102 protein-coding genes, 1 tRNA gene and 1 riboswitch (2 of these 104 running past the window's edge) are annotated in these 115,343 nt (G+C 33.0%); of the genes, 64 read left to right on the top strand and 39 right to left on the bottom strand.

Features of this window, described 5'->3' with window-relative positions; translation table 11 throughout:
* Positions 1-230 carry the final stretch of a Na+/H+ antiporter NhaC family protein gene (locus HM981_RS14865; protein ID WP_179339592.1) on the top strand. It extends 1,075 nt beyond the left edge of the window, so 230 of the gene's 1,305 nt are visible here — the last part of the coding sequence; the start codon falls outside the window, past its left edge; its stop codon occupies positions 228-230.
* A 5-nt stretch (positions 231-235) separates the two neighbouring features.
* Here HM981_RS14865 and HM981_RS14860 read toward each other — a convergent pair whose 3' ends face one another.
* Positions 236-814: a tetratricopeptide repeat protein gene (locus HM981_RS14860; protein ID WP_179339591.1), complete on the bottom strand. Its 579-nt coding sequence runs from the start codon at positions 812-814 to the stop codon at positions 236-238.
* A 174-nt stretch (positions 815-988) separates the two neighbouring features.
* Here HM981_RS14860 and rpmH point away from each other — a divergent pair, with 174 nt between their 5' ends.
* The 3 genes from rpmH (at position 989) to HM981_RS14845 (ending at position 4,578) form a co-directional block, all read left to right on the top strand.
* Complete coding sequence (gene rpmH, locus HM981_RS14855; protein WP_179339590.1) at positions 989-1,150, top strand: 50S ribosomal protein L34; 162 nt, start codon at positions 989-991, stop codon at positions 1,148-1,150.
* Between the two features lie 132 nt (positions 1,151-1,282).
* Positions 1,283-4,138 carry a carbamoyl-phosphate synthase large subunit gene (gene carB / locus HM981_RS14850; RefSeq protein ID WP_179339589.1) on the top strand — a complete coding sequence of 952 codons (2,856 nt, stop codon included), beginning with the start codon at positions 1,283-1,285 and terminating at the stop codon, positions 4,136-4,138.
* A gap of 77 nt (positions 4,139-4,215) precedes the next feature.
* A complete protein-coding gene (locus tag HM981_RS14845; RefSeq protein WP_179339588.1) occupies positions 4,216-4,578 on the top strand; it encodes a T9SS type A sorting domain-containing protein in 363 nt (120 codons plus the stop codon).
* A 52-nt stretch (positions 4,579-4,630) separates the two neighbouring features.
* Here the strand turns inward: HM981_RS14845 and HM981_RS14840 are convergent, their stop codons facing one another.
* From HM981_RS14840 to HM981_RS14810, 7 genes are all read right to left on the bottom strand, one after another.
* Positions 4,631-5,170: an acyl-CoA thioesterase gene (locus HM981_RS14840; RefSeq protein ID WP_179339587.1), complete on the bottom strand. Its 540-nt coding sequence runs from the start codon at positions 5,168-5,170 to the stop codon at positions 4,631-4,633.
* On the bottom strand, positions 5,163-5,879 hold the full coding sequence (locus HM981_RS14835) for a DUF3307 domain-containing protein (protein WP_179339586.1): 717 nt from the start codon (positions 5,877-5,879) through the stop codon (positions 5,163-5,165). The genes HM981_RS14840 and HM981_RS14835 overlap by 8 nt, the downstream gene beginning before the upstream one ends.
* Positions 5,876-6,493, bottom strand: coding sequence for a transcriptional regulator (locus tag HM981_RS14830; protein ID WP_179339585.1), 618 nt, complete (start codon positions 6,491-6,493; stop codon positions 5,876-5,878). Before HM981_RS14830 ends, HM981_RS14835 begins: the two co-directional genes overlap by 4 nt.
* A gap of 173 nt (positions 6,494-6,666) precedes the next feature.
* On the bottom strand, positions 6,667-8,055 hold the full coding sequence (gene rmuC / locus HM981_RS14825) for a DNA recombination protein RmuC (protein WP_179339584.1): 1,389 nt from the start codon (positions 8,053-8,055) through the stop codon (positions 6,667-6,669).
* A gap of 88 nt (positions 8,056-8,143) precedes the next feature.
* Positions 8,144-8,938, bottom strand: a complete 795-nt coding sequence (locus tag HM981_RS14820; protein ID WP_179339583.1) for an ABC transporter ATP-binding protein — start codon at positions 8,936-8,938, stop codon at positions 8,144-8,146.
* Positions 8,939-9,961 (bottom strand): FecCD family ABC transporter permease, encoded by a 1,023-nt coding sequence (locus HM981_RS14815; protein WP_179339582.1) that lies wholly within the window; start codon positions 9,959-9,961, stop codon positions 8,939-8,941.
* Between the two features lie 23 nt (positions 9,962-9,984).
* Complete coding sequence (locus tag HM981_RS14810) at positions 9,985-11,127, bottom strand: ABC transporter substrate-binding protein (RefSeq protein WP_317167180.1); 1,143 nt, start codon at positions 11,125-11,127, stop codon at positions 9,985-9,987.
* Positions 11,128-11,328: 201 nt separating this feature from the next.
* A riboswitch (cobalamin riboswitch) is annotated at positions 11,329-11,566 on the top strand.
* Positions 11,567-11,647: 81 nt separating this feature from the next.
* On the opposite strand from HM981_RS14810, the gene HM981_RS14805 reads away from it, so the two are divergent.
* Positions 11,648-13,447, top strand: coding sequence for a TonB-dependent receptor plug domain-containing protein (locus HM981_RS14805; protein WP_246286291.1), 1,800 nt, complete (start codon positions 11,648-11,650; stop codon positions 13,445-13,447).
* Between the two features lie 10 nt (positions 13,448-13,457).
* Positions 13,458-14,522, top strand: a complete 1,065-nt coding sequence (locus tag HM981_RS14800; RefSeq protein WP_179339579.1) for a YncE family protein — start codon at positions 13,458-13,460, stop codon at positions 14,520-14,522.
* A 118-nt stretch (positions 14,523-14,640) separates the two neighbouring features.
* Here HM981_RS14800 and HM981_RS14795 read toward each other — a convergent pair whose 3' ends face one another.
* Complete coding sequence (locus HM981_RS14795; RefSeq protein WP_246286289.1) at positions 14,641-16,068, bottom strand: S41 family peptidase; 1,428 nt, start codon at positions 16,066-16,068, stop codon at positions 14,641-14,643.
* 166 nt (positions 16,069-16,234) lie between these two features.
* Here HM981_RS14795 and HM981_RS14790 point away from each other — a divergent pair, with 166 nt between their 5' ends.
* From HM981_RS14790 to HM981_RS14775, 4 genes are read left to right on the top strand one after another with little or no spacing between them, the layout of a single operon-like run.
* Positions 16,235-16,744, top strand: a complete 510-nt coding sequence (locus HM981_RS14790; protein WP_179339578.1) for an RNA polymerase sigma factor — start codon at positions 16,235-16,237, stop codon at positions 16,742-16,744.
* The gene (locus tag HM981_RS14785) at positions 16,731-17,216 is read left to right on the top strand and encodes a hypothetical protein (RefSeq protein ID WP_179339577.1); all 486 of its coding nucleotides are present in this window, start codon (positions 16,731-16,733) and stop codon (positions 17,214-17,216) included. The genes HM981_RS14790 and HM981_RS14785 overlap by 14 nt, the downstream gene beginning before the upstream one ends.
* A 20-nt stretch (positions 17,217-17,236) precedes the next feature.
* Positions 17,237-17,809, top strand: a complete 573-nt coding sequence (locus HM981_RS14780; protein ID WP_179339576.1) for a DUF4252 domain-containing protein — start codon at positions 17,237-17,239, stop codon at positions 17,807-17,809.
* A 4-nt stretch (positions 17,810-17,813) separates the two neighbouring features.
* Positions 17,814-18,359 (top strand): DUF4252 domain-containing protein, encoded by a 546-nt coding sequence (locus HM981_RS14775; RefSeq protein WP_179339575.1) that lies wholly within the window; start codon positions 17,814-17,816, stop codon positions 18,357-18,359.
* 19 nt (positions 18,360-18,378) lie between these two features.
* Here the strand turns inward: HM981_RS14775 and HM981_RS14770 are convergent, their stop codons facing one another.
* Genes HM981_RS14770 through HM981_RS14760 form a run of 3 tightly spaced genes read right to left on the bottom strand, consistent with a single transcriptional unit; the run spans position 18,379 to position 20,601 of the window.
* On the bottom strand, positions 18,379-18,606 hold the full coding sequence (locus HM981_RS14770; protein ID WP_179339574.1) for a hypothetical protein: 228 nt from the start codon (positions 18,604-18,606) through the stop codon (positions 18,379-18,381).
* Positions 18,607-18,620: 14 nt separating this feature from the next.
* On the bottom strand, positions 18,621-19,964 hold the full coding sequence (gene purB, locus HM981_RS14765; protein WP_179339573.1) for an adenylosuccinate lyase: 1,344 nt from the start codon (positions 19,962-19,964) through the stop codon (positions 18,621-18,623).
* Between the two features lie 58 nt (positions 19,965-20,022).
* Entirely contained in the window at positions 20,023-20,601 is a 579-nt protein-coding gene (locus tag HM981_RS14760; RefSeq protein ID WP_179339572.1) for an adenylosuccinate lyase, read from the bottom strand.
* A gap of 40 nt (positions 20,602-20,641) precedes the next feature.
* Between HM981_RS14760 and HM981_RS14755 the strand changes: the two genes are divergently transcribed.
* Both HM981_RS14755 and HM981_RS14750 read left to right on the top strand, forming a co-directional pair.
* On the top strand, positions 20,642-21,115 hold the full coding sequence (locus HM981_RS14755; protein WP_179339571.1) for a heme-binding domain-containing protein: 474 nt from the start codon (positions 20,642-20,644) through the stop codon (positions 21,113-21,115).
* A 72-nt stretch (positions 21,116-21,187) separates the two neighbouring features.
* On the top strand, positions 21,188-22,420 hold the full coding sequence (locus HM981_RS14750; protein ID WP_179339570.1) for a glycosyltransferase: 1,233 nt from the start codon (positions 21,188-21,190) through the stop codon (positions 22,418-22,420).
* A 75-nt stretch (positions 22,421-22,495) separates the two neighbouring features.
* Here HM981_RS14750 and HM981_RS14745 read toward each other — a convergent pair whose 3' ends face one another.
* Positions 22,496-24,934, bottom strand: coding sequence for a T9SS type A sorting domain-containing protein (locus HM981_RS14745; protein ID WP_179339569.1), 2,439 nt, complete (start codon positions 24,932-24,934; stop codon positions 22,496-22,498).
* A gap of 200 nt (positions 24,935-25,134) precedes the next feature.
* Here HM981_RS14745 and HM981_RS14740 point away from each other — a divergent pair, with 200 nt between their 5' ends.
* Positions 25,135-25,584, top strand: a complete 450-nt coding sequence (locus HM981_RS14740; protein WP_179339568.1) for a hypothetical protein — start codon at positions 25,135-25,137, stop codon at positions 25,582-25,584.
* On the top strand, positions 25,584-25,784 hold the full coding sequence (locus tag HM981_RS14735) for a helix-turn-helix transcriptional regulator (protein ID WP_179339567.1): 201 nt from the start codon (positions 25,584-25,586) through the stop codon (positions 25,782-25,784). Before HM981_RS14740 ends, HM981_RS14735 begins: the two co-directional genes overlap by 1 nt.
* A gap of 91 nt (positions 25,785-25,875) precedes the next feature.
* Here HM981_RS14735 and HM981_RS14730 read toward each other — a convergent pair whose 3' ends face one another.
* Positions 25,876-26,463, bottom strand: coding sequence for an RluA family pseudouridine synthase (locus HM981_RS14730; RefSeq protein WP_317167182.1), 588 nt, complete (start codon positions 26,461-26,463; stop codon positions 25,876-25,878).
* 303 nt (positions 26,464-26,766) lie between these two features.
* Positions 26,767-27,453 (bottom strand): SIR2 family NAD-dependent protein deacylase, encoded by a 687-nt coding sequence (locus tag HM981_RS14725; protein WP_179339566.1) that lies wholly within the window; start codon positions 27,451-27,453, stop codon positions 26,767-26,769.
* 166 nt (positions 27,454-27,619) lie between these two features.
* Between HM981_RS14725 and HM981_RS14720 the strand changes: the two genes are divergently transcribed.
* The 3 genes from HM981_RS14720 to HM981_RS14710 are packed head-to-tail and all read left to right on the top strand — an operon-like array spanning position 27,620 to position 30,386.
* Positions 27,620-28,276: a TrmH family RNA methyltransferase gene (locus tag HM981_RS14720; RefSeq protein WP_179339565.1), complete on the top strand. Its 657-nt coding sequence runs from the start codon at positions 27,620-27,622 to the stop codon at positions 28,274-28,276.
* A gap of 52 nt (positions 28,277-28,328) precedes the next feature.
* Positions 28,329-29,132, top strand: a complete 804-nt coding sequence (locus tag HM981_RS14715; RefSeq protein ID WP_179339564.1) for a toxin-antitoxin system YwqK family antitoxin — start codon at positions 28,329-28,331, stop codon at positions 29,130-29,132.
* Positions 29,133-29,135: 3 nt separating this feature from the next.
* Positions 29,136-30,386, top strand: coding sequence for a hypothetical protein (locus tag HM981_RS14710; protein ID WP_179339563.1), 1,251 nt, complete (start codon positions 29,136-29,138; stop codon positions 30,384-30,386).
* 127 nt (positions 30,387-30,513) lie between these two features.
* Here the strand turns inward: HM981_RS14710 and HM981_RS14705 are convergent, their stop codons facing one another.
* From HM981_RS14705 to HM981_RS14695, 3 genes are all read right to left on the bottom strand, one after another.
* On the bottom strand, positions 30,514-31,311 hold the full coding sequence (locus tag HM981_RS14705) for a carboxypeptidase-like regulatory domain-containing protein (RefSeq protein ID WP_179339562.1): 798 nt from the start codon (positions 31,309-31,311) through the stop codon (positions 30,514-30,516).
* Positions 31,312-31,498: 187 nt separating this feature from the next.
* Entirely contained in the window at positions 31,499-33,397 is a 1,899-nt protein-coding gene (locus tag HM981_RS14700) for a DEAD/DEAH box helicase (protein WP_179339561.1), read from the bottom strand.
* Between the two features lie 333 nt (positions 33,398-33,730).
* Positions 33,731-34,303 (bottom strand): non-canonical purine NTP diphosphatase, encoded by a 573-nt coding sequence (locus HM981_RS14695; protein WP_179339560.1) that lies wholly within the window; start codon positions 34,301-34,303, stop codon positions 33,731-33,733.
* Positions 34,304-34,343: 40 nt separating this feature from the next.
* Between HM981_RS14695 and HM981_RS14690 the strand changes: the two genes are divergently transcribed.
* The 5 genes from HM981_RS14690 (at position 34,344) to HM981_RS14670 (ending at position 39,780) form a co-directional block, all read left to right on the top strand.
* A complete protein-coding gene (locus HM981_RS14690) occupies positions 34,344-35,357 on the top strand; it encodes a DUF4421 family protein (protein WP_179339559.1) in 1,014 nt (337 codons plus the stop codon).
* Positions 35,358-35,515: 158 nt separating this feature from the next.
* Positions 35,516-37,675, top strand: coding sequence for a prolyl oligopeptidase family serine peptidase (locus HM981_RS14685; protein ID WP_179339558.1), 2,160 nt, complete (start codon positions 35,516-35,518; stop codon positions 37,673-37,675).
* A 129-nt stretch (positions 37,676-37,804) separates the two neighbouring features.
* Positions 37,805-38,104 (top strand): HPF/RaiA family ribosome-associated protein, encoded by a 300-nt coding sequence (locus HM981_RS14680; RefSeq protein ID WP_179339557.1) that lies wholly within the window; start codon positions 37,805-37,807, stop codon positions 38,102-38,104.
* 191 nt (positions 38,105-38,295) lie between these two features.
* Positions 38,296-39,327 (top strand): AraC family transcriptional regulator, encoded by a 1,032-nt coding sequence (locus tag HM981_RS14675; protein ID WP_179339556.1) that lies wholly within the window; start codon positions 38,296-38,298, stop codon positions 39,325-39,327.
* A gap of 21 nt (positions 39,328-39,348) precedes the next feature.
* Positions 39,349-39,780: a BLUF domain-containing protein gene (locus HM981_RS14670; protein WP_179339555.1), complete on the top strand. Its 432-nt coding sequence runs from the start codon at positions 39,349-39,351 to the stop codon at positions 39,778-39,780.
* A 15-nt stretch (positions 39,781-39,795) separates the two neighbouring features.
* Here HM981_RS14670 and rlmH read toward each other — a convergent pair whose 3' ends face one another.
* Positions 39,796-40,269, bottom strand: a complete 474-nt coding sequence (gene rlmH / locus HM981_RS14665; RefSeq protein ID WP_179339554.1) for a 23S rRNA (pseudouridine(1915)-N(3))-methyltransferase RlmH — start codon at positions 40,267-40,269, stop codon at positions 39,796-39,798.
* Between the two features lie 175 nt (positions 40,270-40,444).
* On the opposite strand from rlmH, the gene nadC reads away from it, so the two are divergent.
* From nadC to priA, 4 genes are all read left to right on the top strand, one after another.
* Complete coding sequence (nadC, locus tag HM981_RS14660) at positions 40,445-41,302, top strand: carboxylating nicotinate-nucleotide diphosphorylase (RefSeq protein WP_179339553.1); 858 nt, start codon at positions 40,445-40,447, stop codon at positions 41,300-41,302.
* Positions 41,303-41,365: 63 nt separating this feature from the next.
* Positions 41,366-42,334 (top strand): YihY/virulence factor BrkB family protein, encoded by a 969-nt coding sequence (locus HM981_RS14655; RefSeq protein WP_179339552.1) that lies wholly within the window; start codon positions 41,366-41,368, stop codon positions 42,332-42,334.
* A gap of 180 nt (positions 42,335-42,514) precedes the next feature.
* Positions 42,515-42,940, top strand: a complete 426-nt coding sequence (locus HM981_RS14650) for a DUF2147 domain-containing protein (protein ID WP_179339551.1) — start codon at positions 42,515-42,517, stop codon at positions 42,938-42,940.
* Entirely contained in the window at positions 42,940-45,393 is a 2,454-nt protein-coding gene (priA, locus tag HM981_RS14645) for a replication restart helicase PriA (protein WP_179339665.1), read from the top strand. The genes HM981_RS14650 and priA overlap by 1 nt, the downstream gene beginning before the upstream one ends.
* 82 nt (positions 45,394-45,475) lie before the next feature.
* Here priA and HM981_RS14640 read toward each other — a convergent pair whose 3' ends face one another.
* On the bottom strand, positions 45,476-46,171 hold the full coding sequence (locus HM981_RS14640; RefSeq protein ID WP_179339550.1) for a LytR/AlgR family response regulator transcription factor: 696 nt from the start codon (positions 46,169-46,171) through the stop codon (positions 45,476-45,478).
* Positions 46,172-46,372: 201 nt separating this feature from the next.
* On the opposite strand from HM981_RS14640, the gene rpsF reads away from it, so the two are divergent.
* The 5 genes from rpsF (at position 46,373) to HM981_RS14615 (ending at position 49,166) form a co-directional block, all read left to right on the top strand.
* Positions 46,373-46,723 (top strand): 30S ribosomal protein S6, encoded by a 351-nt coding sequence (gene rpsF / locus HM981_RS14635; RefSeq protein WP_179339549.1) that lies wholly within the window; start codon positions 46,373-46,375, stop codon positions 46,721-46,723.
* A complete protein-coding gene (rpsR, locus tag HM981_RS14630; RefSeq protein WP_173588564.1) occupies positions 46,723-47,022 on the top strand; it encodes a 30S ribosomal protein S18 in 300 nt (99 codons plus the stop codon). The genes rpsF and rpsR overlap by 1 nt, the downstream gene beginning before the upstream one ends.
* A gap of 12 nt (positions 47,023-47,034) precedes the next feature.
* Positions 47,035-47,496, top strand: coding sequence for a 50S ribosomal protein L9 (gene rplI / locus HM981_RS14625; RefSeq protein ID WP_179339548.1), 462 nt, complete (start codon positions 47,035-47,037; stop codon positions 47,494-47,496).
* Positions 47,497-47,627: 131 nt separating this feature from the next.
* The gene (locus HM981_RS14620; protein ID WP_179339547.1) at positions 47,628-48,497 is read left to right on the top strand and encodes a glycerophosphodiester phosphodiesterase family protein; all 870 of its coding nucleotides are present in this window, start codon (positions 47,628-47,630) and stop codon (positions 48,495-48,497) included.
* Between the two features lie 192 nt (positions 48,498-48,689).
* Complete coding sequence (locus tag HM981_RS14615) at positions 48,690-49,166, top strand: DUF6495 family protein (protein ID WP_179339546.1); 477 nt, start codon at positions 48,690-48,692, stop codon at positions 49,164-49,166.
* A 188-nt stretch (positions 49,167-49,354) separates the two neighbouring features.
* Here the strand turns inward: HM981_RS14615 and HM981_RS14610 are convergent, their stop codons facing one another.
* A complete protein-coding gene (locus HM981_RS14610; protein ID WP_179339545.1) occupies positions 49,355-50,596 on the bottom strand; it encodes an ABC transporter permease in 1,242 nt (413 codons plus the stop codon).
* Between the two features lie 178 nt (positions 50,597-50,774).
* Here HM981_RS14610 and hisS point away from each other — a divergent pair, with 178 nt between their 5' ends.
* Positions 50,775-52,157: a histidine--tRNA ligase gene (hisS, locus tag HM981_RS14605; protein WP_179339544.1), complete on the top strand. Its 1,383-nt coding sequence runs from the start codon at positions 50,775-50,777 to the stop codon at positions 52,155-52,157.
* 73 nt (positions 52,158-52,230) lie between these two features.
* Here the strand turns inward: hisS and HM981_RS14600 are convergent, their stop codons facing one another.
* Positions 52,231-55,509: a LamG-like jellyroll fold domain-containing protein gene (locus tag HM981_RS14600; protein WP_179339543.1), complete on the bottom strand. Its 3,279-nt coding sequence runs from the start codon at positions 55,507-55,509 to the stop codon at positions 52,231-52,233.
* Between the two features lie 445 nt (positions 55,510-55,954).
* Here HM981_RS14600 and HM981_RS14595 point away from each other — a divergent pair, with 445 nt between their 5' ends.
* From HM981_RS14595 to HM981_RS14520, 16 genes are all read left to right on the top strand, one after another.
* Positions 55,955-62,011 (top strand): PKD domain-containing protein, encoded by a 6,057-nt coding sequence (locus tag HM981_RS14595; RefSeq protein WP_179339542.1) that lies wholly within the window; start codon positions 55,955-55,957, stop codon positions 62,009-62,011.
* A gap of 7 nt (positions 62,012-62,018) precedes the next feature.
* Positions 62,019-63,020 (top strand): PorP/SprF family type IX secretion system membrane protein, encoded by a 1,002-nt coding sequence (locus HM981_RS14590; RefSeq protein ID WP_179339541.1) that lies wholly within the window; start codon positions 62,019-62,021, stop codon positions 63,018-63,020.
* A 239-nt stretch (positions 63,021-63,259) separates the two neighbouring features.
* Entirely contained in the window at positions 63,260-64,903 is a 1,644-nt protein-coding gene (locus tag HM981_RS14585; protein ID WP_179339540.1) for a tetratricopeptide repeat-containing sensor histidine kinase, read from the top strand.
* A gap of 2 nt (positions 64,904-64,905) precedes the next feature.
* Complete coding sequence (locus HM981_RS14580) at positions 64,906-65,571, top strand: response regulator (protein WP_179339539.1); 666 nt, start codon at positions 64,906-64,908, stop codon at positions 65,569-65,571.
* Between the two features lie 708 nt (positions 65,572-66,279).
* Positions 66,280-67,341, top strand: coding sequence for an endonuclease/exonuclease/phosphatase family protein (locus HM981_RS14575; protein ID WP_179339538.1), 1,062 nt, complete (start codon positions 66,280-66,282; stop codon positions 67,339-67,341).
* 74 nt (positions 67,342-67,415) lie between these two features.
* On the top strand, positions 67,416-68,987 hold the full coding sequence (locus HM981_RS14570; protein ID WP_179339537.1) for a hypothetical protein: 1,572 nt from the start codon (positions 67,416-67,418) through the stop codon (positions 68,985-68,987).
* A gap of 179 nt (positions 68,988-69,166) precedes the next feature.
* On the top strand, positions 69,167-71,470 hold the full coding sequence (gene hsdR, locus HM981_RS14565) for an EcoAI/FtnUII family type I restriction enzme subunit R (protein ID WP_179339536.1): 2,304 nt from the start codon (positions 69,167-69,169) through the stop codon (positions 71,468-71,470).
* A gap of 106 nt (positions 71,471-71,576) precedes the next feature.
* Positions 71,577-71,897 carry a GIY-YIG nuclease family protein gene (locus tag HM981_RS14560; protein ID WP_179339535.1) on the top strand — a complete coding sequence of 107 codons (321 nt, stop codon included), beginning with the start codon at positions 71,577-71,579 and terminating at the stop codon, positions 71,895-71,897.
* A gap of 323 nt (positions 71,898-72,220) precedes the next feature.
* Positions 72,221-73,747, top strand: coding sequence for a class I SAM-dependent DNA methyltransferase (locus HM981_RS14555; protein ID WP_179339534.1), 1,527 nt, complete (start codon positions 72,221-72,223; stop codon positions 73,745-73,747).
* A complete protein-coding gene (locus tag HM981_RS14550) occupies positions 73,740-74,945 on the top strand; it encodes a restriction endonuclease subunit S (RefSeq protein ID WP_262890193.1) in 1,206 nt (401 codons plus the stop codon). Before HM981_RS14555 ends, HM981_RS14550 begins: the two co-directional genes overlap by 8 nt.
* Before the next feature lie 6 nt (positions 74,946-74,951).
* Positions 74,952-76,301, top strand: a complete 1,350-nt coding sequence (locus tag HM981_RS14545; protein WP_179339532.1) for a RelA/SpoT domain-containing protein — start codon at positions 74,952-74,954, stop codon at positions 76,299-76,301.
* A gap of 169 nt (positions 76,302-76,470) precedes the next feature.
* Positions 76,471-77,667, top strand: coding sequence for a PD-(D/E)XK nuclease family protein (locus HM981_RS14540; RefSeq protein ID WP_179339531.1), 1,197 nt, complete (start codon positions 76,471-76,473; stop codon positions 77,665-77,667).
* A gap of 147 nt (positions 77,668-77,814) precedes the next feature.
* Complete coding sequence (locus tag HM981_RS14535; RefSeq protein WP_179339530.1) at positions 77,815-79,761, top strand: KAP family P-loop NTPase fold protein; 1,947 nt, start codon at positions 77,815-77,817, stop codon at positions 79,759-79,761.
* Positions 79,762-79,791: 30 nt separating this feature from the next.
* Complete coding sequence (locus HM981_RS17435) at positions 79,792-82,383, top strand: McrB family protein (protein ID WP_218846457.1); 2,592 nt, start codon at positions 79,792-79,794, stop codon at positions 82,381-82,383.
* A gap of 3 nt (positions 82,384-82,386) precedes the next feature.
* A complete protein-coding gene (locus tag HM981_RS14525; protein WP_179339529.1) occupies positions 82,387-83,631 on the top strand; it encodes an McrC family protein in 1,245 nt (414 codons plus the stop codon).
* Positions 83,632-83,675: 44 nt separating this feature from the next.
* Positions 83,676-84,038 (top strand): hypothetical protein, encoded by a 363-nt coding sequence (locus HM981_RS14520; RefSeq protein ID WP_179339528.1) that lies wholly within the window; start codon positions 83,676-83,678, stop codon positions 84,036-84,038.
* Between the two features lie 16 nt (positions 84,039-84,054).
* Here HM981_RS14520 and HM981_RS14515 read toward each other — a convergent pair whose 3' ends face one another.
* The gene (locus HM981_RS14515; protein ID WP_179339527.1) at positions 84,055-85,866 is read right to left on the bottom strand and encodes a sigma 54-interacting transcriptional regulator; all 1,812 of its coding nucleotides are present in this window, start codon (positions 85,864-85,866) and stop codon (positions 84,055-84,057) included.
* A 161-nt stretch (positions 85,867-86,027) separates the two neighbouring features.
* Here HM981_RS14515 and HM981_RS14510 point away from each other — a divergent pair, with 161 nt between their 5' ends.
* From HM981_RS14510 to HM981_RS14485, 6 genes are all read left to right on the top strand, one after another.
* Positions 86,028-86,171: a hypothetical protein gene (locus HM981_RS14510; protein ID WP_179339526.1), complete on the top strand. Its 144-nt coding sequence runs from the start codon at positions 86,028-86,030 to the stop codon at positions 86,169-86,171.
* A gap of 50 nt (positions 86,172-86,221) precedes the next feature.
* Positions 86,222-86,512, top strand: coding sequence for a hypothetical protein (locus HM981_RS14505; RefSeq protein WP_179339525.1), 291 nt, complete (start codon positions 86,222-86,224; stop codon positions 86,510-86,512).
* Between the two features lie 103 nt (positions 86,513-86,615).
* Positions 86,616-88,919, top strand: coding sequence for a glycosyltransferase (locus tag HM981_RS14500; protein WP_179339524.1), 2,304 nt, complete (start codon positions 86,616-86,618; stop codon positions 88,917-88,919).
* Positions 88,916-90,340 (top strand): tyrosine-protein phosphatase, encoded by a 1,425-nt coding sequence (locus tag HM981_RS14495; protein WP_179339523.1) that lies wholly within the window; start codon positions 88,916-88,918, stop codon positions 90,338-90,340. The genes HM981_RS14500 and HM981_RS14495 overlap by 4 nt, the downstream gene beginning before the upstream one ends.
* The gene (locus HM981_RS14490; RefSeq protein WP_179339522.1) at positions 90,330-91,295 is read left to right on the top strand and encodes a methyltransferase; all 966 of its coding nucleotides are present in this window, start codon (positions 90,330-90,332) and stop codon (positions 91,293-91,295) included. Before HM981_RS14495 ends, HM981_RS14490 begins: the two co-directional genes overlap by 11 nt.
* Positions 91,295-91,996, top strand: a complete 702-nt coding sequence (locus HM981_RS14485) for a WG repeat-containing protein (protein WP_179339521.1) — start codon at positions 91,295-91,297, stop codon at positions 91,994-91,996. The genes HM981_RS14490 and HM981_RS14485 overlap by 1 nt, the downstream gene beginning before the upstream one ends.
* An 83-nt stretch (positions 91,997-92,079) precedes the next feature.
* Here HM981_RS14485 and HM981_RS14480 read toward each other — a convergent pair whose 3' ends face one another.
* Positions 92,080-92,517: a hypothetical protein gene (locus tag HM981_RS14480; RefSeq protein ID WP_179339520.1), complete on the bottom strand. Its 438-nt coding sequence runs from the start codon at positions 92,515-92,517 to the stop codon at positions 92,080-92,082.
* 437 nt (positions 92,518-92,954) lie between these two features.
* Here HM981_RS14480 and HM981_RS14475 point away from each other — a divergent pair, with 437 nt between their 5' ends.
* The 5 genes from HM981_RS14475 to HM981_RS14455 all read left to right on the top strand — a co-directional run bounded on the left by HM981_RS14475 (position 92,955) and on the right by HM981_RS14455 (position 101,164).
* Complete coding sequence (locus HM981_RS14475) at positions 92,955-94,475, top strand: alkaline phosphatase PhoX (protein ID WP_179339519.1); 1,521 nt, start codon at positions 92,955-92,957, stop codon at positions 94,473-94,475.
* Between the two features lie 12 nt (positions 94,476-94,487).
* Positions 94,488-96,296, top strand: a complete 1,809-nt coding sequence (locus HM981_RS14470; protein ID WP_246286287.1) for a cytochrome-c peroxidase — start codon at positions 94,488-94,490, stop codon at positions 96,294-96,296.
* A gap of 185 nt (positions 96,297-96,481) precedes the next feature.
* The gene (locus HM981_RS14465) at positions 96,482-96,844 is read left to right on the top strand and encodes a hypothetical protein (RefSeq protein ID WP_179339518.1); all 363 of its coding nucleotides are present in this window, start codon (positions 96,482-96,484) and stop codon (positions 96,842-96,844) included.
* A gap of 272 nt (positions 96,845-97,116) precedes the next feature.
* Entirely contained in the window at positions 97,117-98,754 is a 1,638-nt protein-coding gene (locus tag HM981_RS14460) for a tetratricopeptide repeat protein (protein ID WP_179339517.1), read from the top strand.
* A gap of 106 nt (positions 98,755-98,860) precedes the next feature.
* Positions 98,861-101,164 carry a VPS10 domain-containing protein gene (locus HM981_RS14455; protein ID WP_179339516.1) on the top strand — a complete coding sequence of 768 codons (2,304 nt, stop codon included), beginning with the start codon at positions 98,861-98,863 and terminating at the stop codon, positions 101,162-101,164.
* 397 nt (positions 101,165-101,561) lie between these two features.
* On the opposite strand, the gene HM981_RS14450 is transcribed toward HM981_RS14455, so the two are convergent.
* A tRNA-Met gene (locus HM981_RS14450) sits at positions 101,562-101,635 on the bottom strand.
* Between the two features lie 182 nt (positions 101,636-101,817).
* Here HM981_RS14450 and HM981_RS14445 point away from each other — a divergent pair.
* Complete coding sequence (locus HM981_RS14445) at positions 101,818-102,210, top strand: START-like domain-containing protein (protein ID WP_179339515.1); 393 nt, start codon at positions 101,818-101,820, stop codon at positions 102,208-102,210.
* Positions 102,211-102,278: 68 nt separating this feature from the next.
* Positions 102,279-103,130 carry an aminotransferase class IV gene (locus HM981_RS14440; protein ID WP_179339514.1) on the top strand — a complete coding sequence of 284 codons (852 nt, stop codon included), beginning with the start codon at positions 102,279-102,281 and terminating at the stop codon, positions 103,128-103,130.
* A 14-nt stretch (positions 103,131-103,144) separates the two neighbouring features.
* On the opposite strand, the gene HM981_RS14435 is transcribed toward HM981_RS14440, so the two are convergent.
* From HM981_RS14435 to HM981_RS14415, 5 genes are all read right to left on the bottom strand, one after another.
* A complete protein-coding gene (locus tag HM981_RS14435) occupies positions 103,145-103,699 on the bottom strand; it encodes a YqgE/AlgH family protein (RefSeq protein WP_179339513.1) in 555 nt (184 codons plus the stop codon).
* Between the two features lie 261 nt (positions 103,700-103,960).
* Entirely contained in the window at positions 103,961-104,233 is a 273-nt protein-coding gene (locus HM981_RS14430) for an HU family DNA-binding protein (RefSeq protein WP_179339512.1), read from the bottom strand.
* Positions 104,234-104,430: 197 nt separating this feature from the next.
* Positions 104,431-105,390 carry a methionyl-tRNA formyltransferase gene (gene fmt, locus HM981_RS14425; RefSeq protein ID WP_179339511.1) on the bottom strand — a complete coding sequence of 320 codons (960 nt, stop codon included), beginning with the start codon at positions 105,388-105,390 and terminating at the stop codon, positions 104,431-104,433.
* Entirely contained in the window at positions 105,380-107,281 is a 1,902-nt protein-coding gene (locus HM981_RS14420) for a RecQ family ATP-dependent DNA helicase (RefSeq protein ID WP_179339510.1), read from the bottom strand. Before HM981_RS14420 ends, fmt begins: the two co-directional genes overlap by 11 nt.
* A gap of 102 nt (positions 107,282-107,383) precedes the next feature.
* Complete coding sequence (locus tag HM981_RS14415; RefSeq protein WP_179339509.1) at positions 107,384-107,926, bottom strand: AAA family ATPase; 543 nt, start codon at positions 107,924-107,926, stop codon at positions 107,384-107,386.
* A gap of 77 nt (positions 107,927-108,003) precedes the next feature.
* Between HM981_RS14415 and HM981_RS14410 the strand changes: the two genes are divergently transcribed.
* From HM981_RS14410 to murA, 3 genes are all read left to right on the top strand, one after another.
* Positions 108,004-108,297 (top strand): DUF493 family protein, encoded by a 294-nt coding sequence (locus HM981_RS14410; protein WP_179339508.1) that lies wholly within the window; start codon positions 108,004-108,006, stop codon positions 108,295-108,297.
* A gap of 231 nt (positions 108,298-108,528) precedes the next feature.
* Entirely contained in the window at positions 108,529-109,188 is a 660-nt protein-coding gene (locus HM981_RS14405; RefSeq protein ID WP_179339507.1) for a DUF4290 domain-containing protein, read from the top strand.
* 5 nt (positions 109,189-109,193) lie between these two features.
* Complete coding sequence (gene murA / locus HM981_RS14400) at positions 109,194-110,510, top strand: UDP-N-acetylglucosamine 1-carboxyvinyltransferase (RefSeq protein WP_179339506.1); 1,317 nt, start codon at positions 109,194-109,196, stop codon at positions 110,508-110,510.
* A gap of 86 nt (positions 110,511-110,596) precedes the next feature.
* Here murA and HM981_RS14395 read toward each other — a convergent pair whose 3' ends face one another.
* From HM981_RS14395 to folE, 9 genes are all read right to left on the bottom strand, one after another.
* Positions 110,597-110,959: a nuclear transport factor 2 family protein gene (locus tag HM981_RS14395; protein ID WP_179339505.1), complete on the bottom strand. Its 363-nt coding sequence runs from the start codon at positions 110,957-110,959 to the stop codon at positions 110,597-110,599.
* A gap of 140 nt (positions 110,960-111,099) precedes the next feature.
* Complete coding sequence (locus HM981_RS14390) at positions 111,100-112,404, bottom strand: cryptochrome/photolyase family protein (RefSeq protein ID WP_179339504.1); 1,305 nt, start codon at positions 112,402-112,404, stop codon at positions 111,100-111,102.
* Between the two features lie 45 nt (positions 112,405-112,449).
* The gene (locus HM981_RS14385) at positions 112,450-112,911 is read right to left on the bottom strand and encodes an SRPBCC family protein (protein WP_179339503.1); all 462 of its coding nucleotides are present in this window, start codon (positions 112,909-112,911) and stop codon (positions 112,450-112,452) included.
* 63 nt (positions 112,912-112,974) lie between these two features.
* Positions 112,975-113,439 (bottom strand): TspO/MBR family protein, encoded by a 465-nt coding sequence (locus HM981_RS14380; RefSeq protein WP_179339502.1) that lies wholly within the window; start codon positions 113,437-113,439, stop codon positions 112,975-112,977.
* Between the two features lies 1 nt (position 113,440).
* A complete protein-coding gene (locus HM981_RS14375) occupies positions 113,441-113,611 on the bottom strand; it encodes a Lacal_2735 family protein (RefSeq protein ID WP_179339501.1) in 171 nt (56 codons plus the stop codon).
* 6 nt (positions 113,612-113,617) lie between these two features.
* Entirely contained in the window at positions 113,618-114,106 is a 489-nt protein-coding gene (locus HM981_RS14370) for a glutathione peroxidase (RefSeq protein WP_179339500.1), read from the bottom strand.
* A 30-nt stretch (positions 114,107-114,136) separates the two neighbouring features.
* The gene (locus HM981_RS14365; protein ID WP_179339499.1) at positions 114,137-114,823 is read right to left on the bottom strand and encodes an SDR family NAD(P)-dependent oxidoreductase; all 687 of its coding nucleotides are present in this window, start codon (positions 114,821-114,823) and stop codon (positions 114,137-114,139) included.
* Positions 114,824-114,833: 10 nt separating this feature from the next.
* Positions 114,834-115,064, bottom strand: a complete 231-nt coding sequence (locus HM981_RS14360) for a hypothetical protein (protein WP_179339498.1) — start codon at positions 115,062-115,064, stop codon at positions 114,834-114,836.
* Between the two features lie 3 nt (positions 115,065-115,067).
* Positions 115,068-115,343, bottom strand: partial view of a GTP cyclohydrolase I FolE gene (folE, locus tag HM981_RS14355; RefSeq protein ID WP_179339497.1) — the end only. 417 nt of this gene lie beyond the right edge of the window; the window shows 276 of its 693 coding nt (coding positions 418-693); the start codon falls outside the window, past its right edge — the gene reads right to left on this strand; it ends in the stop codon at positions 115,068-115,070.

The raw sequence follows: 115,343 nt of genomic DNA, 5'->3' as shown, positions 1-115,343 counted from the left end.
AGTACGGTTTAACGAAAAGAAAAACAGCATCAATATTAGATATATTTGCCTGTATTACTCAAGGTATATTACCTTACGGAGCTCAAGTATTAATGATTTTAAGCTTTTCGGAAGGTCGCTTAGATTATATAGATTTAATGCAAAACACATGGTATTTGCCTATATTGTTTGTAACAACAATTTTATTTATCAACTTTCAGCCTATATTTTCTAAGAAGCTATCGAAGTAAAAGACTTATCGTCTACTTCTACGATTTTGTCTAGAAGATGTTGGCTGTCCGTATTGTTGTTTTGGAATAGCGGCTTTTTTCATTTGTTGCTTCATCATTTTAATTTGATCAGCAAGCATATCTCTTTTATCCAATTGTTGCGCTTCTGCTAAAAGTTTTTGAGCTTCAGGCTTCTTACGTTTAGAAAAAGCAATTCCAGCTAAATTTAATTTTGCCATTGCCATATCATGATCCATAGATAGACCTAAGCTAATCGCCTTTTTAAAATACGCTTCAGCTTCATTCATGTTAGTTTGAGAAACCATAATACCGTTTAGGTAGTTTAAATAACCTTGTTGTTTCTTTACTAAAGCTCCTTCAGGATTTTTTATTTTGTCTAACCATTTTTTAGCGCCTACAAAATCTTGTTTCCTAAGCTTTAAGAACGCTAATAAAATCATTTCATTTTTAAAGTAGAAAAAGATAAAGATAGTAGAAAGTAACAGGTACATTATACCATTACCTATATAACCTTCAGTGAATTGATATATGCCGTATCCAATTATTAAAGCGGCAATAACTAATTTTATATTCTTATGAAACATATTTCTGTGTATTTTTGCAGAGCGCAAAGGTAATAAAATCTAAGAGTAAAATTTCTATTCAAATATTTTCTTTTGCGACTTGGTAAAGTAAAAACTTGTTGTATATTTGCACGCAGTTTTGAGAGACCTCTCAATTTTCACAAAAAAGATTATTAGTTTATAAAAATATAAGACATGCCAAAAAGAACGTTTCAACCGTCAAAGAGAAAAAGAAAGAATAAGCACGGTTTCAGAGAAAGAATGGCTTCTGTTAACGGAAGAAAAGTTTTAGCACGTAGAAGGGCTAAAGGAAGAAAGAAAATATCTGTATCTACAGAAGCAAGACATAAAAAATAATGATTAACAATTGTTAATATATTAGGGCGTTACTTAGGTGTAACGCCTTTTTTTGTATCTTATTGATAACTATTTTTGTATCAGCAAATGACTTATGAAACACATTTGCAAAATCACTAAACACAACGTCTCATGCCAAAAAACAACAACATAAAATCAGTTTTACTTATCGGTTCAGGTCCTATTGTAATTGGTCAAGCCTGCGAATTCGACTATTCAGGATCTCAAGCATTACGCTCATTAAGAGAAGATGGAATAGAAACTATACTTATCAACTCTAATCCTGCAACAATAATGACAGATCCTACAATGGCAGATCATGTTTATTTGTTGCCATTGAATACAAAATCTATTATTCAAATTTTAAAAGATCATCCGCAAATTGATGCTGTTTTACCTACAATGGGAGGGCAAACAGCTTTAAATTTATGTATTGAAGCAGATGAAAAAGGAATTTGGAAAGATTTTAATGTAGATATTATTGGTGTAGATATTGACGCCATTAATATTACAGAAGATAGAGAAAAGTTTAGAGAGTTAATGTTAGAAATTGGTATTCCAATGGCTCCTCAAGCCACTGCTAATTCTTTTCTAAAAGGAAAAGAGATTGCTCAAGAATATGGATTTCCTTTAGTAATTAGAGCCTCTTTTACATTAGGAGGTGATGGTGCAGCAATTGTGCACAAGGAAGAAGATTTTGACAAACTATTAACCAATGGTTTAGAAGTGTCTCCAATTCATGAAGTCATGATTGATAAGGCTTTAATTGGTTGGAAAGAATATGAGTTAGAATTGCTAAGAGATAGAAATGACAATGTTGTTATTATCTGTACCATAGAAAATATGGATCCTATGGGAATTCATACTGGTGATTCTATTACTCTTGCTCCTGCCATGACATTATCTGACAAAACCCAACAAAGAATGCGTGATATGGCCATCCATATGATGCGAAGTATTGGAGATTTTGCAGGTGGTTGTAACGTACAGTTTGCTGTAAGTCCTGATAATGATGAAGATATTATTGCCATAGAAATTAATCCTCGTGTATCGCGTTCTTCTGCATTAGCGAGTAAAGCAACAGGTTATCCTATTGCCAAGATTGCGGCAAAATTGGCTATTGGTTATCATTTAGATGAATTAAATAATCAGATTACAAAATCCACGTCTGCATTATTTGAACCTACTTTAGATTACGTAGTTGTAAAAATTCCACGTTGGAATTTCGATAAATTCGAAGGTTCAGATCGTACATTAGGACTTCAGATGAAAGCCGTAGGTGAGGTAATGTCTATTGGACGTTCTTTTCAAGAAGCATTGCACAAAGCAACACAATCTTTAGAAATAAAAAGAAATGGTTTAGGCGCAGATGGAAAAGGGTATACGGATTATGATACTGTAATTGATAAATTAACCAATGCAAGTTGGGATCGTGTGTTTGTGATTTATGATGCGGTTGCAATGGGAATTCCATTAAGTCGTATTCATGAAATCACTAAAATAGACATGTGGTTTTTAAGACAATATGAAGAGTTATTTCAACTTCAAAAAGAAATTTCAACCTTTAAAATTGATAGTATAGAGCGCGAATTATTGCTCGAAGCAAAACAAAAGGGTTATGGCGATAGACAAATAGCACATATGTTGGGTTGTTTAGAAAGTCAAGTTTACAAGAAACGAAGAGATTTTAATATAAACCGTGTATTTAAATTAGTAGATACATGTGCTGCAGAATTTAAAGCGCAAACACCTTATTATTATTCAACGTTTGAAAGTGAAGTAGAAAAACCAGACGGAACCGTTTATGTACAAAATGAAAGTGTGGTTTCTGATAAAAAGAAAATCATTGTTTTAGGTTCTGGTCCAAACCGAATTGGTCAAGGTATTGAATTTGATTACTGTTGTGTTCATGGCGTTTTGGCAGCTGCAGAATGTGGTTATGAGACTATAATGATTAATTGTAATCCAGAAACGGTTTCTACAGATTTTGATATCGCAGATAAATTGTACTTTGAACCTGTATTCTGGGAGCATATCTATGATATTATTCAACATGAAAAACCAGAAGGAGTTATTGTTCAATTAGGTGGGCAAACGGCTTTAAAACTCGCAGAGAAGTTAGAGAAATGGGGAGTTAAAATTATGGGAACTAGTTTTAAATCTCTCGATTTAGCAGAAGATAGAGGAAGCTTTTCAAACATATTAAAAGAACATAATATACCTTATCCAGAGTTTGATGTTGCAGAAACAGCAGACGAAGCTTTAGCTATTGCAGAAGTTTTAGATTTCCCTATATTGGTTAGACCTTCTTACGTACTTGGAGGACAAGGCATGAAGATTGTGATTAACAAAGATGAATTAGAATCTCATGTTATTGATTTATTAAAATCTATTCCTGGTAATAAATTATTATTAGATCATTATTTAGATGGTGCAATAGAAGCAGAAGCAGATGCTATTTGTGATGCAGACGGTAATGTTTATATTATAGGAATCATGGAGCATATTGAACCTTGTGGTATTCACTCAGGTGATAGTAATGCCTTATTACCAGCATTTAATTTAGGAGATTTGGTAATGCAACAAATAGTAGATCATACACATACTATTGCAAGAGCGCTTCATACAGTAGGTTTAATTAATATTCAATTTGCGATATTAAATGAGATTGTTTACATCATTGAAGCCAACCCAAGAGCATCTCGTACAGTGCCTTTTATAGCAAAAGCTTATAAAGAACCTTACGTAAATTATGCAACTAAGGTGATGTTAGGAGAGAAAAAAGTAACTGATTTTAATTTTAATCCTCAGTTAGAAGGTTATGCAATTAAGCAACCTGTGTTCTCATTTAATAAGTTTCCTAATGTAAATAAACAATTAGGACCTGAAATGAAAAGTACAGGTGAAAGCATCTTATTTATAGACAATTTAAAGGACGATCAGTTTTATGATTTATACGCAAGAAGAAAAATGTATTTGAGTAGATAATGGCATGGTTTTCGATGAAATACAATTAGTATTCGTTAATAATTATTAACTTAGCTATAACTAGAGTCGAAATTGATATGAAAAAAACATTACTTAGTCTTATTTTAATTTTTGCTTTTTGTTTGACAAATGTTCACGCAACGTTGTTAGATCCTGAAGTTAAGGTTTTAACTAATGTTGATAGTTCGAAGATTTATTTTCAAGAAGAAAGCTTTACCATTTCACCTAATCCGTCAAAAGATAAGTTGAATGTTAATATACCGAAGTCATCTAAAGATATGACACTTGAGGTATTTGATATTTTAGGAAAGCAGATTCATAAAACGACAATCACACATTTAGAAACGTCAATTGATGTTTCTCATTGGAAAACAGGTGTATATCTTGTTAAAATGTCTAATGAAAAGATGTCTCATACTAAACGCTTTATTAAAGAATAAAACATTTTACAAATAGAAGAAAAAAGCCGTTTCAGAAATGAAACGGCTTTTTTTATTTAAAATCAATTTTAACGTTATAATCTTTTAATTGTTCAAGATGGTTTTCTACATTTTTGTAAAGATTCTCTAAATCTTCAGTTCGCTTAGTGTCACTTTCGCGTCTAATTATAGATTTAATAAAACGTTTTGCAGACAATTTATTGGTTAATATTAAACCTGGTACAGTGACTTTATTACCATCTTCGTCAACGGCAACCATGATAAAATAAGACGAATTACAATGTTTTTTTTCGCCCGTTCTAATATTTTCAGATTCCACTCTTATACCAACAACCATAGAAGATTTTCCAACATAATTAACAGAAGCTTTCATGGTTACAAGTTCGCCAACTTCAATAGGGTTTAAGAAGTTAACCTTATTTACAGAGGCCGTTACACAATAACTTCTAGAATGTTTAGAAGCACAAGCAAAAGCAATATTATCCATTAAACTTAGAATGTAACCACCATGGATTTTTCCACCAAAATTGGCATTAGATGGTTTCATTAATTGTGAAATTTGAATTCTAGAATCCTCTGTGGTTTTAAACATAGTTTGTAAGATTTAAATAAATTAGACTAACAGTTACAGCTATTCCGAAGCTAATAAGTGTGCCTATTAAAATGTATTCTGTTAATTTTCTTTCTTTAGAAGCGGTAAGATCTCCAAATCTAAAAACAGATTTAGCAGTGATCAAAAATCCAACGGCTTCCCAATGTCCTGCAAGAATAAAGATAAATACTAAAAGGCGCTCTAAAACACCAATATATTTCCCTGCATCTTTTAAAGATTCATTATTTTTAGTAAGTTTTGTAATGTTCCATTTAGAAAAAATAATTTTCATTATAATGGATGTTGGTGTGGTTAAAAATGCCACACAGATAATCAATAATAGAAGTGGTGCATCGAATTGTAATGTGAAATTAAAATCTGTAGCGTACAGTAAAACGCTTAATCCAACAATAGAAATAAGATGTAAGAACTGATCTATAAAAAAGAAAAGGCGTTTTGTTTTCTTATATTGAAATTGGAGTTTTAGAGCGTCTATGACAAGGTGCGAAAGGCCAATACTTAAAATTAAAGATGTATAAGATAAATCCCAGACTAATAAATACATTAGCGCTATATGAACACCAACATGTACATAAAGCCAAACAGACTTAAGTTTTTTATTTTCTTTATGCTTAACCCATTTTAAAGGCTGCAAAAAGAAGTCTCCAATAAGATGCGCTAAAATAAGTTTTAAGAGGATTAAAGTCATAGTAACGTTTCTATTTTTGTTCTGTAAAGGCTATCTAGCTCTAGGATTTCCTCTAAATAAGCGCGTTTTTGTCTTGTGCTCACTGCATTTTGATTGATGCCAATTATTTTGCCTAGTTCACTTTGTAACGCATTGGGTTGCTCAATGTAGAGCTTAACAATTTCGGCAGAATTAACGGTCCATCTATCCATGGCTATAAGAGCGAGACTAAAATATAGATTAAGCTCTTTGTTAATTTGTTGGTTACTCGTTTTTATTCTTAAATTTTGTTTTTCTTTTTTTAGAGTTTCTAAAGTCTCACCAGAATATATATACGCAGCTCCACTAGACTCACTGACGCTATCTCCTTTGTAAGATTTATCTCCTAGACCAATTGCCAGCCTTACATCTAAACCATGTATGGTTTTAATACAAGCTTTTATATAGACAGCAGCCATAAAACCTGAAAATACATCTTTTAACTCTATCTGAAAACTATCTCCACGATAAATATCCCAGTACTCATCGTTTGCATTGAGGTAAGATAGTGCTTGTTTTAATGTAGTTAACCAAGATGCTATATCTAGTTGACTTCTAGATTTTATAATATCTCCTGTAATTATACATGTTTTCATATATCACATATTTTAGCGATAATCAAATATATTGCTTTTTTACGTGATATTTGCAATTATCACATAAAAACGTGATAATTTAACAATGATCAGAATAAGTTGTCATAATAACTACAACACATAAAACTGACTATAAATGAATACTTCACTAGAGTGAATGCCGCGACTAAAGCTTAAACATCGTCTTCAGTAGCACGTTTAATAATACTTTCTGGAAGTGCTTTTTTTGCTTTAGCTCCCATTTTTTTTATCTTTTCTACACGTGAAATAAGATTTCCTTTGCCATCTACTAATTTATTCATAGCAGATGAATAATCACTTTTAGCAGCATCAATTTTTTTACCGACTCCAGTTAAATCGGTAACTAAACCTTCAAATTTATCGTAAAGTGCTCCTGCTTGTTTCGCAATTTCAAGAGCATTTTGCTGTTGTTTTTCATTGTTCCACATACTATCAATAGTGCGTAAAGTAGCCAGAAGAGTAGAAGGAGTAACAATAACAATGTTCTGTTCAAAAGCTTTGTTATATAATGAATTATCTTCATTAATAGCCACAGCAAAAGCCGGCTCAATAGGAATAAACATCAATACAAAATCAGGCGATTCTATATCATATAAGTCTTGATAGTTTTTTGCAGATAATTGATCGACATGTCTTTTTATAGAATTTACATGCGCTTTTAAATGTGAGGCTCTTTCTGTATCATCAGAATTAACCATACGTTCGTAATCTGTTAAAGACACTTTAGAATCAATAATCATTTTCTTAGAACCTGGAAGATGTAAAACCACATCTGGCAATACGCGAGAACCATCTTCACGCTGAAAATTTTGTTGTACAAAATATTCACGATCTTTTTCTAATCCAGATTTTTCTAAGACACGCTCTAAAACCAATTCTCCCCAATTTCCTTGCATTTTACTATCACCTTTTAAAGCATTAGTTAAATTAGTGGCTTCTTTAGTCATTTGTTGATTAAGGTCTTTTAAGCCCAATAATTGCTCTTTTAAAGCAGAATGCATGCTTATACTTTCCTTCTGTGTATCATCTACTTTTTTCTCAAAGGTTTTTATCTTTTCTTCAAGCGGATTTAGAATGTTTTTGATATTCTCTTTATTCTGAAGTGTAAATTTTTCGGATTTCTCTTCTAAAATCTTAGAAGCCATCAGTTCAAAATCTTTGCGAAGTTGCTCTTGTTGTTTAACAAACTCTTCGTCACGTTTTAAGTTCTGGTGTTGTAAATTCTCAAATTCTGTATTACGTCTTGAAAGTTCAGCATTTAAAAAATCTTTTTCTCTTCTAATGGCTTCACGATCAGTTTCAATTTTAGAGATATTTTCTTTTAACTCGGTTAACGATTGATTAAAATACTGGTTTTGTTTTTGATTTTCGGCTTCAGAAAATCGTTTAAATTCATCGAGTTGCTGTTGCAAATTGGTATTGCGTTCTTCAAGCGTGCTTTTATCACTTTTACTTTTTAATTGCGAAAATTTAAGTCCAATAAAAGCACCAATTCCTGCGGAAACGAGGATGGTTACTAAAAGAATGATGGTGTCGTTCATAGTTTGAAAAAGGATATTTATCAAAGATAATTTTTAATATTGAAAATAAAGTTGAAATAGAAAATGAAACAAAAACTACAATCGTGAACTATTTAGTCACTCTAAAGCTTCCCGTTTTATCATCAAAAACAATCAAGTCTTTAGGGAAAAGGGAATTAAAAACACCTTTAGAAATTAAATGACAAGGTTTATCGCAAACCACTTGACCTTTAGTCATAACAATCATAGTGTCGCAAAGTTGAATCGCTAAATCAATTTCGTGCGAAGAAAATAAGATGGTTTTGCCTGTTTCTTTGGTTAATTTTTGAAGTAGTTTTAAAATGTAGGCTTTATGATACATATCGAGATGCGAAGTAGGTTCATCTAAAACAATAATAGCTGTATCTTGAGCTAAAGCACGCGCAATCATTACTTTTTGCAGCTGACCATCACTAAGCTCGTAACACTTTTTGTCTTTTAATTCTGAAATATTCACAAGGCTTAAAGCGTTGTTTATAGTTGTAGTATCATTTTCCGTTAGGTTTCCAATCCAGTTGGTATAAGGATGCCGACCTAAAGCGACGAGTTCAAAAACAGATAGATTTTTAGAGGTTAACGGCTCCGTTAAAACAATACTGAGTTGTTTGGCAAGCTCTAAAGTAGACGTTGATTTAAGGTCTTTGTTATTAAGTGAGATTGCACCTGATAATTCAGGCTGCACTTTAATTAAAGTACGTAATAACGTAGACTTCCCGATACCATTAGCTCCAACTAAACCAATTAATTGTCCTTTTTGTAATTCGAAATTAATGTTTGAAGCAATAACAGTTTCAATCTTTTTCGTTTTATAACCAATAGAAAGTTGTTCTGCTTTTAGGATGATATGTGATGTTTCGTTCTTCATTTAAAACATCATTTTTCGTTGTCTCACTAATAACCAAATCACAACAGGAGCTCCAACCAAAGCTGTGATCGCATTAATTGGTAACATGTAATCACTATACGGAACTTGTGCAATGGTGTCGCAAATAAGCATAACTATCGCACCAAATAAAAATACAGCTGGCAATAATATTTTGTGGTTGGTTGTTTTAAATATCTGACGTGTTAAGTGCGGAATTGCTAATCCTATAAAAGCAATTGGTCCAGCAAAAGCTGTAATTGTTCCTGCAATTAAACTGGTTGCTAAAATTATAATGAGTCGGCTTTGTTTCAAATTTAAACCTAAACTTTTAGCGTAGTTATCTCCAAGTAATAAACCATTTAAGCCTTTAATAGAGGCGATACTTAAAAGAAGTCCAACAGCATATATACTAAAGAAAATCAATAAATCTGACCAAGATAAATTGCTTAGACTTCCAAATCCCCAAAATATATATTGTTGTAATTGTTCTGCAGAACTGAAATAAGATAATACACTAACTACTGCTGCTGTAATACTGCCAAACATTAAACCAATAATTAGAATGGCCATAGTATCTCTAACTTTATTAGAAACTGCTAAAACAGCAAGTAAGACAATAAAACTGCCTAAGCTTGAGGCGATAACAATGCTCCATTTGGTAATTAGTGCGGTTGCAAATAAGCCACCAAAAAGCCCTGAACCCAAAATAACTAAAGCCACACCTAAACTTGCTCCAGAACTAATACCTAAAACAAAAGGTCCAGCCAAAGGGTTTCTAAATAAGGTTTGCATTAATAGACCGGAAATACCCAAACCAGAACCAACAATAATAGCTGTAATGGCTTTTGGTAATCTTACTTTGGTAATAATAATTTGCGAAGTGTTGTTTTGAACTGTTCCGAATAAACTGTCAAAAACTTCAGAAAACGGAATACCTACAGAACCTAAACTAATATTAAGTACAAAACAAAACAGCAGTATTGCTGTTAATACAATGAATGAATAGGTATGATTGGTTTTCATGCGTTTATAAAACCTGAGTTAGCTTATTTTAATTTCTCAAAAAAGTAAGGTTCGTAATCGATTAATAATTCTGGATGTGCAATTTTTATGATGTCTTTTAAAACCAAATCGGGTCTTGCAGTTCCTAATTCGTAATATAAAACTCCGCCTGTCGCTCCTGTTTTATTAGCGAATGTATAGATGTCTTTGTTTTTAAAGGCGTCAAAATTAGTGTAAAGTGAATTTGCTTCTTCTAATTGTTCTAGGCTACTATAATATGAAGGACTCAACCATAATTGAGCATCTTTGGCCTTGACTAAAACGGTTTCAAAACTTAATGATAAACTTCCGTTTCCAGTGGTGTCGTTCCAAAGGTAATTAACATTAGCATCTTTTAAGAATTGCGCTTCTGGACTAGAGCCGTTAGGTAAATACCAAATATCTTTTTGCATGGCACCACTTAAAACAGATGGGCTATTTTTTGCTTGTTTTGCAATTGCTTTTGCAGATAAATAATCAGTTTCAATTTGATTAAAAATAGAATCGGCTTCTTTTTCTTTATTATAAAGAACACCAAAGAACTTTATCCATTCTGCTTTTGCTAACGCAGAACTTTCAACCCAATCTCCATTATAGATGACAGGAATATTAGCTTTCTTAATAATTTCAAATGTTTTGTTTACACCATCTACACCAAAGCCAACCACAACATCTGGATTTAATTCCAACAAAACTTCAGTATTAATACCTTGGTTTTGTCCAAGTTCTCTAATCTTTTTAGCATCGATTAATTGTCTCGTTTTTTCTGAAGACACATAATCCGTACCAGGAAAGCCTATTAAGGTTTCTTCTACATTCAGTAATTCTAATGCTGGAATATGAGTTGTAGATGTTACAACAATAGTTTCAATAGGATTTACAATAATAGCATCGTATTGGTCTTTAGCAAATGTGGTTTTTGCCATATTTTCTTTAGAAATAATAACGTATTGATACGATTTTTCAGCTTTTGGCCATGGTTTTGTAATGGTTAAAACTTTAAAATTATCGTAGTAATCTACGGAAAAACCTTCAGCATATTTTAATTCAAGTTTTTTAGTTTCAGGAGCTAAGTTGTTCTCTGTTTTAGATTCATTTTTACATGAACTCAATATAAGAAGTAGTAGTGCGATTTTAAGAAATTTCATTGGTAACATTTGTAACTTATAGATTGATAACTTATCCTTAATTTTGATAAAAATTCTACCATGAGAGGCGATTCAAATTTAACATTATATATCGTTGCAGGAATAATCATTGCACATTTTTTAATTGGGTTCATTTATCTTATCTACAAAATGAATAAGAAAAAATGATAAAAATCAGCCTTTAGATGCATTTAAAAGGCTAAGTTTGCCGTGAAATTTGGTTCGACTTCAATTAAATAAAAGTCGATTAAAAGGGAATCTGGTGAGATTGTTAATATCAAGTCCAGAACTGTTCCCGCAACTGTAAGTTTTATGTTCAATTTTATTGAGCATCTCATTTAAAGAGTTGTTGCATTCTTAAAACCACTAGTATTTATCTGCTGGGAAGGTAATGTAACAAAGAACGAGTCAGGAGACCTGCCATTTTTAACCAATAAAGTAAAACTTTCGGGATAAAAGTGATTGCAGTATGACACGTATAGTACTCTTTTTTTTATTGCTATGTTTTTATAGCGTTGCCATGGCACAAACGTCCACTGATTCTATTCAGCGCTTGGATGAAGTTGTGTTGAGTGATGTGAAGTTACAACGTTATGCTAAAGGTTTTAAGGTTACAGTTCTTAATGATTCTCTAATTAAAAAAAACAGAAGCTCGTTCACAGATCTTTTACGTTTTAATTCTACGCTCTATTTTAAAGAAAATGGTTATGGTATGGTGTCTTCACCATCATTTAGAGGGACTAATGCGTCTCAAACTGCTGTGATATGGAATGGGATTTCTATTAATTCTCAACTCACAGGTCAAACAGATTTTAATACCATTAATACTACTAATTTTAATAGTGTTGTTATCCGTTCTGGTGGTGGATCTGTGCAATATGGAAGTGGTGCCATTGGTGGTAGTATTCATTTAAATAATACATTAGATTTTAAGAATCATTTTAATAATACGGTTTCGCTTTCTTATGGAAGTTATGAGACTAAAAATGTAAATTATTTATCATCTTACGCCAACGAAAAGTTTTCTGTAAATATTGGACTGAATTATTTAGACTCAGATAATGATTATAAATACCTCAATACCGATGAGCGTAATACAAACGGAGCGTTTACTAATGGTAGCGTAAATGCAAATCTAGGTTACATTGTGTCTGATAAAGATGTTTTAAAATTATATCATCAATATTTTGTTGGAGAACGTGAATTTTCTGGAACAGTATCGTCTCAGTCTTTGGCTAAATACGACGATGAAAACTTTAGAACCATGCTAGAATGGTCTCGTAATGGAGATAAAGCGTTTTCTAAATTAAAAGTAGCGCACTTACAAGAGCATTTTAAATATTTTGGAAATAAAAATACAGAGAACTATACGTTTGGTAAAGTGAATACCTATCTCATTAATTATACTGCTGATATTGATCTGTTATCGCATTTAAAATTGAAGCCAATAGTGGCATATAATTATTACCAAGGCAGCGGAAGCAGTTTTGGTAATCCCAACCGAAAAGAATTTTCAACGACAGCCTTACTTCAATATAAACCAAATAATAAATGGGAGTATGGTTTTAATTTAAGACAGGATGTAACGTCTGGTTTTGAGAGTCCGCTGTTGTTCTCTTTTGATGTGGCTTATGATGTTTCAAAATATTATAAGTTGAAGTTGAATGGCTCTAAGAATTACCGTGTGCCAACATTTAACGATTTGTACTGGCAACAAGGAGGTAATTTAGATTTGGTACCAGAAACTTCTTATCAAGTAGATTTAGGCCAAGAAATAACATATAAAAATGCTAAACTTAATCTTAATGCCTTTTATATAAACACCACAGATCTTATACAATGGCAACCTAACGATACTGGCTTTTGGAGTCCTGATAACGTTGCTAAAACACAGAATTATGGTATTGAAGCCAGCTTAGATATTACAAAGCACATCAATGCACATCAGTTTTCATTACAATCTAATTACGCCTATACAGTTTCAGAAGATTTAGAATCTAAGAAGCAATTAATTTATGTGCCTTACCATAAAGCAAATATTAATTTGGCTTACTCGTACAAACGCATGTCGTTCTTTTTTCAACATTTATTTACAGGAGAAGTTTTTACCACCACAGATAACTTATCAGGACCTTTTTCTAGTGTAGATGCTTATGAAGTAAGTAATTCAGGTGTTAACTATCAACTATTAAAAACTAATTCACAGCAAATAGATGTAAGTTTAAAAGTAAATAATCTATTTAATACAGCATACGAGAACGTGGCATTTAGACCGATGCCAGATCGTAATTTTAATTTTCAAATTCAATATAAATTTTAAACCAATTACAATGAAAAAAATCATTTTATCAATTTTCGCAATGTCATTATTTGTCGTTTCATGTTCGGACGATGACGATTCCATAACACCATCAGAGCCTTTAGGTGCTTATGAAGACGGAATTATAGTAAGTGGAGAAGGGTCGTTTTCGTTACCAAGCTCAGTATCATTTATTTCTGAGGATTTAATGACGTCAGAAAATCAAATTTATTTTAATGCAAATAATGAAACTACAGGTGGGTATTTACAATCTATAGGTTTTAATGATGATAAAGCTTATATCGTAGTCCAAGATGGCACAATTAAAGTAGTTAATCGTTATACTTTTGAAAAGTTAGCAACTATTTCTACAGGATTATCATTACCAAGATATATTGCTTTTGAAGATAATACAGCTTATGTATCTGACTGGGGAGATCCAAATGACACTACAGACGATTATATTGCTGTCATTGATTTAACTTCTAATTCTGTAATTTCTACAATTTCTGTTTCAGAAGGTCCTGAACAAGTTTTAGAGGAATCTGACAAACTTTACGTATCTCATAATGGCGGTTTTAATGTTAATAATGTGATTTCTGTAATCAATACTTCAGATTATACACTTGAAACTATTACAGTAAATGATGTGCCAGATGAACTATTTATTGACGAATCTGGAGATTTATTAGTCTTAAGTTCTGGTGCTAACCAATCTTGGTTAACTCCACCTGTTGAAACTGAAGCAGCTATTACAAGAATTGATTTAAGTGATAATTCTATAATCTCTACTTTAGAATTTTCAGCAGGTCAACATCCAAGTCTAATGGCTTATGAAGATGGTATGGCTTATTATATTTTAAACAACGAAGTATATGGTTTAACAGATAACGCTACAAGTTTACCAACATCGTCATTATTTGGCACTACTGCTGGATATGCATACGGTTTGTCTGTTGATGATAATCAATTATTTGTTACAGATGCTGGAGGCTTTGCAGCAAATAGTACTTTATTAGTTTATGATTTAGCTTCAGGAACTGAAACAAATACGTTTAGCGTTGCTGTAGGTGCTTCAAAAATATATTTTAATTAAATAAAATATTTATTCAAAATGACTTAAAAAAAATAAGTCTGTTTTTGAAAATGTTCAAATAAAAAAGCCGCTTCTACAAATTGTAAAAGCGGCTTTTTAATGTTAATGATTTAAGCAATTAATCAATAAACATATCTTGTTTTAAAGGTGAAATAGGTATTTGTATTTCTCTTAATCGAGTTTTATCATTAAACAAATTTGAAGAACGATCAGAGATAGACATATCTGCTAATGCAGCTGCTAATAACGGTTCGTTTACATCTCCAAGAGTGCCAAAAGTGCTTGGTGTTTCTGTTATTAGAATATCTGGCACCATACCATCAGAAGGTACAAGTGCATCATTAGCATTCGTAGAATTTGCGATTAAAGGTTGCATAGCATACGTGTGTCTTGGGTTTACGTTTTCAAGCGAAAAATTAGATGAATCATAGAGTGTTCTTGAGGCTTGTGTTTTGCCTACAGTATTCTCACCAATCACAACAACATCGATGTACCAACCTAAACTATTAATTAATAACTCACTTGCCGAAGCCGTTCTTCTGTTTGTTGTTAATACATATACCTTATTTAAATTAAGACTGTTAATTGCTCCAACATCTTCAATTGAGTTTGTAAATAAGTAGTCTCTGTTGTTATTGCTTAAATTTTCGTTATAAAATAGTTTGGAATAAACCTCTCCAGTATACTGTCCAGTAACCATACTACCTAAGTAAGCAGCTGTCTGTACAGAACCACCTCCGTTATATCTTAAATCTATAACGAGTTCAGATACACCTGCAGCACTAAATTGACCAAAAGCATCGTTTAAAGCGCTATCAAAATCAGCATTAAATCCATTATACATTAAGTAACCTACGGTTGCGCTTCCGTGATTTATAACTTGTGCAACATGCACAGGATTTTCAGTATAAATTTCTTTGTTTAAATCGGCACTTATGCCATTCAAAGTTATGGTATCGTCTCCAGAGTCAGCGGTTCCATTTGTATCGTAATCTGCAAAATTGAGTGTCATAGAATTTTGATAAACAGCATCATTACTATCATCGATACTATTAATTGTTAACGGTTCGCCATTTACAGCTCTAAAAATTTGACCACGTTGCAAACCTAAATTATCTGCAACACTATTATTTAAAACCAAGGTAATGGCACCAAAAACTTCAGTTTCACTATCAGGAACGAGATAAAAATTAAACTCAATACCATTATTTAAAGTGGTTCCAGATTGCAGATTTTGTAAGTCATAATAATTACTATAAATTCTACTAAATTTATCTACTGTACTTGGATTATACTTTAGGGATTCAAATAAGTCTTCAGGACTGCTAAAACTATTTAAATAACTCGTGTATTCACTATTAGTTGTAAATCTATCATCTGCTAAATCGGTTATTGGAGTTTTATATAAATAAAACACATTCATACCTTTCCAAACAAAATCGTTAATTTCTTCTCCTGCAATATTGTTGTCATCCATATCGTCAAAGCAGCTTGTCATTGTAAAAAGAGCTAGGCAAGAGAGTAATATAATTTTAATGTTTTTCATAGTATAAGTTTTATTTAAGGAGGAGCAATTCTTCTCTTTTGTCTGTAAAACTCTAAATTTACTTACAATATTGTAAAATAAAAAAAACTTTGTAACAAAACCTAAAGTGTATCGTCGTAATAATGAAGGCAAGTAACATTGAATTCATCAACCAATCAAAACAATAATGAAGCAAGCAGATTTTGTAAGCTTAGTAATGCCATTTAAGGATAAAGTGTTTCGCTTAGCCAAGCGATTGCTCGTATCTCGTGAAGAAGCGGAAGATGCCACACAAGAAATACTTTTGAAATTATGGAAGAATAGTAAAAAGATTGGTGAGTACAAGAATGTAGAAGCGTTTTCAATGACCATGACTAAGAATTTTTGTTTAGATCGTTTAAAATCGAAACAAGCACAGAATTTAAAAATTGTACATAGTAATTATACGGATAACAATTCGTCATTACAAAAACAAGTTGAAGCAAAAGATAGTGTAGATTGGGTTTCTAAAATAATGGAAGATCTACCAGAACAACAAAAAATAATAGTGCAACTAAGAGATATTGAAGAATATGATTTCGCAGAAATAGCAAAAATGCTAGACATGAATGAAACTGCGATTAGAGTGAATTTATCTAGAGCACGAAAAGCAATAAGAGAAAAATTAACTAGTACACATAAACATGGTATTAAATAATATAGAAATATTAATAGAAAAGTATAACAATGCAGAAACTACGCTTAAAGAAGAAGCGCAATTAAAAGCGTATTTCTTAAGTGATGATGTGGCACCGCATTTAGAGCATTACAAACCAATGTTTCAATACTTTTCACAATCAAAACAAGAGCAGTACACCAAAGACGTTCCATTAAACTCTAAGAAAACAAAATTGTATCAATGGATTTCTGTCGCAGCTGTGGCTGTTTTAATGATTGGTTTAGTTGTACCAACTTTTATTGGTCCTTCAGAGCAAGAAAAACAAGAAGCACTTTTGGCTTATAACCAAACGATTGAGGCTTTTAATTTAATTTCTTTAGGTATGAATGAAGGTAAACAACAACTTAATTCACTGACTTTAGTTTCTGATAATTTAAATCAAGGAATTGAAGTAGCAGGACACTTAAGTGAATTTACAAAAACAACAAACAAAATTTTTAAAAACAAGTAACAAACAAAAATCAAGAAATTATGAAGAAATTAATTGTAATAATGGCACTAATTGTAGCACCATTTATGTCTGGAGCACAGAGTATCTTTGATAAATACGAAGATATGAATGAAGTAGCATCAGTAATTGTTAACCAAAAAATGTTTAGCATGATTGCTAGTATCGATATTGATATGGACGATCCAGAATCTCAACAATACATGGATATGGTTAAGAAAATCACAGGACTTAAAGTTTTTACAACTGGAGATAGTAAGATTTCAGCAGATATGAAAGCTACTGTAGATAAATACTTAAAATCATCAGAACTTGAAGAGTTAATGCGTATGAAAGATGGTGGGCAAACCGTTAAGTTTTATGTAAAGGAAGGTAGTGATGAAAACCATGTAAAAGAATTATTAATGTTTGTGAGTGGTCTTAAGGAATTAACTAAAGATCAAAACATTGAAATTAATGGTAAAAAACGAGAATTTGAAACTGTTTTACTATCGTTAACGGGAGATATTGATCTAAGACAAGTATCTAAAATTACAAATCAAATGGATATTCCAGGTGGAGAGCAGTTAAAGAAAGCTGGAGAAAAAAAACAATAAAATCATGATACAATCAATCAAAAAATCAATCGTAGTGTTGTTTTTGGTTGCAGCTTTTACAAGTTGTAACCAAGGACCAACATTGCAAACCTATTATGTAGATAACGAATTAAAACCCGGTTTTACGTCGTTCGATGTACCTTCAAGTATTGTTAATGTAGAAAACGTTGACATGACTGAAATGCAAAAAGAAGCTTATAATTCTGTAGATAAATTAAACGTACTCACGTTTATGAAAGAAGATACAGAAGCTGAAGACTATAAACTAGAATTAGAAAAAGTACAAACCATTTTAAAAGATCCCAAATACGAAGAATTAATGCGTGGCGGAAATTCAGTAGATGGAAAGTTCACGGTAAAATTCTTAGGAGATATCGATAATATTGAAGAGCTCATTATTTTTGGAAATGCTACTAACAAAGGCTTTATAATCGCTAGAATTTTAGGTGATGATATGAATGCCAGTAAATTAATGTCTTTAAGTTCTGTATTAAAAAATGCAAATATTGAAGAAGATCAATTAAAAGGAATAACAGACTTTTTTAAATAAACTGACTTTTATTTAAATGTTAATTAGAATCGTCTTGAGGCTTGTCTTCAAGACGATTTTCTTTGTTATAATTTTGAATAGCGCAATTTGTTGCTACAGCAAATAGCACTAAAGTACTTAAAATTAATACGACTTTTATGATAAAGAAATCCAACACGCCACATAAGCCAGAAATAAAAAGTCCCAGCGTTATTAAGGTAACACAAGTGAGCGCAATAGCATCTTTACTTGAAGGAATTAATTTCATGAACTTAATAGTATTTAGATACCTGTATAATTACTTGGTGTAATAGCTTTTAATTCAGATTTAATAGTATCTGATACAGCTAAGGTATCAATAAAATTTGAAATAGAGTTTTGCGTAATCGCTTCGTTAGTTCGTGTTAGTCCTTTAAGCGCTTCGTAAGGATTAGGATAACTTTCGCGTCTTAAGATAGTTTGAATTGCTTCGGCAACCACAGCCCAATTATTTTCAAGATCTTGAGCAAATTTAGCCTCATTCAACAATAACTTACCTAAACCTTTAACGGTAGATTTAAATGCGATAATAGTATGTCCAAAAGGCACACCAACATTTCTTAAAACTGTACTATCTGTTAAATCACGCTGTAATCTCGAAATAGGTAACTTTGCAGAAAGGTGTTCAAAAATAGCATTTGCCATTCCTAAATTTCCTTCACTGTTTTCAAAATCAATAGGATTTACTTTGTGTGGCATTGCAGAACTTCCAACTTCTCCGGCTTTAATTTTTTGTTTAAAGTAATCCATAGAAACATAAGTCCAAATGTCTCTGTCTAAATCTATAATTATCGTGTTTATACGTTTTAAAGCATCAAACAAAGCAGCTGCATGATCGTAATGCTCAATTTGTGTCGTTGGAAATGAATGTTGTAAGCCTAATTTTTCTTGAACAAATTTTGATGCAAACGCTTTCCAATCAATATTAGGATAAGCGACCTTATGTGCATTAAAATTTCCTGTTGCACCACCAAATTTTGCAGCACTTGGCACATCGTTTAATAAATCAAATTGCGCTTTTAATCTCACCGCAAAAACTTCAATCTCTTTTCCTAAACGTGTTGGTGATGCTGGCTGACCATGAGTTCTTGCTAACATTGGGATATGTGCCCAATCTTTTGCCAAGCCTTCAATCTTTTCTAAAAGTGAAAAATATTCAGGTACATAGACATCATTCATGGCATCCTTTATACTTAAAGGAATTGCCGTATTATTAATATCTTGAGAAGTTAAGCCAAAGTGAATAAACTCTTTATAAGCAGATAATTCTAAAGCATCAAACTTATCTTTTATAAAGTACTCAACCGCTTTTACATCGTGATTGGTTACTTTTTCAATATCTTTAATTGCAGCCGCATCAACAGCTGTGAAATTCTTATAGATAGCTCTTAAATCTTCAAAAATAGATTTAGGCACAGATTCTAATTGCGGTAATGGCAACTCACAGAGTGCAATAAAATATTCAATTTCTACTAAAACACGATATTTAATCAGTGCTTCTTCAGAGAAATAATCTTTTAATTTTTCTACTTTAGATCGGTATCTACCATCAATTGGTGAAATTGCATTTAGTGCTGAAAGTGTCATTTACGGTGGTTTTAAAGAAGCATCAAATATAGGAAAGTAAGTGGGATTTTTTACCTTTCTATTTTGCTTTTTTACCTTTTTCAATTTTCTTTAAAATTTGTCGTGCTCTAGCTTTAAAAGCAGCACTTTGCATTTTAAAATCGCGTTCTAAAATAAGAACTAACTCTGGGTGAATCCAATCATATTCTAGTCCTAATAAATATAAGCTAGTCATGGCATACGCTTTTGGTGCTACTTTTTGGTCACTTATCATCCAATCAAAACAAGCTTCTGTAATTTTTTCTTTGTGCTTTGCAGATAAATGAGATTTAATAATATTGTCTGTTTTAGAATAATTCGCATAAATGAGATATTCACAAACTTTGGCAACAGGTCGCACAGCAGAATCTAAATGTACTTTATGAATGTTTTTGGTAAAGGTATTTAGATGCGGAATAATTTCTTCAAGTTTTTCGCTACACATAAACTCTAAAACCCAAGCCGCTCGGCACGAAATTTTATCATCTACATCAAAAAGAATCTCTAGTAGTGGAACAACTAATTCTGGATTATCAATGACAAGATTGGCATATTTTAACCGTTTTTCTCGCGAATGATTCACATAGCTCAATTCCTTATAAAGTTCTGCTTTGGTCAAAATAAAATTGATTAATTTAGAACTTTAAAATTAAACAAAAATGAAGATTATTAAGAATGTAGGACTGATACTTTTGGTCGTTTTAGTTGTTGCGCAATTTTTTGGACCAGATAAAAATGATGGAGACTCCACTTCTGTAGACGTATTTTACGCCGATACAAATCCATCAGAAGATGTGAAGTTGATTCTAAATAATGCCTGTAATGATTGCCATAGTGATAGTACACGCTATCCTTGGTATAATAATGTAACACCTGTTAATTATTGGCTGGCAGAACATGTTGCAGATGGAAAAAAGCATTTTAATATTTCTAAATGGAATGATTATTCTGATAAGAAAAAAGACCATAAACTCGATGAGTTAATTGAGATGGTTGAAGAAAAAGAAATGCCATTAGACAGTTATACTTGGGTACATGGCGATGCAAAATTATCGCAAGACCAAATAGATGCTGTCGTTTCTTGGGCAAAAACAGTACGTTTAAAATATGTGTTTTTAGATGAACCTCAATAAAAGTGTAAATTAAAATAATCTACAGATTACCACGCTTTTAGTTCGCAGTGACATTATATTTTAGAGTTTTTAATGAAAAAAAAGTTACTAGTTATTGGTTTCGTTTGGCCAGAGCCAAAAAGTTCTGCAGCAGGTAGTCGTATGTTGCAATTAATTACTCAATTTCAATATCAAGGCTATGAGGTTACATTTTGTTCTGCGGCTAAAACTTCAGATAATACCTTTGATTTAAATTCTATTAATGTTACTACAAAATCGATTGTTTTAAACGATTCATCTTTTGATGCTTTTGTTCAGGAATTACGCCCAGATGTGGTGTTGTTTGATCGTTTTATGAGCGAAGAACAGTATGGATGGCGTGTTGCAGAACAATGTCCAAATACTTTACGAGTGTTAGATACTGAAGATTTTCATGGCTTAAGAAAAGCTAGGGAAGAGGCTTTAAAACAAAATGAAGAGGTTACTTTGATGCACTTACAAAATGCTATAACCAAACGTGAAATAGCCAGTATATATCGTTGTGATTTAAGTATAATGATTTCTCAGGCTGAAATAGATATTTTAACGAATCAGTTTAAAATAGATAAAAGCTTACTTTATTATTTGCCATTTTTATTAGAACCTATTTCTGAAGATCATATTCAAGAATTACCAACTTTTGAAGCGAGACAACATTTTATTACCATTGGTAATTTTCTACACGCACCAAATTACGATGCTATTTTATATTTGAGGCAAAGCATTTGGCCACTAATTAAAAAGCAATTACCTAAAGCAGAATTGCATATTTATGGTGCTTATGAATCTCAAAAAGTGTTGCAACTGAACAATAAAAAAGAAGGGTTTTTAATTAAAGGATTTGCAGAAGATGTAAATATAGTCATGCAAAATGCAAAAGTATGCTTTGCGTCTTTACGTTTTGGAGCAGGACTAAAAGGAAAACTTGTAGATGCCATGCAAAACGGAACACCTTGTGTCATGACAAGTATTGCATCTGAAGGTATGTTTGGTGAATTTGAAGAAAATGGTTTTATTGAAGATAATCCTGAAGACTTTGCCAAAAAAGCAATTTTGCTTTATAACAATTCTGATATATGGAAACATAAGCAACAAGCTGGTTTTGAGGTTTTAAATCAACGTTTTAATCGGTTAGATTTTGAAGAAGCCTTTTTAACTCATATTAAATCACTTAGAATTAACTTAGATCAACACAGACAATATAATTTTATTGGTCTGCTGTTGATGCATCAGACTATGCAAAGCACCAAGTATATGAGCAAGTGGATTGAAGCTAAGAATAGCTGATTTGTGATAGTTAGTTAAATCGGTTTAAGTGAGTTACTTGTTTGATTTATTGGTTTTTAATGTTGATAAAAGTATTTACTTTTTTATTATTTTTTTTATTTCAGTGTTTTTCATAGTATCTATTATTTTTATAAAATAAATGCCATTGTTTAAATTTGAAATGTCTATTCTTTTGTCATTTGTTTTTGTTAAAACTAACTGACCTAGGCTATTGTAAATTTTAGTTTGTAAAATATTAGTTTTAGATTCAATGTTTAGAATATTATCTGCAGGATTTGGATAAATAGTAAAATTTTCTAATGTACTATCTGTTATATTTAAAGTAATGGTAGAGTTCTCGTACCATGAAATTTTATTATCACCAATAGAAGAAAAAACAACATCCATATCAGTATCTCCATCTATATCTGTAACAAAAACAGATTTTACATCAACAGCATTTGTGGCTATTTCTTGAGTTGCACCAAAGTAGCCAGAAGCATTTCTTTTTTTCCAAACAATTTTGTCGTCTGATGAAAGTCCATAAATAAGATCTTCTATACCATCTAAATCCATATCATAATAATTTATGGAATTGGCGCCATGTAAATAGTCAACGGTTAATAATTGTTCTGATGAAAAATTCCCTAAACCTGTATTGTTTTCATATAAGGCTATTTTGTTGTAAGCTGCTGCTATTATATCAATATCTCCATCTTGATCAATATCTGTAACAAACGTAGAATTTGCAGCATCTATATTTGTTGTAATACCATGACGTATATATGTTTGTTGCCCATCTGTGTTTTCATACCATGCTAATTCATTATTTCCTCCAGAATATCTAGCAGTAGAGGCTATGTCTAAATCCCCATCGCCATCTAAATCTGCAGCAACAGGCGAATAATTTTGAAAGCTACTCGCAGATATTACTTGTCTAGAGCTAAACTGCCCAAGTCCATTGGTATTTATATACCATGCAATTCCATCATACGATGATGTTAAGACATCCATATCTCCATCCTCATCCAAATCAACCGTATAGATATAATTGGCATTTGACTCTGTTGAACTAATAATTTGTTGATCACCAAAATTTCCATGACCATCAAGGTTTTCATACCACGCTATTTTATTGTCTTGTCTTGAGGCAGAAAGTACATCCATATCTCCATCACCATCTATATCTGATGAAACAACATATACAGGATAATTAGTGTCTGTAGATATTATTTTCTGTTTGCTAAAATCACCGAGACCATTTGTGTTTTCATACCAAGAAATTTTATCATCTGCCCATGAGGAAGAAAGAACATCTTGGTCACCATCTCCATCCAAATCTGCAGCAATAATAGATTCGGGTTTAAACGCACTTTGGGTTAATTTATTTTGCTCTTCAAATTGGCCTAAACCATTTGTATTTTTATACCATACAATTTTATCATCGTACATAGAACCTGAAATTAAATCATTATCACCATCTCCATCTAAATCGTCCGCGTAAATTAAACGTGCTCCTTTAGCATTAGTTGACACAATTTTTTCTGTGCTAAAATTCCCCATAGAATCAAGATTTTCATACCATGCAATTTTATCATCCTCTCTTGATGCAGAGATAATATCAACGTCGCCATCATTGTCTATATCTATTGAAAAAACAGATTTCGCATTAATCGCAGAAGTAGAAATAATGTGTTGCAAATCATAGGTGCCAAGACCGTCCGTATTTTCGAACCATTTTATCGTATTATTAGAATCAGAAGCTGTAACAATATCCATATCACCATCATTATCAAAGTCATCAATATGTATAGATTCTACGGAATTTACGCTAAATGCATTTTTAGGTCCAAAATCACCAAGACCATTTAAATTTTTAAACCATTCAAAGGCATTATTTCTCATTACTATAACATCCATGTAGCCATCACCATCTATGTCTTTGGATAAAACGGATTTAGCACCATTAGATGCATCAGAAATCGTGTTTTTTAGGCCAAAATCCCCTAATCCATCGAGATTTTCAAACCAATTAATCTCATCATCGATAGAAGAGGTCGATAGTACATCTAAATCTCCATCTCCATCAATATCTTTGGAAAATACGGAACTAGCACCATTTAATTGGGAGCCTATATTGCTGTAATCACCAAAATTTCCTAAACCATCGAGGTTTTTAAACCAACCAACAAAATCGCCATTGTCTGATGACCATAGTAAATCGAGATCTCCATCATTATCTACATCTGCAAGATGAATTGATGATATTCTAGAGTAGGTAGATGTTGTAGCTATTATACGTTGTGTACCATAAGTTCCATTTCCGTCTAAATTTTCATACCATGCTATTTTGCGATCCGCATAGGACGAGGATAGAATATCGCTATCTCCATCACCATCAATATCTGCAGATAGTATAGCATTTGGGTCATTAGCACTTATGGATTCATCAATAATTATATGTTCTTGAAAATTAATTTGTGCATTAATATTTATACAAAAAAGGAATGATAGGAAAACAAATGATAATTTCATGCTTTATGTTTTTATAGGTTTATCAATGTTTGGATGATAAAAGTGGTCTCAATGTTTTGCAACATACATAAAATGAAGTTAGTAGAAAAATTTTAAGAATCTCAATTTTTCTAAAAAACACTTGTGTAATTATTAAATGTAAAGTATATTTGTCATATAGTAAAAATGTTTTTACTTAATATAAAATTGATTTGTCAATTATGGATGCAAAGAAAATATTAGAATGCGAGCGTAAGAGTTTTAATAAGTTTATTAATTTTAGATTATCACATCAATTCATGGCTGTTGGAATTGCAATTGCGTCTCTGTCTATTATAATGATGTTTGTGCGTGCTTTTGCAATGGAAGGAGAAACGGAATGGTTAAAGTTGTTATTAAAGAAAGTGCTTTTAGTAGGAATGCTAATTATGTCATTATCTAAAGATAAAGTAGAGGATGAAATGACCGTTAGTTTAAGAGCACAATCGTACGCAATTGCTTTTATTGTAGGTGTTATTTATGCCTTAGTAATGCCTTATGTTGAATTTGGAGTTTCTAACGCTGTACATTCAGGAGGTGAGGCGTTTAAGGATTTGGGTGATTTTCAGATTTTGTTATTTATGTTAATGATTCAACTTATGATTTACCATAACTTAAAACGTTACAGATAATGGAAAATACTATAAAAGTAGAACGCGCTATTTTAAGTTTAACTCAAGATGAGTTGGCCAAGCGTATTGGTGTTTCTCGCCAAACCATAAACTCTATTGAAGCCAATCGGTATGTGCCTTCAACAGTTTTAGCATTAAAGCTTTCGGAGCTGTTTAATAAACCAGTGAATGATTTTTTTAAATTGAGTATCGATGATTAGGTTAATCACAACACTAATATTTGTAATAATTAATCTTGTCGTTAAGAATTTCTCATTAGTCTTATGAGGAATTGTATACGTTGCTTCAACATTAAATTGAACTAAATATTTTCTTAAATCGTTCAGGTAAGTCACTTTTTAAATGCATGAACTCATTTGTAAAAGGATGCCTGAAGCTTATAGAGTAAGCATGTAAATACATCCCTTTTCCATTTAGAATTAAATGATCTATAGCATAATCTTTATCTCCCAAAATAGGGTTTCCTATGTCAGAGAGGTGTTGGCGTAATTGATGTCTTCGTCCTGTAAAAGGTTCTAATTCTACTAAATTAAGGTAACCAAATCTTTCGGAAGTCACTGTTTGGTGAACTTTATAATTAGACTTACAAGGTTTCTCGTCTACTTCTGTAGTGATGCTACCTTCAGATTTCATATTTCCAATAGTAACTGCGTAATATGTTTTTTTAATAGATCGGTCTTCAAATAATTTATTTAAAGCTATAATACTACTACTTGTTTTTCCAATGAGTAAAGCACCAGTAGTTGCAAAGTCTAAGCGATGCACAGGCTGTGGTTTTGTAACATCAGGTTGTATGCTTCGTTTTAAATTCTGTACTAAAGCATTTGCAACGGTTTTAAAATGATTACCACTTACTAAAATACCAGCAGGTTTATGGATTACAGCCAGAAAATCATCTTCAAATAAAACATTTAATTTAAACAGTAGTTGTTTTCTAGGCTCAATAGGTGATTTGATGTTTAAAGTAATGCATTCTCCACCATTTATATAAGTAGCAGAAGTGGCTATAACTCCATTAACAGAGATATAGTTTTTCTTTAAGGCTTTCTTTAGTGCAGATTTTGTTGAAATTGAATTAAAAATACCAATACCATAGTCCTGTAGTCTAATAGGTGTCAGGATTTTTGGAACGTTATGAGAGTCAGTTGGTTTAATGATAATTTTTGAATTAATTAAAGTTTATTATTCTGAATCCTTTAAAATACGCATTAGATCTTTTGTGCCTTCTGTCGCCGATTTTGAAATAACAGTTATTTTTCCAGAATCGTTAATTGCAGGTTTAGGATCTATATAATAAATAGGAGTATTGGGTTGCACATAATCGATTAAGCTTGCCGCAGGATACACTTGCATACTTGTTCCAATGATAATAAGAATATCTGCAGCGTAACAAATTTTAACAGCAGTATCAATCATAGGAACGGCTTCTCCAAACCAAACAATATGTGGTCTTAGTTGATAGCCTTTTTCACAGGTGTCTCCTAGTTTTAGGTCTTCGTCCCAAATTTTAATATCGTTTTCATCTCTTGTGCTTCTTATTTTTCGTAGTTCTCCATGTAAATGAACCACATCAGTACTGCCTGCACGCTCGTGTAAATCATCAACGTTTTGTGTAATTATAGTGACTTTATAATCCTTTTCTAAAATCGCTAAATTTAAATGTGCTTGGTTGGGTTTAACCTCTTTTAATTGTTTTCGTCTTTCGTTATAAAAATTTAAAACCAATTCTGGATTTTGAGCGAAACCTTCAGGAGAGGCAACTTCCATAACATCGTGTCCTTCCCAAAGTCCATCGGCATCTCTAAATGTTTTAATACCACTTTCTGCACTTATCCCAGCTCCTGTTAATACAACGATGTGTTTTTTCATAAATTAAAAATAATCAATTTCCGTCACTAAGAAGCCATTTTTTTGTCTGTAGTGGTAATCTGTTTAATACTTCATTTTAATTAAAAGAATAGCACGCTTGGCTTGCAATAATATCTCAACTTTTACTCAGGTTTAATTTCAACTTCATTTTTAGTATTTTTGAATTATGCAAGATTTAAAATTACTAGAGTATTTAGAAACCTTTTTAACAGAAAACCGTAAAGAGCGTTTTAAATCAGTGTTGCCAAATCGTACTAAACATTTTACGGTGGCTACGGAAGACGTATATCAATTACATAATACGAGTGCTGTGATGCGTACATGTGATGTTTTTGGAATCCAGGAATTGAATATAGTAGAAGAAGTAAATTCTAAAAGTATAGATCGTGAGATTGCAATGGGAGCCCAAAAGTGGGTAGATCTTAATCGATTTCAATCCATTTCAGATTGTATAAAGGATGTAAAAGCAGAAGGCTACCAAATTGTGGCAACAACTCCTCACGTTGATGATTGTGAATTAATAGATTTTGATATCACTAAAAAATCTTGCTTTTTCTTTGGAAGAGAATCCCAAGGTTTATCTCAGCAAGTGATTGATCAAGCAGATAGTTTTCTTAAAATTCCCATGGTTGGCTTTACAGAAAGTTTAAATATCTCAGTTTCTGCGGCAATTATTCTTCAACATGTTACAGCACAATTACGAAAATCGGACATAAATTGGCAATTAACAAACGAAGAGATTATTGAAAAACGGTTTGATTGGATTAAAAAAACAGTTAAGGATTATGATGCTATTGTAGAGCGTTATAATGCTGATGTTTAATTTTTGTAATTTTGAATTCTTGCTAATAAAATTTATAATCTTTACTTCTCGGATGCGTTGTCAAACTTCTATACTAATTGTAATATTTCTATTTTCAAATTTTCTATTTGCTCAAACCGAATGTCTAGAGTTTTTTCACGAAAACGGAAACCTTAGTAGCCAAGAATTTTATAATGAAAACTGGGATCGAGTTGGTACTTGGACATATTATTTTGATAATAATCAGTTGTTGAAAAAAGAAGTATTCAAGGATGATTATATCACTGGTGAGGTTATTGAATATTATAAAAATGGTACAATTAATAAAAAAACAAAATACTCTAAAAAAGGCACTAAGAGAATAGAAGTAAATTACAATAAAGATGGTTTTATAAGATCATTGACGCGCTTTGTGGGTTATGCAAAGAATGGTGAGGCCGTAAATTATTATAGTGATAGTGGGAAAATTATGAGTAAAGTAAACTATAAACAAGGAAAAAAAGATGGCAAATACACGACTTATAATAGAGATGGAAACATTAAAGAAATTAAAAATTATAAGAAAGACAGATTAGATGGGAAACAAGTATCCTATTTTGAAAATGGACAAGTAAAACTAAAAACCGTTTATAAATCAAACCATTATTCTGGTAAACACACAACTTATTATGAAAATGGAATTGTAAAGTCTAGTATACAATATGACGATGATGGTAAGTTAATTACTGTTATTGTAATGAATGATGTAGACGGAAATTCTTTAGATAAAGGCACATTAAAAAATGGTAATGGCACTTATTATGAATATGATGATAAGGGCAATATAAAGCGTACTTACGAAATGAAAGGTGGAAGAAGAACTTATCATAGAAATTAAAATATGAATTTTACATTTAAATACAAAGTATATTTCTTTTTCATTGTTTCGTGGAGCATTCACTTTTGCGTTTATAGTCAGCAAGGTTACGAATCTGCGTTAGAAGTGCTGGAAGAGTTTTGCGATGCTTCAACAATTATTAGAGAAGATAGAAAAGATATTTCTAACATAACAGAATGGATGGATAAAAGCCTTGAAAACTTATTCTTTAGTTTTGGTGGTTATAGTATGTCGTCTAGAAACAGTTCGGGTTTTGTTCCTTTAGTAGTGCATGATGATGGTAATGGTATTAATATTCAATTATATGATGAAAAGGTCGTTTTCTCACCTGTAGGTTTTAAGCGAAAACTTACAAAAAACTTAACAAGAAATAAGTATTCATTTTACACTGAATGTGAATTAGATATTGCTAATTATTGTAATGAAGATTTTGTAAAATCTTTTGATTATGACCAACGTTCTTATTTTGAAGCTGGTACTTATGTTTATGGGCTTTCGTTAGGGCAAGTCATTGCACATACAATAAATAACTTTGTAGAATACGATTATAAAAAAGATGAAAGTGCAGTAGTAGTATTTATCAAACAAATAAATGAAACGCAAAACACGGCCTTAGAATTTCCTATTGATGAAAATGAATATATAAGAGAATTTGCAAGAAGGCTAACTAAGAAAAATACGTATAATGAGATTTTAGATTTAATCTATTATACTTATATAAAGAAGAAGAATAATGCCTTAACAGATGAAGCATTAAATAAGTTTTATTCAAAATTTGTAGGTTATGGTAATAGTGATTATAAAGCTTATTTAGATGAGATGATGAGTTACAAACTAAATTTAGGTCTAAAAAACGGTGGTGCTATTAAGTTTTCTAAATCCTTTATAGAGCTTGTTGACTCTGATACAAAGGAACTTATAGTTAGTGAAGAGGATTATATAGAGTTACCTATCCATAACGTAGCGATTCAGTTTGCTGTAGATAATACACCAAGGCTAATAATGACGTTTAGCTGCGCTATTAAAAATCAACCAACTTATAAATTAAACCAAGGAATAATTAGTAATACCTTAATAAAAGGTAGATTTGGGAGAAAGAAAATTACGAAAGAAGATGCAGTATATGCAAATATTGATGAGATAAAAGTAGTGTTTTTTAATGATCGTATTCAGGTAATTGTCCGAACCGCAGAATATGGAAGCTATCATATCATCAACGAAAAAAGGGATTCCCTTGTATATAATGAGAAATAAAGATTTTTTTAAAATTTATATTTCACAATAATGTGACTCTTTAATTTCTTATTGATTTATAGTTGTGTAGATTTAATTTGATAGGATAAAAGTTGTAGGTGGAAAAATTAGACTTGTAAAATAAGCTTTAATCCTTACTGCTTTTCCGCTCTTTACTTCGTTTTATAACTTTGTATTCTTCGTAACATTCACTAATGGCATCCAAAATTTGAAGGTCATTTGCTGTGTTTATAAAATCTTTAGAATAGTTACATTGGTTAACTATTTCATCTAAATCATATTTGGTAACTTGTAATAAAACCAATAACATTTCTCTATCAAAACGCTTAGCAAGTTGGTTTCTAATTTCGTCATCCTTTTTCATTTTCTTAAGCTTATGCATTTCATTAGGCTTGCGGCCAAACATATTATATAAGAAATCTGCAGGATTAAAAATGGCTCCAAGAACTTTGGTAGCAATATTAGGTTTACCAGCTTCATAACCTTGACCAGGTAATCCAGAAATTCGATAACGGTTATTAGACGTTACAGGAACTTGGTTCATATCTACTTCTAAATAGCCTGTTAATTGTAATTGCTTTACGGTTACTTCTTCTAGTGCTAGAGCTAATTCGGTCATTCCAATTTCAGTATTCCCAAATTTTAACCAATCATTAGTCACACGTACTTTGATGGATTTATAACCAATGTAAGATAAGTGTAAAGTATCGTTGACTTTAGCTCTAATTTCAAAAAGGCCATCATCGTTTGTTGCAGTTCCAACAACTTGGTTAATATTTACAATATTAGCTTCGCTAAGTGGTAGGTTGGTTGTAGTACTAATTAAAGTTCCTTTAACCTTGGTAATTGCTGTAGTAGAAGTACTGTCTTGACTATAGCCTAGAGCAGCAGTCAAGCTGAAAATTAAAATAAGTAGATATCGCATGTAAGTTTGTTACGATGTAAATATAATAAACAAAACGTATTTTAAGGGCTGCTCGTTTATTTTTGACGTAAAATTAACTTTTATTTCTAAGTATAAGTTTACCGTATGGGTATAAAAAAACCAAAACTGAGAGATTGTTCTCTAAATTTTGGTTTTTAAAAGTTTTATATTTTACTGCAAATACAGTTTAGTCTCTACGTCTAGAACGTCTTGGTCTATCTGAACCTCCGCTAGATTCTGAAGATGAAGAACGTCTATCTCCTCTACTAGAATCGCTAGATCTTCTGTCTCCACGATCACTAGAACGAGAATCGTCTGAACGTCTTCTGTCAGTTCTGTTCCCAGAACCTCCTGAAGAGCGTCTTTCTCCTCTTGGGCTATCAGCGCGTCTGCGACCTCCACCTCCTGAAGAACGTCTTTCGTTACCACCACGGCTTCTTCCGCCACTTCGGCCACCACGATTTCTTCCGCCACCTCTATCTTCACTAACTTCAACATTTACAAAACGACCTTCGTATTTGTAATCCGTAAAGAATGCAAGTATCTTTTCTTGTAATGCTTTTTCTGTATTAAAGAAAGAAAAACTCTCTTTTACATCTACCTTAAAAACATCGTCACGTCCTAATTCTAATTGTTCTTTTAAGAAGTCTTTCATCTTCATCCAATCAAAACCATCTTTACTACCTACGTTAATGAAGAAGCGAGAATCGTTAGATTGTTTTCCATAGTCACGTCCACCATCTCTATCTGAACCTCTAGAGTCTACAACACCTAAATCTTTCGATTTTTGGTAATAGTTGAAGAAACGGTTAAATTCTGCAGAAAAGAATTTCTTGATAAGTTCTTCTTTATCAGTATCTGCAAATAATTCGTTTATACTTTCTAAATGCTTATCAATTTCGTGATTCGTTTCTGTAACATGTACTTTATTTGCTAAAGCCATTAATTGTACTTCAACAATATCACCTCCAGAAGGAATATCTTTCTTCTCAAACTGTTTTTTAATAATACGCTCAATACCTTTAATCTTTCTAACTTCACTTTTAGAAACAATGACCATTGAGATACCTGTTTTACCAGCACGACCAGTTCTACCAGATCTGTGTGTGTAAATTTCTGGTTCATCAGGTAATTGATAATGAATTACGTGTGTAATATCATCTACATCAATTCCACGAGCTGCAACATCTGTTGCTACTAACATTTGTATTTGCCTGCTTCTGAAAGATTTCATTACGATATCTCGCTGATTTTGGCTTAAATCTCCATGCAAAGCTCCAGCAGAATAACCATCTTCAATTAAAAGTTCGGCTACTTTTTGAGTGTCTCTTTTTGTACGACAGAAAATTACAGAGAAAATTTCTGGATTTGCATCTGCCAAACGTTTCATCGCTTGGTAACGATCCCTTGCGTTTACTAAATAATATTCGTGAGAAACGTTATTGGTACTTTCATTTTTGTTACCTACTGTAATTTCCGTAGGGTCTAACATGAATTTTTTTGCTATCGTTGCCACTTCTCTAGGCATCGTTGCAGAAAACAACCACGTGTTTTTGTCTTCAGGTGTATGAGAAAGAATATCTGTGATATCTTCTTTAAAACCCATGTTTAGCATCTCATCAGCTTCATCTAAAACGCTGTATTGTATTTTAGAAATGTCAACCATTCTACGGCTAATCATATCTTTCATACGTCCTGGAGTTGCTACAATAATTTGCGCTCCTCTTTTTACAGCTCTTGCTTGGTCGCTAATACTTGCACCACCATAAATGGCAACTACATTTAGTCCTTTGCAATATTTACCGTAAAGTTTTAATTCGTTGGTGATTTGTAAACAAAGTTCACGAGTTGGAGATAAGATTAAACCTTGTGTGGTTCTGCTATCCATATCTATTTTTGCTAACATTGGAAATCCAAATGCTGCAGTTTTCCCAGTACCAGTTTGTGCTAAAGCCACTAAATCTATGTCTTCTTCTAATAAAAGGGGAATTGCTTTTTGTTGGACTTCACTTGGTTTTTCAAAACCTAAATCCGTAATAGCGTGTAAAAGGTCTTCATTAAGACCGAGTTCTTGGAATGTGCTCATTCTTGAGTATATGTATTCGATTATGTTCTGTTGGTGTTACAAAAGAAGCGAATCGACATACTAAACACTTAAACTTCTAGGTAACACATCCTCACTCTGAGGAATTTACAAAATTCTATCTTGGAATTTTTGCAAGGTGCAAAGGTACGTTAATTATTTGGATAATCAATTTATATTATAAAAATACTTATTCTCATTGACTTTAGAGCTTGTTTTAGAATTTGTTTGTTACAAAAAAGAGCGTTAAAACAGGTGGTTTCTTCTAGAGTTTAAGTCGGTGTTTGCTAAAAATCGGATAATAGTTTAAATCTAATTTTTGCAGTAGTTATCGAATTATTTGTTGAGAAATGCAATTAATTGAGTAACTGCTTTTCCTCGGTGTCCAATGTTGTTTTTTTCTTCCAAAGAAATTTCAGCAAATGTTTTGTCACTTGCTTCCGCTTTAAAAATAGGATCGTAGCCAAAACCACCTTCACCGTGTCTTTCTTTCGTTATTTCGCCTTTACAAATACCAGTAAAGGTGTGAAGTTCCCCATTAATGTGTAAAGCAATTACGGTTTTAAACTGAGCGTTTCTATTGGGTTTATCTTTAAGTTCAGTTAGTAACTTATTAGTATTGTCTTCTGCATTGCGCTGAGGACCAGCATAACGAGCAGAGTAAACTCCAGGTTCTCCGTTAAGCGCATGAACCTCTAAACCTGTATCATCTGCAAAACAATCATAACCGTAATGTTTTTTAAGATATTCTGCTTTTTGTATGGCATTGCCTTCTATGGTCGCTTGTGTTTCAGGGATGTCTTCATTACAAGCAATATCTTTTAAACTTAGAAGTTTAATATGTTGTGGCATAATAGCTTGAACTTCTTTTATTTTATTTAAGTTATTTGTAGCGAAGACAAGTTGCATAGTATATTCTTAATTAATGTATTTTAGCTTTTGTAAAAATATGAATCTAATTATATATCATTTGACAAAACAGCATGTTTTTGAAAAGAGTTTAGTGTTAAAGCTTGTTTTTCTTTTAAGTTTTGGTGTGTTTACGTTATCTCTGAGTTCTCAAAACTTTGATGACATAGATTCTTTGCTTGTAGATAGAGATATTGAAAATTATTCTATTCGCATTTTAACCAATTATAAAGTCAATAAATTCAGTCTTAAAAATCACGGTTCTAGATTAAAGTTTGTGCCTAACAATAAACATGGTTTAGGGTTTGGTTTTGCTAATAAAAAACTAATATTAGACCTCGCTTTTAATCTTAAAAATCCAAATAAAGAGGAAACTAGACGATTTGATTTACAAGGAACTACGATTTTAAAAAAGAAACATTTTGTGAACGTCTATGCACAAACGTATAAAGGATTTGAGGCGAAGAATAATTTTAATGAACCTTATGTTTTTAGATCAGACTTACGTTCTATTAATATTGGTTTTAACTACTTACATACTTTAGATAACGTAGAGTTTTCTTATTCACTATTAAAAGCGGGCTTGTCTGAAAAAGAACATGAAAATGTGTTTATAACGGGAGGTTTAGGGCTGTTTGGTGGTTTTGATTATTTCTCAGCGGATTCCAGTATTCTTTCTGAAGAATCCAGTTCTTATTTTAACGAAGAAGCTAATATTAAAAGGTATCAATCTGTTGCTATTGGTGTTTTAGCCGGATTTGTCTCTTATTATAAACTTCCAGAAAACATTACGGCGACCTTAAATGTAATGCCTGGAATTGGAATAACACACAAAAAAATCACCTTAAAAGATGGAGGCTACATTCCCTCTAATCCAATGATTTATAAATTAGATTTTTTAGTGGGTTTAGCCTATAATCTTAAACAGTACTATGTGAGTTTAACCTATAGTAATGGATTGTATGCTACAGATTTTGACTACGATAATAAGTACCGCTTAAATCTTTCAAAAGCAAAGTTGGCTTTTGGTTACAAGTTTAAACATAAAAAGTAGGACTAGTTTTAATGAAATTTCTTGCGAAGCGTTTTTTTGCTGTTAATTATTTAATTACATAGTTATAGGTTTTTATGAGCAATGAGATTTAGCTGTTTTTTTTCACCATAGACTGAAAATTAAATTTATATTTAAGTTTTAAAATTTAAAAAATATAAATGAAACAGTATTTATTGTTTACGTTGCTATTAAGTGTGGTTTTCTTCGGTAATGCACAGAAAACATTTAATTATCCAGAGACTCCAAAAGACACATTTGCAGATGTTTATTTTAATGAGAAGGTGGAAGATCCTTACCAATGGATGGAAAACCCTAACGACCCAAGATTAGAGGGGTGGTTAGACTCACAGCAAAAATTCACTAATAAGCAACATAAAAAATATGTAAATATGTGGGCATTAAAATCTCAATTGTCTACAATGTATTATGCAACAAGAGCTAAGGATAAAAAAACATATCAAGAGAAAGCAGATAGTTTAAAGTCTAAATATCAGTTTAAACATGTAAGCACTTCGTCTAAACGCTCCTCTGATTTAATGTATCGCTTAAGAGGTGATAAAAACTATAAAAAATTAGTAAATCTTAAAGATTTTAGATTAGATAAAGATGATAATGTAAGTATTAGAAATAGATATGTAAATGAAGATTTTAATTTAGTTGCCATTGAATTCTCGCATAACGGAAGCGATTGGACAGAAGCCTATTTTTTTGATTTATTAACCGGAGAGCGACTTTCAGATAAGTTAGAAAACTTAAGAGGTTACGGTTTAATCTGGGATAAAAGAAATGTTATTTATAATACATTTGAAAAACCTGCAGAAGGAAGAGAATTACTAGATAAAGCAAAAGGACAAAAATTGTTTTACCATAAATTAGGAAATAAGCAGTCTGAAGATAAAATGTTATATCAAAATCCAGATGTTACAGGAACGAATTCATTCCGTTATTTTAAATTAAATGATAAGGTGTTTTTTTATCATTATTATACCGTTAGAGGAAAAACGGTTAAAGCTTTGTCAGTAGCTTATATTACACCAGAATCGTTTTATTTATCTAATTTTTTACTGTATCCAAATTCTGATTCTATTTATGTTAGTATAGAAGAATCCCAAGGTGACACCGTTTTTTTAAAGACCAATTGGGAAGCTCCAAATGGAAGAGTATTACAAGCAGATATTACACAATTAAATAAAGTATCGGAATTTATACCAGAGTATGATTCTAGATTAACAGCGGTAAATAAATTAGGCAAAGGCAAGATTGCATGTATGTACACCAATGAAGGAAAAAATTTAGCTATGATTTTTGATTTGAAAGGACAGCTTTTAAGAACAATTGATTTTCCTGAAGGTAAAGAAATAAATTACCTTTATGAGAGAGAAGATAATGCAAAACATACGATTTTTAGTGTGTCTTCATTTTTTCACCCTGACCTTTGGTATCAATTATCACTCTCAGATCTTACGTTTAAGCCAGCTCAAGTTTTAACCGTGCCTTATGATGCAGAAAGTTTAGAAACTAGATATGTAAAGTACACTTCTAAAGATGGTACAGAAGTGCCCATGTATATTACTTGTGCTAAAGACACAAAACTCGATGGCAATAATCCGACGTTAATTTATGGCTATGGAGGTTATGGAACTACAGTAAAACCTTTCTTTGATGAGTCTTCAACTCTTTGGTTATTGCATGGTGGAATTTTAGCTGTACCAAATGTAAGAGGAGGTGGAGCTAATGGTACAGAATGGAGTCTTGAAGGAAGACGACTAAAAAAGCAAAATACAATTGACGATTTTATTTCGGCTGCAGAATATCTTATTTCAGAAAACTATACAAATAGTGAAAGATTAGCTATAAATGGTGCATCGCATGGAGGTTTACTTGTTGGAGCTGCAATTACCCAAAGACCTGAATTGTTTAAAGCAGCAATAGCCGAAGCAGGAGTTTATGATATGTTGCGTTTTGAGAAGTTTACTATCGGTTCTGCAAATACTAATGTTAATGAATTTGGTACTGTAACCGATTCTTTAGATTATGCTAACCTCAAATCTTACTCACCAATCCATAATATGAAAGTGGGTACAAAGTATCCTAATGTTTTACTTATCGTAGGAGAGAATGATGATAGAGTTCCACCATTTCATTCTTATAAGTTTTTAGCAAATTTACAAGAAAAAGGAAGTGATGATTCGTTGTATGAAATTTATACGGTTAAAGGTACAGGTCATGGTGGAGCATTAAATGATCATGATTTTACTCAGGAGCTCACCCACAAGTATTCGTTTTTATTTAGTCAGCTAGATGTAAAAATTAATTAAGATTTTTTTGAACATATGATTTTAAATTTTTATAAAACTTTGGGTATTTTTTATGAGATTTATCAGTTATAAAAAAACTTAAGTTTTGTAACTTAGTCAAAAGAATTATTCATTTAAACGATATAGATTATGACGGTAAATTTTCAATATGTAAACCTTGATGCAAGTGATACGCTTTCTGCATTGACAGAAGAAAAATTAGAAAAATTAGCTACTAAATTTGAGTTTCTTATTTCAGCTCAAGTATATTTTAAACTTGATGAGAAAGATCATAATGCAGGTAAAATATGTAATATAGAATTGAGCTTGCCAGGTCCTCGAATTTTTGCAACTTCTAATGAGAAGAATTATGAAATGGCTATGACAGAAACGATTAATGATTTAACAAAACAATTAAAAAAACGAAAAGAAGTATATAAAACACATTAAACAATTACGACGTTTAATTGGAGAGGGTTTGTAGTTTTAGGTATGATGAAAATGTTCATTTCTAAAAATTGTAAACCCTCTTTTTATGGTTAGACTTCAAATTCAATTTAAATATCAGAAATAGTTTTATTTATTTTTTTATTAAATTTATTTACTATCTTAAATAGTATAAAAACAATTAATAATATGCGATGGTCAATATAGAATTTTTAGAAATTGATATGTTTGAAAATATTTCAAATCTTTCTAAAATAATCGGTACAGAAATCTACCGAGAAAAGTGTCATAATTATTTAATTATAGATAGCAAATATGGTAGTGGAATCATTGCTGCTTCTAAGATTACTGATACCATTACTAATCTATCTTTTGATGTTATGTTTAATGATGATGTAGAGCTATCTTTTTTTACAAATAAATTACATTACGTAGATTTTATCTATTGTTTAGAAGGTACTATTGCTCATAAGTTTAATTACGCGCCAGGCTATGAGCGCATAAATTTTAGACAAAATGCTATAATAAGTAGAGGTAATAATTCTAAAAGCATCATTAAATTCCCAGGAAATGTGCCATTACGAGTGAATATCATAACGTATCAGAATGTGGTGAGTTCAATAGGTGTAAATGAGTTTAAAATTAATCAATTACAAGATAGAGCCCTTGTAAAACTATCTCACACATTCTCTCAGGATAATTATAGATATTTAGGTCGAATTTGCTTTAAAACGGCTGTTTATGCTCAGCAAGCATTAAAACATATGTTAGAATCGTCTTCTGAGATTTTATTTAAAGAAGCAGCAATTCTAAATACGCTTGCGTCGCAATTAGAGCGCCATAGAGAGGATACTGAAAGTAATTATTCTGAAGCTCCAATTAGACCATCGGAGATAGACAAAATTATTGCTTTAGAGATTTTTATGAATAATAATATCTCTGAGGATTTAACTGTTGAGCGTTTGGTAGCCTTATCAGGGCTCAATGCTGCAAAGCTTCAAATGGGTTTTAAATATCTTTTTAATACTACAGTATCCTGTTATGTGAGAGAGAAAAGACTTGACAAAGCCGTTAATTTAATTAAGGAAACTGAATTTAATGTTTCTGAATTAGTGTATAGCGTTGGTTTTACAAGCAGAAGTTATTTTACTAAAATATTTAAAGAACGTTATGGCGTTTTACCTTCACAATGTATTACTAATCCTAATCTTTTAATGGCTGTTTAAGCAAATCAATAAATTTTAAATATGTATTATTCAGTTATATATCAATCCAAAGCTCAAGACAATTTTTCACCTAAGGATATTGAGTTAATGTTGATAAAAGCAAAGCGAAAAAATAAAAAACATAAAATTACAGGTTGCATTGTGTACTCAGGCAATAAATTCATTCAAATGATTCAAGGTCCAAAACAAGAGATTACAGATTTATACAAGGATATAAAAGCCGATAATAGACACTTTAGCGTAATAACACTATTAGAAAAGGCATCAAAAGAAAAAATATGGAGTGATTGGTCTATGGCAATGTTGAATTTTTCAGGCGGTTCTAAACAAGTGATGAGTAGCAGAATTTTACTTGAATCTTATTTTGAAACAGCAAATAAAGCTGAAAAAAAATCAGAAGTTTTTGAAGTATTGCGTTCAAATGTTCTCGATTTAATTAATGAAAGTAACTAATTATTCAACGTAAGTTTAGCGATGATGATAAGGTTCATTTCTAAGAATTGTAAACCCTCTATACAATTGTTCAATAAAGAATAGACGCACCATTTGATGAGAAAAGGTCATTTTAGATAATCCTAATTTACCATTAGCTCTAGTATAAACGGCATCCGAAAATCCATAAGGACCTCCAATGACAAAAATTAAGGTTTTAATCCCTGAATTCATGTGTTTTTGTAGGTAGCCAGAAAATGCGACGGAATCAAATTGTTTACCGTTTTCATCGAGAAGAACTAAAACATCAGATGTTTGAGTTTTGGCTAAAATAAGATCACCTTCTTTATCTTTTTGCTGTGCTTCAGATAAATTTTTAACCTTTTTTAAATCAGGAATAATTTCAAAATCAAACTTTATATAAAACCCAAGTCGTTTTGAATAATCTTCAATTAGTGCAATTAAGTTTTTATTGTCGGTTTTGCCTATGGCTATGAGTTTTATATTCATGGGTTTGTCACTTCTAATGATTCCAATTTTTTTTTCGGAATAGTATAGAGAAGTCTCATTTAGATGATTCTCGATACAAATTTATTCGTTTTACTGATATATTCACGCGAACTGCTGTAGATTTATTCAAATTTTCAAATATCAATTCCTATTTTTACATTAAATACATATCAAGATGATTTCAAAAGCACAATTCGATAAAGAAATAGAATTAATTATCTCAAATGCTATCAGAGAAGATGTCGGAGATGGAGACCATAGCTCATTGGCTTGTATTCCGGCTTCGGCTCAAGGTAAAGCAAAATTGTTAGTCAAAGACAAAGGAGTTATTGCTGGTGTAGAATTTGCGAAGCAAGTATTTGCTTATGTAGATGAAAACATGAAAGTTGAAACTTTAATTGAAGATGGACAAAAAGTAAAACATGGAGATATTGTTTTCTATGTTGAAGGCGCTTCACAATCCATTCTTAAAGCAGAACGTTTAGTTTTAAATGCTATGCAACGTATGAGTGCTATTGCAACTAAGACTAGAGAATTTGTAGATATATTAGAAGGTACAGGAACTAAAATTCTAGACACACGTAAAACAACTCCAGGTATTAGAGCGCTTGAAAAGTGGGCTGTAAAAATTGGAGGTGGAGAGAATCATAGATTTGCATTGTATGATATGATTATGCTAAAAGATAATCACATCGATTTTGCAGATGGAGTCTCTAAAGCAATTAATTTAACCAAACAGTATTTAAAAGATACTAATCGCGATTTAAAAATAATTGTTGAAGCAAGAAACCTTGAAGAAATTAAAGAAATTTTAGATTGTGGTGGAGTTTACCGCATTCTTATCGATAACTTTAATTACGAAGATACGCGTAAAGCTGTAAAACTAATAGGCAATCAATGCTTAACAGAATCTTCAGGAGGTATTAACGAAAATACACTTAGAAAATATGCAGAATGTGGAGTCGATTTTATTTCATCAGGCGCATTAACGCATTCGGTTTACAATAAAGATTTAAGTCTTAAAGCCGTTTAGGGTATCATATTTATTTAAAGTTATAAAGCAAGAGGTTAACAACCAGATGCTAAAAACTATACAATGTCAAAACTTATAGAAGATAAATTAAATAAGATTCCGGTTGTAAATTTACTTGTGCGCTTTTTTAAACAGATTAAATTACCTGGGTTTGAAGGTTTATCTGTCTACGATCTGTTGGAACTTTATACAATGGGTATTGTAAATGGTGCTTTAACTACAAGAGCAAGTGCAATTGCATTTAGTTTTTTTACAGCTATTTTTCCGTTTTTGTTATTTGTAATAATTGTTATCCCTTACATACCAATTGCTGGTTTTCGAGTGGATTTCTTAGATTTTTTAAATTCAATTTTACCACCTCAAACCTCAGAATTCTTTATAGATAGTATCTTTAAAGACATGAGTAGTAATAGTAGTGGTGGTTTAATATCATCCGTATTTATTCTGTCTGTTTTTTTAATGGCAAATGGCGTAAATGCCGTTTTTTCTGGCTTTGAAACGTCATATCACAAACAATTATATCGAAATATATTTAAACAATACGTGTATGCTGTTGGTGTAGCATTAATTCTCGCTTTCCTTTTATTATTAACCGTTGCTGTGTTTGGTTATTTTCAGATTTACGTGATTCAACCACTTTATGAAACCGTTACAGGTCACGATGCTTTGGAAAGTTCTTATGGGTTAGGCTGGATTATTTTTGCCAAGTATTTATTCTTTGTTTTCATGGTGTATTTAGCAACCGCCACGTTATATTATTTTGGAACTAAAGAAGGTAGAGACTCTAAATTCTTTTCGGTAGGAGCTTTGCTTACAACGTTGCTTATTATGTTAACGTCTTATTTGTTTGGTATATATATTGAAAATTTTTCAAAATATAATGAACTCTATGGTTCAATTGGTGCCTTATTAATTCTGCTATTGTATTTATGGCTAAACGCTAATATTTTACTTTTAGGTTATGAGCTAAATGCGTCGTTACAATATTTTAGAAAACATCCTAAATCTAAAAAGGAAATATTGGATTTGTAGTGCTTTGAAAATTATTAAATATAGGAGACTAATTCATTTTTATAATGGTTTAAAGTGCAACATTATACAAGTGAAGAATAATAGTATAATGTTCTCGTTTATAAAAACCATTTCCAATCGAGATGGTTTTTTAAATTAAACCCATTACATTTGAAGAACAAACACCTTAAATAACAACTTATGATTAAAAACACTTTAGCATTTATTATTCTGTTCACGGTGTTTTTTAATCTCACAGCTCAAAACGTTATTGGTAAATGGAAAACCATAGATGATAATACAGGAGATGCAAAATCTGTAGTTGAAATTTATGAAGAAGATGGTAAAGTTTTCGGTAAAATTATTGCTGTTACTAATCCTGATGTAGAACATAGAAAATGTACTAATTGCACAGGAGATAAAAAAAATCACCGCATTATTGGTTTAGTCTTTATAGAAGATATGGTTAAAAATCATAATGTTTACGAAGGAGGTACAATTTTAAACCCTGAAAATGGGAGTACTTACAGATGCCGATTAAAGCTCCAGGATAACGGAGAAACACTTCAAGTAAGAGGTTATTTGGCTTTCTTTTACAGAACACAATATTGGAAACGCGTAGAATAATGTTGCATTTTATAGACGTCATATTACCAATTCCACTTCAAAAAGCATTTACGTATCATATTACGGAAGCAGAATCCAAGTTTTTAACTATAGGAATGCGTGTTGCTGTACCATTTGGTAAGAGTAAGATTTATACAGCCTTAGTTTATAAAATTCATCAGAATCCACCAACGGCTTACGATGCTAAAACTATTCATCAGATTTTAGATGATTCTCCGGTGATAACGGAAAATCAAATTAAACATTGGGAATGGATTTCTGGCTATTACATGTGTAGTTTGGGTGAGGTGATGCGAGCAGCAATGCCAAATGCTTTTTTATTAGAAAGTGAAACTGTTATTTCTAGAAATGAAAAAGTAACCATACAAGGATCCGATTTAAAAGACGAAGAATTCTTAATTTATGAAGCCTTACAACATCAATCATCATTAAAAATTAATGATGTTGTTTCTATATTAGATAAAAAGCGGGTTTTGCCTATTATTAATAGCTTGGTAGAAAAAGGTGTGGTGAATTTGCAAGAAGAACTCTACGAAAAATACACACCTAAATTAGTGCGTTATGTAAAACTGCATAGCAATCATAAATCGCAAGAAAAGTTACAAGAATTATTAGAAGCATTAAGTCGTGCACCAAAACAACGCGAAGTGGTGTTAACGTTATTTACAATGGAAGCTTCACTAAAGCAACCCATAAAAGTTACCGATTTAACAGAACGTAGTGGAGCATCAACATCGATAGTTAAATCGTTAATCGATAAAAATATTTTAGAAGAGTATCATATTCAGGTCGATCGTGTTCAGTTTGATGGAGACGGTGATGCGGATGCTAAACGTTTAAGTGAGGCGCAGCAAAATGCCTATGAACAAATAGAAGAAAGCTTTAAAGAAAAATCAGTAGCCTTGTTACATGGCGTGACGTCTTCAGGTAAAACTGAAATCTATGTGCAGCTCATTCAAAAACAATTAGAACTTGGAAAACAGGTTTTGTATTTATTACCAGAAATAGCTTTAACAACACAGTTAGTAAATAGACTTCAAGATTATTTTGGAGAAAAAGTAGCAGTGTTTCATTCTAGATATTCAGGCAACGAAAGAGTAGAGGTGTGGCAAAATATGTTGTCTAATTCAGAGAAAGCTCAAGTTATTATTGGCGCACGTTCTTCATTATTATTGCCATTTATAAATTTAGGATTAATCATTGTCGATGAAGAACATGAGTCATCCTATAAACAATTTGATCCTGCTCCAAGATATCATGCAAGAGATGCAGCCATTGTATTGTCGCATATATTTAAAGCAAAAACACTTTTAGGATCTGCGACTCCAAGTTTAGAAAGCTATTTTAACGCCACTCAAGGTAAATATGGTTTGGTAGAATTAAATACACGTTACAACAACGTAATGATGCCAGATATTGAACTCGTAGACTTGGCAGATAAATATAAGCGTAAACGCATGAAAGGTCATTTTAGTGATCGGCTTATTCAAGAAATGACAGAGACTTTGGATGAAGGGTTTCAGATTATTTTATTTCAAAATCGTCGTGGTTATTCTCCTATTATAGAATGTACAACTTGTGGTACATCGCCACAATGTCCAAACTGTGATGTGAGTTTAACATATCATCAATATCGCGATCAATTACGCTGTCATTATTGTGGTTACAATTCATCTATGTTAAAGACGTGTCAAGGTTGTGGCAATGCTACGTTAGATACTAAAGGTTTTGGAACCGAACAAATAGAGCAAGAGGTAAAAGTGTTGTTTCCTGAAAAGAAAGTGGCACGTATGGATTTAGATACCACACGAGGAAAATACGGTTTCGAGAAAATAATAAATAGTTTTGAGCAGCGCGAAGTAGATATTTTGGTTGGTACGCAAATGTTAACTAAAGGTTTAGACTTTAGATTTGTGAAGTTAGTTGGTATTATGAATGCAGATAACTTACTTAACTTTCCAGATTTTAGAGCACATGAGCGTAGTTATCAATTAATGGCTCAGGTTTCTGGGAGAGCAGGTAGAACAGATTTGCGTGGAAAAGTATTAATCCAGACCTATAATCCTCATCATAATATATTACAGCAAGTGTCTACAAATGCCTATAAAGAAATGTATGCAGAACAAATGGACGAGCGTAATAATTTTAAATATCCTCCAATCTTCAGGCTGATTAAAATTACGTTTAAGCACAAAGATTATGATCGTGTAAATTTAGCGGCAGATTGGTATGCTAAATCATTAAAACAGGTTTTTAAATCTAATGTTTTGGGTCCAGAATTTCCGCCAGTATCACGAATTAGGAATTTATATCATAAAAATATATTGATTAAAATACCTTTCAATCAATCGTTAGGTAAAACCAAACAGGCTATTCTAAAAATTGAGAATAGTTTTAACGCGGTTAAAGATTTTAGACCAGTGCGTGTGGTAATTAATGTAGATAATTATTAAAACTAAAAAAACCCAAGCTTTTCAGCTCAGGATTCTTTATAACTTATAATGTAATACTTTAAATTTTAATGTAATGGGGCGACTACATGTTATTCAAAGCGTCTACAAGTTGAGTCTTTTTATTTCGACTCAATGGAATTTCATAAGCTCCAACTTCAACATTTTTACTGTTAAAGCGGTCAATTTTATCGAGATTCACAATGTAAGATTTGTGAATTCTTAAAAATTTACCTTCGGGTAATTCTTGTTCAAAAGCTTTCATTGTAGATAATACTACTAAGCTGTTTTCTTCTGTTACTACTTTTACGTAATCACCAAGGGCTTCAATCCATTTAATATCCTTAATATAAACTTTACGTTTTTTAAGGTTACTTTTCACAAAGATATGTTCGCCGTCTGTTTCGTTAAAATCTAATTTTAATTTATGTTGTTCAATAGCTTTTTCTACGGCAACATTAAAACGTTCTTTTGTGATTGGTTTTTGAAGGTAATCGGTGGCATCGTAATTAAATGCTTTAAAAGCATATTCGGTTTTACCGGTAACAAAAATAATTTGAGGTTTGTTGTTGAGTACATCTAGTAATTCAAAACCGTTTAATACAGGCATCTCTATATCTAGAAAGATAAGATCTACTTTATGTGTATTAAGACCGTTTTTTGTTTCTAACGCACTGCTGTATTCTGCAATAAGATTAAGTGAGGAATGATTCTCAATTAACTTTACTATAGAAAGACGCTGAATCGCAGAATCATCAACAACTACACAGTTTAAAGTCATAACATTATTAATTTTAGGTTAAGATATCGACAATAGTACAATAAATTCGGTTAAAAAACAAATATTACCGACAAACCGTATTATTTTAATTATTATTTTGCTTGTTACAAGTTTACTAATTTTAGTTGAATAAATATTGTTAAATCTAGAATAAAGATGTACTTTTGCAGCCGTTTTTAACAATAAACAAAATTATTTATTATGAATCATTATGAAACTGTTTTCATCTTAAATCCCGTTTTATCTGAAGATCAGATAAAGGAGACAGTAAAGAAATATGAGGATTTCCTCGTTTCTAAAGGTGCTAAGATGATATCCAAAGAAGATTGGGGCTTAAAAAAATTAGCCTATGCAATCCAAAACAAAAAAAGTGGCTTTTACCACTTATTTGAGTACACTGTTGCTGGTGAAGCAATCGAACCTTTAGAGGTAGAATTTAGACGTGACGAGCGTTTTATGCGTTACTTAACTGTGAGTTTAGACAAACATGCTATTTCATGGGCTGAGAGAAGAAGAGAAAAACTTAAAGTTAAAGCAAAAGCAAAAGCCTAATTATGTCATCAATAGAACAACAAGCAAAAGGAAAAAAAGACGGAGAAATTAGATATTTAACACCGTTAAATATTGAGACGTCTAAAGTAAAGAAATACTGTCGTTTCAAAAAGTCTGGAATCAAGTATGTAGATTATAAAGATGCAGATTGGTTATTAGGTTTTGTAAACGAACAAGGTAAATTGTTACCAAGACGTTTAACAGGAACATCTTTAAAGTATCAAAGAAAAGTATCTGTGGCAGTAAAAAGAGCTAGACATTTAGCCTTAATGCCATATGTAGCTGATTTATTAAAATAAAATATCATAACAATGGAACTTATATTAAAACAAGACGTTGAGAATTTAGGATTTAAAGACGATATTGTATCTGTTAAGAACGGTTATGGTAGAAATTTTTTAATTCCTCAAGGACAAGCTGTAATGGCTACTTCTTCTGCTAAAAAAGTATTAGCAGAGACTTTAAAGCAAAGAGCTTACAAAGAAAAAACTGTTATCGCTAGTGCAGAACAAACTGCTGAAGCTTTAAGAGGTTTAGATATTAAAATTACAGCTAAAGCTGGAACAGGCGCTACTGCTGGTGCTAAATTATTTGGTTCTATTACCACTATGGATTTAGTTGCTGCATTTAAAAAAGCAGGTCACGAAGTTGATAAGAAATTTATTTCTATCACTGGTGGTAACATCAAGCGTTTAGGTCAGTACGAAGCTGCAATTAGATTACACAGAGCAGTAACAGTAGATTTAACTTTCGATGTTATAGCAGACGCATAATCTTTTTATTATTATTACAAAAAACCGTTTAGTTTTCTAAGCGGTTTTTTTATTACCTTTTTTGTCAGATTATCATAGATTTAATCTTGTAAGGTTACTCATACCAAGCAGGTCTTAAAAATAGTTGTAACATGAAACAGATTTTTTTTATTCTTGCATTTTTGGCTTTTGTTGGTTGCAAACAGTCCAAAGAATCAACCCAGACTACAGAAATTGCAGCCTCAAAACTTATAGAACTTTTTAAAGCTTCTAATTCTACCTTTCCTAACGTAAGTGTACATCGCGGAGGAAAAGGATTGGTTAATTATCCTGAAAACTGTTTAGAAACTATTAACTATGTTAATGATAGTATCGTTGCTATTTACGAAATTGACATCGCACAAACTAAAGATGGGCAATTGGTGTTGTTACACGATAACTCAATTGATAGAACAACTACAGGAAGCGGAAAAGTAGATCAGTTAACCTACAATGAATTAAAAGAGTTTAATTTAGTAGATGATCATGGCAACGAAACATCTTTTAAAATTCCTTTATTTTCTGACGTATTAACGTCGTGTAAAAAGAACAACATCATTTTAACGGTAGATATTAAGAAAACAGTAAGCCAGGAAACTGTGATTAACGCTATAAGAGAGGCAAACGCTTCTGATATTGCTATTATTATCACTTACAACTTGCAACAAGCACAAACGGCTTATGAGTTAGCACCAGATTTATTATTATCTGTTTCTGCAAGAAATGACGAAGAGCTTAATCGTTTGTTAGGGACTAATGTTCCGACTAAAAATATGTTAGCGTTTACAGGAACACGTTTATCTGATGTTTCACTTTTTAAAAGATTACATGATGAAAATATTGTTTGTATGCTAGGTACCTTAGGAAACTTAGATAAAAGTGCAGAAGCTAAAGGCGGTCAATTATATCGTGAATGGAAAGAAAAAGGAGTAGATATCATGGCAACAGATAGACCTTTTGACGCTTATAAAGCAATTAATTAATTACAAAACTACCACGATTAGCATAGGAGAAGGCTTTCGTGAAATAGTTTAAAAAAATAATTAGGTCTCGTATTAACTATGAGATCAGAAACAAAGTTTTTTAATGAAATGCCATATTCATAATTTCAATTAATAAAAATTATTTTTAAAGGCATACCATCTGTCCATTGAAAAACAATAAACTAAAACCAGATGAAATATTCAAGATTAACAAAAGAACAATTTGAAGAATTACATAAAGAATTCATCAATTTTTTAGCCACACAATCTATTACTGGAGATGAGTGGGAAGCTATTAAAAAGGACAAACCAGAAACTGCTGAGCAAGAATTAGACGTTTTTAGTGATTTAGTTTGGTTGGGTGTTTTAAGTAAAGTGGAATATCTAGAACATATTTCGCCACAACAAATTCATCTTTTTCAATGTAATGAGAAAAGCATGCGATTAATAGCGTTAAGGATTGAAGAAAACGAATATGTAGACTTTACAACTAAAGAAGGGTTTAATTGGTTAAGAGATAATTTATTATCAGATTCTGTTGAGTTTTTTAATGCTAAGAAGGACTATTCAGACGATAAACATTTAGATATTTTCAAAATGATTCAGTCTGGTGCTAATATTACAAAAGGCGAATTATTTAATTACTTTTCTAATTTAGTTAAAGGCTAAGACGTCTTCAAAACCCATAAAAAAAAGCACTCATTTCAATTGAGTGCTTTTTTTTGTTTAAAAGAGTCTAAGATATATAAACGTAAAAGGTGTTTTTTTATAGTTTTATGTATTGAAGGCAAAACTATTAGATTAGTATCTTATTTGTGTTTTAATAAAAAGATTTCTGAGGTCTCAGTAATTATTTGTTACTCATAACGTAAAGACTCAATAGGGTCTAATTTCGCGGCTTTTGTTGCAGGATATAATCCGGAAATCACAGCCACAATAAAAGCAATACTTGTAGCCCAAATCATCGCCACCCAAGGTGTAGAAAATTCGAGATCAAAACCATTGGCGACGGCCATACCTATTAAAATACCAAGAACAGTTCCTAAAAGACCACCAAACTGCCCAATGATAATGGTTTCCATAAAAAACTGAAAAGCGATCGTTTTACTTTTTGCACCCAGGGCTTTACGCACACCAATTTCTCTAGTACGTTCACTAACGGAAACTAACATAATATTCATCAATGCAATTGTAGACCCAAATATAGTAATGATACTAATAATCCAGGCCGCAATATAAAGCGCGTCTATGTTTTGCGTGGCACGTGTTAGTAAATCGTCACTACGTACAACCCCAAAATCACTATCTTCTATAGGGTTTAGGCCTCTAATATTTCTAAAGGTTAATATAGCGTCTTCTTGTGCAGCTTCAAGCATATCTGCTTTATCTACTTTTACACTCATGCTATAGTTTATATAAGGATTGGTGAAAATAGAACGGGCTTTCTGTATCGGTATAATCACTCTTAAATCTTGGTTGTTTCCAAAAGTCGATCCTTTTTCCTTTAACACACCAATAACTTTAAATTTAGAACCTCTAATGCTTATCGTTTTTCCAACAGGGTTTTCAACTGTAAACAAAGCTTTTTGCAAATCGCTACCAATGACACAAACCGCATTACTGTTTTTTACGTCAAATACATTGATAGAACGGCCGTTTTCTATTTCTAAACCAGAGTTTTCAATATAAAATTCATTAGCACCAAGCACAGCAACTTCCGGATCTGTTTTTTGACTGTCGTATTTAACCTCTGCTGTAGACGTACCAAAAAAAGACACCGCTACATTAGTAAAAGGGAAATTATAATTGTCTTCAAAATCCTTAACATTTCTATAATTAATTACAGGATTTATTTTCTGACGCTCTCTACGACTCTGGCGTGAAGCCGTAAACTCGTAACGTTGAAAATTAAAAGTATTAGAACCCATCGAAGAGAAATTACTAGAGATAGTATTTTCTAAAGCGGAAACTCCACTGAGAATTCCAACCAATGCCATAATACCAATAGCAATAATTAAAACCGTAAGGATGGTTCGTAACAATTGACTTTTTATAGAATCAAAGGCAATTTTAATATTCTCTTTAGCTAATGAAAACATAGTTTTTAGTCGCGTTAATTGGGTTGTATAAAAGTATAAGACTACTTAAACATGATAAAGTTACTATAAAATGAAGATATCTTTACAAGACCTCTGAAAAATATAATATTTTTGTGTTTAGTATTGAGTTTAAATTAAGTTTCACTAAATAAGATTTCCGCTTTCGTGGAAAGTAAACATGGCACAAAAACCAAGCATCCCAAAAGGTACAAGAGATTTTAACGCAGAAGAAGTCGCAAAACGTTCTTACATCATGGAAACGATAAAAGAACAGTTTCAGATTTTTGGATTTCAACCTATTGAAACTCCAAGCTTTGAAAATTCTGAAACTTTAATGGGTAAATATGGAGATGAAGGAGATCGCTTGATTTTTAAAATTTTGAATAGTGGAGAGTATTTAAAGAAAATTTCAGATGACGATTACACATCTAAATCGGAATCTTTAATAACATCTAAGATTTCAGAAAAAGCCTTAAGATACGACCTCACAGTCCCTTTCGCACGTTACGTAGTACAACACCAAAACGAGATAGAATTCCCCTTTAAGCGCTACCAAATTCAACCGGTTTGGCGTGCAGATCGTCCGCAAAAAGGTCGTTTTAGAGAGTTTTATCAATGTGATGCAGATGTGGTAGGTTCTAAGTCTTTATTTCAAGAAGTAGAATTTGTGCAATTATATGATGCGGTTTTTTCAGCTTTAAAACTAGAAGGTGTAACCATTAAAATTAACAACCGTAAAATTTTATCTGGTATTGCAGAAGTGATTGGAGCACAAGATAAACTCATCGATTTTACAGTGGCCTTAGATAAGTTAGATAAAATAGGCGAGGAGAAAGTAAAAGAAGAAATGCGTGGCAAAGGCATTTCTGAAGATGGTATTACTAAGCTTCAACCATTATTCACGTTAAAAGGTGATTTTGGAAATCAGATTGAAAGTTTAAAATCTATTTTAAGTACTTCGGAAATTGGTTTAAAAGGTATTGAAGAACTCGAATTTATAAACACAGCCATTTCAAACTTACAACTAAAGACAGCGACTTTACAATTAGACGTGACTTTAGCAAGAGGTTTAAACTATTATACAGGTGCTATTTATGAAGTGTCTGCACCAGAAGGTGTAAAAATGGGATCTATTGGTGGTGGAGGTCGTTACGATGATCTTACCGGAATCTTTGGTCTTAAAGACATGAGTGGAGTAGGTATTAGCTTTGGTTTAGATCGTATTTATTTAGTATTAGAAGAATTAGGATTATTTCCTGATACAATTGCCGAATCTACAAAAGTATTGTTCATCAATTTTGGACAAAAGGAAGCGCTGTATAGTTTAGGTGCTGTAACCAAATTAAGACAAGCTAATGTGAAAGCCGAATTGTTTCCTGATGCAGCAATTTCTGGTAAACAGAAGAAAAAACAAATGAATTATGCGAACCGTCGTAATATTCCGTTTGTAGTTTTAATTGGAGATGAAGAATTGAATTCTGGTGTATTCACATTAAAAAATATGACTTCAGGAGAACAGCAAGAATTAGATTTTGATGCTCTTTTGGAGGTTTTAAAATAAAGTAAAATAAAGAAAGCCTCAATCTTATAAAGATTGAGACTTTCTTGCATCACTAACTCACTAACTAAACAATTTATTCAACTATAATTTTTCTTGGTGCTACGGCACCTGTGACTGTTTGTAACTTAATAATATAAGTTCCGGCACTTAAATTTTCTATATTATATTCTGAGTAATCACTTTGAGGAAAAGACGTATTGGTATATACGGATTGTCCTAACAGATTAAACAAAGTCATCGATTTTAATTCAATAAATTTAGGATTTACAATAACTATTTTATCAATGTCATTAGAGTATATAACATTAACGTTTTGTATAAGATGGTCATTGATACCTAGTTCTTCTTGATGGTTACTAAAGGTGATTTCAAAACGATCAAGATATTCTCCTGCATTCAGAAAAACGTCATAATCTCCAGTACTTAAATCATGATATAAATTTAAGCTCATATCATGCACATAAACAGTCATGTTGCTGGGTACATGTTCTAAAGCATCAATAGTTATACTATTTATACCATCGGTATTTGTTTTTATACCAATAGGAAAAGTTGTTGAAGCTTCGGCCGTGTTACTAGCTTGTATAATATAAGACTCATCATTAATGAGCCAAAACATATCGTCTATTTGTTGTTCATACAAAATACCATCATAAGCCCAATCAACATCTGGTGTGGCATTTTCATCAATAGTTAATAATAATTGTCGGCTAATGGTATTTACAGAATTAAAACCAATTCTAAATTTCATTCTATCATCTTCGTCTTCATAAGAATCCTCACTTGCATCGGCATTTGGACTTCTTACAAACATCGCAGAGTTACCTTCTTTCTTAAAAATACGTTGTCCATTATTAAAATTAATACCACCTGAGGTTTTCCCAATAACAAAAAAGCCTTGTCCAACAGCAATAGATCTGCTTGGTCTTTTTGTTGGCGAACCATCCGTAAATTCTGGGTAATTATTTTTTTTGAACGCCGCGGCAATTCCACCAGATAAATTGTAAGTTGCATAACCACCTTGATATTCGTGTGTTGTATGAGAGCCTCCTCCCCAATGATTCCAAAAATAAAGTGTACCACTGATTAAAGGATCATCATTAGAATAGGTAGAGGTATTATCATATAATTCAAGACCATTATCTCTAATAAATTGATCGGCATCAATAGCAGAAGGATAGGGATTTCCTACTAAATAATCATTGTTAGAGGATAATGGAAGTGAAATATCTCCGTTGTTAGGTTTTCCGTTAAAGACATAATTTTGAGGAGTAGATATTAAGCCTGTTCCTGGGCCTTTCATGGTAAAACCTTCTCCAGGTAAAATGGTTCCTGTTCGTCTAATATGTTGCCAAGCGGAATAGGTGTTACTTGGATTATTTGAGTATTTCCAAATCCAATAATCTGCAATTTTAATAGGAAGCGTTGGAGCTCCGTTATAACCAGATGAAGAAAAGTTAATTGGTAAAGGATTCGATGCGTTTGTTCCGTCCAGCATTACATCATAAATCTTAAAACCTTCGGTGCTGGAATTGGTTTTGGTAACAGGAGACGACCAATAGTTATAAGTATATGTATCTGATGTACCTTGCTGATCGCATTGAATTTCACCGTTAGAAATAACATCTAAGTCACTATCAAGGGTTTGAATAAGTTGCGATTCTCCTTCTAAATCTATTTTGCCTGTAAGACTTAAATGATGCGTAATCGTTAGACCATTCCCTTCGTTTAAAGCAGTGTCTCCAGGAAGTATTAATTGATTCGCTTCTACAAACAAGCTAAGTAAAGTTCTATTGTTTTGTTTGGTAATGGGTAAGGTTGAATTATCCATTGATAATTGATGCGCTGTTCTTACAATAGACCAGTCTATAGTGATATTAGAATCGACTATGGAAGCCGATCCAGGCGCATATTGCACAGCTCCATTTTTCCAAGAGCTTTGTTGGTTCCAATCACCATCTTGAGCAGATATATAAGGGAGAGGTGCCGTTTCTTCGTCAACGGTTAAAAGGTGTTTTAGTAAACCATTATGTCCGTTTCCTGTAGCGTCGACAACAGTTTTATATGAAAAATGAGACATTGGGTAATAAGCGACTAAGGCCGACCATGGAATTGTATTAATATCGTTTTTGGTAATTGTAAGTGGTAACGCTTTCCCTATAACTTGTCCAGAGTTATTAGATATTTCTTGATTCATAATAAAGCGTATTTGGTCTTCAGTTAAGAATTCGTTCCAAATGCGGACTTCATCAATACTCCCTTTAAAATGTTGTATAGGTGCCGTTTTTCCGGCAGCTCCAATAAGAAATGATGCGTTGTTGGTCATAGGATTTGTTCTGTAAGCTGAATGATCCAAAACACCATCAATGTAAATAGAAACTTCAGAACCATTATAAGAAACAGCAATATGATGCCATTCGTTATTGGGAATCGAAGTATGAGAAACTAATGATTCAATGTTTTGGTTTTTCCATTGAATTTCAATCTTATTATTTGGAGTAAGCGTGAGATCATAACCTTCAGTAAATTCTACATCGCGTTTAGAAAGAATAGATGTGCTTAAAGGGTTTGTAGTTTCATTATTTATCCATGCTGAAATAGTAAAACCATTGGGATTTAAATCAATTTTGTTCTGTACGTCAATATAACTGTTAGTCCCTTCAAAATAGATAGAACGTTCTTCCGAAATTTGAGGAGAAAATCCAAAACTAACATAAGAGGTGCCATCAAAACTATAGTTGCTTTCTAAATTACCGTTTCCATCAGAGGTTAAAATTCTGTAATCTACATTAGAATCAAAAACTTCGGAATCAGATATAAGCATATAATAGTTGCCAGTAGCAGTGGTGTTAGCAAATGCAGTTTCCGGGATTTTTAAATTAACTGTTGGTGTATTTTCTCTAATCTCAATAATTTTCCAGATGCGTTGCATTGCACTATAAGATGTAGCAGTTGTTATTGTAGAATTGAGGTTTGCGCTTAAATTCACTGTAACTTCTGAAGCTGTCGTGTTTGAGCTAGAGCCATTATTTCCCCATATTAAAAAACCATCGGTAGTGTTAATAGAGGTATTATGAATGTGATGAGTAGTATTGTGATTAGTAGCTATACTTATTCTGAGTAGTTGCTGATCTCTGCGAGAACGTGTGTTAATGTAAATACTTGACCCTTCAAGTTGTAAAGCGTTGTTGACGCCTATAGATCCAATGTTAGTATTATAGTTATTTAGTTGATTTAAAAGACTAGGATTAATACTATTAGTCTCCATAATTTCCGAAGGGTTAATGTCTTGTGCAGAAACAAGAGCGGAACTTATAAAAAAGATATAAAAGACTAACTTAATTGTTTTCATCAGATTGGGGTTTAACGAAATAATTCTGAGGCAAATATAGAATTTATTTCGAATAAACATCTATAAAATGCAAATAAATCCGATTAAGTGTATTTTCATGAAGGATTATGTAAGAATTTATGATGTTGCTTTTTATCGTGTTATCGTAGGAATAATCTATAATCTGTAACTTATTTTAGAGCTTTAAAAATTGGATTATTTGAGGTGTAATTAATTAATATTTTTAGATAAAAAAGGCAATCATTTTAATTAAATACCCAATAATAGGTATGTTATGTGTGCATCAAAAGTTTTTTATTTACGCGTTGAGTAATAGCATAAAAGTGTCATTCACGGATGATTAGATGGCCTTGTCGAAAAATGTTAAAATTTCATAACGACATAAGAGGAATTTAATTACATTGAAAATCTTTAAGTAATTAGCTATAAAAGTTTTATGGGGAAAATGAAATATAGTCTTCTATTAATTATCGGTCTTGTTTTTGGGGCAATAGGAGCATTTAATAGTGTCAATCGCGTTTTTAAAAAAAATAAGGCAGTCAAAGAACTTATTGTAAAGGTCGTTCCATTACCTGCTAGTGCTACGATATCAGGAACCTCAACCGTTTGTCGGAATGAAAGTCCACAACCACAAATTACCTTTACAGGCGCTGCTGGTCCAACACCTTATACGTTTACTTATACTCGTAACGGAGGGGCTAATCAAACCGTTTCAACAACAGGAACTGATACCTCTGTTTCAATAAATGTAAACACCAATACAGTTGGTGTTTTTACATATCAATTAGTATCTGTTAGCGATGGTTCTAATGGAACATCTTCTGCGAGTGGTACCGCTACAGTTACCGTTGCTTCCCCTCCAACTGTAGATTTTACTTTTGATAATGAAGCGTGTTCAGGTACACCTGTAAGTTTTACATCTAGTATCACCGGAAATGGTCCCTATACTTACGATTGGACGTTTGGAGATGGCGGAACGTCTTCAAACTCGAACCCTTCCCACAGTTATAATGCTTTTGGTTGTGGGTTTTCAGAATTTACAGCAGAGTTAACCATAACGGATAGTAACGGTTGTACAGAGAGTCAGTCAAAAACAGTAAGAGTTAAGCAACGTCCTAATCTTAGTTTTGAGGATATAGACCAGGAATTTTTGCCATTTGATAATTGTGGAAATAATACAGTAGATCCAACATACACTATAAATGTGGGTAATGTATCACCTTCCGATAATTGTGTAACGTCTTATGATATTAATTGGGGAGATGGTAATACGCAATCAAATGTCACATTTCCATTAACACATACCTATGCGATTTTAGGGTCTTTTGATATGGTGATTACAGGCTATGGTACAAATGGATGTATTACCAATGACACATATCTTGTTAAAAACTCTACTAATCCAGGTGGTAATGTTTCTAACCCTGGAAATACCACTAATTTATGTTTACCTGTAAATGATTTAGGATTTACCATTGCAGATTGGGGAGAAAACCCTCAGGATACCGTCTATAATGTAGATTATGGTGATGGCACGCAAGAAACGTATTCGCAAGCTGATTTAATTGCCTCATCTGCAGATTATGATCCAGCTAATCCTGCAGCAGCAAGTCCGTTTCCTTTAGTTCATATTTATACGGAATCTAGCTGTCCTGATCCTGGATATATCATAGCTTTAAATATATTTACGTCATGTGGAAATACAATCTCTACAGCAGGTCCTATTACACTATTATCGTTACCAGAAGTAGATTTTGAATTCGAGTCACCCAGTTGTTTAAATACAGAGGTTCAATTTACAAATACTACAGAAAATGGTTATGGCCCAAATTGTACAGAACAAGCCAATCATTTATGGGATTTTGGTGATGGTACAACTTCTGATTTAGAAGATCCAACGCATACGTACACATCTCCAGGAACATATACGGTGACATTATCCGAAGAAAATTTTTGTGGAGCGACACCTCCTGTAAGTAAAACAATTTGTATCGAGCCTGAGTTAGTGGCAAGTTTTAGTCCGAGTAATACTTCGGGCTGTATTCCTTTTGATGTCAATATAACAAACACAACAGATTTGTCTCAGTCGTGTGGTTCTGATACTTATCTATGGGAAGTTAATTATACACCTGAGTTTTGCGGATTAACAGAGTCGTGGAGTTTTACAAATGGTACAGATGAAAATTCAGAAAATCCGTCGTTTCAGTTTGATACAGCAGGTAGTTATGAATTAACGATGACGATTACCAATTCATGTGGCGATTTTTCAACAACCGAAACTATTGAGGTTAAACGACCACCAACAGTTATATTAGATCCAATTACTGATGCCTGTGGTTCACTAACTTTTAATCCAATTGCGGCTGTTGATGGTTGTGCTTCAGCTTCAGAAACAATAACTTATAATTGGTCGTTTCCTGGTGGATCTCCTGCAACATCAAATCAATTAGATCCTGGAACGGTAAGTTATACAGTCGTTGGCGATTATACAGTGTCGTTTAGTGTCACTAATTCTTGTGGAACCACAACAGAGACCCAAAGTTTTTCAATTAACGATTCTCCAACAATCACAAATACAGATGTCACACAAACCATTTGTTCAGGCGCTACGACAACAGCGATTAACTTAACTTCAGATAATGCGAGTACTACATTTAGTTGGTCCTCCAACAATCCAGCAAATATTACGGGTTACACTCCTAATGGAACGTCTAATACGATTCCTGCACAAACACTAATAAATACATCTGCTTCAGCAGTAACATTAACATATACTGTAACTCCAGAAATAAGTGGCTGCGCAGGTGCACCTGTTAATTTTGATATTATAGTGGAAGCAGCTCCTTTAATTACAGCGCAACCCATATCAAATTCGGTTTGTGAAAATGGCACTGCAGATGCTTTATCTGTAGCGTTTCAAGGTACAGGTACTGCAAATTACCAATGGTATCAAAACACCATAGATGATACGTCTAGCGGAACAGCAATTGCAGGTGAAACCTCAGCAACGTATACTCCTCCTACTGATATTGTTGGTACAGCATACTATTATGTGGTGATCATGTTTTCTACTGGTGGTTGTAATCAAATTACATCAGATACTGCAGCGATTGAAGTCGCAAATACCACTCAGGTTGATACGCAACCTATAAGTACACAGGCTTTGTGTATTGGTGGATTAGCAGAAGAACTGTCTATAGTTGTATCTGGTGGAGCAGGAGTCGCGTCATATCAATGGTATAGTAATACTACAAATACAAACTCAGGTGGAACCTTAATTTCAGGTGCTACGACTTCAGCATATACACCTCCTTCATTTATAAGTACAGGAACATTTTATTATTATGTAGAGGTTAGTTATACAGCCAATGGTTGTGCAGGATTGACAAGTGCTGTATCAGAAATTGAAGTTGTAGATGATCCTGTGATTACTTCAGAGCCTATTGCTTTTCAAAGCTTATGTCAGAATACCTTACCAGTAGATTTAGAAGTTATGGTGTCTAATGGTTTAGGGACCATATCTTACCAATGGTATGTAAATACGGTAAATAATGCAACAACTGGAACTCCTATTACAGGAGCTAATATGTCAATATACTCACCTCCTGTAACCGATGTTGGTACATTGTATTATTACTGTATGGTATCACAAGATGTTTCGGGTTGTGAAGTTACAAGTATAGTTAGTGAAGTTGAAGTCAGTGCAGGTGCACAATTTAGTGCGCAACCTATTTCTGATGAGTTGTGTCTAGGTGAAACCACTGCAGCTTTAATAGTAAGCTATACCAATGGTACAGGAACTGCAACCTATCAATGGTATCAAAATACGGTAGATGATACTACAACAGGAACTGCCATTGCAGGTGCAACTACAGCGACTTATAACCCTGAGGTTAATACTATAGGAACATTATATTACTATGCTATTATCACATTTAGTTCTGGTGGTTGTACAGAAATCATATCAAATACAGCAGAAATTATAGTCAACGAAACACCAATTATAGACGATTCAGCTCTGTTGATTTGTAGTGGTAATACATTTCAATTTGTTCCAGACACGACCAATACTGGTGATATCGTTCCCTTAAATACAGTATATACTTGGACGACTCCAGTTGTAAGTCCTGCAGGAAGTATTACTGGCGCAACAGAGCAGCTAACTCCAATAGCAACGGTGTCTCAATTTTTAGAGAATGCAACGATCAATCCAGCAACAGTAACTTATACAGTTACTCCGGTTTCAGGAAACTGTAATGGTTTAGATTTTGATGTTGTTGTCACTGTTAATCCGTCAATTTCTGTGAGTTCAATAGTTGTAAATAATACGTGTTTTGAGTCAAATACAGCTTCTATCAACATTACAGTAGTTGGAGGTATACCATTCGCTTCAGGAAATTCATATATGATTAACTGGACAGGGCCAAATGGTTTTACAAGCAGTAACGAAGATATTTCTAATCTTGAAGCAGGTTCTTATACGTTAAATATTCAAGATGATGGAGGTTGTCCGTATTCAGAAACATTTACCATTACCGAGCCTGATGAGTTAGTATTTAGTTCCGTAGATTTTGATCCAGAAACCATTTCGTGTTTTGGAGCTAATGATGGAACTATTGGTATTGATATTATTGGTGGAACCTTACCTTATGTTTACACATGGACATTAGATGGTTCTCCATTTTCAACAGATGAAGATGTAACAAATCTAGGACCTGGTGATTATACGATCTCAGTTACAGATGATAATAATTGTGGACCTATAACACAGAGTTTTACGATTCAAGAACCTGAATTATTACAAGTCACTTTAGATACAAAAACTGATGTGCTATGTTTTGGAGACGCAACGGGAGCGATAGCGGTTAATGTGGTTGGTGGTCGAACAGATTATAGTTTTGCTTGGACAGGTCCTAACGGATTTACAAGTACCAATGAAGATATTGATACGTTAGTTGCTGGGATTTTTAATATCACTGTAACAGACGATTCTGGTTGTACCGATATGTTAGAGGTTGAAGTGCTTCAAAATACCCAAATAGATATTGATGTTACGGTTACTGAGATTATATGTTACGGAGATAATGACGCTTCAATTACCATAAATAATATTTCAGGAGGTGTAGCTCCTTATGGGGTAAGTTGGAGCAATTTCGGAACAGGAAATAATCAAACCAATTTGTCGGCTGGTACTTATACTATAACCATTACTGATGCAGAAAATTGTGAACGTCAGTTTCCTATTGTTATAGATGAAGCGCCTATCTTTTTAATAGATCCTGTGGTAACACAAATGACGTGTTCTGGTGAAAACGATGCTAGTATTGCTTTAAATTTTGTTGGAGGAATCGACCCTGTAACGGTTGTTTGGGATGATGATCCAATCGCAGGGACAGAGCGTAATAATTTAGCGCCAGGAACCTATTCGGTGACCATTACAGATGGTACACCTTGTGTCATCCAAGGTAGTTTTACCATTTTTAATATTTTGCCTTTAGAACTTTCAGCCAATGTCACTGATGCTTTAGATTGTGATGATACTAATAGTGGTGCTATAAATTTACTCATACAAGGCGGAACACCTCCATTTAATGTGGTTTGGTCTAACGGAAGTCTAACGGAAGATTTAGATGATATCCCTCCAAATACCTACGTGGCAAATGTTACGGATGCCAATGGTTGTGAGATTGAAGGCAGTTGGATCGTAAATAGATTTGAGCCTTTAGTTTTAGCTGTAGAAACTCAAGTTGAGGTCGATTGTGAAGCACATACTTTAAATCAGACGTTTGTGGCCATGGCAAGTGGCGGAGTACCACCCTTTGAGTACAATTGGTCTAGTGGAACCGTTAGTGGATCAAATAATGAGTTAATGACAACCGATTTAGACGGTTTAGTCATCTTAGAAGTTGAAGATAGTCTTGGTTGTACCACCAATTATTCATTAAATGTATCGACTCCTATTTTAGGAGATGCAGATTTTACAACCTCATCCTTTGGGTATTTAAATTTTGGGGTTTATGCCATTCAAGATCCTATTGAATTTATTAATGAAGCAACTGGAGTTTACGAAAGTGTATTGTGGGATTTTGGTGATGGTAGCTTTTCAGCAGAAGATAATCCTATACACACCTATTTTGAAGTCGGTAGTTATGTGGTAACACAAACCGTAACGTATGCGTTTGGTTGTGTTTACACTAAAATGATAACCCTTAATATAGAGGAGGGCTATAAACTTATAATGCCAAATGCATTTACACCAAATGAAGATGGATTGAATGATTTCTTCGGGCCAGTTCATATAGGACTTAATACTTTAGAAATTAGTATTTATGATACTTGGGGAAGTCTTATTTATCAAGAATCTGGCGATAGCATTAGAGGATGGGATGGCAAAGTAAAAGAGGAATTTGCTGAGAATGGAAATTACTATTACACCTTCACATCGAAAACTTTTTATGGAGACGTAATTAAGAAACAAGGAGCTTTTGTATATATCAAATAAAACCAAAATGACATTGAAAAGAATAATAATTACACTATTGGTTTTAGTCGGTTTTAAAGCCCAAGCACAAGATCCAATTTTTACACAATCTAACTATATACAAGAAACATTAAACCCAGGGTTTTCTGGTTTTGAAGATAGTGATAGAGTAGCGGCCGGAGTTTTAAGCAGAACACAATGGCCTAATTTAGATTTAAGAGTAGATACTCAATATGCGTATTTTAATAAATCGTATGATTATGGACCTAGCCTTGGTTTTGGTATTGGTGCCAATTTTTTAAGACAGCACGAGGCTTTTAGTAAATACAATTATTATCAGTTTAATGTTAATTATGCGCATCGCGTTAACTTAGATGGAGGTTGGTATTTTAGACCAGCGTTAGAAGTGGGGTTTGGTTTTAAGGATGTTGGTTTTAGTAACCTCACGTTAGCAGATCAAATAAATATTAATTCAGGGGTTGTAAATCCTGTTTCGGTAGATCCTTTGAGTAATACTATCAATAATGTGTTCTTCGGAGATATTTCTGCTGGTATTGTTTTTGAAAGAGCAGAATTCAATGGCATAACGTATTGGTTTGGCGCTTCTGCTAAGCATCTTAATCGTCCTAATATTTCATTTGTAGATGGAGAAGAATTACCATTAGATATTTTCTATTCGTTACATGGCAATTTTCGCTTTCCTTTTATGAATGATTACAATATTATGATGACGGCCAATTACATGCAACAAGGAGAATATAACCGTTTAGATATTGGCTCTTTGTTTATGGTCAATCAGTTTCTTATTGGTATTACAGCAGCAACAAATCCGGCTAAAAATGATACCAATAGTCATGTGTTAACTTCCATCAATGGATTTCTAGGTTTAGAATATGACGCTTTAAGATTTGGGTTGTCGTATGATGTGAATACGTCTAAAATAGGACGGACTAATGGTGTCTATGAAATTTCGGTAACGTATTTATCGCGATGCAGACGTTGTAAAGTAGATCGCAGTCGGAAACGGTAGAGTAAATTGGGATCTGTTTTTTATTTATAAATGGATAGGCTAAATAGCATTCTAGTTATAATAACAATATAAGTATTAGACTTTTATAAAAGCATTACGAAATTGAATACCAGAGGTCTCAAGGGTGGTTATTTCAAAATAAATACCAAGTCTTATTGTGATGGTAATGGAGAACTTTGTTCACCTCGTTCTTCTTCAAGAAATATAGGGTAATAACTATTTTATTATAATTTAGAGGAATGAAATTAACCAAAATAGCATTCCTCTTTTTTTTTGTTATAACAAGTGCATATACCTATGCACAGCAAGCCAATGATAGCTTATCCTATTTTATAAACTTAGTTGAGAGACCTAAAAGACCAATTGATCTTTCCAACGCGTATAGCTTTATTGACAACGCTAAGAATTCCGCAATAAAGAATAAAGATACCGTTAGTACCATATATTGCTTGTATAATTTAGCAAGTATTACTTATAAAGTAGGATTTTACAATGAAAGTGAAAACACAGCAATTGAGGGTTTAAAACTATTAGATAAAGTAAAACCAACAGCATATAATCTTAACTTAAGGAAAAGTCTAAACAACCATTTAGGTCTATTGTATACTGAAAGTGATAACGCTGTTGTAGCTTCAAGTTTATACAATAAAGCGCTGAAATTTGCACAATCTAATAAGGATAGTATTGTGCTTTATAATAATATATCAAATATTTATAAAGACAAGCAAGACTATGATCGTGCTAAAACGTATTTACAAGATGCATATGCCCTTTTTTCAACAAAAACAGATACACTAACAAAAGCCCTTGTTTTAGATAATTTAGGCTATGTAAGCTTTAAGTTGAATGACGATAATGCATTTCAGCTTTTACAAGAATCGCTAAAACTTCGTGTAGCAAAACAAGACTATAAAAGTATCTATGCGAGTTATAGGAGTTTATCTGAATACTATAGGGATCAATCAAATATTAAGAAAGCAACAGCGTTTTCTTTAAAAGCGCTTACCATAGCAAATCGCCTCAACAGTATGTCTTATCAAATGGATGCTTTAGGATTTCTGGTTGAATTAGGTGATAATGAATACGCCAAAGATTATAAGAAAACGTATGATAGTCTGTTGAAGTTTGAAAAAGAGAGTTTAAATAAATTCGCTTTACTAAAATATGATCATTCAGAATATAGACGAAAAGCTTTAGAGAGTCAGATCTTAGAAGAGCAGCAAGAACAACGCACTATAATAGCCATTATTGTAGCGGCTTTTATTGCGTTATTATCCGTATTTATCTACTTTATTTTAAACTCCAAGCACAAAAAAGAAAAGTTACAGCAAGTCTATGATACTGAGTCTAGAATTTCGAAACAAATACATGATGATGTTGCCAATGATGTGTTTCAATTTATGACCAAATTAGAAAGTGAAGATCTAGCTAATATACAATTAATAGATGATTTACAAGGCATTTACGATAAGACCAGAGACATTTCCAAGGAATATAATGTTATAGAAGGCGAAGGACTATTTGTAGATACCATAAGAGATTTGGTATTAAGTTATAGTGATGCTACTACAAGTGTTTTAGATAAGGGCAGTGCAGATATTAATTGGGAAACCTTTTCTAAAATAAAAAGAACTACAATTTATAAAGTGTTACAAGAGCTTTTAATTAACATGAAAAAACATAGTCAGGCCTCTGTGGCCGTTTTAATGTTTAAGACCGAAGGGAAGAAAACAGTAATCACATATTCAGATAATGGGGTTGGAAGTGACTTTAAAAAGCATACAGGATTGCAGAATGTGGAAAACCGTATTGTTTCAATAAATGGAACAGTTACTTTTGATACGCAACCAAATAAAGGATTTAAAATAAAAATTATTATTTAGCGATGTTTAAAAAGGTTTTAATTGTAGACGATCACGATGCTATTAGTAAAAGCGTCCATCAGGTTTTAACGGCATGCAACGTTAAAACCATAGATACTGCGCAATACTGTGATGATGCGTTTTTAAAAGTAAAACGAGCCGCTCTTGACGGTAATGATTATAATCTAGTGATAACAGACCTATCTTTTAAAAAAGATCATCGTAATGCTAGTTTTGAGTCTGGCGAAGATTTAATAGCCGCCTTACGTAAAGACTTTCCTGAGTTACCAATTATAGTGTATTCTATGAACGACCATTTACAAAAAGTAAGAGCATTGGTTAATCAGCATACTGTTAATGCCTATGTCTGCAAAGACAGAAAAGGCTCTATTCAATTAGAAGAAGCTATTAAAATGGTGGCTCAAAAAAAGCGCTATTTATCACCACAAGTAGCGCAAGCCATGAGTCCAAAAAGTGACATGGAAATCTATGATTATGATATCCAATTACTAAAATTATTGTCTAATGGCTTATCACAAGAAGATATAAGCCATCAGTTTAAAACTAATGCTATCCGTCCAAATAGCTTGAGCACCATAGAAAAAAGATTGAATAAATTACGCATTCAATTTAAAGCAAATAATGCCATTCATTTAGTGGCTATTGTAAAGGATTTAGGACTTATTTAAAAATAAAATAGGGCATTACGGAAAACAGTAAGGGATCTGCTTTTTTAAGAATTAAATTTGCCGTGTTCTTACCTTAGAGGGACAAATAAGGGCTATTAAATGAATTAGGGATTAATTCAGAGGGGTATTCAATTTTGAATACCTCTTTTTTTGTGTTTTCCTTTTCACTTCACTGGATGTTTTTAAATTAGGGTGGTGTTTGTTGTTTATTGTGTTCATTTTAGTTCATAAGGTTTTTATTTTATTAAATAGGTTTTCATGAATGCTTAGCATTTCGCTAAAGCACCATTCGCTAATGCATTATTGTTTTTAGGTCTTTAATTTAATTGTATGTCAATCCTAGATATAATAGCTTAAAGGTAGTTATTGCTCATTATTTCTGAAAATCGTTGGTTCCTACGTTGTCGGGATCATCCTTTACAGGGTTTTTTTATGCTTCATTGTAACTCGGTTAGGTTTGTATTATTACGCTGTAGTTATAAGATAAAATGTATTACAAAGCTAAATTTTGCGTTTTATCTTGTTTGTTGTTAGTGGTTTAGCTGTTTTTAGTAATTTTAATACATCCCTTAAATACGGCTTCCTTAACCGTAAGAATTATTATAATTGGTTGTTGACACACGATAGTAAAATTACCCCTTATAGGGTATGGTTTGCTATACCAATAGCTATTCATTTTATCCCTATTGAACATTATACCACTGAATTATGTCATTAAAGATTTCGACCTGGAATGTAAAACACAGTCAGCAACTTATTGAAGACGATCCTTCTTCCATTATCTTAGAGCGCATTAGGCGTGTAAAAGCCACTATTACTGAAATTAACGCAGATATTTTATTAATGGTTGAAGGTCCTAAGGGAGAAGCCAAGATTATTGATTTTTGCCATAAGGTCTTAGATAATGCTTGGGTGCCTGTGTTGTTACAAGGCTCAAATGATGCTGTGGGAGATCGGGATCGGGATTATGGTTACGATATGCGTGGTACGCAGTGGCTATGGTATTTGGTAAAGCCTACGGTATTGGCTCAATGTAGAATCCAAGCCGCCATTGTTTGGCAGTCCTTTATTGGTGGTAAGCATTGGCAGGTGAATTATTGGGGACAATTTGAACGCGACGATCACGAGCATTTCCGTCAGCCGCAAGTTCTTATTTACAGATTAGATAACGGTAAGGAGATTGAGTGCATTGGTGTACACCTTAAATCTAAGATTAATAAAGAACGTATTACTTATGATGCTGAAAAGAACCTTACGGGAGCTTATGTTAACACCGCTTTAAAAGCCCGGGTGAAACTTGCTACGGAAGCGCGTAATATTAGGCATTATGTAGATGCGAAGTTTAGACAATTAGAAGCTCCTGCTTTAGTGATTTTAGGAGATTGTAATGATGGTCCTGGGCAGGATTATTTTGAATCTAATTATCTGTTTTTTGATTTGATACAGAATCTGCAAGGAGAAGTTTTGATGGCCGAAAAGTATTTTAACCACGTGCTGTTTGATGTGGCTAAAGATCTGCGCTGGACAGCACGCTTTAGAGATCCCATTCTTAAGATTCCAGCTAGTAAAAATCCTTTGCTTATTGATCATATTTTAGTGAGCCAACCTTTGTGCAATGGTAGTTTTCCTTTAAAGGTGAATGCGAAAGCAGGGCAGGTGGAGCATGAGATTTTTGAGCGGGTGAATGCTGATTCTAACAGTAAGACTATTTCTAGTGATCATCGGCCTGTGTCTGTGTTTTTGTCTGATAATGAGTTTGTTGTAGTGTAATATACCCTTTATTGGGTATGGTGTGTAGTAGGTATTGCTGTTAATTTTGAGTATTAACCAAAACCAACCTTATTATGAAAATTAATGTACTATTTCTATTTTTCTCTATTGGATTATTTGCTCAGAATGATAAAACGCTTGTTTTTAATCAATATATTGAGTTAGAACAGGGTGTGAATGTTAAATTAGCCTCGAAAAAGTTAGTTTCAGACTACTCTTTTGATAAGCTTATTTTAAAAGATTTATCTTACTTGTTACTTGGTGAAACAAGCCCTAGTGAAGGACTAGAAGCTACTTTTAATGAAGATAAAAATAAAATTTCTTTAAGTGGAGGTATTTTTTCTGGGCAACATTATCTAGTTACTGCTAAAGGTGATTTTAGTACTACAGATAAAGGTATTTATTTTTTTGATGAGAATAACGGTAGTACCGATGCTAAAATTTCTATTAATTATTTTCATTCAATTTGGTCAACACGAAAATATTTTAAACCAATTAAGAATAAAAAGGTTCAGAGAGGGTTTTATAAAATTGAGACAGCTAAGAGAAAGAAGATTGCAGATTTATTAAAAGACTATCATTATTCTTGGATTTTGTTGACGCATAAAGGTATCCCTGTAGAGAATTTAGAATCTACAATTGAGGAATTAAATGCAGCTGTAAAAAAGTATGACTATGTTTTAGAATTAGAGGGTGATTTTGTTGAAAAAGTTGATTCTGCTCATGTAAATACTTTTATCAAGGAAAAAAAAATTAGTTCAAGATCAGCAGTCGTAATTCAATCAATTATAATTGAAGATGATGATGCCAAGAAGGTAACTCTACCAATTAAACCTGAAAGCTCTGAAAATATACATGACTTAAAACTGGAATCTTATGATATTGAAAAGGCAATCACTCTATATGAAAAGACACTAACCTCAATAGATTCAATTACGGACATTATAAGTACTACAGAAATTGAACAAGCACAACCTTATTGGAATAGTAAAAAGTTAATTTATTTTGGTGGGTCACCCTTTTATACACGTGAGACCATATCAAAGGTTTATACATTTAATGAAAGTTTACCTTTTAATAAACAGTTTAATGATGCAATTGGAGATTTATTTGGTGTTGATATGCAAGTTGGTTATTTCTATCAAACTAAGCCTGAATCTTACTCAATGGTAAAAACATTTTACACTAGATTAACTGGGCAAATAGCAAGAGGGTCTAATGTAGATGGGTTTAAAAAACAAACTTATGAATTTCCATCTACTATAGGTGATACATTAAGTACAGGGATAATTACAAATCCGAATAAAATTGAAGGTAATTATAATACCGATGGTCAACTGTATAATTATGGTTTGAAAACGTCTGTTGGTGTAGAAGCTTATCTATATCCAAGTACACACTTCGGTTTATTTGGACAAATAGGCTATAGTCATGTTGAATTTGATACCGGTAAGGGCAAGGATAGTGAGATTTACAATATGCGTTTAGGTATTTTGATAAATTTAAAGTCTAAGGAAAAGAATTTTGCCACGCTACAGTTTTTTGCAGACCGGTCTGATCTGAGTAAATCCCCTAATAGTGAAGACAAAGATTTACGCTTTGGCTTTAAGTTGGGTATACCGTTTTATTTTAAAAGTCAATTATAAGGGTACGCCTTAGCAGTATTAATTGGATAATGAGGTTTTCCGTAAAGGAAAGTTAAGGAATTACTATACATTTCACTTTGTAAATTAAAGGGTTTTTATATCTTTAATCTCCCTACAATTCAATTTTAACTGACAGATCGTTTTGCGTTTATCTAACGCAGAATTGCTAATGCTTATTTATGACAAAACACATATCAGAATCTGATACCAGAGCGAATTTTATTGACCCTAAGTTGGTGGATAGTCATTGGGAATCTATTCATATTGTTAGGGAATATTATTTTACAGATGGAAGAAAGCTTTTAGGGAATAAAAGAGGGAAACGTTTATTCCTTGATTATCTCTTAAAGTTTAATAATACTAATCTGGCCATTGTTGAAGCGAAAAAATTAGGAGATCATCCCACCAAGGGATTACAACAAGCATTAGATTACGCAGAAAAACTAAAAATCAATTTTGTTTACGCTACCAATGGTAAACAAATTTATGAGTTTGATAGACGAACTGGTAAAGGAGATTATGTTGATGATTTTCCAACACCTCAAGACTTATACAATCGCCTTTTTGGAAAAAAGAACGCACTAAAAGAGCAGCTTCAGCGTATTCCATTTTTATTAACAGGTAATTTTGGACCACGTTATTATCAAGAGATTGCGGTAAATAAAGTGATGGAGAGTATTGCTGATGGTCAAGATCGCATCCTTTTGACCTTAGCCACAGGAACTGGTAAAACCTTTATCTCATTTCAAATTGTACATAAGTTATTACAAGCCAAATGGAACTTAGATGGCAATGATAGACGACCAAGAGTTTTGTTTTTAGCCGATAGGAATGTATTGGCAGATCAAGCCATTAATACGTTTAATCCTTATGAGAAGGATGTTATTAAAATTGATGGGGAAGAAGTTCGCAAACGTAATGGCGTAGTACCTACCAATGCCTATATCTTTTTTGCTATCTATCAAGCTATTGCAGAACGTGAAGATATTGGCGGTTTTTACAAAGAATACCCAAGTGATTTTTTCGACTTAATTGTTATTGATGAGTGTCATAGAGGAAGTGCTAATGAAGAAGGTTCATGGCGCGCCATTTTGGATCATTTTAAGCCTGCAATTCATTTAGGATTAACGGCGACACCTAAACGTGACGATAATGTTGATACCTATAAATATTTTGGACAACCTATTTACGAGTATTCTTTAAAGGAAGGCATTCAAGATGGTTTTTTAACACCTTATAAAGTAAAGCGTGTAACTACAAATATTGACGAATACATTCATACGAATGATAGTAGGATTATTCAAGGTGAAGTGACTAAAGATCGATACGAACTTAAAGATTTCAATAGTAGTATTACCGTAAAACAGCGTATTGAATTGGTAGCGCAAACTATTTTGCAACACATTGGTAAAATGGATAAAACCATTGTGTTTTGTGCCAATCAAGATCATGCGTTAGACTTACGCGATTATATTAATAAATATAAGGAGGTAACAGACCCTAATTACTGTGTTAGAGTCACTAGCGATGAGGGGAAACATGGCCGCGAACTTTTAGAGAAATTTCAAGATAATGACAATGACATTCCAGTTATATTAACCTCTTCAAAAATGTTAACTACGGGAGTAGATGCTAGAAATGTGCGCAATATTGTATTAACGGCACCCATTGGCTCTATGGTAGAGTTTAAACAAATTATAGGGCGTGGTACACGTGTGTTTGATGGTAAAGACTTTTTTACCATTATCGATTTTGTGGGAGCTACTAATTTATTTTACGATGCCGCATGGGATGGAGAACCCGAAGAACCTGCTGGAGGTGAAGGAGGAGAGTCAACACCAAAACCACCACGGCAACCCAAGGTTAAAGAACCTGGCGAGCCTTACGACCGTAAAGAAAAACTAATTATAGAATTGTCTAATGGGAGACAGTTAAAAGTAACAGACGTTGATACCCGTTATATTGATGAAAATGGAAAACCACTCACCGTACGTGAGTTCTTGGAAAAACTGATAGGTGAGTTACCTGCTATTTATAAAGACGAAACTCATTTACGCAACATTTGGTCTAATCCTGATACGCGAGCAAGTTTGCTTATTCAGTTAGGGGATTTAGGCTTTGATAATGAGCAGCTCAATGATTTACGTAATATGATTGCCACACCAGAATGTGATATTTTTGATGTGCTCTCGCACGTATCTTTTAATTCTAATTTAATGACACGTAAGCAACGTGTAAAGTTTGTAAAAGACCAACCCGAATTTTTTGAAGTCTATAAAAACTTAGAAGCGCGAGAGTTTCTGCAATTTATATTAAAGCATTATGAGGATTATGGTATTGAGGAATTACAGCGCGATAAGTTGGGCGATTTAGTGAAATTAAAATTAGGGACATCTAAAGATGCTAAAACCGCTTTTGGAGATATGAAAACATTATTAGGAGCTTATTATAAATTACAAGAAAACATATATAGAGCAGGATAAAATCAGTACTGTCAGGCTGAGCGCAGTCGAAGCCTCAAGAAAATTAAAAACAATAATGTCAGGCTGAGCGCAGTCGAAGCCCAATAAAACGAACAACATTAATAAAATGAATTATCAATACTTTGTTTATATCTTATTATGCGCAGATAAGTCATATTATACAGGTATTACCAATAATTTATCCAAAAGATTTAATGAACATCAAGCAGGTACAAAACGTGATAGTTATACGTATAGCAGGAGACCATTAACCTTAGTTTTTCAACAAGAGTTTAATGACGTAATCCAAGCAATTTATTTTGAGAAAAAAATTAAGGGTTGGTCTAGAGCTAAGAAAAAAGCGTTAATAGATGGAGATTTTGATAGGTTACAAATATTATCAGAATGCAGAAATGTGAGTCATTATAAATTTAAACCAAGAGATTAGAAAAGTTATAGGGTTGCACTTCGACTGCGCTCAGTGTGACCAATCGTATAAGTTGAAAAAGAGTGATAGGGAGGCACTTCGACTGCGCTCAGTGTGACAAATAGTATAAGTTGAAAATAATAAATGAGCATGTAAAAGCACTTTAAAATTTTAATTAAAAGCGTTATAGTGGGGCACTTCGACTGCGCTCAGTGTGACAAGTAGTAGTAAATAAAATAATAATAATGTGTATATAAAAGCACTTTAAAATATTAATTAAAAAAGTCATAGGGAGGCACTTCGACTGCGCTCAGTGTGACAAATAAAAGAATTAAAAACAATTAATGAGCATACAAAACAACATAGACAGAATTACAGATATCCTTCGTCGTGATGATGGTATTTCGGGAGCCATGCACTACACCGAGCAAATCTCTTGGATTCTGTTTCTTAAGTTTCTTAACGATTACGAAGACAATAAAGCTGATGAAGCCTTTTTAGAAGGTACAGACTATAATTATGTATTGCGTAAAGATTTACGTTGGCACCAATGGGCTTGCCCCAAAGATGAGACTGGTAAGCTAGACGTTAAACGTGCCTTAACAGGTGACGACTTAATAGACTTCGTTAACAAAACCTTATTTCCGTATTTACAAGCGTTTAAGGCTACCACCAACGATCCTAAAACGCTAACCTATAAAATAGGGGCTATTTTCGAGTATTTAGATAATAAAATCGCCAGTGGGCATACGTTACGAGAGGTGTTAGATATTATAGATGCTCTAGATTTCCAAAGTAGTGATGAGTTGTTTGAGCTATCTCAAGTCTACGAAAGCCTATTAAAAGGTATGGGAAGCGATGGTGGTAACTCGGGTGAGTTTTACACACCAAGAGCCATTATTAAAGCCATGGTAGAAACTACAGATATTAAAGTGGGTGATACCATTTACGATGGCGCTGTTGGTTCTGGTGGTTTTTTAGTAGAAGCCTACGAGTTTTTAACAGGTGGAGATAAAAAAGAAAAGCTCTCTGCCAAGGATTGGGAGACCATACAAAACGATACCTTCTTTGGACAAGAAAAAACAAGTTTAGGGTACGTGATGGGTATGATGAACATGATACTGCATGGAATAGAAAGTCCAAACGTGTATAAAGGCAACACGCTCATACAAAACATACGCGATTTTCAAGAAAAGGACCGACACAATGTAATCTTGGCAAATCCACCTTTTGGAGGTAAAGAAAAAAGCCAAATACAACAAAACTTTCCTGTAGAAAGTAACGCCACAGAAATTCTGTTTTTACAGCATTTTATGAAAATGCTAAAACTAGAAGGTCGTGCTGCTATTGTGATACCCGAAGGTGTGCTCTTCCAAACCAATAATGCCTTTATCAAAGTAAAGCAAACCTTGTTAGAAAACTTTAATGTACATACCATAGTAAGTTTACCATCTGGTGTGTTTTTACCTTATAGTGGTGTAAAAACCAATATTTTATATTTTGATAGAAAAGGGGCTACGAGTGATATTTGGTATTACGATGTGACACCACCTTACAAACTGACCAAAAATAAACCTATTACTTTCGATCATATTGCAGAGTTTGTACATCTGTTCCATAATCCAAAAGAGCGTAATGCTACCAATGCCAAATTAAAAAAAGCTGTCACCTCGAGCGCAGTCGAGAGGTCATGCAACGACTGGACAGTAAACGTAAAAGACATTAAAGACTACGACCTTAGCGCCAAAAACCCACACAAAGTGGTTGAGGTGATCCACCAAACCCCAAAAGATTTATTAAAGGCTATTAAGCAAAACGACACCGAAATAAATACATTAATGAACCAAATAGAACAGTTGATTGATGGGTAAGTGGGAAGAAAAAATATTTGATGAATTAAAAGAAGACAACTTAATTGGTTTAGTTAGAAACACAAAACAACAATCTTTTGAGTTTGAATTTGACTATTTGAAAATGAATAACATTACAAATGATGGTAATTTAAATTTATTATCAATGGTAAAAGTTAATGCATCCAAAGACGAACTTGAAAAATATGCTTTACAAAAGAGGGATTTTTTATTTAACACCAGAAATAGTGTTGAATTAGTCGGCAAAACGGCTGTTTATGATATTGAATCAGCTAAACCAATGCTTTTTAACAATAATATTATGCGGTCGAGGTTTAAAAAAGGTTACGATCCTTATTTTATTAATTATCAATTTAAGTCATCTGAGTTTCAAGAAAGATTAGAAAAAATAAAGAGTGGGACAACTAGTGTTGCAGCTATTTACTATAAATCTCTTAAAAATATTAAATTAAAGTTTCCACCATTAATAGAACAACAACGCATTGTTGCAAAATTAGATGGTTTATTTGCCAAAATAGATAAAGCTATTGGGTTGTTAGAAGCTAATATTTTGCATACGCAGGCTTTGATGGGGAGTGTTTTGGATGAAATATATTCGGATGGAGATATAATGCTTAAAGACGCGTGTATTCTTGGTCCCAAAAAGTCAGAAGTAAGAGATCTTGATGACAATTTAGAAGTTTCATTTTTACCAATGAGAGATTTAAATGAGCACGATATTAATTTCGTTCCAAATGAAATTAAAAAGATTAGCGAAGTTTATAAAGGCTACACTTATTTTGCCGATGGAGATGTCGTTTTAGCAAAAGTTACACCCTGTTTTGAAAATGGTAAAGCAGGTTTGGCAAAAGATTTAACTAATGGAATAGGTTTTGGATCATCGGAATATCACGTGTTAAGAGCAAAAGAAAACGTATTGCCAGAATGGATATATTTTGCTGTATTAACAGAACAATTTAGAGTGACAGGAAAAGAAAACATGACAGGAGCTGGTGGATTAAAAAGAGTTCCAAGACCATTTTTAGAAGAATGGAAAATACCAGTTCCAGAATTATCAATTCAGAAAAAACAAATTAAAAGAATAGTTCAAATTCAAGAAGAGACTAAAAATTTAGAATCCTCAATTCAAGAAAAACTAAATCATTTAAAAGCCTTAAAGAGCAGTTTGTTAGATCAGGCTTTTAAGGGGGAGTTGTAATTAATTATGAAGTACACAGGAGGGGATATAAAAAGGCTTGGAGAATCTATTGTTAAAAATAATGGATATGTATCTGACGATGATTTAGATTTATTGCAAGAGTATAGAAAATCTTATACAGAACCGTTAAGCTTAACTTTTAATACACTTGTTCAAATAAAAAACAATGTCGGTAGAGATGGTATTATAGCATTTAGATTAAAGAGGATTAGAACGATAATAAACAAAGTGTTACGTAATCCTAAAATGCAGCTCAATCGGATGGGAGATATTGCTGGCGTTAGGTTAATTCTTAAAAACGATGATCAAATTTTAAAAGCTTTAAAATTAATAGAAAGTGAATTTGAAATCAGCGGTAATATTAGAGATTATTTAAAAGAACCCAAAAAGATTGGTTATAGAGGGTTGCATGTTTATATAAAAGACCCTAAACATGGTAAACGAATAGAGGTTCAGTTACGAACAAGAGAAGATCATAATTGGTCAACTTTAGTAGAAATAACAGATTTATTATATAGTACTAGGCTAAAGGAATTAGGGTATAATAATAACCCAGAATTAGGTGAGTTTCATTCATTAATATCTAGTAAAGAAGAACTTACTGAAAAACAAGCAAATCATTTATACAATGTTCTAAAAAAGTATAATTTTATAGATAAGCTTAGTAGAACTTTTAGACGAAATAATGCCGAAGTGAAAAAGCAGTGGCATGCTGTTGGCGCTAGAAGTAAATATTTTTTAATAGAAAGTTCCACCGAAGACGTTCCTAAATTAATGGGTTTTGATAATTATGATAAAGCTGAAGAAGCCTATTTTAATTCCTATAAAAAAGACTCTGAGGCATTAATTGTCCTTACGGCAATACAAAAGCCTTCCTTTGAGCAGATAAGTGTTGCTTATGCGAATTATATATTATCCTATCATACATTTATAAAAGACATAGAACCAATTATTAAAACTCTTGCTTTAGAAGCTTTAGAACAAGGGAAAATAAGGCGATTCAAAAATATTTTTGAAACTTATGAAGAGTTGGAGGCAAATAGTATCGTTCATATTTTTACAGGTAAAGCTGATTTATATGTTTCGCGCAAAAAGAATAGATTGATTCTCTCAAGTTCAGAAAAGATTTCGACTAGAAAGCAAAAGCTAATACGAACTGAAATTAATCAAGAATTAAGAACAAGGATAGAATCTAATAGGGTGTTCATGTTAGAAATTGCGGATTTAACCAGTGGTATTAGTCCCAAAAAAATCCTTTGTAGATCATTCCTTAAAAAAAACAGTAAAAGAATAAAGAAAAGGTTAAAAGATTTAGAGGTTGAATTTAATGTAAAGGCCTCTTCAAAGTTGAAATAAAAACGAACATATTTAAAAGCCTTAAAGAGCAGTTTGTTGGATGAGGCTAAGGGGGAGAGTTTAATTGTATAGTGATTGGAGTGCTTAAGAATAATTAATATGGGCTATACTATTGAACAGTTTTTAAATAAAGCGTTAGTAGATAAAGGAATAAATGTATTACATCTGAATGAACATAGATAAGTTTGATATCATAAAAGAAGCCGTCTTTATAAATGCAAAGTTGCCTGCGCTACCAAAGCGGCCAAGAAAGAATTTGTTTGATATTTTAAAAATACAACATAGAGAAATACGTAACAGTAATATACTAGCTTATTTCTTTGACCCCAATGAAGAACACGGATTCGGGACTTTATTTTATGATTCCTTACAAGAGATAGCATCTCAAAAAATCACAGCACTTAAAAAATCTCATCCAGAAATTGAGTTTAATGATATAAGTTTTTTTGATGAACTTGTAAAAGTTAGAACGGAAGAGCAAACCACAGGTGCGAAAACAAAAACAAAGAGTATTGATATTGTATTAGAAGGTGACGCATGGGTTATAGGAATTGAGAACAAGATACATCATGATCTTGCTAATCCATTAAACACTTATTGGGCGCATCTTAAAAGTAAAAAGAAAACACCATTTGGTATTTTGCTTACATTATTTCCGTATAAGTTATATAGCGGTAAATTAGATAATGGTCATTATTTTTTAAATATTACACATAGGGAGCTTATTGAGCGAATTCAGCAAAACATTCAGTTAACTGGAGATTTGAGTACTACAGATCTGTTTTATTTACGAGAGTATTTTAAAAATATAGAAAGTCATTATTACCATTTAAAACCTAAGCCAGAGATGCATACTATAATTCAAGAAATTACAGAAAATTACAGTACCATTAGTAAAATTCTGAAGAAAAAGGAAGCAGCAGAAAACCATATAGAAAACCTTATCAGTACGATATTTTCGGAATACGGTTACATAAAGGCGGCTAAATGGTATCGACGTGAGGACAAAAAGTATGATTTGTATTTTTATATTCCATCAGCTTCAGAATTAATGCGAACAAATTCTTTGTGGCTATGCTTTGAATTGCGAAACCAGACGAATCGTAATATCATTAATAGATCTGAGTTTAAAGAACATTTTCAAAATGAGTTCTATAAATTACAAGGCTTTGATCAAGATGAGCTCGCTTCTAGTAGTCAAAGGACACATGCTTTTATTTATAAGGAAGATAATTTTTTTCAAAAGGGTGAGCCTTTTAACGAGAAAATTAAAAATGTCTTGGATCGCTTAATAAGCGGAGATACGGCGCCGGTAAAACAAGTAGAACAGTATTTGAAAGACCGTGAATACTTTTTTAAAGGTTGATTTAAATAGAATATCTCTTAGCTATATAAAAGCAGACCGATTTTTTTGCAGCTTCTGGAGATGCTTTTTCTATTCAAAATGGACATTCCGACGAAACTTATAAAGCAAGCGTAAAAATTAATCAGTAGAAATTATTTAAAATAAGACATGAGCACATCCAGTATTATAGACGTACCTAAGAAGGCAGGAGATAAAGATCAATTAGGTATTGATGCTTACAAAAATGGTTTAACAGGCTTTATCAACACCGCGCAAACACCACTAACAATTGCCATACAAGGAGAATGGGGAAGTGGGAAAACTTCGTTAATGAATGCTATAAGGCACGATCTGTGTGAAAATGAAAACGGCTTTTATGGCATTTGGATAAACACTTGGGAATATTCTTTGCTCACCGACGAGTATACCACGATGACTAATATTATTCAAGGTATTATTTCTTCGGTAATACAGGTTTTGGAAAAAGATAAGAACCAGAACCTAGAAGATTTAAAGAAAAAGGCCGTTGGCTTTTTTAAAGCTGCAGCACGTAGCGCCGCAAAAATGGGAGCCAATGCAGCAACAGCGGGTATTGCAGGAGATGCTACCGATGCCTTTTTTGAAGCTTCAGATAAACAATCGTCTTTGCGCGAGTTGCACACGGAGTTACAAAAGCAAATTAATGAAAGTATTGAGCGCAATGAGAAGGCCAAAGGGTTCTTGTTTTTTATAGATGATTTAGATCGTATAAATCCGCCAATAGCGGTTCAGATTTTAGAATTACTTAAAAACATCTTTGATTTAGAGAATTGTATTTTTATGCTTGCCATAGATTACGATGTTGTGGTAAAAGGTCTGGAGCCAAAATTTGGTAAAAAAACACCAGAGAATGAACGCGAGTTTCGTTCCTTTTTTGAGAAAATTATTCAGTTGCCATTTACCATGCCCATTGGTCAGTATCGTGTAGAAGATTTAATTATTGATAACTTAAAGCAGCTTCACTATTTTAATGAGGGGGAATTAACGGCTGATATTTCTAATACTATTGTAGATATAAGCAATCTCACTGTAGGTTCTAATCCAAGAGCCATTAAACGTTTATTAAATAGTTTGTCTTTAGTGCGAAGTATTATGCTTGCTGTAGAGTCTGAAAGTAAACCTACAGCTTTTGAGCAGCTTATAAATATAGGAGTCTTTAGTATTCAAATAGCGTATCCATTACTTTCTAGAGTATTAGAGCGCTATCCGGATTTTACGGCTTGGAATGATGAGGTTGTGGAAACTTTTAAGCTACAAGCGATACATGCGGACTTAAAAGAAAAACTGTCTAAAAACGAGTATTTTGATGAGGAATGGGAACAGATACTATATCAATTATGCCAACGTGAGAATTTTTTAAGTAATCGCGCCATGCAAATTTCTAGACTTTTTAATACGTTAAAATCGATCATAGAACATAATGCTTCTAATGGCACCAATGATTCTAATGATGTGTCCTTATTAGACGTAATGACGAATGCGATACAAGTAGCATCAGTAACAAGTTATGATGCCGCAAACGAAGAACCAAAAGCAAAAGAGATACATAAATCTGGTTTTTTAAAAGGGTTAAGAACGCGAATTAAGGATACATTGATACAGCAAGCCGCCTCTAAACATATTACCATACTCTATGAGCAAAAAGCCGTAAAATCTAATCTCACCTTCTTAGTGCAAAAAGGGGAACATCGATACCGTTTAGATTTCTCAGTGCATACCAGTGCCAAAGAATATCGCATACAAGTCCGTTATGGAAGTTGGTATTTTGTAAAAGCCATACATAATGATTTTCAAAAAAACTTAGAAGAGCCAGAAGCCAAGGGAATTAATGCGAAAGAACGTTTTGAAGGCATGTTATTTAAGATGGAAGAACTCAATAAAGAACTTCCTGAAAATTACGAACTTAAACATTATGTATTAACAAACAATAAGTACAATACCATTGTGGCAACCATGAATGTAAAAACACCAAACGCATGGGGTTTTATAAAGGATGCGCAAGAACTGGACGTTTATTTGGATAAGTTAATCAAGTTTTTAGGGGTTGTAGAGGGGATTAAGATAGGTAATTATTAATTGTGTGCGGAAGAAATAATGTAATAGACTATGAGTTTAGACAAGTATGAACAATGGTTGATTGCTTTTGATAATAAAAAAGAGAATACGGCTTATAATTATAAAAAGGCAATATCCAAGATAGAAGAGCATTACTCTAATCTTAAAGGGGATCCTGTTGATTTTTTTAAAATTAAAGTACCGCAACTAAAGGAGGTATTGGAATTATATGGATTAAAAGGTAAGGAGTTTGATTTTGGAGATAGATCTAAGGGGACTAATAGAAATGCTTTAAAAGCCTTGTACAAATACAGAAAGGGAAATTTTAAATCTGCGATATCACAAATAACTTCTGATCAGGTAAATGCTTGGTTTAATAGGACAAAGGAAAAGGATGTACCGCAACAGGTGTTGGATGACAATTGGAGGTATAATCTAGCGCATAATGAAACGGACAAGAAATTTCCTTTTAAATGGGCTATAAGATCTATTGCCGAAAAGAATGGATTGGCTTTAACTGAGTTCAAGTCAAGTCTACCTAATAGAAGTTTAGTATGTGAGCTGTTTGATGTGTATATCAATGAAGTACTTATTTATGATGAAACAGATGTAAATACGTTTATAGCCTACTATCATAAACAAGTGAGTCACAAAGAGCTTTTTCAAAGCTGTATGGATTACGCCAGTGCTTTTAGTCAACAATTGGTACGAGATCCTTATGATGCTCGCATAGCCATTTCTAGTGATAATCGCATAATGTATTTTATAGGGATGCGAAATGTATATGGTTATAACGAAAAGAATGGAGAGGCATACATCAACTTTATTTTAGATGCTGAACTTGAAGAAAAGATTAAACAGCAAGGTTTTAAATATGAAATCTATGCATATAAAGGGGGAGATCATAAGATTAACCTTTATCTAAATCTGACAGATTGGAACGAGATTCCTAAATTTATTTTAGAAAATCATAGGGCTTGTTTAGAACAAGAATATCATGAAGAGATAAAGTCATCCATAAGACGCTGGAAAGAAGATGCGAATTCAACGAATTATGCGCTTAAGACCATAATTTTTGATGATCTGGATGTGGAAGATTGGATGAATGATCAAAAAAAATCAGATTATAAAATAGATACTATTATTGATACAGAAAACACTACTAAAGATTTAAAGAACGTGAATATGATGTTACCACCACTAAATCAAATTCTTTACGGTCCACCGGGAACTGGTAAAACTTATGTTACTAAAGAATTGGCTGTTCAAATTTCTAATCCACATTTTGCAATTGATAAGGATTTAAATCCAAATGAACAAAGAGCAGCTATAATTGACGAATACGATAGACTTTGTAAAGAAGGACTCATTGTGTTTAGTACGTTTCATCAAAGTATGAGTTATGAAGATTTTGTTGAAGGCATAAAACCAATAACTCATAAGGGGGAGATTTCTTACCAGGTAGAATCTGGTATTTTTAAAACCTCTGTTAAAAATGCACTTTCAGAGTATATAGATTCTAAGGAAAAAGGGGAGGAAGATTTTGATGTGTTGTATGCGAAGTTTTTAGACTCAATAAAACCATATGAAGGAAAACGTGAACCTGTTTTTACCACTAAAACAGGAGTTGAATTAATGTTGGTTGGTACAAGTGATTCTTCAATTCTTGTAAAATACTTATGGTCTAATAACAAGAAAGAGCAACCGGGACAACATACATTTAGCGTTACCAAAGAGAAATTAAAAAAAGTATTAATAGAAGGCATAGTCCCAACTAAAATAAAGAGCTTAAAAGCTGAAATACATCCTTTAGTAGGTCATATTCATTGCGAATTATTTGCGGTCTACAAAACATTTTATGACTTTGTAGTTGCAAACAAAGGAGATGTGGAAACCGTGCAGTTTAATGCGATAGATTTATCATTTGATGATGTTTTAGAGCAGGTTTCAAGCTATAGTAAATCAGAACTAAATTCTAAAGAGGTAAAAAATCACACATTAATTATAGATGAAATTAATAGAGGTAATGTGTCTGCTATCTTTGGAGAACTCATAACGCTTTTAGAAGATGATAAGCGAATTGGAAAGAATGAAGACATAAGAATTAAACTTCCTTATTCTAAAACCAATAATTTTGGAGTTCCTCAAAATCTATATATAATAGGCACCATGAATACCGCAGACCGTTCGGTAGAGGCTTTAGATACCGCTTTACGCCGTCGTTTTGAGTTTAAAGAAATGATGCCTGATTATGCCGTTATTGCAAACGAGGAGGTAGAAGGCGTATTTCTTTCAAATGTCTTAAAAACGATTAATGAACGGATTGAATTGCTAATAGATAGAGATCATGCCATTGGACATTCGTATTTTGTAGGAGTTTATACAGAGCAGCAATTAGCGAATGCATTTAATAATAAAATAGTACCCTTATTACAAGAATACTTTTATGGTGATTATGGTAAAATAGGTTTGGTACTTGGCAATGGGTTTGTAGAACGGAAAACGAATAAAGACTTAAAGTTTTCTAGTTTTAAATATGATGGTAAAGACGAATTTATAACTTCTACGTTTATATTAAAGCCCATTGATGATTCTAATGTGATTAATGCGGTAGACCAATTGTTTGAAATTAAAGACAATTAAGACTTGAAAACGCATAAATCCATTTCCGTTTTTGAGCATCAACGCTTGTATGTTGGTGCGTTGGGTTTTAAGCAACTGCATTTAGATGCACTGCTGAAACTCAATGACTACCACGATGGTCATTATTTTGAGCCTATTGCTAAAGGTGTAAAATTCAACCAATACGTAGGTGTTATTCAGGTGGATGGCTTAACCATAGAGATTCACCCGAAAGCTGATAAGGATGATGACGATAATAGATGGAAAGGAGTGTTGCTTCAAATGCTTAAGGCGTGTGGCAAACTAAAGGCAGAGTCTTCTGGTGCAGCTCATGTAAAGCGACAGCATCTTAACTTGTTAGAGGTTTATTTTGAATTGTACTTGCACGAGGTAGAGACACTCATTCGAAAGGGAGTTATTAAACAGTATCGAAAGCAAACCCAAAATACTAAAGCATTAAAAGGAAAGTTAGAATTTGCAGGTCATATAAGGCATAATGCGGTTCATAAAGAACGTTTTTATACGACGCATCAAGTTTATGATACTAACCACGTGTTGCATCAGGTATTGTATAAAGCCTTAACCATTGTTGATCAATTTACTAAAGGTACACGGCTTTGTGATTTAAGCAGTAGAGTGCTATTGAATTTTCCTGCAGTAGATAAGAAAAACATAACAGCACAGCAACTCAAGACTATTAAATTAAATCGGAAGTCCAACAGCTATACTGAGGCTTTAGAGTTAGCACGACTGATTATTTTAAACTATTCTCCAGACATTTCAAGTGGTAAAGAAAAGATGTTGTCCCTTTTGTTTGATATGAATGATTTGTGGGAAACCTATATTCTAAAACAAGTTAAGAAAGCTTGTGAAGGTACTAGTATTGAGGTTTCGGGTCAAGAATCAAAATCATTTTGGGGTAGCAATAGTTTGCGACCAGATATTGTATTACGACAGGGAGAGAAGACTTTTATCATAGACACGAAATGGAAACGCCCACTAAGAAGTTCTGCTTCGGTAAGTGATCTACGCCAGATGTATAGCTATTGTCGTTTTTGGGATGCGGAAAAAGCTATGCTTTTATATCCTGGAGATGCTTCTGGAAATAAGTTTAAATCTTATTTAACTGATGACTATTTAAAGGTTCATGAAGATGAGCATAGTCGGATTGATCATCAATGTAAGATGGGGTTTGTTACTGTTTTGGATGATGCAAATACGCTTAATGCTGATATTGCCAAACGGATTTTAGATCTTTTAGAATTATAATACTATGGTGCTTTAAGAGCTACACTAACGATACTAAATATTATATGACCATAAACCAACTACCAGGAGCCTACAATATTATTGGAAGCAACCAAGATTCAGAAGGAGTAACTTATAAAGGAACTCTATACTTAACCCTAGATGAGAACAACAGAATTAAAGCAAAATGGTTAATTAATAATAATCAAGAGCAGTTGGGTACTGGGTTTTTTAAGGATAATATCTTAGTCATTAATTTTAATTACAAAGGTGATGATGCGATGATTTATAAAGGCGTTGTGGTGTATAAATGCATCACTAAAGATCTATTAGATGGTTTTTGGTCAGAGAAGCATGGTAATCCGTTGTATCTTGGTGAGGAACGTTGTTATAGGGTAGGGACTCAAAGTCGTGAGTTGGTTAATTGAAACAAATTCTTTGTTGTTATTTTAATGAGTATTTATTTTTCCATTTATTAAAAGTATTATCTGTTACTGTATCTCCTTTTGATTTAAAATGTTCTATCGCGTTTTTTCTGCCTTTAAATTTATCTACTGCCCATTTTTGTAATTCAAAGAAATAATCAGCTTTCATTTCTTGCGTTGTTTGCTTAGTATTAAAGTTGTATTTCTCGTGTTCTAGTTCTGTATTTACCGTGTGGTATTTGGTGAATTCTTTTTTCGAATAAGAAAACGGAGTTTTCTCATTCAGCATCGTTCTGGTTTCTTCATCGAAATTTAAGTAAGCATTATAGTACATGGCAATTTTTTGTAAATCTCTATAGTTCCCAGGTAAGTCTAGCGTTTTTATCCACTTATTTAAATTATCATCTTGTGGTATATTGTAAGCTCCTGGGAATTTTAGACCTTTCCAAATTTTCTCCCAGTCTGCCATTCTATCTTCTTTGGTTTCTCTCAACGCGGGTATGTTTACAACATGCTGTACAATTCTGTCGTAAAAATCGGGTAGTAATAATTGTCTTAATTCTTTTATGGTTTTGTTTGTGGCAAAAATTAAGCGACATTCTACTTTAGTTTCTTTGCTATCTCCCATTTTACGAATAGACATTTTGTTATCTCTGTCAGTTTGTAATGCTTTCATTAGTTTGGCTTGCACAAGTTTAGAGAGGTGATGAATTTCATCTAAAAATAAAACACCTTTATTGGCTTCTTCAATTAGTCCATTTTTGCCACCAGGAAGACTGCCTGTAAAAGCACCTTTTGAATACCCAAATAATTCAGCTTCTGCAGTATTGTCATTGTCAAAAGACGCACAATTAGCTTGTATGAGATTATTTTGATTTGTTAGTGTACTTTTTGCTTTTTCAGCGATGTGAGATTTACCTATTCCTCTTTCACCAAGCAATAAAATAGAGAATCCGGACTTTAGAAATACTTCCATTTTTTTGTCAACTAATTTTCTTGAAGGAGATTTGGTTTCTGAAAACAAGCTAAATCCATCACCTATAGAGGTTATTAAGTTGGTGGGTATTTCTTTGATTGAGAATGGTTTAAATCGTTTTTCTTTGTCGCTAGATTTATCGTCATATGTTTTTATAAATCTCGTGTTTGGGGGTAATTGTTCTGCTTCAGCTAAAATATGCCATACTACCTGTGTCTCATTACTTCCTAATGATACATTTATAATATTTTCAGCTCCCTTAAGCTCTTTGCTTTTATTTTTAAGCCAAGCATTGACTTTGTTGGCGATGTGCTTTTCGTCTCTTAGGTCGTTTACGTCTAGTTCGATAATCTCTAATTTGTCTTTGTAAACGTTATTGAAATTAGAGTGTTCTTTAAGCCATTTTAATTGTTCTAGAACTGGGTAGTGTTGTATGTTTTTCCAAATGGATTTTTTGAAAGCATCATATTTATCTGGATATTTCTCTTTTACAAACCGGAGTTCTTCTGAAAGGTTGTAGCATAAGTCATCGTTCGAAGTGATTTCATCATAAATATGGCTTAATCCTAAGTCTATTATTGTTTCGTCGTTTACAATGTTTTTTTTATAGCTAAACCGTCTGCTTGAAAGTTTGTCGAAAGATTTTTGTGGTGCGATTAGGTAAATCACTTTGTCGAAAACAAAACCCTCATGTTCTTGAGGTGTGTCGAAAACAGTGTTCAGTTCCATTTGATTTAACTCATCAAAATGTAAGTTTTGAGGTGTATGTCCTTTTTTGAAAAAGCAACTTAAAATATGTTTAAGATATGCTACTCCATGTGTTGTGTAGTGCCAAGTGATGTATGTTGTTTTCATTATATAAAGGTAAATAATTATCTATAGGTAATATATTATTTTTAATGTTTTTGCTGTAATTATTTTATTTGTCTGATTTTTAAATGGTTACTGTATTTTTATTTTTGTGGCATGATTATTCTTTAGTGTTAAGTGTATTAATAATTAAAAATAAAAATATCATGAGTAAATCAAAATCAATGACGAGAGGTGCAGCCTCGAGAATTCAAATTAGTACTGTAAAAACATCTGGTTCAGGCGGTGTAACAAAAGGGAGTTTTGCAGCAAGAGCACAAAGTGCAGCTGCAAAAAGTTCAAAAAAGTAATTATTAATAAAATCTCGCCTTTTTTAAGGGCGAGGTTAAATTTTAAAAAAATGAAATATATATTAAATTATAAGAAAAGCCCTCATTTTGAGGAACGCTTAAGAGCGCGTCACATAGATCCTTTTTTAGTGTCGTTGTGTTTGGGGAAAGGAGTTGCGGTACCAAAGAGTAGTCAGAGGGTAGAATTCACGTTATCAAAAGAATGTATTATGAATGCTATAAGACAAGGCTATATTTTGGCTGGGGATTGTCTTTGTATAACAAGCTTGACCGTGGTGACTAAGCGACGTATGTTAATTACTGTTTTTGCCAAATTTGGCGATACAGGCATTACTAATTAGAACAATAGTAAATAAGATAGCTGAACGTTACTTATTTAAGTTTTAAATGAAAATTACTACAAATAATACTATTTTGAACTTTTAAAAAAAGAATACATATTACATGCATATATTAAAAATAATTCATGGCTATCCACCACATTACAATGCAGGGTCGGAAGTTTACAGTCAATCTATATGTAACGAATTATCAAAAGATCATACTGTTTCTGTTTTTACTAGAGAACAGAATCCGTATGCTCAGGATTTTGACATTCGTCACGAAAAAGTGAGCACAAATTTAAACCTCTATTTTGTTAATAATCCTAACGGTAAAGACGGTTATAGGCATCAAGCAATAGATGACAACTTTAAAAAGTTAGTAGATCAATTACAACCCGATGTTGCGCATGTTGGACACCTTAATCATTTGTCTACAGGACTCATAGATGTTTTAAATGGTTTAGGAATCCCTATTGTTTTTACATTACATGATTTTTGGCTGATGTGTCCTCGTGGTCAATTTTTAACCCGTAGTATAGGTAAGGAAAATAACACGATGTTGTGCTCTGGGCAAGAAGATAGGAAATGCGCTACTAGTTGTTATGAAGTCTATTTTAGCGGCCATAAAGAAGAAGAGCACATTGATGTAGATAATTGGAGTCATTGGGTGCACCGAAGAATGCAAGACACCAAAGCTATAATTGATAAAGTAGATTTGTTTATAGCACCTTCTAAGTATCTTGAAGATCGTTTTGTTTCCGAATTTGATATCCCTAAATCTAAAATCACTTATTTAGACTATGGTTTTCCGACGCATTATTTAACACCAACAGAAAAAGCACAACCAAAAGCGGAATTTACGTTTGGTTATATAGGAACTCATATTCCGGCGAAAGGCATCGATCAATTAATAGAAGCTTTTAGGCAAGTGAAAGCACCTGCTGTTTTAAAAATTTACGGTAGAGAGAATGGACAAAGTACAGCAGCCTTAAAAGCATTAGCAGCAACTATAGAGAACAAGGTGGAATTTATGGGCGAATACATTAACCATAATTTAGCAAATGATGTCTTTGCACATGTTGATTGTATTGTGGTGCCTTCTATTTGGGGAGAAAATTCGCCATTAGTAATCCATGAAGCGCAAGCTTGTAAAATTCCTGTGATTACTGCTGATTTTGGAGGAATGAAGGAATATGTGCAACATCATGTTAACGGACTATTATTTAAACATAGAGATATAGATGCTTTAGCTGAGCAATTAAATTTTGCGGTGTCTCATCCTGATAAAATGAGAACCTATGGAGCTAAAGGTTATTTGTTATCGGAAGATGGTAGTGTGCCAGATATTAAAGCACATTGTGATGACTTAGTGAGTCTCTATAAACGTTATACAAATGCTGGCAAATTTTGGAGAGTGACTATAGATACCAATCCTGAAGATTGTAATCTAAAATGTATTATGTGTGAAGAGCATAGTCCGTATAGTAACTTTATAGATACGCTTTATAAAGACACAGGAGTGAAACGTAGACGTATGGATTTTGAAACGGTGCAACAGATTTTTGAACAAGCATCAGCGTTAGGTGTGAAGGAGATTATACCATCGACCATGGGAGAGCCCTTATTGTATAAGCAATTCGATCAGATTTTTGATTTAGCAAAACAATACTATATAAAGATCAATTTAACTACAAATGGGACATTTCCTAAAAAGCGTGTTTTAGATTGGGCTAAGTTGATAGTACCTAATACTACAGATGTTAAAATCAGTTGGAATGGAGCTACAGCAGCAACTTCAAAAGAAGTGATGCATGGTTTGGATTTTGAAAAAGCTATTGCTAATGTCAAAGAATTTGTAGCCTATAGAGATGAATATTTTAAAACAAGTGGTTATTTCTGTCGTGTAACGTTACAATTAACGTTTATGCAGAATAATATGCACGAATTGGTCGCTATTATTAAACTGGCAGCTGAACTCGGAGTAGATCGTGTAAAAGGGCATCAGCTTTGGGATCATTTTGATGAAATTAAAGGGTTATCCATGAACGCCACTCCGGAAAGTGTAGAACAATGGAATATCTATGTTAAAGAAGCGCATGAAGCAGCAGAAGTGTTTAGAAAACCCAATGGAGAGAAACTTTTGTTAGAGAATATTATTCCAATTGAAGATCATGCCATTAAAGAGGTTCGTGAAGATTACGAATGTCCCTTTTTAGAACAAGAATTATGGATATCTGCTACTGGAAACATATCACCTTGTTGTGCACCAGATAATTTAAGGCAATCTTTAGGTGATTTTGGTAATATAAAAACAGATTCCATTCAAGATGTCTTAAATAGTGCCCACTATAAAGATTTAGTGGATAACTATAAAACAAAATCTGTTTGTAAAACTTGTGTCATGCGTAAACCTGTAGCCTTATGAAACATTTAAACACCATAGAAAACGTAAAGACCATTTTACCTCAAATAGAACATGTAGATGCTGTTTTGTTGTATGGTTCTTATGCAAGGAAAGACGCTGTAGGAAATTCAGATTTAGATATAAAACTTATTGTTAGCGAAAGTTTTGATGTGCAGGGTTTTATAGCTATTATAAAAAATGCATTTGATGATACAGTAAATAGTGTGCACTACATTAAACTAAGGCATAAGGTTGTTGTTTATTTCAAAGAACTACCAAAGTTAGAGTTTGGTTTATGTTATAATATGGAAGCTATTAAACGAGATTTTTTAGGGTCAGAAATAACCAACCTAAACGAGATTGTTTTGTATGAAAAAGACAAGGAGCATACACAAATAGAATTGTACTTAATGCAACTTCTTGATTCTAAAAAAGGTATTGACACCTCGGAAGTGCATAATTTAATCGATAAGTTTGTTTATGAGTTTGAGAGTTGTTCCTCAAAGCATAGTAGGAGCGATGGCTATCAGTTTTATTATTTCTATAATATAGCTTTTCATCTTGCCATTCAATTACACTATTTAGCTAAGGGGAAAACAGCCTATTACTTCCTTCCTAAAAATTTTATGACGAGTGAGCTTACAGTAGAAGAACAAGCTTGTTTTTCTAAAGTCAATGGCACTACTTTTCTTCCAGAGGCGAATAAAAGAAAAAGAGCCTTATTGGATTTCTTTTATAATGCCATAGAAAAATTAGTTGCAGTGCATGAATATGAGGAATTGAAAGCATTTTGCGAATGGATTTATAAACGTGACTTTTTTTGGAATTTTAGAGATGCCAATGCGTTTAATACTAAAATGAAGGAGCGGTTAATTTATAGAACATCTGCTTTAGCTTTATTTCAGAATACAGAAGAATTAAATGTGTTACTGCGTGAGAATAACATAAAAACAATAATTGATTTAAGGGCAGATAGAGAGATTGAGGAGATTTCTTATTCCGATGAAATATTAAGTCAGGTGCACTATGTTAAAGCGCAATTTGACCCTTGGGATCAGCCCGAATGGTTTAAGGAAAAGCATAATGAAGGTTCTAATCATGAGATAGCATATCGTTTTTTTGCCATGGGTTGTAAAGATGCGGTAAAGAAAACATTTGAAACTATTTTAGAACACGAGAGCGGAACTATTGCTATTCATTGTCACGCAGGAAAAGATAGAACAGGGATTATCTTTTCGCTATTGCATCTTCTTTTGGAATCACCAAAAGCTCATTTAAATACTGATTATTTAACTAGTGAAATGGATGTGTCTCTAGATAAGTTAAACATAGCTCTAGATGTGGTTGAAAATGAAGGAGGTATTATAAACTATTTATTGTCTTGCGGTTTAACGGAGAAACAAATAATGAATTTAAAAAGAAAGTTATTACATGAATACTAGAGCGTTTTTAAAATCTTTTTTCACAGAACATTGGAAATACTTGACGGTTAGTGCAGCTTGTAAGTTGAATTTATTTGATGTCTTAGTGGCTTCAGGAAAAACAGTAGCTGAAATATCTAAAGAACTAGAGATTGAAGAGAGCAACCTAGAATTATTATTAAATGGATTGCTAAGTATTTCTTTTTTAGATAAGAATCAAGATAAATATGAGTTGAATAAGCTATCTGAATTATTAACAGATCATCACCCTCAAACGTTAAAATACGCATGTCTTAATTGGTCAGGAGATCATTTAGATGCTTGGAGTAAATTAGATGTATCTATAAGGACAGGCACTAGTTTTTTTGAAACTAAATATGGGATCAGCTACTTTGAGTATTTGAATAAGAATGACGATAAGCTTAATGATTATCATAACGCCATGTTTGCTTATGCAAAAGATGATTATAAAGATATTACGGCTATCATTGATTTTAGTCGTCATAAAAGCGTCATGGACGTTGGTGGTGGATATGGAGCATTGATTTCTAATATCAAAGTTGAGAATAATGATGTAGAGTGTTTTCTTTTCGATTTAGATTTGGTTATTGATAAATGTGATACCATTGCGAATGTTCAGCTTTTAAAGGGTGATTTTTTTAAGGAAATACCACAACTATCAGATGCTATTATATTGTCAAGAATTTTGCACGATTGGAACGAGGAAAATGCAATTCAGATTTTGAATAATGCGTATCAAGCCTTACCTGAAAAAGGGTATTTATATATTATTGAAAATTGTTCCGATAAGATAGCTGTAGATCTGTCTTTGTTGTCACTAAATATGTTAGCTATGTGTGAGAGTTATGAGCGTTCGTCTTATGAATATATCGCTTTAGCTAATCAGAATGGATTCAAGTTTAAAGAAGCTAAAAAGCTTAACGAATTACAAACCGTTTTAACTTTTACTAAATAATGGACTGGAGCGCTATACAAGTATCGGAAGAGAATAATTCATTTATTTATAAAGGAAAACTACTTTTTAATAAGGAATACGATGAGGTTTTAAAATTTCATAGTCCAGGACTAGCACCTGTTAAAGATGCTTCTGGTTGGTATCATATCAGTGTAAAAGGTATTGAAGTTTATAAAGCACGTTATAATCGAACGTTTGGATATTATTTCAATCGCGCAAGTGTAATAAATAATGATTCATGGTTTCATATTGATGACATGGGAGAGCGTTTGTATGATGTAAACTATGCTTGGACTGGTAATTATCAAGAACACTTATGTGCTGTTAGGGATTTTAATAATCAGTATTTTCATATCGATTTAGATGGAAACCCTATCTATGAATCCAAATATAGATTTGTTGGAGATTTTAAAGATGGTTATGCTTGTGTGAAGCAATTGAATGGTTTTTATAAGCATATAGATAAGTTAGGGAATGTTCTAAACGACAAAACATTTTTAGACTTGGGAGTTTTTCATAAAAACTATGCTACAGCCAAAGATAAAAATGGTTGGTTTCATATCGATAAGAAAGGACATGAATTATATAAAGAACGGTATACTATGATTGAGCCATTTTATAATGGCTTTGCTGTTGTGGATACTTTTGAAAAGACAAAACAAATTATTAATGAAGACGGAGTGAAAACGCTTGATGTATAAAATATTTGAAAATTGTATGTGATTTAGTTTAGTTGAATCTTCAAGAGGAGAGCTGTATATGCCTATTTAAGGTGCAACTAACGCTAATCATTAGCATGAGCCCATGCCTTATAAAGCTCAAACTGCTCATCATCGAGAATATCCTCTAAGATGTTAGCTTCAGTCACAATACGGTCGTCAGCAGATAGACTTTCATAGGGATTCTCGGTATCAGAACTCATATAATTAGAGAGCGCTGTTTCATAACGCTCTTGTTGGGCTTCGCTAAGTTTAAATTGCGCATATAAGCGCATTTGGCGTTCTGGATCATTGAGGTTCCAGTTTGGGTCTATATCACCCGTTTTTTCTTTGTAAGTATATGTATCTTTTTCAAAATTACCTTCCTGTTTATAATTCCGAGTATCGGTGAGTTCTTCGTTCATAGGATTTCTAGTATCCGTACTTTCTTTTGAGGTCTCATTTTTACACGAGAAGGAAACAGTTAGTAACGCTAAGGCTACAATATAATAAGTCGTTTTCATAAGATTATAATTTAAAATGCAGTCTAAAGGTAGTGGTAATGGGAGCATTGTTTTAACTCAAACCATTTAGATCTTAGTCATTTAGGTTTAATTAGCTTTTTGTTTGTCTATAATGGCATTACGCTAACCATCATTGTGAGGGAAGACTCTGTAGCGATGAACGATGAAAAAGCAAACCGTACGGCATTACAAACTCAAAAGCCTTAAGGGATACATTAGAGTTGTTAGGTGAGATAAGCACACTAAAAGGTATAGTATGTCTCCTTAATTTTAAGATAACATTAGGGTTTAAAATGGAAGGTGTTGGTAATAGTATCTTAATACCGTTAACGCTAAGGTAGCGGTAATTTAATAAAACGGTTTTTATTAATTAACAGGGTTATAGAAGGCTAAAATTAGCTTTGTGGACACATTATAACCACTAACAACCTTAAATTATGAACAAAATTATTAAACTATTTTTATTAGCATTTATTATTACAGCATCAGGCGCACTTGCAGTGAGTTGTGACGTTGAAGATGGAAAGGACGGCATTGATGGTGTTGACGGATCGGATGGTTCAGACGGCATAGACGGAGAAGATGGTAGCGATGCTTCTGTGTATTTAGCGTCATCAAAAACACCTAGCTTCTTAAAGGTGACAGATCAGTTTATTAACCTAAGAATTTCTACACTTTTAACCTCAGAAGATATCATTCCAAATACTCCTAACTTTATTTATGGGTCTATGGCAGATGGTGCAGGATTAATTAATAATGGTGATAATACTTTTACATTAATTAATAATATTGAGGCTGATTATTCTATAGCGAGAATTATGTTAAACGAAAATCTAAGACCATATAATGGTGAATATATTTTGAATGCTACAGCAACTGCTGAAACAGCTATGTGCTCAGGGACTTTAATTACACAAGAAGAGCATGGATTTGGACCATTGTACCTTTCAGGAGGAGAATGGGGTGGGGCTTCAAAAGGGGTGTTTGTAACGAATCCAAATAAAAGTGTTGAGGAGGCTAGTGTTGGAGAAACTTTAGCTGCTATGGGGCAATGGTCTACAGAGAACGCTGTTCCTATCGGAAAAGATGCTTACCCAGATAAGACGGTGGTGTTTATTGGGGATGATCATGCAGATAATGATGTGCCTTCAGGTCAATTAGGAATGTATGTTGGTAACCGTGGAGATTTATATGGAGGTCAATTATACGGATTAAAAGTGACAGCTGCTGGTATTGATTTTGAAATGGATATGGAAGAAGGTACATCCTACAGTGCTGAATTTGTACAATTAAATGAAACAGAAATTGATGCTCTAGATGCTGAGGCAAAAACGAAAGGTGTTATGGGATTCTCTAGATTAGAAGATATTGATTGGAGAAGAGGTTCTGCAGCAAACCAAAGAGAAATCTATTTTTGTGTTACAGGGCGTTTCTCTGCTAGTTTAGTAGGAAAAGGATCTGTATTAGGTCGTGTGTACAAGGTAACATTAAATGAAACAGACCCAACAGGTCCTGCAACTATTACGTGTGTATTAGATGGTGATATTGTAGGTGGTACAGCAGATGGATTCCATTCACCAGATAATATTTTAGTGACTGAAAACTACGCTTACATTCAAGAAGATCCAAATGGCTACTTAGATACGTCAATCAATGGTTATGCTAAGCTGTACCAGTACAACCTAAATACAGGGGAATTAAAAACCGTTTTAGAAGCAGACCAAGCGAGAGCAGAAAGTTTAGGATACGGTTCTACTTCTAGTACTTGGGAAATTACAGGTATGATTGATGTCACTGATGTTGTTAATAATGGTGAAAACACGTTTTTAGTGATGACACAAAACCATGGCTGGAATCCTGCTGATGGCACCTCTTTTACAGATCCATTAGCGAATCCTAACTTATCTAATGCTAAAGAAGGTTCAATGCTATACGTTATTAAAGGTTTAGATAGATAATAAAATAACAGCATGAATCATAATATATTTATGAAAGCGAAGACATATACAAAATGTATATGTCTTTTGCTTTTAATTACAGTGTCGTGTAAAAAGCAGACAGAAACCGTAAACGTTGACGCTACCGATCAGAACATAGCCTTGTTTTATAATTCAGAACTAGAGCGTTGCATCACGTATTTAGATTCCATTTCTGTGTCCAAAAATGCAGAAGACCGTATTGCTTATTATAAAAAAGCACGTCAGCATTTTAAAGCGATGGAACCTGTTTTGGCCTCTATAGATAAAAACAACTATAAATCTCTAAATGCTCCAAATATTTTACAAGTTCAAGAAGAGGATTTAACCGATGTGAAGATTAGAAAACCGTTCGGTTTTCAGGTGATAGAAGAGTTGTTACACGAGGAGGATGGAGATACTGCATCATTACACAATGCCTTAACAATTACGTCTGATCGCTTGAAGTTGTTACAGCGCAATACACATATCAAATTAAAAGACTACCATCTGATTTGGTTGCTTAGAGATCAGATAATGAGAACCGCAGCTACAGGTATCACAGGATTTGATTCCCCCGTTTTAGGGCAAGCCTTAACTGAAAGTCAGTATACCACCCAGACGCTTATAGCGTTGATAGATATTTGTAAAGATAAGTTTAGCTCTAAAGCTATTTATGAAGACTTGAGAGCGTCCTTTGTAGAAGGGATTGCTGCGCTTGATTCTGATTTTGATACGTTTGATCGCTTTGGGTTTATAAAGAATTACACTGATCCCCAATTAAAGTTAATATTGAAAACTCAGGAAGACTGGAACGTTTCATTTCCATTTGAAATGGCCATTTCCAATAACACGTCGTCCTTTTTTGGTGCCAATACGGTGAATGTGTTATATTTTTCAGACTATAAGAGTGATACGCTTCACTTAAAACAAAAGGAGATCTTTGGAAAGGCACTTTTTAATGACCAAGCCCTATCTAGAAGTAATGAGATGGCCTGTGCAAGTTGCCATATTAAAGAAAAGGCGTTTACCGATGGTAGAACGACTTTTGATGCCCGACAAGTAAGAAATTCACCAACGCTTACTTACAGTGCTTATCAACAATCGTTTTTTATGGATGGCCGTGCAGGAAGTTTAGAAGGACAAGTTGTAGGTGTTGCCGAAAATCATGATGAATTTAATTTACCAATGGATTCTATCGTTAATCGTGTATTACAAAATCCAACATACAAAGCGGCTATAGATAGTTTGTATGGTAGCAAACGTATTGATTTTAACATCAGACATGCTATTGCAAGTTATGTGCGTAGTTTAAATGGTTTCGATTCTAAATTTGATAAGAATATAGAAGGCATCGCATCCTCTTTAACAGCCCAAGAAAAGCAAGGGTTTAATCTGTTTATGGGGAAGGCTGCTTGTGCCACTTGTCATTTTCCACCATTATTTAATGGTACGGTTCCACCTCATTATAAGGATACAGAGTTAGAATTACTTGGGGTGCCCGGAACAAATGATACTATTAATGCTGTTATTAGTGATGATTTAGGACGTTATAACGTGTTTGGTACCGATCAGAGAAAACACTTTTTTAAAACCCCTACCGTTAGAAATATTAATGTAACAGGTCCTTATATGCATAATGGTGTTTATAAAACCTTGGAAGACGTAGTTGATTTCTATAATCGTGGTGGAGGAAAAGGTATTGGGATTTATGAAGAATTTCAAACCTTACCTTTTGATGAATTAAATCTAACCATAGCGGAGCAAGAAAGCATAGTGGCATTTATGAAAACCTTAACCGATGCTGATTTTATAGTAAAATAAATTATCGTTGATAAGCTTGAATAAGAATGCGGTATCGCTTCATAGGACTTTAAATAAGTGCTATGAAGCGATTTGTTTTTAGGATTGTTGAGGTTTTGAGGTTGGTAGAACTCTATATATGAATTACTTTTGACTAGCGCTAAATAGAAGGACTTAATACCAAAAGAATATAGCTTAAATACCATATGACCATACACGAATTACCAGGCACTTATACTATTATAGGAAGCAACCAAGATGAAGACGGTGTCGCTTACAAAGGGCTATTAGAATTAGCCTTAAATCAAAACAATAGAATAGAGGCGACGTGGTTGATTAATGATAGCCAAGCCCAATTAGGCACTGGGTTTTTTAAGGATAACATCTTAGTTATTAATTTTAATTATAAGGGAGATGATGCTCATATATATAAAGGTGTTGTAGTTTACAAATGCATTACTAAAGATTTGTTAGATGGTTTTTGGTCTGAGAAACATGGCAATCCATTGTATCTTGGAGAAGAACGTTGTTATAGGGTAGGGACTGAACAGCTTGAGTTGGTGAATTGAGGTTTTGTTTTTTTCTGCTACGTGTAGCCGCTTATTAAACTTATGAAGTTAACGCGTAAGTTAGGAACCCTAATTCGTTTTACAAAAGAGATTCACAGCTACGCTGCAATTGGGGTATAGATATACGACTATTATAACTTACATTAAGTGTATAACGTTATGCCACCCTATAGAAAAAGGGACTGAGGGTACAGTCGCGTTTTTCCTTGAACTAAAAAAAAACTATATTTATCGCTTTAGTTATAAGCTAAGGATTCACAGGTACACAAGGTATGAAGCGTATTGTTCAGAGTATAGTTATTCTTTTTGGTCTTATTCTTAGTGCGCAACAAACAGAACGCTTAGACAGTTTGTTACTTGAAGGCATTACTGCTCGAAGCAATAAGGACTATGCAAGCTCTTTAGAACTATTAACAGAAGTCCGCACTGTTGCCGAAGACAACCATTGGTACAAACAACAGTTTTTGGCGTTAAATAATATTGGAGCCAATTACTATTCCATGTTAGATTACGGTGAGGCGCTAGACAATTATTTAGAAGCTTATACCATTGCTTTAAAACACCTCGATGAAAACGAGGAAATGACGGTTTTAAACAATATTGCTATTTTGTATAGCAAAGAAGGTGAGCCAGAGAAAGCGGAAGCCTATTTTTACAAGGCGTATCTCATGGCAATAGAACACGACGATACGATTAAAACAGGACTTTATGCGGTTAATTTAGGACTTGCTGCTAATGAACTCAATAAATTAGATGAAGCCCTAGCGTATTTAGAGGAAGCAAAAGAACGTCTTAAAGGTCGTGCTAACTTAATACTTTTAGTAGATATTGCATTGGCTGAAAACCATTATAAGCGTGGTGATTTAGATACGGCCGAAACCTTGGCTAAAACACTATTGCCGAGTTTAAGCGCTATAGAATTTACCGAAGAAAAGATCTCTACACTTACCGTATTGTCTAATGTATATCAAGAAAGGGGAGATCTCAATACCGCTATTACCTATGCAGAAGCGGCGCGTGAAGCAGCTATAAATCCAGATCTTAAAATCTCAACCTATGAGCAATTGTCCAAACTGTATAAAGCCAAAGGCTTAATGGAGGCTGCGCTTGTTGCCAAAGACTCTATCATAGCACTAAATGAAACCCTGTCAACGATTAAGAATGGGCGCTTTTTTGAGGCGAATAAGGTGAAGTTTGAAATTGCTAACTACCGTCGGGAATTACAACAAAGTAGCGCAGAGCAACGCGAAGAACGTGCACGACTCTATACCTTGTTAGGCTTTTGTGCTTTGGTTATTGTGTTAATATCTTGGGCCTTGCGGAATAGTTTTATTAAGAACAAGCAGCGCAAAATACTACACGACCGAAGTCAGGAAATTATAGCCTTAGAACTCGAAAAAGAGAAGAGCGATAACTTGGTGTTAGAAAAGCAATTGCATGCTAAAGAGGCCTTTTTATTGTTAGAACAAGAAAAGCTTAAAAACGAAATTGAAACGCAAAACCAAAAATTAGCAGCAAAAGCGCTACAAATATCGAGTAGGAATGAACTGCTAAAGGACGTGATTAATTCATTGTCGAGCCAAAGCGAAATTTCTAAAAATGTCTTTCTCAATCAGAAAATTAAAGAGCTCAAAAGTTTACTAAAAAACGATAATGAATGGGAAAGCTTCTTAAAACATTTTGAAGAAGTCAACCAAAATTTTATTTCCGAACTCAAACGACGCCACCCAGAATTAACAGCAAATGACATCCGTTACATCAGTTATTTGTATATGGATCTTACCAATAAAGAGATTTCGTCGCTCTTTAATATCACCGCTGTCGCCTCTAGAAAGCGAAAAGAACGGATAAGTCAAAAAATGGGACTCTCTGAAAGTTCAGGATTATATCCTTATTTGTCAGGCATTTAAGTGTTAATGTCACACTTTTTATTGTTACTGTCGCACTAATTGTTTGAAGAATTTAGTAATTGTGATTAGTATTGGAGAATATTGATGTTCACTAAAACGAATCATTATGACAAAAACAATTACACTATTTTTATTGGTACTCGTATTTGCAGTACAGCACGCGTTTGCTCAAGTTGAAATTACAGGTGCTACAGATTACGGTAGAATATTTGATTTAACCTATGATGCTAACATACCCAATAAGATTTACGGAATTACCTTAGGAAACCATATTGTGGTATCTGAAGATAACGGAGCGTCTTGGTCTATTTTGTACTCTTTAGACATCGTAGTAAGTGCAAGAATTGAGCAGTTAAAACTATCAGCCGATGGTACAAAACTTACTTTTTCTATCTATACAGGAACTACTACAGAAAATGCCGTAGTAGTTTATGATTTAGCTACAGCATCTGTGGAAAATGTAATTGCACTACCAAACCAAGTTGATCTTGCTTATGTTGAATCTTACGATTTTTATGATTCCGATATGGACGTTCTGTTAGTTAATACAGGTTTTCCTGTTGGGTTTCTTAATGAGGGCAAAGCCTTTTATACGTCTGATGGAGGTATCACTTGGAATATGATTTATTACACAAATGATTACGATACGGTTTTTTTGAATGAGGTTGCCATAAGTCCTTCAGATCCAGATACTATTTTTTTAGCCAGAGGTAATGGTAGTACGGACATTGATGGCGGTTTATTTGTGTCTACAGATGCAGGGCTAACTTTTACAGAAGCGTTAGCAGGCATCAATTTAAGTGCTATAGCCTTTGATCCTTCAGATGATCAAACGATTTATGTAGGTACAGGTATTAGTTTTGGAACTTCACCAGAAAATTTATATAAATCTACAGACGGAGGTACAACGTTTAGTTTAGTGCCTATTACTTGGACATCAGGTATATTAAACAACATTGTGAAAATTAAATTTAATGATAACAACCCGTCACAGATCATTGTTTTAGAGGAAAATGAATTAGTTATTTCAGAAGATGGAGGTACTACTTTTGTCAATTATGTTTATCCATACGATAACACCGACAGTTACTATTATGGTTTAAATGCCAGCTATAACCCACAGAACTCTGATGAGATTGTGATTAGTTCTAACTATATTCCATTGTTCTCCAACGATGGAGGTGAGACCGTTAGTGCTATTGCTAATCCTTACTTTGTAAGTACAGGTACTAATGCTGTCTTTTCGGATGTTAACAATTCTAGTTTATACTACGGTGTGCAACAAGGTTTGGTACATAGAGACTTAACTACAGGAGAGGATACTCCTTACAATTTGATGCCTTTAAATTCGTTTTCTTCAGGAGGCGCATCCTATTTTGTTGATAACAATGTTGCTAATCGTGTTTTTAGTTTTAGTTCAAGCTTTATAGGAAGTGCTTTTAATATGAGTTCAGATAATGGTTTAAATAATACACAATTGCTAAGTGTGTTTACTAATAGCGTATCTGCTTTGGCTACCTACCCTTCAAATACAGAAACTATGCTTGTGGCTTTTGCAGGCTATGATCCTGGTGAAACACAATTAAAAAAGATTGATTTTAGTGATTTAAATGCTGTTGTAGTTACAGATATTGTTTTACCTACAGTAGATTATATTAACGGTATTGTAATTGATGCCAGTGGTACAATTACCCTCTCTTTAGGCATTGAAGTGTATGTGTCTACAGATGATGGCAGCACTTGGGTGGCGAACACTACAGGCTTAGAAGCTTTAGAAATTACAGATGCCATTCTCGATTTACAGGAAGACCCTCTAACGCCAGGTACTTTTGCTATGGCGACCAATAAAGGTGTTTTTATGTCTACTGATGGTGGTGCTACTTGGGCTCAAAAATCTACAGCTGTTATTTATAAAGTTGCATTTTCAACTGAAACTGTAGGTGCTATGGTAGCGACGACAAATACTAGTATATCTACATTGTTTGAGTTGCATTACTCTACTGATTATGGAGAGACGTGGGCAACACTTTATAACGATCAATTGTTGAGTGTGGGTGCAGCTTCTTCATCTTATAAATTTGAGGATGATTCTGTAACGGTATTTGTTGGTACGTTTGATATTGGACTTATGGAATATAACATAGACCTTGAGGTATTAGGAACACCTGACTTTACAGAAGATGATAATAAGATGGTCATTTACCCTAATCCGACGTCAGGAGTGCTTTACATTCAATTAAAAGATGCTTTTGTTGCTCAAGCTACCGTATATAACTTGTCTGGCTCAAGGGTGATGGACTTTAAAGGAGCAGCAACACTTGATATTTCTAAATTAGCAGCCGGAATTTATGTGTTACGTGTACAAGATTCTAACAATATCGTAGCTTTTAAACGTTTTGCTAAGCATTAATTACTAATTATTCCCTTATTACTAATTGTGCTGCGAGAAAGCCCTCATTATTAATTTATGAGGGTTTTTGATATATATGCGCGTAAGTATTTATTAATATCTTTCTTTCACATTTAGTTTTAATTGGATGGAGATATAAAAGTATCTCCGTAGTAATGTTTTACTTTTTTATAAGTCCATAATGCTGGCGTATTGTTATGGACTTTTTTTATGCTTTTGCGGCTTTGTTTTACTCGTTTAACTTCGCTGAATCTTCTCAAGGTGAGCTATACAATAGTAAAAGTCCGCAATGCTAGCGCATTGCTATGGATTTTTTTTATACTTATACGCTTTGAAGCGCGCTTCAGCGTAACGCATAAAAAAAGTCCAGCACTTTCGTACTAGACTTTTACTGTTGTAGCGAGAACGAGATTTGAACTCGTGACCTCTGGGTTATGAATCCAACGCTCTAACCAACTGAGCTACCTCGCCATAATTAGCAATTACAATATAAAGGTTCAAATTAACACATTTAAACATACACGTATTTGCGGCTGCAAATATAGAAACAATTTCTAGGACAACAAACAATAATTTCTAAAAAAATTAATTTTAGTTTAAAGTTTAAAACTCAAGTATAATTGTATATATTGAGCACATAATATAATGCACTTATGGACGATAAAGAAAAATATGAAATTGAGTTTGTGATTCAGGCATCACCAGCACTAATATATACTTATATATCAACACCTTCAGGCTTATCAGAATGGTTTGCAGACAACGTAAATTCTCGTGGAGAACTGTTTACTTTTATCTGGGATGGCTCAGAAGAACAAGCAAAATTGTTGAGTAAGAAAACTGGCGAACGAATTAAGTTTCGTTGGGTAAGTGATGACGAAGAAGGGGCTTCATGCTACTTTGAGATAAGAATACAGGTCGATGAAATCACGAAAGACGTCTCTTTAATGATAACTGACTTTGCGGAAGAAGACGAAATTGAAGAAGGAAAGATGCTTTGGGAGAATCAAATTTCTAGCCTTAAACAAGTTTTAGGTTCTGCATAAGCGCTAAGAAAATAATCTATCATATCTTTGTCTCGATTTAATTTTAAAACTAAATCGAGACTTTTTTTATGATAAATTTCAACGGTACATTACTTTCGGAAGCAGATTCAAAACTCACAGTTAACAATAGAGGTTACAAATATGGTGATGCCCTTTTTGAAACCTTAAAAGTGGTTAATGGTAAAATCTTTTTTTGGGAAGATCATTATTTTAGACTCATGTCGTCTATGCGTATTCTTAGAATGGATATTCCAATGAACTTCACTATGGAATTCCTTGAAGCAGAAATCTTAAAAACATTAGAAGCGAACAATTTATTACATGCTGCTGCTCGTATTAGACTGAATGTAGATAGAGGTGAAGGAGGTAAGTATTTGCCATCAGATACAGCACAAGTTGTTTTTAATATTAGTGCAGAACCGCATCAGAATCCATTTTACACCATTGATGCTAACGCCAACTGTATTGTAGATTTATATAAAGATTATTTTGTAGCTCCGGGATTACTTTCAGGATTGAAATCTAATAATAAAGCCATTCAGGTAATTGGTAGTATTTACGCTCAGGAAAATGATTTAGATAATTGCCTAATCCTTAATACAGACAAAAATGTTATTGAAGCCTTAAATGGGAATTTATTCTTGGTAAAAGGAGATACCATTAAAACACCTCCTTTAGCAGAAGGTTGTCTAAAAGGTGTTATGCGAAAGCAAATACTAGAACTGTTGTCAAAAGACGTAAATGTAGTTGTAGAAGAGGCGTCTATTAGTCCGTTTGAACTTCAAAAAGCAGACGAATTATTTATAACTAATGTCATAAAGGGAATAATTCCAATTACTAAGTATCGTAAAAAGGACTATGGAAGTGATTTTGCGCAGAGCATCATAACAAAGCTTAATGCAAAGTTGAGGTTAATATAGTTTAGTTAAGGGTACTAATTATAACTAGGATCTTCAGGAGCATTAGACCAAATACTATAGTCACCACCAAGTTCTAACATTTTTTCGCGCCAGAAAGAGTTACACGACTTTGAAATAATCTCTTTATTGTAGATGTTTTCAGAAATTAACCATGCGTTAGACTTTAGTTCGTTGTCTAATTGCTGCTCGTCCCAACCAGAATAGCCTAAAAAGAAGCGAATATCATTACTAGAAATTTCACCATTATTAATTAAGTCCAGCACAACTTTAAAGTCTCCTCCCCAAAATATACCATTAGATATTTCTACGCTATTAGGTATTAATATAGGTGATTTATGAATAAAATAAAGATTGTCTTGTTCTACAGGTCCACCATTATAAACAGGAAACTCAGACTCTGTACCTTCAATAAGATCTTTAAGGTTATAATCTAAAGGCTTGTTTAAAATAAAGCCAACAGAACCTAGCGCGTTGTGATCTGCTAAAAGAATCACTGCACGATTAAATGAAATGTCACCGATAATAGATGGTTCGGCAATCAGTAAATTGCCTTTTTCGGGTTTGCTCATTTTGGTTTTAATATTTTAAATATTACTAAATCTATGTTTTTTTTGTTAAAAAAACAACAAATACTTATTTTAATATATCATTTATCTTGAGTAATCGTTGAAATGAGATTTATGTACTTGTTGCTAATTTCAGTTATTAGAAGGGGTTAATTCTATAAAATGAATAAATTTTTATAATTGAATGGATTCCGTATTTGTTAAAATTTAAACATAAAAAAACCCGCTCTAAGAGCAGGTTCAGTATGTTAAACAAAAAGATGTTTAGTTTACAGCACTACTTAAGTCAGAACCTGCCTTAAATTTTACTACATTTTTTGCTTTGATTTGTATAGTCTTTCCTGTTTGTGGGTTTCTTCCGTCTCTTGCAGCTCTTCTAGATACTGACCAAGAACCAAATCCTACTAAAGATACTCTGTTACCTTTTTGTAAAGATCCTTCGATGTCAACTAATAAAGAATCTAATGCTTTTTTTGCTGCTGCTTTAGTAATACCAGCATTCTCAGCCATTCCGTTGATTAAATCTGTTTTGTTCATAAAATATAAGTTTTAAATTATTAAAAAATCGGTTTTAAAATTTTAGTTCTTAAAATCGTTTAGACAAAATTATTAGGAATATTAAGCTACACAAGTAATAGCAAGGGAAATACGGCTTTTTGTTAATAACTTGCGGCAATTGTTAATAAAGGCTATGCGTTTCGTCGATTTTTCATAAAACCAATGGTAATAAGGGTTTACAGCAGTTTTGCCGATTCAGAAAAATTAAACCCGTTTAAAAGAGATTTCACCTCCATTTTTCGCTTTCCTGGAAGTTGTATTTCTAGGATATTTATATAACCACCTTTACATGCGACTTTTAACTCATTTTTGGATGCTATTAATTTTCCAACTTCGTAATCATGTTTTTCTTCTAACTTTTCTACACCATAAATTTTTACACTTAATGGCTTTTTATCATCATTTTCTAAATAACACCAAGCTGCAGGAAATGGATTTAATCCTCTAATTTTATTAAATACCGTATCAATAGGAAGCGACCAATCTATTTTACAATTATCTCTGTTAAGCTTGTAAGCGGTCTTTAAATCTTCTGTTTGAGGCTGAATTACGGTGGCTACAGCATCGTTTTCAATTTGCGCAACGGTTTTAACAACGAGTTCACTTCCTATAGCCATTAATTCGTCATGCAATTCGCCAACAGTCGTATTTGTTCCTATTTCAGTTTCCTGATGTTGTATAATGGCTCCAGTATCAATTTTTTCATCAATAAAAAATGTTGTCACTCCTGTTTTTGTTTCACCATTAATTATAGCCCAATGAATTGGTGCAGCACCTCTATATTGCGGTAATAGAGACGCGTGAAGATTAAACGTACCAAACGCTGGCATTTGCCAAACTACTTTTGGTAACATTCTAAATGCCACTATAATTTGTAAATTGGCGTTTAAAGCTTTCAACTCACTTAAAAAAGATTCAGCTTTTAAATTTGTAGGTTGTAAAATGTTTAAATCGTTGTCTAAAGCAAATTGTTTTACTGCAGAAGCCCGTAATTTTTGTCCACGTCCTGCAGGTTTATCTGGCGCAGTAATAACACCAACAACTTTATAATTGTGGTCTATAAGAGTTTTTAAAGTGGCAACAGCAAAATCTGGTGTTCCCATGAATACAATGCGTAAATCACGTTTATTTGTCATGCAATATGTAAGTGTTAGCTGGTGTTAATTCTATTTTTCTGAGTTCTATTAATTCTGAAATACTTTTAAGAAGCGCTTGTTCAGAACATGAAATAAGCTGCAATAATTGTCGCGAAGATAATGCTTGCGTTTCTAATTGTTTTATAATTTGAAGTGAAACAGGTGCTGTTGAAGTATTGGCTGTTTTTGAAGCTTTTGCGATACAAACCGAACATTTACCACAGGTTTTGTTCGATTTTTCTCCAAAATAAAGTAGGAGTTGAAGACTTCTACAAACCGAATCATTTTGTATATAATGTAAAACAGATTCAATTTGTTGGTGTTTCAACATATGTTGCTGTTCAATAGTTTTTGCAATCGGGTTTATAGTAATAGCATCTTCTCTAGGTTTTAAAAACGTAATTTCAGAATCTGTATTTGCCATTTGTAAACTGATGACTTCGTCTTTTTCTAAACGTTGTAATTGAGTTATAGCTTGTTGTTCTGGTAAATTGGCTTTTTTTGTTACTAAACCAAGATTTACTTTCGTTTCATAATCAAAAATTCCGCCATAAGTTCTTAACAGTACTTTGGTTAAAATATTTAAATCCTTATGTGTTTCTAAATACTTAAACAAAACAGCATTAGTGGTTATAAACTGAATTTTGGTTCTAAAATTAAAGTGTTGTGTGAGTGTAATAATTGCATTTCTATCTAATAGTAGTAACGCATTATAAGTAATACTTGCTTTTAATTTATAATGACTACAAAAGGATTTAAAATCGAATTGATGTAAGGTATTTTCTCCTTCACCATAAGATATTTGAAAATAATTACAAAGCCTATTATAAACCGTTTTTACAAAAGCAACGGAAGGGAGTGTACTTAGAAACTGACTTCGAAGCCGGTCTTCATCTATATGTTGTTTTAAAATAATGGCATGTGCTAATTCGCCATTTCTACCAGCTCTACCAGCTTCTTGGTAATAGCTTTCTAAACTTTCGGGTAAATTAAAATGAATAACCGTTTTTACGTTGGCTTTGTCAATACCCATTCCAAAAGCGGTTGTTGCCACCATAATTTCTTTCTGGCCATTGGTCCATTGATGCAAACGGTCTTGCTTTTCTTTATTGGTAATACCTCCATGATAAAACGTGGAAGAAAACCCTTTAGCAGTTAAGAAATTATGAATATCAGTAGTTGCTCTTCTGTTTCTGACATATACAATTGAAGATCCAGAATAGGTTGTTAAAAGGTGTTCTAGCTGAAATAATTTATCATCAGTATGCTTAACATTATATGCAATATTTGGTCTCGCAAAAGACGCTTTATAGATTTTGGGATTGATGAAGTCTAGATTTTCAACAATATCTTCAACCACATTATGTTTTGCAGTAGCTGTTAAAGCAATACAATTCACATGCGGATGCATTTCTCGTAATATTGAAATATTCTTGTAAGCTGGCCTGAAATCATTTCCCCACTGACTTATACAGTGCGCTTCGTCTACAGCAATTAAGTTCACTTTCATTTGCTGAATCCGCTCTTGTACTAACGTTTGTTGTAAGCGTTCTGGTGAGAGGTATAAAAATTTGTAATTGCCGTAAATACAATTGTCTAATTGGGTGTCTAGATCTTTGTAAGATATACCAGAAGTTAATGCTATTGCTTTAATGCCTTTAACTTTTAAGGTATTAACTTGGTCTTTCATTAAAGCCACTAAAGGAGAAACAACAATACAAATACCATCTTGAATTAAAGCCGGAATTTGAAAACAAATCGATTTTCCACCTCCAGTTGGTAATAACGCAAACGTATCATCGCGTTCTAAAACCGATGTTATAATTTCTTCTTGAAACGGTCTAAAGGATGTATGATTCCAGTATCGCTCTAAAACTTCTATAGGATGCATTATACCAATTTAACTATTTAATATTACATTTCATGTATTAGCTTATTTTTAAACTGAACTCATATGAATCTAAATTAGAGAAATCACATGATTTTAGTAATATTACTTTGAATTTAAGGACTCTAGAATAAAATCGGTTCTAGACGCTACACTGCCAAAAGGAACATCAATTAATTGATAGCCAAAGCGTTTGTAGGTTTCCAATAAATGATCGTGAATATCTATAGCTTCTTCAAAGCTTTCATAACGTTCACTATCACTTGTAAAAATTTCTTGCCAAGGTGCTAAAACAAAAATGGAATCGTATTTATGAGATTCGCAAGTCTCTATAAATGGCAATGGATATTTGTCTCCAATATAATCCATGTAAGCAATAACATCTGGTAAACCTCTATCTAAAAACACAACAGCTTCAGATTCTTTTGCAGCATCATTAAATTGTTTTGTTCTGCCTTCTAGGAGTTTTTCGCTAAACAAAAGTGGCTCGGTTAAAAAAAGTTGTTCTATACCATCTTTTCTTGCTTTTAAGGTGATTTCTCTAGAGATTTCATCGTAACAAATAAAGCCACGTTTTTTTAATTCATTAATAATTGTGGTTTTTCCAGTTCCTGGACCTCCAGCGATAACTACTTTTTTTGAATTCAAATTGCCTATATTTTGATTTAAAAATAAAAGATAAAAATGTAAAGTTAAGCGTATCTTTGCAATTGAAAAATTTCATTATGGATAATTCAGAAAAAACAGACGAGTTTTACGAGAAATTAAAAGCACAACTTTACGATACAGCTACTTGGCCATCGGAATATTTATATAAGTTTATTGTACTTACAGAAAGTTCAGGAGTTAATCATATTGAGGCTCTTTTTGATAATTTAGGAGCCGTTATGACTACTAAAGAGTCTAAAAACGGAAAATATACTAGTGTTTCTATAAATGTGAGATTAAAAAATCCTGAAGCTGTAATTGCGAAATATAAAGAAGTATCAGAAAACGTTGAAGGTGTAATTTCACTTTAAAAAACAGTCTATCCAAAACGACTTCTAACAGGTGAAGATTCTAGTATTCTTCTAGTACACTAAAGTGATAGTAACCTTATTAAGGTGTTATTGTTGCCTAAATATTTGTTGGGCTGTCCTAATCGTTAAATTTGAGTTTAAATTTCTTTTAGGCTTCGTATTTTTTTGTACTTTGCAACAAAACCTATAGACTACAGGTTTTATAAACTATATACTACACATTTTACAATTTTGATCGACGAATTAGAATACAATACAGAGCGCGAGCATTTAATTATACCTGAATACGGACGTCATCTACAAAAGATGATTAATTACGCTAAGTCTCGCGAAACAAAAGAAGAACGCAATAAAGTTGCTAAAGCAATCATTGCCGTAATGGGAAATTTACAGCCACATCTTAGAGATGTAGCAGATTTTCAGCATAAATTATGGGATCAGTTGTTTATTATGGCCAATTTTGAAATTGATGTAGATTCTCCTTATGGAGAGCCGTCCAAAGAAGAAATTCAAGCGCGACCAGAACCTTTAGAATATCCTCAGAATTTTCCTAAATATCGTTTCTATGGTAATAACATAAAAACTATGATCGATGTTGCTGTAAGTTGGGAAGATGGAGAGCTAAAAGAAGCGCTAACATATACCATTGCAAATCACATGAAAAAGTGTTTCCTTAATTGGAATAAAGACACTGTTGAAGATTCTCTGATTTTTAGACATTTGTTTGAATTGTCAGATGGTAAAATTGACCTTAAGAATAGTAAAGAAGACCTAAGTGATTCTACAAGCTTAATGCGTACTAAATCTAAGTATGGCAGTAAAAGCAATTCTAATAAAAAGAATACGTCTTCCTCTAAGAAAAAATATACCAGTAATAGAAAACGTTACTAATACGCATGAGTACATTTAAAATTGAAGGTGGCCACAGATTAAAAGGTAAAATTCAGCCACAAGGAGCAAAAAACGAAGCGTTACAAATCTTGTGTGCCGTACTGTTAACTGCAGAAGAAATTAAAATAGATAACATTCCAGATATTATTGATGTCAATAAACTTATCGCTTTATTAAAAAAGCTAGGTGTAAAAATCAATAAAGTAGGTAAAGGATCTTACACATTTAAGGCAGACGATGTTAATCTAAAATATTTAGAATCTGCAGAATTCAAGGAAGACGGAAAAGGCTTAAGAGGCTCTATCATGATTGTTGGTCCATTATTGGCACGTTTTGGTAAAGGGTATATTCCAAAACCAGGTGGTGATAAAATAGGGCGAAGACGTTTAGATACGCATTTCCAGGGGTTTATTGACTTAGGAGCTAAATTCCGTTATAACAAAGAAGATTTATTTTATGGTGTTGAAGCAGATAAGCTGAAAGGAACTTATATGCTCTTAGATGAAGCTTCAGTAACAGGAACAGCTAATATTGTAATGGCGGCTGTTTTAGCTGAAGGTACAACAACAATTTATAATGCGGCATGCGAGCCTTATTTACAACAGCTTTGTAAAATGTTGAATCGCATGGGAGCTAAGATTTCTGGTGTTGGTTCAAATTTACTAACCATAGAAGGAGTGGATTCTCTTGGCGGAACAGAACACAGAATGTTACCAGACATGATTGAAATTGGTAGCTGGATTGGTTTAGCTGCAATGACCAAGAGTGAGTTAACGATTACCAATGTAAGTTGGGATGATCTTGGTGTAATACCAAGTGTTTTTAGAAAAATAGGAATTACAGTGGAACGTCAGGGAGATGATATTCATATTCCTGCACATACAGATGGTTACGAAGTTCAAAATTATATCGATGGTTCAATTTTAACCATTTCAGATGCTCCATGGCCTGGATTTACACCAGATTTGTTAAGTATTATCCTTACCGTTTTAACACAAGCGAGAGGCGAAGCGATTGTGCATCAGAAAATGTTTGAAAGTCGTTTGTTCTTTGTCGATAAATTAATTGACATGGGAGCCAAGGTTATTCTTTGTGATCCGCATAGAGCAACGGTTATTGGGTATGATTTTAAATCTACGTTGAAAGCGACAACAATGACTTCACCAGATATTAGAGCCGGAGTTTCATTATTAATTGCAGCTTTATCTGCAAAGGGAACTTCTATAATTCATAATATTGAACAAATAGATCGTGGTTACGAAAACATTGATGAGCGTTTAAGAGCCATTGGTGCTAAGATTGAACGTGTAGAAGGAAACTAAAATTCTTTTTCTATAAGTATATAAAAAAAGCTTCAAGTTTATCTTGAAGCTTTTTTAGTTTCTGTAATTAAAACCTATAATAATTATTATTCCATGGAATAAAAATATTGTTCACTCGTAATTTTTCCGTCTTTTACTTCGTACACACAAACCTCTTCCATTTTCTGTCTTCCACGTTCCTTAAAAGTACAATCAAAATCCATTTTGGCCGTAAAAAAATTCCCTGCAACTAAAGGATCACTGATGCTACTTGCATGAAAATCTTCAACACTTTCTAACCATTCTTTACTCTTGTTCCACACGTTCTGTCTCCCAGAAACGACTTCTCCAGGCATACCTGGCATTTCTTTGCTAACGACATTTTCGGCGTAGAGTTCGTTAATGCATTCTAGGTTTTTACCTTGTTCGCACATCTCTTTCCATTTTCTTGCAACTCCCCAAGTATTCATAGTCGTATTAATTTAAGATTAGTGCTTTAAAGTTAACAAAAACTTCAGTGCTTTGTTAAAATAAAAGTAATGTTTTAAATTAAAATCAAAAAATTAACAATACTGCGAAGTCTTTTTAAGTTGTTTGTTGATGCCGTTCTTTAATTTAAGGCCGCTTTGTAGGTTTTTAAGCAACGCTCACGTGCTGCTTTGTGTTCTACAATAGGTTTAGGATAGGTGAGTTCTTGGTAATCTGGAACCCATTGCTTTATGTATTCATGATTTTTGTCAAATTTATCAATCTGTGTTGTAGGATTAAAAATTCTAAAATAAGGCGAAGCATCTACTCCAGAACCCGCAACCCATTGCCAGTTGCCAACATTGCTGGCCATATCATAATCGTGTAATTTTTCAGCAAAATAAGCTTCACCTAATCTCCAATCCATTAATAAGTGTTTGCAAAGAAAACTACCTACAAGCATTCGTATTCTGTTGTGCATAAAACCAGTGGCATTCAGTTCGCGCATTCCCGCATCTACCAAAGGATATCCAGTTTCACCTTTACACCACGCTTTAAATTCGGTTTCGTTATAACGCCATTCAATTCTGTCGTACTTAGGTTTAAAGGCTTCATTTTTTGTATGTGGAAAATGCCAAAGTATTTGTGTGAAAAATTCCCGCCAAATTAGCTCTTGCCAAAATATTTCATTCTCTTCAGCAATAGCTTTTTTAACCATTTTTCTAATACTTACCGTTCCAAATCTCAAATGCGGCCCTAAACGCGATGTGGAATCTTGAGCCGGAAAGTTTCGTGTGGCTTCGTAGGTTTGAATTAAAGTTGGTGTAACGTCGTAATCTAACACGTCTTGATTCGATTTTTCAAATCCAATATCAGATAAGGTTAAATTAGGTAATCTGCTATGCTCTATTAAATTACTTAAATAGGAATTGGTATAGAAAATTTCTAAATCAATGGTTCTAAACTTTTCTTTCCATTTACGCATGTAAGGTGTGTAAACCATATAAGGCTTTCCATCTTTTTTTACAATCTCGCTTTTTTCAAAAATGACTTGATCTTTGTAAGTTTTAAACTCAATATTATTATCACCTAAAAGTGTTTTAATCTCGGTATCACGTTCGGTTGCGTAAGGTTCGTAATCGTGATTTGTAAAAACAGTTTCAATATCATAATCTTGAACTAACTGTTTATAGATTTCTATGGGTTCACCTTTGTATAAAGCAATGCTACTTTTATGTTCGTCTTGTAGTGTTTGTCTTAAGTGTTGAAGTGTTTCATGAATAAAAGTAACACGAGCATCATCTTTTGGTAGCTGATCTAAAATTTTAGTATCAAATATGAAAATAGGAAGTACTGGATGTTCGGCTTTTAAGGCTTCAAAAAAACCTAGATTATCATCTAATCTTAAATCTCTCCTAAACCAGAAAATGTTTATTTTTTTACTCATAATATCTACTCTAATTTCAACTTTAAACGATTTGTTACTATTGATTTAATATTTGCCAAATAGTTCTTCCAACTTTGTTGTTCTGTATTTAAAAATTTCTTCCAATTTAGGTTTAACGATAATAGGATGCACAAGCTGTCCTAAAATACCCATTGGTACTTTGTAATCTATAATATCTTCCATTTCTACACCACCTTCAATTTCTTTTATAAAATGTTTGTGATGCCAAAGTGCATAAGGTCCAAAACGTTGCTCGTCTACAAAATATTCTTTGTCTTTAACATGCGTGATTTCTGTTACCCATTTTGTTTTTATACCTAAAACAGGTGTCACTATATATTGAATAATTTGACCTGGAAACATAGGTCTGTCTGCACCAGAAAGGATGTCGAAACTCATATAATCTGGTGTGATGGTTTTTAAGTTTGCAGGACTCGATAAAAATTCCCAAGCCTGATCTATTGTGATTGGTAAATTTTGTTTCTTGTGTAACGTGTATATTTTCATTTCCTAGATAATTGAAGTAAATAAATTAAAAATGTGTGTTAGCGTTGTGGATTGTTATAAATACTAATTATTAAACAGAACGTAACCGTTTAGCGATGTTGCAATACACAGCCAAATGATATAAGGCATTAATAGATATTTTAAGTGGCATAATTTGTCGTCTCCAAACGTGATGAAGAAGTAGGTGATAAGCAACGTTAAACAGATAATATTAATAAATGCCAATGTTGTTAAATGCTGATTAAAAAATAGGTAATTCCAACTCACATTAAGAATCACTGCAATAACATATAACGTGATGACAACTTTTGAGTTTCTAATAGAAAATAAATAACTTAAATACACTGAAAAGCAAACCATTATTAAGGTCCATGCTGCACCAAAAACCCAACCAGGTGGTGTCCAAGGGGCTTTGTTTAAGTTGGTATACCATACGCCTGTCACAGCGTCTCCCATAAACCATCGTCCAAGGGCAAGGCCGCCAAAATTTATGAAAAGAAATAGTAAAACAAGATAAATGTTTTTCAAGCTAAGCTTTTTTTAGTTGTTCAATTTTATCCATAATTATTTGAGCTTCAGCATATTTTTTGTCGCTCTCGCCTCTGTTAGTTGTAGAGAGCTTATGCCAATCTGCCATCAGTTTTTCATATTGTTTTGAAAGCTTTTCTACTTCAGTTGTTTTCTTAAAAAGTCCGAACATAATTTTTTATTTTAAATATTTTAATAATCGAGAACTCGAAGGGTTTGTAATAGAATAGAAGTAATCTAAAAAATTACCATTTTCATCTATTAAATATTTTTGAAAGTTCCATTTGATAGTAGTGGTTTGTTTACCGTTTAGAGATTTCTCTGTTAGCCAAGTATACAAAGGGTGTTTATGAGCACCTTTCACATTAATTTTTTCTGTCATTAAAAAAGAAACACCATAGTTAACTTTACAAAACTCTTGTATGTCACTCGCACTGCCTAGCTCTTGTTCTCCAAATTGATTACATGGAACACCAATAATAACTAACGATTCTATATACTTATCTTGAAGCGCTTGTAGGTCTCTATATTGAGATGTAAATCCACATTTTGAAGCCACATTTACAATCAGTATTTTTTTACCTTTAAAGCGTCCTAAATCTATGGGATCACCTTGAAGGCTATCAATCTTTATATTGTACACGGATTGCGTAGCAGTAGCTATCATATCGTTATTTTAAAATAAATTATGTGTGTTTTACAATTTGAAACTTACGATTCCGCAGTCCATTTCAAATATTTGACCTGACATAGAAGCCGCCTTTTCTGATAATAAAAAACCAGCCATATCTGCAACTTCTTTTGGTTGTAGGAACTTTTTTAGAGGATGACGTTCATTCATGTTCTCAATCATCCTTTCGTTACGCAGTAATTTTGAAGCTAACTCAGTATCTGTTACTGTTGGTGCTATAGCATTTACTCGTATTCCTGGTGCTAATTCTGCACCCAAAGATTTAGTTAATCCTTCTACTGCAGATTTAGAAGCGGCTACACTTGCGTGAAAAGGCATTCCTAATTTGGCAGCAACAGTACTAAAGAGAACTATTGAAGGTTTGTTTCCGTTTTTTAAAGCAGGTATATATTTCTGAATTGCTTTAACTGCACCAATGACATTAATGTCAAAGTCATTTTTAAAATCATCAACACTTAAGCGATTGATGGGTTTAAGATTAATGCTTCCTGGACAATATACTAAGCCATCAGCTTCATCTAGTTCTGGTAATTCGTCATTGAGAATGTCACAGCTATAATGTTTTAAATTGGGATGTGACTCCTCTGGTGCTGTACGGCTAATGTTTACAATTTCATCATAGGAAGAAAGCAAAGATGAGATAATGGCATTACCAATACCTTTGCTTCCTCCGATAACTATTAATCTTTTCATCTTGTATATCTTAAGATGTTGCTGTTAAAGGTCTGCCTTTTAATCGTTTTTCAATTTTTTGCTTTATAACAGTAAGACGTTTCATTATATCCATAAGTTTAGCATCCTTCTCTTTCTTATATAATTCGTTGACTTCTAATATTAAATCTTTAGCCTCTCTAGCCGCTAAAATTCTGTCACTTGTTGTTTTAAATGAAAATTTTCTGTTTTCAAATTCTGAAGCTTTCTCTAATATATCCATAGCTTAATTGTTTAAATAGTTTTGTAATTCTAAAATTTTTGAGGCATTATCAAATTCTCCTCCATAATATGTTGTTACTGTAGTTGACGTATCATCTTGTACACCTCTTGAAGAGACGCATAAGTGTTTTGCATCAATAATTACAGCAACATCTTCTGTTTCTAAAACAGTTTTAAGTTCGTTTGCAATTTGATTTGTTAAACGCTCCTGAACTTGAGGTCGTTTTGCATAATATTGCACAATACGATTTATTTTTGACAATCCAATGATTTTTCCTGA

This window comes from Winogradskyella ludwigii (assembly GCF_013403985.1).
In the GTDB taxonomy this organism is placed as follows: domain Bacteria; phylum Bacteroidota; class Bacteroidia; order Flavobacteriales; family Flavobacteriaceae; genus Winogradskyella; species Winogradskyella ludwigii.
This window is presented reverse-complemented; position numbering and strand designations above follow the sequence as displayed.

What these genes read in the sequence shown, in the direction of transcription:
- HM981_RS14860 (WP_179339591.1), bottom strand. Translation starts at nt 814, where the DNA reads ATGTTTCATAAGAATATAAAATTAGTTATTGCCGCTTTAATAATTGGA.
- rpmH (WP_179339590.1), top strand. Translation starts at nt 989, where the DNA reads ATGCCAAAAAGAACGTTTCAACCGTCAAAGAGAAAAAGAAAGAATAAG.
- carB (WP_179339589.1), top strand. Translation starts at nt 1,283, where the DNA reads ATGCCAAAAAACAACAACATAAAATCAGTTTTACTTATCGGTTCAGGT.
- HM981_RS14845 (WP_179339588.1), top strand. Translation starts at nt 4,216, where the DNA reads ATGAAAAAAACATTACTTAGTCTTATTTTAATTTTTGCTTTTTGTTTG.
- HM981_RS14840 (WP_179339587.1), bottom strand. Translation starts at nt 5,170, where the DNA reads ATGTTTAAAACCACAGAGGATTCTAGAATTCAAATTTCACAATTAATG.
- HM981_RS14835 (WP_179339586.1), bottom strand. Translation starts at nt 5,879, where the DNA reads ATGACTTTAATCCTCTTAAAACTTATTTTAGCGCATCTTATTGGAGAC.
- HM981_RS14830 (WP_179339585.1), bottom strand. Translation starts at nt 6,493, where the DNA reads ATGAAAACATGTATAATTACAGGAGATATTATAAAATCTAGAAGTCAA.
- rmuC (WP_179339584.1), bottom strand. Translation starts at nt 8,055, where the DNA reads ATGAACGACACCATCATTCTTTTAGTAACCATCCTCGTTTCCGCAGGA.
- HM981_RS14820 (WP_179339583.1), bottom strand. Translation starts at nt 8,938, where the DNA reads ATGAAGAACGAAACATCACATATCATCCTAAAAGCAGAACAACTTTCT.
- HM981_RS14815 (WP_179339582.1), bottom strand. Translation starts at nt 9,961, where the DNA reads ATGAAAACCAATCATACCTATTCATTCATTGTATTAACAGCAATACTG.
- HM981_RS14810 (WP_317167180.1), bottom strand. Translation starts at nt 11,127, where the DNA reads ATGAAATTTCTTAAAATCGCACTACTACTTCTTATATTGAGTTCATGT.
- HM981_RS14805 (WP_246286291.1), top strand. Translation starts at nt 11,648, where the DNA reads ATGGCACAAACGTCCACTGATTCTATTCAGCGCTTGGATGAAGTTGTG.
- HM981_RS14800 (WP_179339579.1), top strand. Translation starts at nt 13,458, where the DNA reads ATGAAAAAAATCATTTTATCAATTTTCGCAATGTCATTATTTGTCGTT.
- HM981_RS14795 (WP_246286289.1), bottom strand. Translation starts at nt 16,068, where the DNA reads ATGAAAAACATTAAAATTATATTACTCTCTTGCCTAGCTCTTTTTACA.
- HM981_RS14790 (WP_179339578.1), top strand. Translation starts at nt 16,235, where the DNA reads ATGAAGCAAGCAGATTTTGTAAGCTTAGTAATGCCATTTAAGGATAAA.
- HM981_RS14785 (WP_179339577.1), top strand. Translation starts at nt 16,731, where the DNA reads ATGGTATTAAATAATATAGAAATATTAATAGAAAAGTATAACAATGCA.
- HM981_RS14780 (WP_179339576.1), top strand. Translation starts at nt 17,237, where the DNA reads ATGAAGAAATTAATTGTAATAATGGCACTAATTGTAGCACCATTTATG.
- HM981_RS14775 (WP_179339575.1), top strand. Translation starts at nt 17,814, where the DNA reads ATGATACAATCAATCAAAAAATCAATCGTAGTGTTGTTTTTGGTTGCA.
- HM981_RS14770 (WP_179339574.1), bottom strand. Translation starts at nt 18,606, where the DNA reads ATGAAATTAATTCCTTCAAGTAAAGATGCTATTGCGCTCACTTGTGTT.
- purB (WP_179339573.1), bottom strand. Translation starts at nt 19,964, where the DNA reads ATGACACTTTCAGCACTAAATGCAATTTCACCAATTGATGGTAGATAC.
- HM981_RS14755 (WP_179339571.1), top strand. Translation starts at nt 20,642, where the DNA reads ATGAAGATTATTAAGAATGTAGGACTGATACTTTTGGTCGTTTTAGTT.
- HM981_RS14750 (WP_179339570.1), top strand. Translation starts at nt 21,188, where the DNA reads ATGAAAAAAAAGTTACTAGTTATTGGTTTCGTTTGGCCAGAGCCAAAA.
- HM981_RS14745 (WP_179339569.1), bottom strand. Translation starts at nt 24,934, where the DNA reads ATGAAATTATCATTTGTTTTCCTATCATTCCTTTTTTGTATAAATATT.
- HM981_RS14740 (WP_179339568.1), top strand. Translation starts at nt 25,135, where the DNA reads ATGGATGCAAAGAAAATATTAGAATGCGAGCGTAAGAGTTTTAATAAG.
- HM981_RS14735 (WP_179339567.1), top strand. Translation starts at nt 25,584, where the DNA reads ATGGAAAATACTATAAAAGTAGAACGCGCTATTTTAAGTTTAACTCAA.
- HM981_RS14725 (WP_179339566.1), bottom strand. Translation starts at nt 27,453, where the DNA reads ATGAAAAAACACATCGTTGTATTAACAGGAGCTGGGATAAGTGCAGAA.
- HM981_RS14720 (WP_179339565.1), top strand. Translation starts at nt 27,620, where the DNA reads ATGCAAGATTTAAAATTACTAGAGTATTTAGAAACCTTTTTAACAGAA.
- HM981_RS14715 (WP_179339564.1), top strand. Translation starts at nt 28,329, where the DNA reads ATGCGTTGTCAAACTTCTATACTAATTGTAATATTTCTATTTTCAAAT.
- HM981_RS14710 (WP_179339563.1), top strand. Translation starts at nt 29,136, where the DNA reads ATGAATTTTACATTTAAATACAAAGTATATTTCTTTTTCATTGTTTCG.
- HM981_RS14705 (WP_179339562.1), bottom strand. Translation starts at nt 31,311, where the DNA reads ATGCGATATCTACTTATTTTAATTTTCAGCTTGACTGCTGCTCTAGGC.
- HM981_RS14700 (WP_179339561.1), bottom strand. Translation starts at nt 33,397, where the DNA reads ATGAGCACATTCCAAGAACTCGGTCTTAATGAAGACCTTTTACACGCT.
- HM981_RS14695 (WP_179339560.1), bottom strand. Translation starts at nt 34,303, where the DNA reads ATGCAACTTGTCTTCGCTACAAATAACTTAAATAAAATAAAAGAAGTT.
- HM981_RS14690 (WP_179339559.1), top strand. Translation starts at nt 34,344, where the DNA reads ATGAATCTAATTATATATCATTTGACAAAACAGCATGTTTTTGAAAAG.
- HM981_RS14685 (WP_179339558.1), top strand. Translation starts at nt 35,516, where the DNA reads ATGAAACAGTATTTATTGTTTACGTTGCTATTAAGTGTGGTTTTCTTC.
- HM981_RS14680 (WP_179339557.1), top strand. Translation starts at nt 37,805, where the DNA reads ATGACGGTAAATTTTCAATATGTAAACCTTGATGCAAGTGATACGCTT.
- HM981_RS14675 (WP_179339556.1), top strand. Translation starts at nt 38,296, where the DNA reads ATGGTCAATATAGAATTTTTAGAAATTGATATGTTTGAAAATATTTCA.
- HM981_RS14670 (WP_179339555.1), top strand. Translation starts at nt 39,349, where the DNA reads ATGTATTATTCAGTTATATATCAATCCAAAGCTCAAGACAATTTTTCA.
- rlmH (WP_179339554.1), bottom strand. Translation starts at nt 40,269, where the DNA reads ATGAATATAAAACTCATAGCCATAGGCAAAACCGACAATAAAAACTTA.
- nadC (WP_179339553.1), top strand. Translation starts at nt 40,445, where the DNA reads ATGATTTCAAAAGCACAATTCGATAAAGAAATAGAATTAATTATCTCA.
- HM981_RS14655 (WP_179339552.1), top strand. Translation starts at nt 41,366, where the DNA reads ATGTCAAAACTTATAGAAGATAAATTAAATAAGATTCCGGTTGTAAAT.
- HM981_RS14650 (WP_179339551.1), top strand. Translation starts at nt 42,515, where the DNA reads ATGATTAAAAACACTTTAGCATTTATTATTCTGTTCACGGTGTTTTTT.
- priA (WP_179339665.1), top strand. Translation starts at nt 42,940, where the DNA reads ATGTTGCATTTTATAGACGTCATATTACCAATTCCACTTCAAAAAGCA.
- HM981_RS14640 (WP_179339550.1), bottom strand. Translation starts at nt 46,171, where the DNA reads ATGACTTTAAACTGTGTAGTTGTTGATGATTCTGCGATTCAGCGTCTT.
- rpsF (WP_179339549.1), top strand. Translation starts at nt 46,373, where the DNA reads ATGAATCATTATGAAACTGTTTTCATCTTAAATCCCGTTTTATCTGAA.
- rplI (WP_179339548.1), top strand. Translation starts at nt 47,035, where the DNA reads ATGGAACTTATATTAAAACAAGACGTTGAGAATTTAGGATTTAAAGAC.
- HM981_RS14620 (WP_179339547.1), top strand. Translation starts at nt 47,628, where the DNA reads ATGAAACAGATTTTTTTTATTCTTGCATTTTTGGCTTTTGTTGGTTGC.
- HM981_RS14615 (WP_179339546.1), top strand. Translation starts at nt 48,690, where the DNA reads ATGAAATATTCAAGATTAACAAAAGAACAATTTGAAGAATTACATAAA.
- HM981_RS14610 (WP_179339545.1), bottom strand. Translation starts at nt 50,596, where the DNA reads ATGTTTTCATTAGCTAAAGAGAATATTAAAATTGCCTTTGATTCTATA.
- hisS (WP_179339544.1), top strand. Translation starts at nt 50,775, where the DNA reads ATGGCACAAAAACCAAGCATCCCAAAAGGTACAAGAGATTTTAACGCA.
- HM981_RS14600 (WP_179339543.1), bottom strand. Translation starts at nt 55,509, where the DNA reads ATGAAAACAATTAAGTTAGTCTTTTATATCTTTTTTATAAGTTCCGCT.
- HM981_RS14595 (WP_179339542.1), top strand. Translation starts at nt 55,955, where the DNA reads ATGAAATATAGTCTTCTATTAATTATCGGTCTTGTTTTTGGGGCAATA.
- HM981_RS14590 (WP_179339541.1), top strand. Translation starts at nt 62,019, where the DNA reads ATGACATTGAAAAGAATAATAATTACACTATTGGTTTTAGTCGGTTTT.
- HM981_RS14585 (WP_179339540.1), top strand. Translation starts at nt 63,260, where the DNA reads ATGAAATTAACCAAAATAGCATTCCTCTTTTTTTTTGTTATAACAAGT.
- HM981_RS14580 (WP_179339539.1), top strand. Translation starts at nt 64,906, where the DNA reads ATGTTTAAAAAGGTTTTAATTGTAGACGATCACGATGCTATTAGTAAA.
- HM981_RS14575 (WP_179339538.1), top strand. Translation starts at nt 66,280, where the DNA reads ATGTCATTAAAGATTTCGACCTGGAATGTAAAACACAGTCAGCAACTT.
- HM981_RS14570 (WP_179339537.1), top strand. Translation starts at nt 67,416, where the DNA reads ATGAAAATTAATGTACTATTTCTATTTTTCTCTATTGGATTATTTGCT.
- hsdR (WP_179339536.1), top strand. Translation starts at nt 69,167, where the DNA reads ATGACAAAACACATATCAGAATCTGATACCAGAGCGAATTTTATTGAC.
- HM981_RS14560 (WP_179339535.1), top strand. Translation starts at nt 71,577, where the DNA reads ATGAATTATCAATACTTTGTTTATATCTTATTATGCGCAGATAAGTCA.
- HM981_RS14555 (WP_179339534.1), top strand. Translation starts at nt 72,221, where the DNA reads ATGAGCATACAAAACAACATAGACAGAATTACAGATATCCTTCGTCGT.
- HM981_RS14550 (WP_262890193.1), top strand. Translation starts at nt 73,740, where the DNA reads ATGGGTAAGTGGGAAGAAAAAATATTTGATGAATTAAAAGAAGACAAC.
- HM981_RS14545 (WP_179339532.1), top strand. Translation starts at nt 74,952, where the DNA reads ATGAAGTACACAGGAGGGGATATAAAAAGGCTTGGAGAATCTATTGTT.
- HM981_RS14540 (WP_179339531.1), top strand. Translation starts at nt 76,471, where the DNA reads ATGAACATAGATAAGTTTGATATCATAAAAGAAGCCGTCTTTATAAAT.
- HM981_RS14535 (WP_179339530.1), top strand. Translation starts at nt 77,815, where the DNA reads ATGAGCACATCCAGTATTATAGACGTACCTAAGAAGGCAGGAGATAAA.
- HM981_RS17435 (WP_218846457.1), top strand. Translation starts at nt 79,792, where the DNA reads ATGAGTTTAGACAAGTATGAACAATGGTTGATTGCTTTTGATAATAAA.
- HM981_RS14520 (WP_179339528.1), top strand. Translation starts at nt 83,676, where the DNA reads ATGACCATAAACCAACTACCAGGAGCCTACAATATTATTGGAAGCAAC.
- HM981_RS14515 (WP_179339527.1), bottom strand. Translation starts at nt 85,866, where the DNA reads ATGAAAACAACATACATCACTTGGCACTACACAACACATGGAGTAGCA.
- HM981_RS14510 (WP_179339526.1), top strand. Translation starts at nt 86,028, where the DNA reads ATGAGTAAATCAAAATCAATGACGAGAGGTGCAGCCTCGAGAATTCAA.
- HM981_RS14505 (WP_179339525.1), top strand. Translation starts at nt 86,222, where the DNA reads ATGAAATATATATTAAATTATAAGAAAAGCCCTCATTTTGAGGAACGC.
- HM981_RS14500 (WP_179339524.1), top strand. Translation starts at nt 86,616, where the DNA reads ATGCATATATTAAAAATAATTCATGGCTATCCACCACATTACAATGCA.
- HM981_RS14495 (WP_179339523.1), top strand. Translation starts at nt 88,916, where the DNA reads ATGAAACATTTAAACACCATAGAAAACGTAAAGACCATTTTACCTCAA.
- HM981_RS14490 (WP_179339522.1), top strand. Translation starts at nt 90,330, where the DNA reads ATGAATACTAGAGCGTTTTTAAAATCTTTTTTCACAGAACATTGGAAA.
- HM981_RS14485 (WP_179339521.1), top strand. Translation starts at nt 91,295, where the DNA reads ATGGACTGGAGCGCTATACAAGTATCGGAAGAGAATAATTCATTTATT.
- HM981_RS14480 (WP_179339520.1), bottom strand. Translation starts at nt 92,517, where the DNA reads ATGAAAACGACTTATTATATTGTAGCCTTAGCGTTACTAACTGTTTCC.
- HM981_RS14475 (WP_179339519.1), top strand. Translation starts at nt 92,955, where the DNA reads ATGAACAAAATTATTAAACTATTTTTATTAGCATTTATTATTACAGCA.
- HM981_RS14470 (WP_246286287.1), top strand. Translation starts at nt 94,488, where the DNA reads ATGAATCATAATATATTTATGAAAGCGAAGACATATACAAAATGTATA.
- HM981_RS14465 (WP_179339518.1), top strand. Translation starts at nt 96,482, where the DNA reads ATGACCATACACGAATTACCAGGCACTTATACTATTATAGGAAGCAAC.
- HM981_RS14460 (WP_179339517.1), top strand. Translation starts at nt 97,117, where the DNA reads ATGAAGCGTATTGTTCAGAGTATAGTTATTCTTTTTGGTCTTATTCTT.
- HM981_RS14455 (WP_179339516.1), top strand. Translation starts at nt 98,861, where the DNA reads ATGACAAAAACAATTACACTATTTTTATTGGTACTCGTATTTGCAGTA.
- HM981_RS14445 (WP_179339515.1), top strand. Translation starts at nt 101,818, where the DNA reads ATGGACGATAAAGAAAAATATGAAATTGAGTTTGTGATTCAGGCATCA.
- HM981_RS14440 (WP_179339514.1), top strand. Translation starts at nt 102,279, where the DNA reads ATGATAAATTTCAACGGTACATTACTTTCGGAAGCAGATTCAAAACTC.
- HM981_RS14435 (WP_179339513.1), bottom strand. Translation starts at nt 103,699, where the DNA reads ATGAGCAAACCCGAAAAAGGCAATTTACTGATTGCCGAACCATCTATT.
- HM981_RS14430 (WP_179339512.1), bottom strand. Translation starts at nt 104,233, where the DNA reads ATGAACAAAACAGATTTAATCAACGGAATGGCTGAGAATGCTGGTATT.
- fmt (WP_179339511.1), bottom strand. Translation starts at nt 105,390, where the DNA reads ATGACAAATAAACGTGATTTACGCATTGTATTCATGGGAACACCAGAT.
- HM981_RS14420 (WP_179339510.1), bottom strand. Translation starts at nt 107,281, where the DNA reads ATGCATCCTATAGAAGTTTTAGAGCGATACTGGAATCATACATCCTTT.
- HM981_RS14410 (WP_179339508.1), top strand. Translation starts at nt 108,004, where the DNA reads ATGGATAATTCAGAAAAAACAGACGAGTTTTACGAGAAATTAAAAGCA.
- murA (WP_179339506.1), top strand. Translation starts at nt 109,194, where the DNA reads ATGAGTACATTTAAAATTGAAGGTGGCCACAGATTAAAAGGTAAAATT.
- HM981_RS14395 (WP_179339505.1), bottom strand. Translation starts at nt 110,959, where the DNA reads ATGAATACTTGGGGAGTTGCAAGAAAATGGAAAGAGATGTGCGAACAA.
- HM981_RS14390 (WP_179339504.1), bottom strand. Translation starts at nt 112,404, where the DNA reads ATGAGTAAAAAAATAAACATTTTCTGGTTTAGGAGAGATTTAAGATTA.
- HM981_RS14385 (WP_179339503.1), bottom strand. Translation starts at nt 112,911, where the DNA reads ATGAAAATATACACGTTACACAAGAAACAAAATTTACCAATCACAATA.
- HM981_RS14375 (WP_179339501.1), bottom strand. Translation starts at nt 113,611, where the DNA reads ATGTTCGGACTTTTTAAGAAAACAACTGAAGTAGAAAAGCTTTCAAAA.
- HM981_RS14370 (WP_179339500.1), bottom strand. Translation starts at nt 114,106, where the DNA reads ATGATAGCTACTGCTACGCAATCCGTGTACAATATAAAGATTGATAGC.
- HM981_RS14365 (WP_179339499.1), bottom strand. Translation starts at nt 114,823, where the DNA reads ATGAAAAGATTAATAGTTATCGGAGGAAGCAAAGGTATTGGTAATGCC.
- HM981_RS14360 (WP_179339498.1), bottom strand. Translation starts at nt 115,064, where the DNA reads ATGGATATATTAGAGAAAGCTTCAGAATTTGAAAACAGAAAATTTTCA.